The sequence below is a fragment of the Cohnella lupini genome, from assembly GCF_003386205.1.
GTDB classification, from domain to species: domain Bacteria; phylum Bacillota; class Bacilli; order Paenibacillales; family Paenibacillaceae; genus Cohnella; species Cohnella lupini.
This window is the reverse complement of record NZ_QRDY01000003.1, coordinates 1-115343: the sequence shown is the minus strand read 5'-3', so window position 1 is coordinate 115343 and position 115343 is coordinate 1. Positions and strand designations below refer to the sequence as shown.

Annotated in this window: 107 protein-coding genes, 1 riboswitch and 1 other annotated feature (1 of these 109 running past the window's edge); of the genes, 24 read left to right on the top strand and 83 right to left on the bottom strand. The window is 51.6% G+C overall.

Annotation, left to right across the window (positions count from 1 at the left end; genetic code table 11):
* On the bottom strand, positions 1 to 115 hold the beginning of the coding sequence (locus tag DFP95_RS07500; protein ID WP_115991981.1) for a PLP-dependent transferase. It extends 1043 nt beyond the left edge of the window; only the first 115 of its 1158 coding nucleotides appear in the window; its start codon is at positions 113 to 115; the stop codon falls past the left edge of the window.
* Between the two features lie 15 nt (positions 116 to 130).
* Positions 131 to 1063 carry a homoserine O-acetyltransferase MetA gene (gene metA / locus DFP95_RS07495; RefSeq protein WP_115991980.1) on the bottom strand — a complete coding sequence of 311 codons (933 nt, stop codon included), beginning with the start codon at positions 1061 to 1063 and terminating at the stop codon, positions 131 to 133.
* A 127-nt stretch (positions 1064 to 1190) separates the two neighbouring features.
* A riboswitch (SAM riboswitch) is annotated at positions 1191 to 1304 on the bottom strand.
* Positions 1305 to 1661: 357 nt separating this feature from the next.
* Here metA and corA point away from each other — a divergent pair.
* Positions 1662 to 2597, top strand: a complete 936-nt coding sequence (gene corA, locus DFP95_RS07490) for a magnesium/cobalt transporter CorA (protein WP_115991979.1) — start codon at positions 1662 to 1664, stop codon at positions 2595 to 2597.
* An 87-nt stretch (positions 2598 to 2684) separates the two neighbouring features.
* On the opposite strand, the gene DFP95_RS07485 is transcribed toward corA, so the two are convergent.
* The gene (locus DFP95_RS07485) at positions 2685 to 3683 is read right to left on the bottom strand and encodes an HRDC domain-containing protein (protein ID WP_181907309.1); all 999 of its coding nucleotides are present in this window, start codon (positions 3681 to 3683) and stop codon (positions 2685 to 2687) included.
* A 221-nt stretch (positions 3684 to 3904) separates the two neighbouring features.
* Here DFP95_RS07485 and DFP95_RS07480 point away from each other — a divergent pair, with 221 nt between their 5' ends.
* Positions 3905 to 4201, top strand: coding sequence for a DUF3055 domain-containing protein (locus tag DFP95_RS07480; protein WP_181907308.1), 297 nt, complete (start codon positions 3905 to 3907; stop codon positions 4199 to 4201).
* A 61-nt stretch (positions 4202 to 4262) separates the two neighbouring features.
* Positions 4263 to 4532 (top strand): hypothetical protein, encoded by a 270-nt coding sequence (locus tag DFP95_RS07475; protein WP_115991977.1) that lies wholly within the window; start codon positions 4263 to 4265, stop codon positions 4530 to 4532.
* A gap of 40 nt (positions 4533 to 4572) precedes the next feature.
* Here DFP95_RS07475 and DFP95_RS07470 read toward each other — a convergent pair whose 3' ends face one another.
* The 5 genes from DFP95_RS07470 to DFP95_RS07450 form a co-directional block, all read right to left on the bottom strand.
* Entirely contained in the window at positions 4573 to 7872 is a 3300-nt protein-coding gene (locus DFP95_RS07470; protein WP_115991976.1) for a beta-xylosidase family glycoside hydrolase, read from the bottom strand.
* Positions 7873 to 7890: 18 nt separating this feature from the next.
* Positions 7891 to 8991, bottom strand: a complete 1101-nt coding sequence (locus tag DFP95_RS07465; protein WP_115991975.1) for a hypothetical protein — start codon at positions 8989 to 8991, stop codon at positions 7891 to 7893.
* 184 nt (positions 8992 to 9175) lie between these two features.
* The gene (locus DFP95_RS07460) at positions 9176 to 10933 is read right to left on the bottom strand and encodes a type 2 periplasmic-binding domain-containing protein (protein ID WP_115991974.1); all 1758 of its coding nucleotides are present in this window, start codon (positions 10931 to 10933) and stop codon (positions 9176 to 9178) included.
* 105 nt (positions 10934 to 11038) lie between these two features.
* A complete protein-coding gene (locus DFP95_RS07455) occupies positions 11039 to 12658 on the bottom strand; it encodes a response regulator transcription factor (RefSeq protein ID WP_115991973.1) in 1620 nt (539 codons plus the stop codon).
* Positions 12636 to 14387 (bottom strand): sensor histidine kinase, encoded by a 1752-nt coding sequence (locus DFP95_RS07450; RefSeq protein ID WP_115991972.1) that lies wholly within the window; start codon positions 14385 to 14387, stop codon positions 12636 to 12638. The genes DFP95_RS07455 and DFP95_RS07450 overlap by 23 nt, the downstream gene beginning before the upstream one ends.
* A gap of 142 nt (positions 14388 to 14529) precedes the next feature.
* On the opposite strand from DFP95_RS07450, the gene DFP95_RS07445 reads away from it, so the two are divergent.
* The gene (locus DFP95_RS07445; RefSeq protein WP_115991971.1) at positions 14530 to 15477 is read left to right on the top strand and encodes an ABC transporter permease; all 948 of its coding nucleotides are present in this window, start codon (positions 14530 to 14532) and stop codon (positions 15475 to 15477) included.
* 24 nt (positions 15478 to 15501) lie between these two features.
* Positions 15502 to 16380, top strand: a complete 879-nt coding sequence (locus tag DFP95_RS07440; protein ID WP_115991970.1) for a carbohydrate ABC transporter permease — start codon at positions 15502 to 15504, stop codon at positions 16378 to 16380.
* A 69-nt stretch (positions 16381 to 16449) separates the two neighbouring features.
* Here DFP95_RS07440 and uxaC read toward each other — a convergent pair whose 3' ends face one another.
* The 16 genes from uxaC to DFP95_RS07360 all read right to left on the bottom strand — a co-directional run bounded on the left by uxaC (position 16450) and on the right by DFP95_RS07360 (position 30159).
* A complete protein-coding gene (uxaC, locus tag DFP95_RS07435) occupies positions 16450 to 17856 on the bottom strand; it encodes a glucuronate isomerase (protein ID WP_115991969.1) in 1407 nt (468 codons plus the stop codon).
* 195 nt (positions 17857 to 18051) lie between these two features.
* Complete coding sequence (locus DFP95_RS07430; RefSeq protein ID WP_115991968.1) at positions 18052 to 18924, bottom strand: 5'-3' exonuclease; 873 nt, start codon at positions 18922 to 18924, stop codon at positions 18052 to 18054.
* 42 nt (positions 18925 to 18966) lie between these two features.
* On the bottom strand, positions 18967 to 20154 hold the full coding sequence (locus tag DFP95_RS07425; protein ID WP_115991967.1) for an aminotransferase class I/II-fold pyridoxal phosphate-dependent enzyme: 1188 nt from the start codon (positions 20152 to 20154) through the stop codon (positions 18967 to 18969).
* Positions 20151 to 20528 carry a Spx/MgsR family RNA polymerase-binding regulatory protein gene (locus DFP95_RS07420; protein WP_245987459.1) on the bottom strand — a complete coding sequence of 126 codons (378 nt, stop codon included), beginning with the start codon at positions 20526 to 20528 and terminating at the stop codon, positions 20151 to 20153. The genes DFP95_RS07425 and DFP95_RS07420 overlap by 4 nt, the downstream gene beginning before the upstream one ends.
* 13 nt (positions 20529 to 20541) lie before the next feature.
* On the bottom strand, positions 20542 to 21513 hold the full coding sequence (locus DFP95_RS07415) for an RluA family pseudouridine synthase (protein WP_115991966.1): 972 nt from the start codon (positions 21511 to 21513) through the stop codon (positions 20542 to 20544).
* A gap of 3 nt (positions 21514 to 21516) precedes the next feature.
* Positions 21517 to 22095 (bottom strand): cob(I)yrinic acid a,c-diamide adenosyltransferase, encoded by a 579-nt coding sequence (locus DFP95_RS07410; RefSeq protein ID WP_115991965.1) that lies wholly within the window; start codon positions 22093 to 22095, stop codon positions 21517 to 21519.
* Positions 22070 to 22672 (bottom strand): bifunctional adenosylcobinamide kinase/adenosylcobinamide-phosphate guanylyltransferase, encoded by a 603-nt coding sequence (locus DFP95_RS07405; protein WP_115991964.1) that lies wholly within the window; start codon positions 22670 to 22672, stop codon positions 22070 to 22072. The genes DFP95_RS07410 and DFP95_RS07405 overlap by 26 nt, the downstream gene beginning before the upstream one ends.
* A 116-nt stretch (positions 22673 to 22788) precedes the next feature.
* Complete coding sequence (locus DFP95_RS07400; protein WP_245987452.1) at positions 22789 to 23040, bottom strand: aspartyl-phosphate phosphatase Spo0E family protein; 252 nt, start codon at positions 23038 to 23040, stop codon at positions 22789 to 22791.
* Between the two features lie 109 nt (positions 23041 to 23149).
* The gene (locus DFP95_RS07395; RefSeq protein ID WP_115991963.1) at positions 23150 to 24382 is read right to left on the bottom strand and encodes an aminotransferase class I/II-fold pyridoxal phosphate-dependent enzyme; all 1233 of its coding nucleotides are present in this window, start codon (positions 24380 to 24382) and stop codon (positions 23150 to 23152) included.
* Positions 24383 to 24412: 30 nt separating this feature from the next.
* The gene (locus DFP95_RS07390; RefSeq protein ID WP_115991962.1) at positions 24413 to 24904 is read right to left on the bottom strand and encodes an Lrp/AsnC family transcriptional regulator; all 492 of its coding nucleotides are present in this window, start codon (positions 24902 to 24904) and stop codon (positions 24413 to 24415) included.
* Between the two features lie 149 nt (positions 24905 to 25053).
* Positions 25054 to 25416: a spore coat protein gene (locus DFP95_RS07385; RefSeq protein ID WP_115991961.1), complete on the bottom strand. Its 363-nt coding sequence runs from the start codon at positions 25414 to 25416 to the stop codon at positions 25054 to 25056.
* A gap of 12 nt (positions 25417 to 25428) precedes the next feature.
* Entirely contained in the window at positions 25429 to 25653 is a 225-nt protein-coding gene (locus DFP95_RS07380; RefSeq protein WP_115991960.1) for a hypothetical protein, read from the bottom strand.
* Between the two features lie 111 nt (positions 25654 to 25764).
* Positions 25765 to 26682 carry a cysteine synthase A gene (gene cysK, locus DFP95_RS07375; protein WP_115991959.1) on the bottom strand — a complete coding sequence of 306 codons (918 nt, stop codon included), beginning with the start codon at positions 26680 to 26682 and terminating at the stop codon, positions 25765 to 25767.
* Positions 26679 to 27257 (bottom strand): hypothetical protein, encoded by a 579-nt coding sequence (locus tag DFP95_RS07370; RefSeq protein WP_115991958.1) that lies wholly within the window; start codon positions 27255 to 27257, stop codon positions 26679 to 26681. Before DFP95_RS07370 ends, cysK begins: the two co-directional genes overlap by 4 nt.
* Before the next feature lie 105 nt (positions 27258 to 27362).
* Entirely contained in the window at positions 27363 to 27782 is a 420-nt protein-coding gene (locus DFP95_RS07365; RefSeq protein WP_115991957.1) for a DUF350 domain-containing protein, read from the bottom strand.
* Positions 27783 to 27798: 16 nt separating this feature from the next.
* A complete protein-coding gene (locus DFP95_RS07360) occupies positions 27799 to 30159 on the bottom strand; it encodes an endonuclease MutS2 (protein ID WP_115992276.1) in 2361 nt (786 codons plus the stop codon).
* 114 nt (positions 30160 to 30273) lie between these two features.
* Between DFP95_RS07360 and DFP95_RS07355 the strand changes: the two genes are divergently transcribed.
* Together DFP95_RS07355 and DFP95_RS07350 are read left to right on the top strand one after the other, a co-directional pair.
* Positions 30274 to 30636 carry a phage holin family protein gene (locus tag DFP95_RS07355; RefSeq protein WP_115991956.1) on the top strand — a complete coding sequence of 121 codons (363 nt, stop codon included), beginning with the start codon at positions 30274 to 30276 and terminating at the stop codon, positions 30634 to 30636.
* 207 nt (positions 30637 to 30843) lie between these two features.
* Positions 30844 to 31230: a cupredoxin domain-containing protein gene (locus tag DFP95_RS07350; RefSeq protein ID WP_115991955.1), complete on the top strand. Its 387-nt coding sequence runs from the start codon at positions 30844 to 30846 to the stop codon at positions 31228 to 31230.
* 92 nt (positions 31231 to 31322) lie between these two features.
* On the opposite strand, the gene zapA is transcribed toward DFP95_RS07350, so the two are convergent.
* From zapA to pxpB, 12 genes are all read right to left on the bottom strand, one after another.
* Positions 31323 to 33479 carry a cell division protein ZapA gene (zapA, locus tag DFP95_RS07345; protein WP_115991954.1) on the bottom strand — a complete coding sequence of 719 codons (2157 nt, stop codon included), beginning with the start codon at positions 33477 to 33479 and terminating at the stop codon, positions 31323 to 31325.
* Positions 33480 to 33600: 121 nt separating this feature from the next.
* Positions 33601 to 36048 carry a phenylalanine--tRNA ligase subunit beta gene (pheT, locus tag DFP95_RS07340; RefSeq protein ID WP_115991953.1) on the bottom strand — a complete coding sequence of 816 codons (2448 nt, stop codon included), beginning with the start codon at positions 36046 to 36048 and terminating at the stop codon, positions 33601 to 33603.
* A gap of 112 nt (positions 36049 to 36160) precedes the next feature.
* Positions 36161 to 37195, bottom strand: coding sequence for a phenylalanine--tRNA ligase subunit alpha (pheS, locus tag DFP95_RS07335; RefSeq protein WP_115991952.1), 1035 nt, complete (start codon positions 37193 to 37195; stop codon positions 36161 to 36163).
* 46 nt (positions 37196 to 37241) lie between these two features.
* Positions 37242 to 37515, bottom strand: a binding site (T-box leader).
* A gap of 541 nt (positions 37516 to 38056) precedes the next feature.
* Positions 38057 to 38380 carry a hypothetical protein gene (locus DFP95_RS28645; RefSeq protein ID WP_147304146.1) on the bottom strand — a complete coding sequence of 108 codons (324 nt, stop codon included), beginning with the start codon at positions 38378 to 38380 and terminating at the stop codon, positions 38057 to 38059.
* Between the two features lie 459 nt (positions 38381 to 38839).
* Positions 38840 to 39463 (bottom strand): YcnI family copper-binding membrane protein, encoded by a 624-nt coding sequence (locus DFP95_RS07325; protein WP_115991950.1) that lies wholly within the window; start codon positions 39461 to 39463, stop codon positions 38840 to 38842.
* A gap of 189 nt (positions 39464 to 39652) precedes the next feature.
* Positions 39653 to 40327, bottom strand: coding sequence for a response regulator (locus DFP95_RS07320; protein ID WP_115991949.1), 675 nt, complete (start codon positions 40325 to 40327; stop codon positions 39653 to 39655).
* Complete coding sequence (locus tag DFP95_RS07315) at positions 40324 to 41181, bottom strand: sensor histidine kinase (protein WP_115991948.1); 858 nt, start codon at positions 41179 to 41181, stop codon at positions 40324 to 40326. Before DFP95_RS07315 ends, DFP95_RS07320 begins: the two co-directional genes overlap by 4 nt.
* A 17-nt stretch (positions 41182 to 41198) precedes the next feature.
* Positions 41199 to 42869, bottom strand: a complete 1671-nt coding sequence (locus DFP95_RS07310; RefSeq protein ID WP_181907307.1) for a copper resistance CopC/CopD family protein — start codon at positions 42867 to 42869, stop codon at positions 41199 to 41201.
* A 442-nt stretch (positions 42870 to 43311) separates the two neighbouring features.
* The gene (locus DFP95_RS07300) at positions 43312 to 43704 is read right to left on the bottom strand and encodes a gamma-glutamylcyclotransferase family protein (protein WP_245987448.1); all 393 of its coding nucleotides are present in this window, start codon (positions 43702 to 43704) and stop codon (positions 43312 to 43314) included.
* A gap of 17 nt (positions 43705 to 43721) precedes the next feature.
* Positions 43722 to 45842 (bottom strand): putative bifunctional diguanylate cyclase/phosphodiesterase, encoded by a 2121-nt coding sequence (locus DFP95_RS07295; RefSeq protein ID WP_115991945.1) that lies wholly within the window; start codon positions 45840 to 45842, stop codon positions 43722 to 43724.
* Between the two features lie 127 nt (positions 45843 to 45969).
* On the bottom strand, positions 45970 to 46683 hold the full coding sequence (locus DFP95_RS07290; protein WP_115991944.1) for a LamB/YcsF family protein: 714 nt from the start codon (positions 46681 to 46683) through the stop codon (positions 45970 to 45972).
* 11 nt (positions 46684 to 46694) lie between these two features.
* Positions 46695 to 48503, bottom strand: coding sequence for a 5-oxoprolinase subunit PxpB (gene pxpB, locus DFP95_RS07285; RefSeq protein ID WP_115991943.1), 1809 nt, complete (start codon positions 48501 to 48503; stop codon positions 46695 to 46697).
* 62 nt (positions 48504 to 48565) lie between these two features.
* Here pxpB and DFP95_RS07280 point away from each other — a divergent pair, with 62 nt between their 5' ends.
* The gene (locus DFP95_RS07280) at positions 48566 to 48892 is read left to right on the top strand and encodes a hypothetical protein (RefSeq protein WP_115991942.1); all 327 of its coding nucleotides are present in this window, start codon (positions 48566 to 48568) and stop codon (positions 48890 to 48892) included.
* Between the two features lie 63 nt (positions 48893 to 48955).
* Positions 48956 to 51415 (top strand): MMPL family transporter, encoded by a 2460-nt coding sequence (locus tag DFP95_RS07275; protein WP_115991941.1) that lies wholly within the window; start codon positions 48956 to 48958, stop codon positions 51413 to 51415.
* Positions 51416 to 51442: 27 nt separating this feature from the next.
* Here the strand turns inward: DFP95_RS07275 and DFP95_RS07270 are convergent, their stop codons facing one another.
* The 20 genes from DFP95_RS07270 to ilvB all read right to left on the bottom strand — a co-directional run bounded on the left by DFP95_RS07270 (position 51443) and on the right by ilvB (position 72559).
* On the bottom strand, positions 51443 to 52078 hold the full coding sequence (locus tag DFP95_RS07270; RefSeq protein WP_115991940.1) for a hypothetical protein: 636 nt from the start codon (positions 52076 to 52078) through the stop codon (positions 51443 to 51445).
* A 164-nt stretch (positions 52079 to 52242) separates the two neighbouring features.
* Positions 52243 to 53211: an aldolase catalytic domain-containing protein gene (locus tag DFP95_RS07265; protein ID WP_115991939.1), complete on the bottom strand. Its 969-nt coding sequence runs from the start codon at positions 53209 to 53211 to the stop codon at positions 52243 to 52245.
* 152 nt (positions 53212 to 53363) lie between these two features.
* On the bottom strand, positions 53364 to 53639 hold the full coding sequence (locus DFP95_RS07260; RefSeq protein ID WP_115992274.1) for a HesB/YadR/YfhF family protein: 276 nt from the start codon (positions 53637 to 53639) through the stop codon (positions 53364 to 53366).
* A 117-nt stretch (positions 53640 to 53756) separates the two neighbouring features.
* The gene (locus tag DFP95_RS07255; RefSeq protein ID WP_115991938.1) at positions 53757 to 54734 is read right to left on the bottom strand and encodes an aldo/keto reductase; all 978 of its coding nucleotides are present in this window, start codon (positions 54732 to 54734) and stop codon (positions 53757 to 53759) included.
* 156 nt (positions 54735 to 54890) lie between these two features.
* The gene (locus tag DFP95_RS07250; protein ID WP_115991937.1) at positions 54891 to 55259 is read right to left on the bottom strand and encodes a hypothetical protein; all 369 of its coding nucleotides are present in this window, start codon (positions 55257 to 55259) and stop codon (positions 54891 to 54893) included.
* Positions 55260 to 55446: 187 nt separating this feature from the next.
* Positions 55447 to 56226, bottom strand: coding sequence for a sporulation protein (locus DFP95_RS07245; protein ID WP_115991936.1), 780 nt, complete (start codon positions 56224 to 56226; stop codon positions 55447 to 55449).
* 76 nt (positions 56227 to 56302) lie between these two features.
* Complete coding sequence (locus tag DFP95_RS07240; RefSeq protein ID WP_115991935.1) at positions 56303 to 56887, bottom strand: sulfite oxidase-like oxidoreductase; 585 nt, start codon at positions 56885 to 56887, stop codon at positions 56303 to 56305.
* A gap of 34 nt (positions 56888 to 56921) precedes the next feature.
* Positions 56922 to 58208 carry an MFS transporter gene (locus DFP95_RS07235; RefSeq protein ID WP_115992273.1) on the bottom strand — a complete coding sequence of 429 codons (1287 nt, stop codon included), beginning with the start codon at positions 58206 to 58208 and terminating at the stop codon, positions 56922 to 56924.
* 38 nt (positions 58209 to 58246) lie between these two features.
* Positions 58247 to 59809 (bottom strand): leucyl aminopeptidase, encoded by a 1563-nt coding sequence (locus DFP95_RS07230; RefSeq protein WP_115991934.1) that lies wholly within the window; start codon positions 59807 to 59809, stop codon positions 58247 to 58249.
* Between the two features lie 54 nt (positions 59810 to 59863).
* Complete coding sequence (locus tag DFP95_RS07225) at positions 59864 to 61243, bottom strand: ATP-binding protein (RefSeq protein ID WP_115991933.1); 1380 nt, start codon at positions 61241 to 61243, stop codon at positions 59864 to 59866.
* 180 nt (positions 61244 to 61423) lie between these two features.
* Positions 61424 to 62728 (bottom strand): anti-sigma factor domain-containing protein, encoded by a 1305-nt coding sequence (locus DFP95_RS07220; protein ID WP_115991932.1) that lies wholly within the window; start codon positions 62726 to 62728, stop codon positions 61424 to 61426.
* Positions 62725 to 63528, bottom strand: coding sequence for an RNA polymerase sigma-I factor (gene sigI, locus DFP95_RS07215; protein WP_115991931.1), 804 nt, complete (start codon positions 63526 to 63528; stop codon positions 62725 to 62727). Before sigI ends, DFP95_RS07220 begins: the two co-directional genes overlap by 4 nt.
* Before the next feature lie 149 nt (positions 63529 to 63677).
* Complete coding sequence (locus DFP95_RS07210; RefSeq protein WP_115991930.1) at positions 63678 to 64103, bottom strand: hypothetical protein; 426 nt, start codon at positions 64101 to 64103, stop codon at positions 63678 to 63680.
* A gap of 145 nt (positions 64104 to 64248) precedes the next feature.
* On the bottom strand, positions 64249 to 64797 hold the full coding sequence (locus DFP95_RS07205) for a peroxiredoxin (RefSeq protein WP_115991929.1): 549 nt from the start codon (positions 64795 to 64797) through the stop codon (positions 64249 to 64251).
* A 129-nt stretch (positions 64798 to 64926) separates the two neighbouring features.
* Entirely contained in the window at positions 64927 to 66006 is a 1080-nt protein-coding gene (gene leuB, locus DFP95_RS07200) for a 3-isopropylmalate dehydrogenase (protein ID WP_115991928.1), read from the bottom strand.
* Positions 66007 to 66253: 247 nt separating this feature from the next.
* Entirely contained in the window at positions 66254 to 67456 is a 1203-nt protein-coding gene (locus DFP95_RS07195; RefSeq protein WP_115991927.1) for an aminotransferase-like domain-containing protein, read from the bottom strand.
* 24 nt (positions 67457 to 67480) lie between these two features.
* Entirely contained in the window at positions 67481 to 69031 is a 1551-nt protein-coding gene (locus DFP95_RS07190) for a 2-isopropylmalate synthase (protein ID WP_115991926.1), read from the bottom strand.
* Between the two features lie 122 nt (positions 69032 to 69153).
* Positions 69154 to 70146, bottom strand: coding sequence for a ketol-acid reductoisomerase (gene ilvC, locus DFP95_RS07185; RefSeq protein ID WP_115991925.1), 993 nt, complete (start codon positions 70144 to 70146; stop codon positions 69154 to 69156).
* Between the two features lie 185 nt (positions 70147 to 70331).
* Complete coding sequence (ilvN, locus tag DFP95_RS07180; protein WP_115991924.1) at positions 70332 to 70817, bottom strand: acetolactate synthase small subunit; 486 nt, start codon at positions 70815 to 70817, stop codon at positions 70332 to 70334.
* Positions 70814 to 72559 carry a biosynthetic-type acetolactate synthase large subunit gene (ilvB, locus tag DFP95_RS07175; RefSeq protein WP_115991923.1) on the bottom strand — a complete coding sequence of 582 codons (1746 nt, stop codon included), beginning with the start codon at positions 72557 to 72559 and terminating at the stop codon, positions 70814 to 70816. The genes ilvN and ilvB overlap by 4 nt, the downstream gene beginning before the upstream one ends.
* A 581-nt stretch (positions 72560 to 73140) precedes the next feature.
* Here ilvB and DFP95_RS07165 point away from each other — a divergent pair.
* Positions 73141 to 73587, top strand: coding sequence for a GNAT family N-acetyltransferase (locus DFP95_RS07165; RefSeq protein WP_115991921.1), 447 nt, complete (start codon positions 73141 to 73143; stop codon positions 73585 to 73587).
* Positions 73588 to 73663: 76 nt separating this feature from the next.
* On the opposite strand, the gene DFP95_RS07160 is transcribed toward DFP95_RS07165, so the two are convergent.
* From DFP95_RS07160 to DFP95_RS07135, 6 genes are all read right to left on the bottom strand, one after another.
* The gene (locus DFP95_RS07160; protein WP_115991920.1) at positions 73664 to 73939 is read right to left on the bottom strand and encodes an eL33 family ribosomal protein; all 276 of its coding nucleotides are present in this window, start codon (positions 73937 to 73939) and stop codon (positions 73664 to 73666) included.
* A 250-nt stretch (positions 73940 to 74189) separates the two neighbouring features.
* On the bottom strand, positions 74190 to 74549 hold the full coding sequence (rplT, locus tag DFP95_RS07155; RefSeq protein ID WP_115991919.1) for a 50S ribosomal protein L20: 360 nt from the start codon (positions 74547 to 74549) through the stop codon (positions 74190 to 74192).
* 35 nt (positions 74550 to 74584) lie between these two features.
* Entirely contained in the window at positions 74585 to 74785 is a 201-nt protein-coding gene (rpmI, locus tag DFP95_RS07150; protein WP_115991918.1) for a 50S ribosomal protein L35, read from the bottom strand.
* A 15-nt stretch (positions 74786 to 74800) separates the two neighbouring features.
* Positions 74801 to 75391: a translation initiation factor IF-3 gene (infC, locus tag DFP95_RS07145; protein ID WP_115991917.1), complete on the bottom strand. Its 591-nt coding sequence runs from the start codon at positions 75389 to 75391 to the stop codon at positions 74801 to 74803.
* Positions 75392 to 75640: 249 nt separating this feature from the next.
* Entirely contained in the window at positions 75641 to 76879 is a 1239-nt protein-coding gene (locus DFP95_RS07140; RefSeq protein ID WP_115991916.1) for a glycosyltransferase family 2 protein, read from the bottom strand.
* 313 nt (positions 76880 to 77192) lie between these two features.
* On the bottom strand, positions 77193 to 78365 hold the full coding sequence (locus tag DFP95_RS07135) for a glycosyltransferase family 4 protein (protein ID WP_115991915.1): 1173 nt from the start codon (positions 78363 to 78365) through the stop codon (positions 77193 to 77195).
* A 161-nt stretch (positions 78366 to 78526) separates the two neighbouring features.
* On the opposite strand from DFP95_RS07135, the gene DFP95_RS07130 reads away from it, so the two are divergent.
* Positions 78527 to 79051 carry a phosphatase PAP2 family protein gene (locus DFP95_RS07130; protein WP_115991914.1) on the top strand — a complete coding sequence of 175 codons (525 nt, stop codon included), beginning with the start codon at positions 78527 to 78529 and terminating at the stop codon, positions 79049 to 79051.
* A 106-nt stretch (positions 79052 to 79157) separates the two neighbouring features.
* On the opposite strand, the gene trmB is transcribed toward DFP95_RS07130, so the two are convergent.
* Together trmB and DFP95_RS07120 are read right to left on the bottom strand one after the other, a co-directional pair.
* Positions 79158 to 79922, bottom strand: a complete 765-nt coding sequence (trmB, locus tag DFP95_RS07125) for a tRNA (guanosine(46)-N7)-methyltransferase TrmB (protein ID WP_115991913.1) — start codon at positions 79920 to 79922, stop codon at positions 79158 to 79160.
* A gap of 12 nt (positions 79923 to 79934) precedes the next feature.
* Complete coding sequence (locus DFP95_RS07120) at positions 79935 to 80129, bottom strand: hypothetical protein (protein WP_115991912.1); 195 nt, start codon at positions 80127 to 80129, stop codon at positions 79935 to 79937.
* 23 nt (positions 80130 to 80152) lie between these two features.
* On the opposite strand from DFP95_RS07120, the gene DFP95_RS07115 reads away from it, so the two are divergent.
* A complete protein-coding gene (locus DFP95_RS07115) occupies positions 80153 to 80569 on the top strand; it encodes a cupredoxin domain-containing protein (RefSeq protein WP_115991911.1) in 417 nt (138 codons plus the stop codon).
* 73 nt (positions 80570 to 80642) lie between these two features.
* On the opposite strand, the gene DFP95_RS07110 is transcribed toward DFP95_RS07115, so the two are convergent.
* From DFP95_RS07110 to DFP95_RS07090, 5 genes are all read right to left on the bottom strand, one after another.
* Positions 80643 to 81299, bottom strand: a complete 657-nt coding sequence (locus DFP95_RS07110) for a phosphatase PAP2 family protein (protein ID WP_115991910.1) — start codon at positions 81297 to 81299, stop codon at positions 80643 to 80645.
* Positions 81300 to 81369: 70 nt separating this feature from the next.
* Complete coding sequence (locus tag DFP95_RS07105; protein WP_115991909.1) at positions 81370 to 82047, bottom strand: hypothetical protein; 678 nt, start codon at positions 82045 to 82047, stop codon at positions 81370 to 81372.
* Positions 82044 to 82940 (bottom strand): ABC transporter ATP-binding protein, encoded by an 897-nt coding sequence (locus DFP95_RS07100; RefSeq protein WP_115991908.1) that lies wholly within the window; start codon positions 82938 to 82940, stop codon positions 82044 to 82046. The genes DFP95_RS07105 and DFP95_RS07100 overlap by 4 nt, the downstream gene beginning before the upstream one ends.
* The gene (locus DFP95_RS07095) at positions 82937 to 83308 is read right to left on the bottom strand and encodes a GntR family transcriptional regulator (protein WP_115991907.1); all 372 of its coding nucleotides are present in this window, start codon (positions 83306 to 83308) and stop codon (positions 82937 to 82939) included. The genes DFP95_RS07100 and DFP95_RS07095 overlap by 4 nt, the downstream gene beginning before the upstream one ends.
* A gap of 144 nt (positions 83309 to 83452) precedes the next feature.
* The gene (locus tag DFP95_RS07090; RefSeq protein ID WP_342768195.1) at positions 83453 to 83647 is read right to left on the bottom strand and encodes a hypothetical protein; all 195 of its coding nucleotides are present in this window, start codon (positions 83645 to 83647) and stop codon (positions 83453 to 83455) included.
* Positions 83648 to 83949: 302 nt separating this feature from the next.
* Between DFP95_RS07090 and mnmL the strand changes: the two genes are divergently transcribed.
* Genes mnmL through DFP95_RS07060 form a run of 6 tightly spaced genes read left to right on the top strand, consistent with a single transcriptional unit; the run spans position 83950 to position 88049 of the window.
* Entirely contained in the window at positions 83950 to 84909 is a 960-nt protein-coding gene (gene mnmL, locus DFP95_RS07085) for a tRNA modification radical SAM protein MnmL/YtqA (RefSeq protein WP_181907306.1), read from the top strand.
* Between the two features lies 1 nt (position 84910).
* On the top strand, positions 84911 to 85495 hold the full coding sequence (gene mnmM / locus DFP95_RS07080) for a tRNA 5-(aminomethyl)-2-thiouridylate-methyltransferase MnmM (protein WP_115991905.1): 585 nt from the start codon (positions 84911 to 84913) through the stop codon (positions 85493 to 85495).
* Between the two features lie 13 nt (positions 85496 to 85508).
* On the top strand, positions 85509 to 85910 hold the full coding sequence (locus DFP95_RS07075) for a VOC family protein (RefSeq protein ID WP_281273399.1): 402 nt from the start codon (positions 85509 to 85511) through the stop codon (positions 85908 to 85910).
* A gap of 1 nt (position 85911) precedes the next feature.
* Positions 85912 to 86883: a type I phosphomannose isomerase catalytic subunit gene (locus DFP95_RS07070; RefSeq protein ID WP_115991903.1), complete on the top strand. Its 972-nt coding sequence runs from the start codon at positions 85912 to 85914 to the stop codon at positions 86881 to 86883.
* Positions 86884 to 86928: 45 nt separating this feature from the next.
* Positions 86929 to 87477, top strand: coding sequence for a hypothetical protein (locus DFP95_RS07065; protein ID WP_115991902.1), 549 nt, complete (start codon positions 86929 to 86931; stop codon positions 87475 to 87477).
* A 53-nt stretch (positions 87478 to 87530) separates the two neighbouring features.
* The gene (locus DFP95_RS07060) at positions 87531 to 88049 is read left to right on the top strand and encodes a MogA/MoaB family molybdenum cofactor biosynthesis protein (RefSeq protein ID WP_115991901.1); all 519 of its coding nucleotides are present in this window, start codon (positions 87531 to 87533) and stop codon (positions 88047 to 88049) included.
* On the opposite strand, the gene DFP95_RS07055 is transcribed toward DFP95_RS07060, so the two are convergent.
* The 4 genes from DFP95_RS07055 to DFP95_RS07040 all read right to left on the bottom strand — a co-directional run bounded on the left by DFP95_RS07055 (position 88046) and on the right by DFP95_RS07040 (position 93869).
* On the bottom strand, positions 88046 to 89008 hold the full coding sequence (locus tag DFP95_RS07055) for an acetylxylan esterase (protein ID WP_115991900.1): 963 nt from the start codon (positions 89006 to 89008) through the stop codon (positions 88046 to 88048). The genes DFP95_RS07060 and DFP95_RS07055 overlap by 4 nt on opposite strands.
* 141 nt (positions 89009 to 89149) lie before the next feature.
* Positions 89150 to 90139, bottom strand: a complete 990-nt coding sequence (gene mgrA, locus DFP95_RS07050; RefSeq protein ID WP_115991899.1) for an L-glyceraldehyde 3-phosphate reductase — start codon at positions 90137 to 90139, stop codon at positions 89150 to 89152.
* Positions 90140 to 90171: 32 nt separating this feature from the next.
* Positions 90172 to 91917: a B12-binding domain-containing radical SAM protein gene (locus DFP95_RS07045; RefSeq protein ID WP_115991898.1), complete on the bottom strand. Its 1746-nt coding sequence runs from the start codon at positions 91915 to 91917 to the stop codon at positions 90172 to 90174.
* A gap of 605 nt (positions 91918 to 92522) precedes the next feature.
* The gene (locus DFP95_RS07040) at positions 92523 to 93869 is read right to left on the bottom strand and encodes a GH1 family beta-glucosidase (RefSeq protein WP_115991897.1); all 1347 of its coding nucleotides are present in this window, start codon (positions 93867 to 93869) and stop codon (positions 92523 to 92525) included.
* Positions 93870 to 94424: 555 nt separating this feature from the next.
* Here DFP95_RS07040 and nrdI point away from each other — a divergent pair.
* Genes nrdI through nrdF form a run of 3 tightly spaced genes read left to right on the top strand, consistent with a single transcriptional unit; the run spans position 94425 to position 97835 of the window.
* Complete coding sequence (gene nrdI / locus DFP95_RS07035; RefSeq protein WP_115992271.1) at positions 94425 to 94784, top strand: class Ib ribonucleoside-diphosphate reductase assembly flavoprotein NrdI; 360 nt, start codon at positions 94425 to 94427, stop codon at positions 94782 to 94784.
* The gene (gene nrdE / locus DFP95_RS07030; protein ID WP_115991896.1) at positions 94771 to 96855 is read left to right on the top strand and encodes a class 1b ribonucleoside-diphosphate reductase subunit alpha; all 2085 of its coding nucleotides are present in this window, start codon (positions 94771 to 94773) and stop codon (positions 96853 to 96855) included. Before nrdI ends, nrdE begins: the two co-directional genes overlap by 14 nt.
* Before the next feature lie 20 nt (positions 96856 to 96875).
* Positions 96876 to 97835 carry a class 1b ribonucleoside-diphosphate reductase subunit beta gene (gene nrdF, locus DFP95_RS07025; RefSeq protein WP_115991895.1) on the top strand — a complete coding sequence of 320 codons (960 nt, stop codon included), beginning with the start codon at positions 96876 to 96878 and terminating at the stop codon, positions 97833 to 97835.
* 78 nt (positions 97836 to 97913) lie between these two features.
* On the opposite strand, the gene DFP95_RS07020 is transcribed toward nrdF, so the two are convergent.
* The 3 genes from DFP95_RS07020 to DFP95_RS07010 form a co-directional block, all read right to left on the bottom strand.
* Entirely contained in the window at positions 97914 to 99248 is a 1335-nt protein-coding gene (locus DFP95_RS07020) for an ABC transporter substrate-binding protein (protein ID WP_115991894.1), read from the bottom strand.
* A 132-nt stretch (positions 99249 to 99380) separates the two neighbouring features.
* Positions 99381 to 100217: a carbohydrate ABC transporter permease gene (locus tag DFP95_RS07015; RefSeq protein WP_115991893.1), complete on the bottom strand. Its 837-nt coding sequence runs from the start codon at positions 100215 to 100217 to the stop codon at positions 99381 to 99383.
* A complete protein-coding gene (locus DFP95_RS07010; RefSeq protein ID WP_115991892.1) occupies positions 100217 to 101095 on the bottom strand; it encodes a carbohydrate ABC transporter permease in 879 nt (292 codons plus the stop codon). The genes DFP95_RS07015 and DFP95_RS07010 overlap by 1 nt, the downstream gene beginning before the upstream one ends.
* Before the next feature lie 90 nt (positions 101096 to 101185).
* Here DFP95_RS07010 and DFP95_RS07005 point away from each other — a divergent pair, with 90 nt between their 5' ends.
* Both DFP95_RS07005 and DFP95_RS07000 read left to right on the top strand, forming a co-directional pair.
* Entirely contained in the window at positions 101186 to 102979 is a 1794-nt protein-coding gene (locus tag DFP95_RS07005) for a sensor histidine kinase (RefSeq protein WP_115991891.1), read from the top strand.
* A gap of 3 nt (positions 102980 to 102982) precedes the next feature.
* On the top strand, positions 102983 to 104605 hold the full coding sequence (locus tag DFP95_RS07000; protein ID WP_115991890.1) for a response regulator: 1623 nt from the start codon (positions 102983 to 102985) through the stop codon (positions 104603 to 104605).
* An 11-nt stretch (positions 104606 to 104616) separates the two neighbouring features.
* On the opposite strand, the gene DFP95_RS06995 is transcribed toward DFP95_RS07000, so the two are convergent.
* The 7 genes from DFP95_RS06995 to DFP95_RS06965 form a co-directional block, all read right to left on the bottom strand.
* Entirely contained in the window at positions 104617 to 105969 is a 1353-nt protein-coding gene (locus tag DFP95_RS06995; protein WP_115991889.1) for a hypothetical protein, read from the bottom strand.
* Between the two features lie 104 nt (positions 105970 to 106073).
* Complete coding sequence (locus DFP95_RS06990) at positions 106074 to 107678, bottom strand: ABC transporter substrate-binding protein (protein ID WP_181907305.1); 1605 nt, start codon at positions 107676 to 107678, stop codon at positions 106074 to 106076.
* Positions 107679 to 107772: 94 nt separating this feature from the next.
* Positions 107773 to 108684, bottom strand: coding sequence for a carbohydrate ABC transporter permease (locus DFP95_RS06985; RefSeq protein ID WP_115991887.1), 912 nt, complete (start codon positions 108682 to 108684; stop codon positions 107773 to 107775).
* A gap of 22 nt (positions 108685 to 108706) precedes the next feature.
* Positions 108707 to 109693, bottom strand: a complete 987-nt coding sequence (locus DFP95_RS06980; RefSeq protein WP_425453253.1) for an ABC transporter permease — start codon at positions 109691 to 109693, stop codon at positions 108707 to 108709.
* 150 nt (positions 109694 to 109843) lie between these two features.
* Positions 109844 to 111448 carry a sensor histidine kinase gene (locus DFP95_RS06975; protein WP_181907304.1) on the bottom strand — a complete coding sequence of 535 codons (1605 nt, stop codon included), beginning with the start codon at positions 111446 to 111448 and terminating at the stop codon, positions 109844 to 109846.
* A 122-nt stretch (positions 111449 to 111570) separates the two neighbouring features.
* Positions 111571 to 113217, bottom strand: a complete 1647-nt coding sequence (locus DFP95_RS06970) for a response regulator transcription factor (protein WP_181907303.1) — start codon at positions 113215 to 113217, stop codon at positions 111571 to 111573.
* A 172-nt stretch (positions 113218 to 113389) separates the two neighbouring features.
* Positions 113390 to 114217: an AraC family transcriptional regulator gene (locus tag DFP95_RS06965; RefSeq protein WP_115991884.1), complete on the bottom strand. Its 828-nt coding sequence runs from the start codon at positions 114215 to 114217 to the stop codon at positions 113390 to 113392.
* Positions 114218 to 114338: 121 nt separating this feature from the next.
* Between DFP95_RS06965 and DFP95_RS06960 the strand changes: the two genes are divergently transcribed.
* Complete coding sequence (locus DFP95_RS06960) at positions 114339 to 115112, top strand: sugar phosphate isomerase/epimerase family protein (protein WP_181907302.1); 774 nt, start codon at positions 114339 to 114341, stop codon at positions 115110 to 115112.
* The last annotated feature ends 231 nt before the right edge of the window (positions 115113 to 115343 follow it).

Genomic DNA, 115343 nt, shown 5'->3' with positions numbered 1-115343 from the left:
TTTGTCCTAGGCGGGGGTGCCGAAACGCGGTCGCTTGATAGACCGGAAAACTTACCGCTCCCGTGTCCGGGTCGTTCTGCGACCCTATTTGGGCCAAACGGCTTTCGATGTTCATGATCTGAATGCCTCCCTAGCGCAATGTATAAGTTTTGGCGGTGCCCAGTTCGAACGGAGTCGCTTGATAGACGTAATAATTCAACCAATTGGAGAACAATAAATTAGCGTGGGCTCTCCAAGTGGATACCGGCGGTCTAGAGGAATCGTCGTTCGGGTAATAATTTTTGGGGACGTCGATGCGAAGTCCCTTCGCTTTATCCCTGTCGTATTCCCACTTGAGGGATTGCGGGTCGTATTCGGAATGGCCGGTAACGAATATTCGTTTGCCGTCGGATGAAGCGGCGATATATACCCCTGCTTCCTCGGACTCGGACCAAATCTCAAGGCCTTCGACCTTCTCGATGTCTTCCTTAAGCACTTCCGTATGTCTGGACTGGGGGACGTAGAACATTTCGTCGAAACCTCGCAGTAACGGAATGTTCGGCTTGGATATTCCGTGCGGGTATACTCCGAACATCTTCTCGTTTAATGAAAGCTTAGGCACGCCGTAATGGTGATACAGTCCCGCCTGCGCGCCCCAACAGATATGGAAGGTCGAGGTCACGTTGCTATTCGTCCAATCCATGATTTCCTTCAGCTCTTCCCAATAGGTCACGTCTTCGAAAGCTAGATGCTCGACGGGCGCTCCGGTGATGATGAACCCGTCGTATTGTTCGTCCTTGATGTCTTCGAAGGTCTTATAGAAGCTCTCCAAATGCTCGGCGGAGGTATTCTTGGACATATGGGTCTTCGGATGAATCAACACCGCTTCGAGTTGCAAAGGCGTATTCCCGATCAATCGGAGCAATTGGGTTTCCGTCGTTTCCTTCGTCGGCATTAAATTTAAGATCCCAATTCTGAGCGGGCGAATATCCTGATGGTAAGCGACGCTTTCGTCCATTACGAAAATATTCTCTCCCGCGAGAACTTCCTTGGCCGGCAGATTGTCAGGTACTTTAATCGGCATATTGTTCCTCCTCTAATGCAACGACGCCGCTTGCTCGCAGCGATCCGTTGTCGTGATACGTAGATGAGCGCAAATAAAAAACGACCCAAAATGAGATAGGGTCGTGTAATAGATCGTACGCGCGCCCCTCTCATCTGTCAGAAACGATACCGTTTCCGCAAGATTTAGCACCGTGCGTCTAATGACTACGTCGGTTGCCGGGCTTCATAGGGCTAGTCCCTCCGCCTGCTCTTGATAAGATGGCAAACTCTATTCGGTTGTCGGTAAAACTACCCTTAGATTACTCGAAATTCAGGAGGCAGTCAAGGTGCTGATTTCATGCCGCGGTTGTCTTATTTTCTCCTTGAAAGGTGCAGGGGGTGAAGCTTATACTTAACACGTCAATAGTGACAATACGACGCTTGCGTCTAATCGAGGATAAAGGGGGGGAGCCGGACATGGAAGGCGATAAACCCAAGCCTGACGATAATCAATTCAATCACGCTGGATGGTATTCCGCGACAAAGTCGTTTTCTCGGTCCGGCTTCTTCGGCTAAGAGCTCGCTTTCCCGTGGAACGTCCCGCATGAACCCGATGGACATGCAAAGGAGCGGTTCCCATGAAAATAAGATTGGTAAACAACGGAATATTCACTACGATCGAAGACATCAACGAAACGTTGGTCGCGCCGAAAAACGGTTTTTTCTGGATCGATGCGGACGTCGACGATCTCGTGATTTTGCAACCGTTATTCGGCCTGCATGATCTTGCCGTCGAGGATTGCATGACGGAAGAAGAGCAGCGCCCGAAGCTGGAAATATACGAAAATCAATATTTTCTTGTTATTAACAGCATTCGCTTCGACGACGAGGAAATTTTCCTTCGCGCCTTGAATATCTTTCTAGGCCGGCATTATCTGATAACCGTTACTCGCCAGAAAATCAACGAGCTCCGCAGCGTAAAGCCGATCCTGTGGGAGCAAGAGGTTAACGAGTCCGACCGATTCCTCTACCATCTCGTCGATATCGTCGTCGATAACTACATTACCGTCGGGGACCGGATCGAAGCCCGCATCGAAAGCCTTGAAGAAGATATTCTTATGCACACTAAGAAATCCCACCTGACCGAGATTATCGGTCTTAGAAGCGAAATTCTGTGGTTAAAAAAAGTTCTCGGACCTCAGCGAGAGCTCATCGCCACTTTGAACAAGAAGGATTTACGACTAATCGACAACGAACTGCAGAAATACTTCGGAGACATCCACGAGAATGCGGTCAAAATATACGAAACTTTCGAGACTTACCGCGATCTCATGGGCAACTTACGCGAAGCGTACCAGTCCAGCCTTGCCAACCGCGCGAACGAAATCATGCGTGTGTTCACGGCGCTAACGACGATATTCATGCCTTTAACCTTTATCACTGGAATATACGGGATGAATTTCGACTATATACCCGGCATGCATTTCGGTGCGGGATCCGTCGTGTTGATCGCCTGCATGGCTGTCATCGGCTTTGGGATGTTCTACCTGTTCCGCAAGAAAGATTGGTTATAACCGATGAGATACCGAATCTAAGCCCGCTCCTTCGGATGGATGCGGGCTTAGATGCTTTAAAAGAAGGTCATGGCTTATATCTTCGCCTTATACAGCTGCCTGGTTTACCCTGCGGCACCGGATGCGGACCATTCGCAGCTTCTCGTACTGTCTCTCGACCTCTTCGTCATTGGAGTTGACTTCCCCGTATACCTTACGTAGCAAGGGCTTTAAGTAACGGTCACCCAGTTGCTGAATCGCCGTCTCGATCAGTACCGACTCCTCGGCGGGCAGCTCGGATAGCTCCTTCTCCACGACCGGAAGGACATCGTAGCCTTTTTCGTCCAAGCGCTCTATTCTCTCCAGTAGCTTGCGCCGCGGACAATTCAGTTCTTCTTCCAATTGGCTTAACGTTCTGCCTTCGCGAATGCCGTTCAAGAGCGAGCGCTTCTCCTTCACCGTCGACAACGCCTTCCCATACTTCTCCTCCTTCAATTGAAACATCCATGAGGATAGCTGAGATTCGCTCACGACGCCGGGAACCCAAGCATCGAGCGGATAGGTATGGCTTCGTTCTTTCGTCTTGAGCAATTCGACGATCTCGTTGCCGTACCGTTCGGTTTTGACTTTGCCGAAGCCCGGAATTTGACCTAACTCATCGACCGTCTGCGGCAAGAAAACAGCCAACATCTGCAGCTCCCGATTCGTCGCGATCAAATACGCCGACTTCTTCTCCTCTAGGGATTTCGCTCTTCGCCAAACCTTCAATCCAGAGACGGCATCATCGGCTTCCTGCGAATCCGCGTAACACTGGAGCAGCTGCGGAAGCGCGGGGCGTCTTTCCCAGAACGGAGTTTCCTCGAGCATTCCGTCCAGCAGAGGCCGAAAACCGTCTCTCATCTTGTTAGCTACTCCGTGACGGAAAGCCGCTAGTAGCTCCTCCCAGCTCATCCCTTCGTACCAGACATCTTCGATCGAAGACGTCTCTAGTTGAAGCCCCCTCCATCCCGCGGTCCATATTCCCTGCAATTCTCCGATGAAGACATGCGCCCTTTCCTCTTCTTGGCCTGCTACGCGTTCGAACTGATTCAGAAATACTACCTGCATACCCATTTCCTCCTTGGCCGTCTATGCGGCGTATCATGGTTGTTCAGGCAGCAAAATCCGGCCAGGGGAACGCAAAAAAGCACCTCCCGCCGAATGGCGATGAGGTGCTTCCTCTCTCCTGCAAACATGAACATATTCAGATTATCAAAATTATCCAAGTTAGGCAAGACTTCTTTATTCCATTATAATAAAGCTAGCTATCTCAAGGAGGACTTATACCGATGACCATGAAAGACTTCGACTTCTTATCGGACTCGACCGAACAAACGACGACGCGATTCGTTACGTTCGTAACCCCCGGACTTAAACGTTTCGACTTAGCCATTCTATCCACGAATCGGTTTTACGGCAAGAAGCTCGTAACCGATATGATGTTCGGCCGCAGCGCCGTTCTTGGACCCGACGATCTGGAAGAAGAAGGCGTGCTGGAATCCGTGTTCCGCATTAACGAAGAAGAAGCCGCAGAGCTTGGCCAATTCCTTTCCCTGGTGCTCGGCGCGGTTAACTTCTCCGACTAACGAAAGAAGGAAACGGACAATATAACGGAAATCCACCCTATTCCGACAGGAGGTTTCCCGAATGTTCCCTTTTCGTTCCGAGAAAAAGCAACCTACTACCGACTTAGCCACCGTAGAATCGCAACGTAATGACTTAGCGGCGGAGGAATTCCCCGAAGGCCCCTATGGCTCCGGTATTTTGTCGGCGACATTAGGCAAGAGCAGCCCCTGGAGAGAAGATCAACGCCCTCCTAATCGGTTCAGCTACGAGAATCGCGAGCTGCATGCCGGACTGGAACGCGGGTATCCCGGAGACCATGACGTCCACAGCGAGAGCGGCGACGAGGGGTAACTTAACATAGCTTTGCTATATAACCTAGTCCAACGTCCCGTTACGGCAATGGCTGGGGTAGACCGTTCTGAAGCAATTCGAAATCGTCAAAGTATAGCGCTCCCGCCGCCGAGCGTTTATACATATTCAAGGTGACTCCCGTGTTGGCGTTGCCCGTCGTAAACGAAAGCTCGTACTTTGTATAATCGGTCGAATTTACGGTAATCTCTCGGTCGTAGCTTCCGTAAAACTTCACTTGAAGCACGCCAGATCCCCCGTCGACCGATTTAACCCAAGCGGTTAATTTATAGGCTGTATTCGGAGTCAGTCCGGTTACGTTCTGCTCGATTCCTCCGAACTGGGTGGTTAATCTGGCGGCATACGTTCCCGTACGGGCATTCGTAGCGGTAATGGCCGAATTGTTCCAATGCGAAGTCCAAACCGTGAAATTTCCCGTCTCGAACCCCGGGTCTCTAGCCAAATTCGTGTCCGACAACACTTGGACGTTCGCGACTACCGTCTTGGCTCCATCCACCGTGCTTACGGTAATCTTCGCTACGCCTTCGGCAACCGCCGTTATGTTTCCATTCGCGTCGACGGCGGCAATCTCAGGATGATCGCTGCTCCATGTGACCGCTTTGTTCGCCGCATTGGCCGGCTGCACCATAGCCGACAAAACGGAAGACTGGCCAACCCTGAGATTCAAGGTGCTTTCGCTTAAACTAACGCTAGTTACGGCGACCGGAACAGGCGGTGGAGGAGGAGTTATGTCATCCGTAATCACGTGGAAATAATCGAAGTCCGCCGTTAGCGACGTTCCCCCGCAAACCGTCAGGCCGATCTTCAGATCGTCAAGCTCGGCCATCTGCGTCGTCCATACTTGCGTGTAATCGGTTCCGTTCGCCGAGTAATAGCCGCTATAGGTGTTATCGTATTTCACGATCCGCAGATAAACTTCGGTCGATTCGATAGGATCGGAGATTTCCGCATGCTGGCGAACCGCATTTATTTGTTTCGTAAATTGAAGCTGATTGCCGCTTCCGTATAAGCGGGTTAGTCTGAACCAGTTATAATCATCCACGTAAACGATCAATCCGCCTTGCGACCACTGCGAGGACGGCTTACCGTCAAGCTTCGTTTCAATAACGAAATCGCCTTCGGGGGCGCCGGTCAATAATATGTTTTTCGCGGAAGTGGCGCCGTCGACGATGTCTCCCGCTTCGCTTGCGATTCGCATATAACCCGGCCGCGAGCTCAGAGACCATTTGCTATCGTTCTCTCTGATCCAGTTCCATTGATCGTCAAGGACGCCAGCCTCGAAATCATCGTTCGTTCCCTCCGTAAATACCGGTTCTGTCGGTCCGCCGGGTCCGCCGGGCGCCGGGCCGAACTGAATCAATACGAGATCGTCGAAGTAAACCTCTCCCGCCGCGGAGTCTTTATATAAGAATATCGTGGCGCCCGTAGCGGATTCGCCCGTCGTGAACGTAATTTCCTTGCGAGTGTAACCCGTTGCGTTCATATGGGCGTCCCGGGAGCTTCCGCCGTAATTCTTGACGCCGAACACCGCATCTCCGCCGCTGGTGCTCTTGCCGTAAGCATACAATTTATATAGCGTGTTCGGATACAAGCCGGTGATATTTTGCTCCATCCCCGCGAACGCTCCGGAAAGCCTGGCCGCGTAGCTTCCCGTATTCGAATTATTGTTCTGTATAGTCGCCCCGTTGTAATGATTCGGCCAAAAGCCGAAATCGCCCGTTTCAAAGCCCGAATTTTTCAGCAGGTTTTCTTCTTGCGGCGGCTGAGGAAGCGGAGGAAGATTGTTCGGGTCGAGACCCGCGCCTCCGTAAGCCCCGATATTCGGATTCGCCGCATTCGAAACCGGATTGCCGAAATAATCCCTGCCTCCGTTGTTCGCGATCAGCTTGCCCGCTCCGATAGCCGGAGAGGTAGAAAGCAATTGATAACCGGCGAGCGAATCTATGCCAAGCCCTCCCGACCCGGGCGAAGCAAGCTGCGGATCCGCGGTTATTTTGAATGCGTCCGCCGGTTCGCTGGACGGGTGGCTGCCGTAGAACAGGTTGCGTTCGAAAACATTGTTCGTGCTGGCTGCGAACGTATAGCCGCCTGTACCAAGGTTATAGATCAGATTGTTGTAGAAATACGTATTCTTGGCAAAGCCGCCCCAATTGAGATAATCCACCACTTTGGTATTGGAGAATTTGGAGAGATATACGGTGTTGTTATATATCGTCGTGGTATCCGGCGTTCCGCTGAAATTAAACACGGCGCCGCCATCGTTCTGGCTGATGTTATAGCGAATTATCGTATTCGTATTGGCGTTGGTCGCAACCGTACCGTCGTTCACGACGAGGAAGCCGCCGCCCGCGTTGTTATGGCTATAATTATATTGGATAATCGTTCCGTCGCTTTTGTAGTCCGAATCGAATGCCATCGCATCGCCGCCCGGCGCCGTATTATATACCTCGTTGTTTTGAATGATCGCGTCTTTGCTGGAAAATACCCACAAAGGCACATGATAGCCGCTTGCTCTTACGTGCGTGTTGTACACGACATTGTTTTCGATAATCCCTCCTGTCGAATCCAATAGAAGCGCGCCGTCCGCAGCGATATCATAGAGCGTGTTTCCGGCCACTCGGAAACCGGACGAGTAGCTTTTCTGAGCGCCATAGATGTAAATACCGACGCTGTCCACCGAATAAACCTTGCTGTTCTTGACCACCACGTCCGATACATGGTAATCCCAATTCGTTCCCCATACGATGATCCCCCCGTTATGGGCATAATCGTCGCTCACGTTTCCTTTTACGTTGTGAACGTCCAAATTCTCGAATAAAAAGTGCTTGTAAACTTTCGGATTGGTCCATGTCCCGCTTGACCCGTCCACGTGGATACCTCTGCGTACCGCAGCCGTTGCCGCATTATTCGTAATCTCCAGATTTTTGACTTCCCATTGCTCTTGATTATAGAAATACACGGCTGCCGCTGCGCCGTCTCCGGCAATCAACGGCTTGTTGCCGGTTCCGTACCGGTCTATCGTAATCGGACTGCCTTCCACACCCGATCCTTGGGGAGATAGAGTACCTGACCACACGCCGTTCGCCTTAAATAAAATGCGGTCGGCCGGTAGAAACTCGGTAGCGTTAACCTTAGTCAGCGTCTTCCAGGCGAATTCCGGGTCCGTTCCCGAATTAGCGTCGTTTCCTTCTATCGAATCCACATAATAGGTGGATCCCGTTTCGGTTGCATACACAGGACTGAGCATCGATACGGGAAAGATGCCGATTGCCGCAATCGTGATAGTCAATAAAAATCTGAATATTCCGACTTTTCTAAACATAATAAGTGCCTCCTTTTATTATAGGTTGGACAACAGCTTCAATCGATCAATGCGTTCTTCGTAAATCTCGATAGTAGCTTTATCGTAGAGCTTATCCAGATATGATTCATAGGCGATGTCCATAAAGCTACTCCTCACATTGTGCTTGTTCTCTTCAAAACTTTGATACCCGTCGGCTTCAATCGCCTTAACCTTGATAAACACATACTCGCCGAGTAGTTCCTCGTCGAAAACAGCGCTGATCTGACCGGCTTTCAGGCTGCCGGAGAGAATAGAATAGAGCTGCGGTTGAGATCTGTAATACGCGCCGGCCTTATCGCCGGTCAATTCGTCATCGGTATTCCGGATCGTCACCGTATCGTTGCCAGCCTGCAACCGCGCCGATTGCACTGCCTCCGTAACCTCCATTCCTTGATCCACCAGCGTCCGGAGCGATTCCGCCAACTTCTTCGCCGTTAATTTTCGTTCGGCACTTGTACCTTTGCCCTCGCCCCTGTAAGAGACGGCCGTTTTCTCAAAGCTAACCTTGCCTTCTAGCGTAAACATCGTGTCCTTAATCTGCTCGTAATGCTTTTGCAGATCCTCATCCGTCATTTTCACCTCCTTTTCAGACAGTTTTTCCTTCAGTTCAATTCGCAAATGGCTTAAGAAGTAATTCAAAAAAAAGCTTTCATCAAACTTGACCGGGCCGTATACGGGCTCGTTCGCTTGGACTGCCGCTCGTCTTCGCTTATTCTCCTTATCCATCTCAAGTAACAAGTCCTCGTAAGAGGTTCCCCGGATCAAGCCGTAAGATTGTGCAAGTTCCAGTTCGAGCCGGGTTCTGACGAGGGACTGCAGTGCCCAATTCCTCGCAACGGAGCCCGGGGTCTCCCCGTTATAATCGGTTTCCCAGAAATCTTTGCCGTATTCCGCTCCGTAGGTTTGGCGGAAATAATCGATGACCCCCGCTCTTTGCCGCATCAGTTCGTTCTCTAGCTCCCTCGCCGTAATCGGGCTGCCGTTCACGTCCGCGACGGGAGTCCGTTCCGGATGCGGACGTGCCGAGACGTAGTAGATGGACAGCAAGACAATCGAGAATAAAGTTAGAATTAGAGCAACCATCCCTTTAAGCTTCATGTTAATCACCCCCAACATATCGTATAACAGCGCTTACATTTAGGTAAGTGATTCAATTTAAAGCTATGCTAGCAAAATATTAAGATTTTCCGATAGGAATCAACGAAAGGACAACTTCGGGTTCGTATCGTATTGGGGCTGTCGGCCATAATGAAACCCGCTGTTGCCAGCGGGTTTATCCTGACTATTTCTGCGTGGTTTGGTACCATTCGTTTACTTCTTCGGTTTCCTTCGCGCCGCCGAGATTGTTCCATTCCGTAACGAATTTGTCAAAGTCGTCTACCGGCTTTTTCCCGTAAATCATGCCGATGAACGTATCGGCTTCAAGCTTGACCAGAATGCCGCCCTTGTCTTGCATGGTCGGCGTATTCTTGCCCGTATACGCGTTCAGGACATTGACTCCCGACACCCAAGCATCGTCGACGATTTCAGCGGCTTTCAAGGTTTTAGGATCTCCGCTTGCCGCCTTTTTCTCGGATGGCGTGACCGGCGTTTCGCCTCGGGATAATCTCGCTGCCATCTTAATCGAAACGAACGGATTTGTCGGCTTATATAGGAGAAATTTAGACGTATCGATGTATCCGCCAGGTATATCCTCGTTCTTCATCAAGGTTCCGTCCGCATTAAGCGCAAAATCATAGCCTTCATGCATGCCGTTCACGAATTCGCTGCCCTCTGCCGGATTTATTCTGCCGAATATTCGATTCAGATACAGGAACAACGCATCCATATGCTCGAAGTCTTTCTTTACTAGCATTCCGCCTCTCAAATAATTCGTGTCGCGAGCCATAGCCTTTCCATTATTCGAAGGCAATGGATAAGGATTCATCGTCGCTCCCTGAACGTTCTTCTCGAGATCGGGAATCGGCCAACCGCCCATCCAAGAGGGCGCGAATACGATGCCTACTTTACCTTGGGCGACCAATTCGGCTACTTTGCCTTCGTCCTGCAGTCCTGCTTCCTTCGAGATGTAGCCTTTGTCGTACCACTCCTTCAGCTTGGCCAAGCCATCCTTCATCTCCGGCACGGTCGAACCGTGCACTAGCTTGCCGTCCCTGATCAGCCATTGATACGGTACCGTTCCATAAGCCCCGAATAGCCAGGACGTCTCTCCAAGCCAACTCGTAAACGGATTATAGTATGAACCGCCTCCCGAACCGAAGCTTGCCCCTAGTGGAATAATATCTTTAGTTCCTCCGGGCTTCTTGTCCAGGAAGGTTTGCATGACCGTTTCCATTTCTTCAATGGTCGTTGGGGCTTTCAAGCCCAGCTCGTCTAGCCAGTCTTGCCTGACCCACATGACCGGATTATCGTTGCCGGCATTCGCGAAGCTTGGAAGTGCCATCTTCTTCCCGCCATAGGTAACCTGGCTCCAATTGAGCGGATTCGAATTGAATATCTCTTTCATTTTAGGAGAGGCGTACTTCTCGAAATCATCCGTAATGTCCCGATAGATACCGGATTGGATCAATTCGTCGAGCAGCGTCATATCCTCCGTGTTAATCACGTCCGGCATGGATTCCTTTGCGGTCAGCATTAATCTCAATTTGGTGTTGAACTGATCGCCGGGTACTTGCCACAGCACTTTCATATCGATTCCAAGAGTATCGTGCGCCCACTTGGTATGAACGTTGTTTTCCATAGTTTCGCCGTTTTTGAATTTCATCGTGGTGTCCGTTGCCTTGACCGTCGTAATCGTCACGGGCGTCTCGAATTTGTAAGTGCCATTCCGAATCGCTTCGACAATAGCGTCGTCTTCACTTGAATTCGAAGCTTCCTCGCTTGAATTCGAAGCTTCCTGAGTAGCGGCAGCTTCCGACTGGTTATTCGTTCCCGTATTATCGCTTGCCCCATTATTTTTATTTCCGGAGCAGGCTGCAAGCAAAGTGATAGCCATGACCGCCACAAGAACAAGATGAAACAGCTTTCTATTCGACTTCATCTACAATCCTCCTAATTGCCGTTTTAACCGCAAATTCATCTTATAACAGCGCTTACTTGGGAGGTAAGAGATATATTTTAAGATCACGTATCAAATAATTAAGATTCAAGAGTAGTGACGATCCCTATATTCTTGGGGAGTCATCCCATAGTATTGTTTAAACAATTTGCTGAAATACGGCGGATTCTGAAAACCCAATCGACCGGCGAGCTCATAAATTTTGATTTCCGACGAGCTAAGCAGAACGCCCGCCGTCTCCATCCGATATCGAACGATAAAGTCGCTAATGTTCTCTTTCATTTCCGTTTTGTACAGTGAAGACAAATACGCCGGGTGCAGATTCACGTGATCGGCAATCCTTTGCAAAGACACATCCTCGGCAATATGGGTTTCGATAAAGCGTTGAATCTTGGCTATCAACTGGCTTCTGCTATCTTTGAATTCGCGAACGCTGCCGGAATCTATTCGATTCAGCACTCCTTCGGCCCATTCCATGACCTTGTCCGTTCTGCGGAAAGCTCGCGGATCATCAAGCGTCTCCGTCCCCCAACCCGAAATCTCCAACAGCGTCCGACCCTGTAGGTGCGCAATATAGAGAAAGGCATTCATCAAGCCGTACACGACTTCCATCACGTGTTCTTCCGAATCCAGCTTTTTGGAGTTCATTTCCTCGAAAACATCCTTCAGCTTGCGACGAGCGTCCTCCAGTCGTCCTGCCTCCAACAACTGATGGAAGCTGGGGGGAGTGTACAAACTTAGAAGAGAGCTCGACTGCGTGCGCGGCTGATCGGACAAGATCAGGAATTCGTGATCGCTTCGGGGAATTTTGCGGAATTCATTCAAGGACTTTCGATATTGCTCGGCCAGATCCGCCGGGAAGATCCCACGGCCGCCGATCAATACCGAAATTTGCCCCTTCAGAAAACCGGCAACCTTCAATTGCAGTTCATATGCCGCTTTTTCCAATGATTTGCCGCTTGTATTGTCCTCTGATAATCTTTCCTTATTTTTGTCCTGCACGACAAAGCATAAATACCCGTGCGAATCCTTGCATTGCCAGACCGCGAAATCCGCATCCAGAATTTCGCAAGCGATGTTCTGAACGCCGTATTCATAGAGCAAATAATCATGATCCTCCGAATGAACGAACGCTCCGTCCAGCCTGACCAACAGCAAAGCGCAATCGACGCCGATTCCGAAAGGCAACTCGTAATCTTTCATTCTCTCTTCCAATGCCGATGAAGATACGGCAACCCCGGACAATAGATCGTTTAGCAGATTCGATCTTAATAACGGCAGATGAACGCGAAGCGTCTGCCTTGTCCGTTCCACTGAACCGATATGTTCCCATTCCCGGGCGACGACCTCTATGACTCTCTCAACCTCGTCCAGAAGGTCTTGATCCTTAATCGGTTTCAGCAAATAATTCGCCGTGCCGAACTGAATCGCTTTCCTGGCGTACTCGAATTCACCGTAACCGGATAACAGAATGCACTTGGTGCGCGGGTAATGCTCTTGAATATGGCGGCATAGTTGCAAGCCGTCCATACCAGGCATCCGAATATCCGTCACGACGATATCGATCGGCGTTTTTCTTAGCACCTCGATCGCTTCCAGCCCGGATACCGCCTTGTATACTCCGCTAACTCCGACGCTCGTCCAAGCGTTATCTACCATACTGTTCAGAATCATCGGCTCGTCATCAACTAGCAGCAATTGAATCATGGTCGTCGCCCTCCTCTCTTTTCCAACGAAGCCTCACGAATAGTCCGGAAAGCTCGCTCGACCTTCCCATGGAAATGCCCGCTTCCGGACCGAATCGCTGCTTTAATCGTTGATTGACATTCCATAGACCGCACCCCGTGCTCTCTTCCATGGGCTGTTCCAGACTCTGCATATAACTCGCGATTTCTTGCTCCGTCATCCCCGCTCCGCTGTCTTCCACGAGCAGGACGTTCCAAACCTCGTCGGCGCTGCCGGTTACTTGTATCCTTCCTCGTCCAAGCGTCGGTTCGACCCCGTGAACGATCGCGTTCTCAACTACCGGCTGGAGAATCAGCCTCATAATCGGCTCGTTCAGCATCTCCGGAGGAATCTGGATCCGATAATCGATTCTCTCCAGGCGAAGCGCATAAATTTTCAAGTAATGATGAACCAGTTCAACCTCTTCTTTCAAGAGAGGCATTTGATTCTCGACCCGGGTCGTATAGCGATAATAATCCCCCAGATGGTAAGTCATCTGCTGAATCGTATCCGTATATCCGGCTTTGGCGCAACCCGCGATGAAAGAGAGGCAATTATACAAAAAGTGCGGATTGATCTGCGATTGCAGCTGCTTTAACGTTGCCAGCCGCGAGCGGTTCTGCTCCGCGTAGACGTTATCGATCAAGTGCTGTATTTCCGATCCCATATCGTTGAACCGTAACATCATATAGTCGAATTCATTGTGAAACCTTCTGTTGATCCGATAAGAATGGTTCCCGATCTCGAATTGCTTTAGGCCTTTCACGATATACGAAATCGGTTTCTGGACGTTAAGATACAGCAGGTAGGCTGCGCCGAATCCAAGAAAGACAAGAATAACCAGACTCAAGTAAAACAGATTTCGGCTCACGATCATCGGGGCATGAATGACGTTTAGCGGAACGTAATTGACCAGGTAGGCGTCAAGGCTCGGAAGGCGGATATAGCTCAAGTAGGTTTTCTGCTTGTCCAGCTTTATTTTCTTATGTCCGCTCTCCGATAGCTTCTCCCGAAGTAGACTTGCGCCTAAGGCCTCATAGTCCACATCGTCGTTCGCTGAGCTCGAGAATACCTTTCCGGAACTCGTCAGCAGGAAAGAGTAGCCAGGTCTGTCCGGCTTGTACTGCCGCAGCATTTCCCGAATGTTGTCCACGCCGAATCTCGCTTCGTAGATCGCGTTTACGGTTTGCTCGGTATTTTTGGAGAAATACGGATCCCAGATGAACAGTTGATAATACGAGGATTGCCGATCGATATCGTAATGGAGCTCCCATGTGCCGTTGTTAGCCTTATCCAGATCTTTCGGATCGTATCCGTCGCCCGGATTCGTCGAGATTCTAATCTGGATGTCAGGCAAATAAACGGAGAGATGATTGGACCAATTGCTCGAGAAGCTCTGCAAGTTCAGCTTTTCTTTTACCTGCCTCTGAAAATTGATCCTCTCGTAATCGTTCTCTAGCAAAATACTTTTCTGCAGGTCCAAGATCGACGAGTCGCGAACGAGCACGGTTGAAGATAAGGAGAGGCGTTCGACATTGGATTCGACCTGTTTCTTCAGAAAAGACAACTGGCTTTCATTATTGGCCGTAATCTGAGTATCGATGACCTTGAAGCTAGTTTGACTGAAATACGCATACAGAATGGCGATGAGGATGACGAGAAGGAGGATGACGCCATTGATTTTAATGAATATCGGCCGATTTCTCTTCACGGATTGATCTCCTTCGCTGTTTTGATGTTAATTCTTTACGACCCTTAAGATAGTGACATGCATCTTAAATATGTATTCTATACAGCGAAAAGCTTCGATCCTAAACTAATGAAGACAGCAAACGAGAAGAGGAGGAAGCCGAATGAAGAATACGGCCATTGTAGCATCATCAACCGCGATAATTAAAGGTCGAAAGCAAAAATATATGTATTTTAGGAAAAGCTGGAGATTCCACCTTATGCTACTGCCGGCCGTTCTGGCCGCTCTGGTATTTAATTACGCTCCATTGCCGGGGATCGTCATGGCGTTCCAGAACTTCAAGCCATGGCTTGGGTTCGCGCAATCCGAATGGGTCGGCTGGGATAACTTCCAAATGGTATTCACGATGAAGGATTCCATTCAGGTGCTTTGGAACACCTTGTTGATCTCATGCTTAAAAATTATATTCGGACTTGCCGTTCCGGTCGCTTTCGCTTTGATGCTGAACGAGATTCGGCAAATAGGGTTGAAGCGGTCGATACAAACGATGGTTTATTTGCCCCACTTCATGTCATGGGTTATCCTTGGCGGTATTTTGCTGGACGTGCTCTCCCTGCAAGGAATCGTGAATCAGGCGCTAACCTTCTTCCAGGTAGAGCCGATCATGTTTTTAGGAGATGGAGACTGGTTCAGAATCACCGTCATCGTAAGCGATTTATGGAAAGAATTCGGATTTTCGGCCATCGTATTCCTTGCGGCGCTTTCCGGAATTAATCCCGAATACTACGAGGCGTCCGAAATCGATGGAGCCGGAAGATGGAAGCAAACCCTATACATTACGCTCCCTTCCATGCTTCCGATCATGGCCGTCGTATTCACCTTGTCTCTGGGAAATGTTCTGAACGCCAACTTCGACCAAATCTATAACCTTATCAATCCGCTTGTATTGCAGCAGGGCGATATTATCGATACTTTCGTCTTCCGCAACTTCAAGGGCGGGCAATACAGCTTGGCTGCAGCCGTAGGCTTATTCAAATCGTTAGTCAGCTTCATTCTCATTAGCGGCGGATATTATTGCGCTTACAGATGGACCAACTACCGCGTATTTTAATCCGGCAATCCTGGAGGTCGTTAGATGTACTATAAAAATCCGTCCTACAAGGCATTTTATTATTGTAATGTGTTCATTCTACTGATCGTCTCGATTTTGTGCGTTTTGCCGATGCTCCATATTCTCGCCGTGTCTTTCAGCGGAAAATCCGCAGCGGAGGGTAACCTGGTCACGTTCTTGCCTATCGATTTCAACCTGGACAGCTACTCGGAAACCTTAAGCAACGGCAACTTCCTGAATGCTATTCGCGTATCGGTCATGCGAACCCTAATCGGCACGGCGGTGTCGATGGCCGTAACGATATTGGCCGCGTTCCCGCTGTCGAAAAGCGGGTACGAATTCAAAGGGCGCTCCCTGTACGTATGGTTTTTTCTGTTCATCATGATATTCGGAGCGGGATTGATTCCGCATTATATTCTGATTCAGAAAGTCAATCTGATCGGTTCGTTCTGGGTTTATATTTTGCCCCATGCCCTTAATATCTGGAATATCATTCTCATGATGAATTTCTTTCGGAACATCCCGAAAGAGCTGGACGAGGCTGCCATTATGGACGGAGCCGGCTCCTTCGGAATTTTGCTGAAGATCTATTTGCCCGTTTCGATGCCGGCCATCGCGACTCTTTCCTTGTTCTCCATGGTCGGACAGTGGAACAACTGGTTTGACGGTATGTTATACATGAGCTCACCCGATCAATGGCCCCTCGCTACGCTTCTGCAGACGATTATCGTCGCGCTGGATCTGAGTAAAACAGGCATCGATTTCGAGCAATTGGAGCTATTGTCCAACCGCAGCGTAAAGGCGGCGCAAATCTTCATCGCCATGCTTCCGATTCTAGCCGTTTACCCGTTCCTGCAGCGCTATTTCGTCAAAGGAATCGTGCTCGGAGCGGTAAAAGAATAGCTTTCCGCAAAAAAGAGACTGCCCTCGCTTTCCAGGACAGTCTCTCATGATACCGCTTGATCAATCGCGCTAGAAATCAAAATAAGCTTTCGCGTTCCGGTAACATATGTCTTCTACCATGCCGCCCAAAAGCTCCAGATCATACGGCACCTCGCCCCGAACGACCCACTCGCCCAGCATGTTGCACAATATTCTGCGGAAGTACTCGTGCCTTGGATAGGAAAGAAAGCTCCGCGAATCCGTTAGCATGCCGACGAACCGGCTCAGCAACCCTAAGTTAGCCAACGCGTTCATTTGCTCCAGCATGCCGTCCTTCGTATCGTTAAACCACCAAGCGGATCCGAGCTGCATTTTCCCCGGCGCGTTGCCGTCCTGGAAACTGCCCATGAGCGTGCCGAGCACGTAATAATCTTTCGGATTCAACGAATAAAGTATCGTTTGGGGCAGCGAGCCTCTCGTCTCTATTCCATCCAATAGCTTCATGAGAGGATAAGCTAGCTGGCCGTCGTGTATCGAATCGTATCCGGTATCAGGCCCAAGCTCGGCGAACTTCCGGCTATTATTGTTACGTGAGGCATGAATGTGCAATTGCATCGTCCAGCCGCGTTTCGCGTATTGCTCGCCGAGATGAATCAACGTGAAGGTTTTGTGTTTTTGTTCATCCTCCATGCTAAGCGTCTCGCCGCTTAACGCCTTCGCGAAAATAACCTCGACTTCCTCCAACGAAGCATCCGCGTAAACCACATGATCCAACGCATGGTCCGAAACTTTGCAGCCTACATTAGCGAAGTGTTCGATTCGACTATCCAATGCATCCAGCAGCTGCGTATACGTAGTAATCGGCAATGCCGCCGCTTGCTCCAGCTTTTTCACCCAAGGCACGAAGGTGTCCCTGCGAATTTCCAACCCCTTGTCCGGACGAAACGACGGAAGAACTCGGCAATCGAAGTTCTCCAGCTCCCGGATTCCCATATGGTATTCCAACGAATCCGTCGGGTCGTCCGTCGTGCAGATGACTTCCACCCGTTGATCCCGAATGAGCCTTCTCACCGAGAAATTCTCGTCGCTCAGTATCGCGTTCGCCTTTTCCCAGATCAGAGGACCGTTCTTCTCGTTAATCGTTTCTTCGATGCCGAAATAGCGGCGCAGCTCCAAATGCGACCAATGATACAACGGATTCCCTACCGTCAGGGGAACCGTCTTGACCCATGCCATGAACCGGTCGTAATCGCATACTCCCGGCCCGCCCGTAACGAGCGCTTCCGGGACCCCGTTCGCGCGCATGGCTTTCCATTTGTAATGGTCGCCGTAAAGCCATAATTCCGCTAGATTGTTATAGCGCTTATCCTCGTAAATTTCTTGCGGACTTAAATGGCAATGGTAATCGATGATCGGCTGACCGGCCGCAAAATCATGATAAAGCCGTTCTGCTGCTTCACTCTGCAGCAAGAAGTTATCGTCCATGAACGCTTTCACTAAACATTCCACTCCTTCGGAGAAATTAAGCGGATTTGTCTGCCCGGGGACTCTAAACGAATAGCCCGGACTTATCGCCCGGGATGCTCATGCGAGTCGCTCAGATACTTCTAACTGTAGCACTCTTATCTATGCGGTTGCTTAATCGAAATTCCTCATATTCGTCCGCCATTTGACTGTAGCGGTTTGATGAAATCAGTCCAGCAGCTTGACCAATCCGCCGAACTCCAGCTCTTCGAACTTCAAAGCAGCGGCATCTTTGCGCAGGCTCCAATGACAATCCTCCAAGGCGCAAGCGACGGGAACGTCGAGACGGATTCTCGCCAAATCCCTCGATAGGTGAAGCATATCCAAGTTCGCTTCGATCTTGGCTCTGACCCCTTTCGGAAGCAGCTCCAAGTTTTCCAGCACTCCTTCGACAGTTTGGAATTCTTGAAGTAATTTCAAGGCGATCTTCTCGCCGATTCCCTTAACTCCGGGATAGTTGTCGCTCGTATCCCCCATGAAGCCCTTAATATCGATGACCTGCATAGGTGTTAGCTGTTTTTCCGTAAATAAGGTTTCCAGATCGTACACCAAGTAATTCAGCTTGCCTTTCTTCATGATGACGACTTTCACGCTTTCGTTCACCAATTGAAGCATATCGTGGTCCCCGGTCAAGATGTATACGTCGGAATCTCGGCTAAGCTGGTTCGCTAGCGTTCCGATACAATCATCCGCCTCGTAACCCCTGATTCCGATGTTGGGAACGCCCATCTCCGCGACGACTTCCTTCACCAATTCGAACTGGGGAATCAACTCTAGCGGAGCTTCCGGCCTATTGGCTTTGTATCCCGTGAATTGCTCCGTACGGAACGTGGTACTTCCCATGTCCCAGCAGCATACCACGTGCGTAGGTTGAAAAGTATGGATCGCGTCGAAGAAGTATTGAACGAAGCCGTAGACGGCGTTCGTCGGCAGTCCGGCTTTTGTTTTCCTGATATATCCTGTATAAGACGTAGCGAAAAAAGCCCTGAATAGAACGGCCATTCCATCGACGATAAGTACTTTATTCCGATCTTTTTGCACTTTGTTCTCCCCTTGTGAATCTATCGTATCATCTCTACTATTCTAGCACGGTTGAACGGTTTTGATAAACCCGCCTATGCGATTCGCCGCTTCTAAGAGCAGCTCTTCGGATTGTACAAGGGCGAGCCTAACGTAACCTTCGCCGCGTGCTCCGAACGCGTTGCCGGGTATGGATGCGACGCCCGTGGTCGTAAGCAGTTGACGCGAGAACGAACGAGAAGTCCAACCTTCCGGTACGGCCGCCCAGAGGAACATCGTAGCCTGAGGAGTAGGCACGTTCCAACCGCGTTCGCGCAGCGCCCCGACGAATACGTCGCGTCGTCTCTCGTATAATCCTGCGATCGGTTTAGGCTCACGAATATCCATCTCTAATGCGGCAATACCCGCTTCCTGGGCTCCCAGGAACACGCCGAAATCGATATTGTTCTTTAGGGCGCGAAGAGCTGCCAATACCTCGCGATTGCCTATCGCGAAGCCTAAGCGCGTACCTGCTAAATGGAAGGACTTGGACAGCGAATGAAACTCGATCGCTACGTCGCGAGCGCCGGGAATTTCGAGCACGCTCGGAGGCCGCAATCCGTCGAAAGCCATCTCGCTATAGGCATTGTCGTGGACGAGCAAAACCTCGTGGCGGCACGCGGCATCGACCGCCCGCTCGAAAAAAGCCAGATCGGCCGTTGCGGACAACGGATTGCTCGGGTAATTGAGAATCATGAATTTCGTTTTATCCCAGACAGACTGGGGAATCGCGTCAAAATCGGGCAAATAGCCGTTCTCCGGAAGCAGGGGCAACGGAATCGCTTCGACTCCGGCTACCGCGAGTCCCGCTCCGTATACCGGGTAACCCGGATCCGGGAGCAAAGCGGCATCGCCCGGATCGCTGATCGCTAGCGGCAAATGCGCTAATCCATCCTGCGTTCCCATTAAGGACAATACCTCGGTATCGGGATCAAGCTCGACCCGGAAGCGATGGTTAACCCACTTGGCAACCGAATCGCGGAAAGCGAACGTGCCTTCCGTCCCGGGATAGCGATAGGTATCCGAACGCAACGCCGCCTCGGCCAGTACGGAACGAAGCTCCTCGCGCGGAGGTTGGTCCGGGCTGCCTATATCCAAGCTAATGACCGATAGCCCCTTGTCGCGCGCTTCTTGCTTCCATTCCGCGACTTCGGCGAAGATCGCCGAGCCTAATCTATCTAGACGTTTCGACCTCAAGTTGGATAGGTTCATGAGACATACCACATCGGACCGAAATCCTGTTCCCGGAAACCGATCGTTATTTTACTTTTGCCATCGGTAACGATCGGACGTTTAATAAGCATTCCGTTGGAGGACAAGAGCCTAATCTTCTCCTCGTCGGACATCGCGGCGAGCTTGTCCTTAAGCTGCATTTCCCGGTAAACCTCGCCCGATATGTTAAACCATTTGCCGATCGGCAACCCGCTCATGCCGATAAGCTTGCCAAGCTCTTCCGCGGTTGGCGGATTCGCTTTAATATCTTGCAGATCTAGCTCGTAGCCTTGTAGCTTCAATGCTTTAATCGCGCTCTTGCATGTGCTGCAAGTCGGCAGGTGGTACATCTTCAGAACTTTTGCCTTAGACACGTCGAATATCTCCTTATCTCTCGATCATTCTTAATTCACTCTCTAGCTTAAGCATATCTTCCGGAAGCGCGGCTTCCAGTATCATCGCCTCTCCCGTGACGGGATGATCGAAGCCTAATCGAAAGGCGTGCAGCGCTTGCCGTTGAATACTACCGGACAATCTCGCCGCCAAGTCGGAGTTCGTCCATTTGTCCTCCGAATAATAGCCGTCCCCGATAATCGGGCAGCCGATGGATGTCATATGAACTCTTATTTGGTGAGTCCTTCCCGTTCCCAGTCGGATGTCGATTGCGCTTGCCTGGTCGAGATAGCTAGCCGACACTTTATAGAACGTCTGCGATGGAGCGCCGTCTTCGCGAACGACGCGTCGGTGCGGATCTTCCGTTTGCCTTCCGATAGGAGCGTTGATCTCTCCTTCGCTCTCCGGCGGACGCCCATAAACGAAAGTCCGATATTCCTTGACCACCGTGCCTTCCATCATCTGAGCGGATAACTGCTGTTGCGCGAGCGGATGCTTCGCTATGATGACCAAGCCGGACGTATTTTCGTCTAAGCGATGTACGGGCCGGAATCGAATTCGTTCTCCGCGTTCCTGCCAATAATGCGTGACTCCATTAGCCAACGTGTTCAGATAATGTCCCGTCGTCGGATGTACGATAATGCCAGCGGGTTTGTTTAACACGAGCAAATGGTCATCCTCGAAGACGATATCGAGATCAATCGGTTGAGGCAGTATCGTTTCGGATATTTCCGTTTCCATCCGGAGACGAATGACGTCTCCCTCCGATATCGGGTGGTTAGGCCAAACCTTTTGCCCGTTCACGGATAATCCTTCGTCCGAAGTTTTTAACTTGACCATCAACCGTCTCGATATACCGATCCGTTTGCGGAGGATGTCCCTTAGACTTCTTCCCTCATCCGAAGCAACGGCGATATATTCGATCGGAGCGTAGTAGGTCGAGCTGCCGTTGTTATCGTCGATCATCGTTCAAGACCTCCGGCGGAATACGTCTGCGCCTCGTTCGTATTCTACGTCAAGCAACCCAAGACGGGCATTTGCCGCTCTGGCGACCGTAAAGAAGAAGTCGGATAGCCTATTCAAGTATTTGCGAACCTCATCCGGACACGCCTGCTCTTCGGACAAAGTCACGACGCGTCTCTCCGCCCTGCGGCATACGGTACGACAAACGTGCAGCAAGGATGACGGCTCGCTTCCTCCCGGCAAAATAAACTTCGTAATCGGAGGCGTCTGCGCTTCGTATAGGTCGATCCAACCTTCCAAGCGCTCCGTCATCTCGGGCATGACCTTCATCTTCCGAGGATCTGCCACCGCATAGGAAAGATCAGAGCCGCAATCGAAAAGTTCATGCTGAATCAAGGTGAGATGCTCCAGCAGATCATCCCAGTCGGCGGTAGTTTCTCTCGCCAGAACGGATGCGGCTTGCCCGACGAAGCAATTCAACTCGTCGATCGTCCCGTATGCCTCCACGCGGGAATCGTTCTTCGAGACTCGCCCGCCGATGACCGATGTTTTGCCTTCGTCACCTGTCCGTGTATATATTTTCATTAGTCGATTTCCCCCGTTTCAATCGGTAACCCTTCACTTCCGTCGCCATTCCGGCGGTCATTCTATAGAGACACGCGCTTGCCTCCAGCAATACCCGATTCGCGGCCGCTAATCGATATGCGTACCCTTGCTCCCTACGGTTGATCGACAATCCGTTTGCCGGTTCTTCCGTTACTACGATCATCTTTCCTTCGTAAGATAGAATGGCGGCGAGCGCTTCATGCCACACGCCGTCTACAGCGGCTTCGTCATCCGTCAATGTATTCTCCATGCGCATATACAATCCGCGTAGCCAACCGGATAAGCTATCCACGACGAGAACGCGACGATCCGCTCGAAAAATATTGGATTCCATATTGATAGCCGTGAGTTTATGAGCTAAAGTCTCGTCCGCGTCCGAGTGGGTCCAGGGAAATTCCGGATCGTTTGCCCACTCCGCCTGACGTTGTTCGCTTAGAGGCCGATCGGGAAAGGGGGGACAAGCCAACACGATTCCTTCCCGTCCCAAGGAACGGGCCAGCTCATTGGCGAATTCCGTTTTTCCGCTGCCTATTCCGCCGGTAATCAGCCAAAGCATCGCTCGTCCCTCCTTTCCTATCTGTGTTTAATATAGCATAAACGAATTTACCTCCAAAACAAACAAACGGCTCAGACGCCCGCGCGACGATAGTCGAAAAAAAGAGGCCGGCGAAATCACCGAACCCCTTCACGACTCATGAGTACATGCTTCATATATTCGTTAATCTTCAAATCCAATTGGCGGCTAAGTTCCATTACCGATTCTGCTATGAATGAATGTTCTCGCATGAAAGTATCCGTCATTGCTTTGCGCAATCTATCGATTTCCTCGGCTAGATCCGCCGTGCGATTCGGGTAATGAGAGATGATGGGCGCTTCGGCATGCAAAGACGACATGTGTATGGAATTATGTTCCGCCTCGGCCATGTACATTCCCCCTTCTCATGACGAACACCAATCCTCAGTAGGTTGAAAACCATGGTAATTATAGCAAAACCAATGCAAAATGAACATCACTTTTGTAAATAATTCTTAATTATTCCAAACTTCTTAGGAATACTCCGATTCTCTCCATCGCTTCCGTAAGCTGTGACACCGACGTCGCGTAGCAACAACGAAGGAATCCTTCGCCGCCTTTGCCGAAGACATGGCCGGGTACGGCGGCGACTTTGGCCTCCATTAGCAACCGGGACGCGAATTGCTCAGAAGTTAAACCAGTCGACTTAATGGACGGGAACGCATAGAAGGCTCCTTGCGGCTCATGGCAATCGAGACCCAGCTCGCGAAACCCCTGCACGACAAGACGCCGACGTTGATTATACGACTCCATCATGCGGTCTTTTTCCTCTAAGCCGCCTTTGGTCAAGGCTTCCAGAGCAGCAACCTGACCCATGGTCGGCGCGCACATGATCGTGTATTGATGAATTTTAAGCATCGCGCTAATAAGATCCGGATGACCGCAAGTGTACCCCATTCTCCAGCCCGTCATCGCGAACGCTTTGGAGAAGCCGCTGACCAGAATGGTCCGGTCCTTCATCCCGGGCAAGGAGGCGAAGCTAGCATGGCGTCCTCCGTTAAACGTCAGCTCCGCGTAGATTTCATCGGAAATAACGATCAAATCGTTCTCTTCGACGATTTTGGCGATCGGCAGCATTTCGTCGTAGGTCATGATGGCGCCCGTCGGATTGCTCGGATAACAAAGCACGAGAACTTTGGACTTCGGCGTAATCGCCTTAAGCAGGCTTTCCGCGGTCAGCTTGAACTGATCCTCCGCGAAAGTCTCGATGCCGACGGCAATGCCTCCGCTTAAAGAAGTAATCGGCGAGTAGGAAATATAGCACGGCTCGGGCACGAGAATCTCGTCTCCAGGCTCGATGAGCGCCCTCAAGGCAAGATCTATCCCTTCGCTGCCGCCGACCGTCACGATTATTTCCTTAGCCGGATCGTAAGAAAGATGAAATTGATTGTTTAAGTACTGTCCGATCGTTTCCCGAAGCTCCAGCATCCCGGCGTTGGGAGAGTATTGCGTCTGCCCTTTTTCAAGAGAATATACTGCCGCGTCCCGCACCCGCCATGGGGTTACGAAATCGGGTTCGCCAACTCCAAGCGATATAATGTCCTTATCCTTGCTCGCGCTTACCAAATCGAAAAAACGCCTGATGCCGGACGGCGGAATCGCGCGCGCGTGCGCGGCTAAATGGTGTTGCATTCCGCCGCTCCGGGGTTGTTCAACCTGCTGGATTTGCGGCTTTTCCTCATCCTTTATCATTGGGCACTCTTCCTTTGCGTTGGACTGCTATTATGGGGAAACGAGCAAGCGTCGGTCGTCTTCGAACTCTTCGAAAATAATGCCGTCCTGTTTATACTTTTTAAGAATAAAGAAGCTCTTCGTCGAAATGACCGATTCGATGGTAGATAATTTATTGGAAACGAAGGAGGCCACCTCTTTCAGGTTCTTTCCTTCAATCTCAACGAGTAGGTCGTAAGCTCCCGACATGAGGTAAACCGATTTAACTTCGGGGTACAAATAAATGCGCTCCGCTATGTTCTCGAAGCCGCGACCTCTCTCGGGCGTGCATTCGACCTCGATAAGAGCCGTTACTTTCTCGTCGTCCACTTTACTCCAATTCACGACTGCCGCGTACTTGACGATAACATGATCCCGCTCCATCTCCGCAATCGCGGCGGAAACGTCCTCTTGCTCTGCGCCTAGCATCGTAGCGATCGTGGCGGCAGTCAATCGGGCGTCTTCCTTGAGCAGGTCCAAGATGCTTAACTTGAATTCGTTCATCATGATCCCTCCTGAATTACTCTACATCATACATCAAAAACAGGCTGCCTGAAAAGTTAAATCAGAGGATCTTTCAAAAAATCCCCGCGCCGGCAATAGTTGCCGACCGGGGACATGGTAAGAGCCGCTTTAAAGGCGTTTCGAGCCTGTTATTGGTATGCGGGCACCGAATTGTTTCCCATCGCCGCGGGAGGAATTTGTCCTTGCGAAGCTTTGGCTTGCTGCACGAATTGGTTCGTTTGTTGCTGCGATTGCTGATATTGCTTCAGCTGCTTGTCCAGCTCCTGTTTCAATGCTGGCGAGGATGCATTGTACATATTATTTTGCTGCATAACGGTATACAGCTCGCCTTGCATTTTAAGCGTGCTGTCTAACAGTTGCGTAAACATTTGCCTAATTTCGGGACATACGGATTCCGTAGCCGCCGTAGCGTATTCGCGAGTTACCCTCTTAAGATCGGACAAAATCGTCGAGGCCAAATCTTCGTCCGTTAAAGCAGGTTTATTGAACATGGTCGAACCTCCTTAGGATTGGGGTTGGGTAGGTGCCATCGATTGATGCTGCTGAATGGCATTTAACAACGTCGTATACTGCTGCGTGTGCACGTCGACCATGTGGGAGCATGCTTGCTGAAGCTGAACGTTAGTGATGGTCGCGGCCGCTACCGCGCATTGCTTGATCAATAAATCTTCGTTGGACATGGAGTCCGCTACGTATTCCAATTCCTTGGCCGTCATGGCTTGCATCATGAACGATTTGCCTCCTAGGCGTTCATTTGGACATCGAAAGTTAGTCTGTCTTATCGGAATGTTCAATATGCACGCAAAAAACATCCGCTATGGCAGCGAATGTTTCGTTGTCTAGAATATATCCATGCTTAGATACCGTTCGCCCGTGTCCGGCGCAATGCACAACACTCTCTTTCCCCGCCCCAGACGACGGGCGATTTGCAGCGCCGCCCATACGGATGCTCCCGAGGAAGGACCCACCAGCAGCCCTTCCAGGCAAGCAAGGCGTCTCGTCGTTTCAAGCGCGTCTTCGTCCGTAACCTGAATGATTTCGTCGTAAACGGATGTATTAAGTATTCGCGGAACGAAGCCGGGACTTGTCCCGACCAGCTTATGAGCGCCAGGTTGCCCCCCGGAAAGAACGGGGGACCCTGCCGGCTCGACCACCGCGACGTACAATCCGGGTAGCTTCGACTTCAAAACTTCCCCAGTTCCCGTTATCGTACCTCCGGTTCCGGCAGTCGCGACGAAAGCGTCCAGCCGGCCGCCAGTTTGTTCTATAATTTCGATTGCCGTCGTCGTTCGATGAATATCGGGATTCGCGTTGTTCTCGAACTGATTGGGCATGTAGCTCCCGGGGTTATCGGCAATCAGATCGCGAGCTTTGGCGATCGCGCCGGGCATCCGCTCCGCCGCGGGAGTAAGGACGACCTCGGCGCCGTATCCGCGGAGAAGGGCAATGCGTTCCGCCGTCATATTATCCGGCATGACGAGAATAAGCCGGTAACCTTTGGCTGCGGCATACATGGCTAGTCCGATTCCGGTATTGCCGCTCGTCGGCTCCACGATAAGACTTCCGGGCTTAATCAAGCCGCGCGCTTCCGCGTCGTTCAGCAATCCGAAGGCCGCTCGATCCTTCACGCTACCGCTCGGATTCATCATCTCGAGCTTTACGAACACATCCGCGTCTTCGGGACCGGTCAAGCGTTGAAGCTGCACCGCGGGAGTATCCCCGATCAAGTCGATGACGGATTGGACGATTCGCTTCATACTTCCCGCTCCCTTTCTCCGCTGCCCGGAGCTTGGCTCAAACGGCGCACGAGCTGATGACGGTGGGAATCCCCAAGGAAAGATTGCACCGTGAAGCACGATGGGCAAACGTACATCGTGAGGGTGAATGGCGCTTCGAGAACGGTTTCTCCCAGCGCTTCCGCCGTTCTTGGAAGAAACTGCGGCGCGCTGACGAGCTGTTCGCCGAATTCGATCATATATTCATGGCACGACGGGCATTCAGGGACGACTTCCTGCTCGTTGAGCAATTGCTCGACGGTTTCTTCGAACTGCTGAAGCTCTTCGTCCGGCTCGATCAAGGACTCATCGTCAACCCAAGCGATATCCTCGTCGATGGAAACCATTGGAGCCGACGACCGGTCTTCGTACTCGCGATCTTCGTCGTCGAAGTCTTCTTCGTCCTCGTCGTCGTCCTCGTCTTCCTCTCCGATATTCAGCTTTAAAGTGCGATATCCGTCCAGTTCGTTATCGCATACCGGACATATTTTCTCGGGCTCCTGGCCTTCTTCCTGAATGATCTCGCTCTGACACCATGGACAGATTATTACGGCCATATTAGGCTTAAGCCTCCTTCATCATATAGATGACACCGATTACGATAAATACTACGGCTAATGCGAACAGCGTTCCCCATAAATACTTCATGATCGTTCCTCCGTTTAGATAACCGCTGCACCGATAATATAAGAGAGCGACACGGATAATACCATCGCCAGAAACCCGACCGCGCGGTTATCCCGTCCGATCTCGTCGTCAATGCGAAAAACCGGCGTCAAAAATTCGAATAAAAAATACGCGACCAGCAGCAGCACGAATCCGACGGCCGACCACAGCATGCTCTGGTAAATGGTGTCGTTAGCCTCGATGGAAAACCGAAATATATTGCAGATACCGAAGATCTTGCCGCCGGTAGCCATCGCCGCCGATAAATTGCCTTTGCGAATTTCGCTCCAACCGTCGTATTTCGTCACCCATTCGAAACAAGAGAGGAAAACGATAAGGGCAAGGATTCCTACGGAGAAATAAGCCAATACCGCCGAAAAAGGATGAGACATCATGGAATCGACCATTTCCTGCATGACTAACGACCTCCAGTTAATGAAGCTCGGCCACGGATACCCCCGCGCCGCCTTCTCCGAATTGGCCCAACCGATAGCTCTTTACATGTTTATGGCGGCGCAGGAAATCTTGAACCCCCGTGCGCAATGCTCCCGTGCCTTTGCCATGAATTATGTAAACCTGCCCAAGATTGGAGAGGAACGCCTCATCCAGAAACTGATCCACTTCCATGATCGCTTCGTCCAGCATCATTCCTCGCAAGTCCAGCTCCGTGCGCACGTTCTCGTCGCGCGAACGCTTTACGATAGTCGCTTGCGCCGGCGATTTGGTCGAACCGGTTTTGCGAATGGGCTCCAGATCGGCCAGAGCGACCTTCATCTTTAAAATTCCGAGTTGAACGACCGCATCCGAGTTGCCCGATAGCTCGACGACATGACCCTTCTGCCCGTTCAGGCTGTGCACCTTTACTTCGTCGCCCGCTACGATCTTGGCTTGTTTGCCCGCGGAATTACGGTTCGGCTTGGAAACCTGCGATGGTATGGCATCTTCCAGCTTGCGCCTAGCCTCGATCAGCTTGTGCTCCTTGACCGAAGCTCCTTCCTCCATAGCAAGACGACGCAGATCCGAAATGATCTCCTCGGCTTCCCGCTTTGCTTTCGAGATTGCAAGCCTGGCTTCCTCTCGCGCGCCTTCCAGCAGCTTAGCTTTCTGTTCCTGCAGCTTAAAGCGTTCTTCCTGCATATCGTTCTGCAGCTTCTCCGCTTCCCGTCGCAGTCTCTCGGCGGTTTGACGTTCCGATTGCGCTTGCAAGCGATCCTGCTCCAACGAAGCGATCATCGAATCCACTTTAAGCTCGTCTTCGCTGACCTCCCCGCGCGCATGGTCGATAATGCTTTTGGGCAGACCAAGCCTCTCGGCGATGGCGAACGCATTGCTTCGTCCGGGTACACCTACCAACAGACGATATGTCGGACGCAGAGTTGCCACGTCGAACTCCATGCTCGCGTTGATAATGCCCTCGCGATTATAGGCATAGGCTTTAAGTTCGCTGTAATGGGTCGTCGCGATCAATCGGCAACCGATCTTCTGCAAATGCTCCAGAATCGCGATCGCCAGCGCCGAGCCTTCCGCAGGATCCGTTCCCGCGCCTAGTTCGTCGAGGAGCACGAGGCTTTTTCTCGTGACCTGGCTTAGCATAGAGATTAGATTGGTCATATGGCTGGAAAACGTGCTCAAGCTTTGCTCGATGCTTTGCTCGTCGCCGATGTCCGCGTATATGCCGTCGAAGACGCATAAGCGGCTTCCATCCTCCGCGGGGATGAATAATCCCGACATCGCCATCAAGCTAAGAAGGCCGATCGTCTTCAATGAAACGGTCTTACCGCCGGTATTAGGACCCGTTACGATAATAGATGCGTATTCCTCTCCTAATTCGATATCGATCGGAACCGCTACTTTGATATCGATTAGCGGATGCCGGGCTTTGCGCAGAAGCAGCTTACCTTCGTCGTTCATTTCGGGAAGCGTGGCTGATAAAGCATGGGCGAGCGAAGCCTTGGCGAATATAAAATCGATCAAACCGAGGATTTCGGCATCTCCCGTCAGCAGATCCGAACGTTCGCCCGTTTGTTCGCTCAATCTGCGCAATATCCGTTCGACTTCGTTCTGTTCCTTGATCTTCAGCTCCCGTAGCTTGTTGTTCATCTGCACGACGGCTTCGGGTTCAATGAATAGCGTCGCTCCGCTTCCGGACTGGTCATGAACGATGCCTCCGAAATGCGCGCGGTATTCCTGTTTCACCGGAATGACGTAGCGGTCGTTGCGCATCGTGATAAGCGCATCCTGCAGCATCTTCTGAACCGAGCTGGAACGAATCAAGCTTTCGAGCTTTTCCTTTGCCCTGCCGGCATTGATCCGAATATCGCGGCGAACGGAAGCAAGCTCGGGGCTAGCCGAATCCAGAACATCCCCTTGCTCGTCGATGCATTTGCGGATTTCATCCTCTAGCGCTTTGAAATCGGTCAAGGGCTCGCGCAAATCATCGAGCAGCGGAAGGCTCGTTTCTTCCGCCGCGAGCGAGATATATCGGCTCAGACGACGCGAGCCCATGATGAACTGCGCAACCTCCATTAGCTCCGGCGGCTGAAGAATCCCTTGAAGCTTGGCTCTGTACAGGGATGCGCGAATATCCGTAATGCCCCCGAACGGCGGCGCGCCTTTCAGAATGACGGCGCGAACGGCTTCGTCCGTTGCCGCTAACCGGCGCTCTACGACCGGAAGCTCGCGGGACGGGGAAAGCTTCTCCGCTTCCTCTCTGCCAAGGCTAGTGGCGGTTAGTCCGGTGAGGCGATTAAGGATTTTATCGTATTCCAATGTATGTAAGGCCTTGTCGTTCACGGCGAAATTCATCTCCTTCGCCTTATATTATAGCCGAATCGAATGATCTTGCGAAACCTTCCACTCATATGTAACGAAACTAAGGACACACTATCTTCCAAGGAGGTCGATAAGATGAATTTTTTGGGGACGGTCGTTCGCTTCATCGTCTCCGCCATCGTCCTGATGGTGGTGGGCTTTTTGGTTCCCCAATTCGCCGTGGGAGGCTTCTGGAGCGCTCTTATGCTCGCGGTCGTCATTGCGGTATTGGGCTGGATCATCGAAGGAATATTCGGTAAAAGAGTTACTCCGTTCGGGCGCGGTATCGTCGGCTTCCTATCCAGCGCGCTGGTCATCTGGCTGGCGCAATTCGTCGTCGGCAACGTAGAAGTGACGGTAATCGGAGCATTGTTGGCCGCACTGGTCATCGGGATCATCGATCTCTTCATTCCGGTCGCCACTCCGTACGAAGCCGCCCACGGAAGACATCGGGATTAAGCGATAAGCTCTTCCCAAGAAGGACCTCCTTGCTATCGTCGGCAAGGAGGTTCTTTCGTGTTCGCATTAATCGATAATGTCATCTTTCCGCCACGGGTTATTCGGCTAACCTTGGAAACATATGTTACAATATTTTACGGGCAGAGGCCGTCTAGGTAACAATACCTTGCGCTCGTCTGCAAATTTATAGGTACGGAGGGAATTAGTATGCAACGTAAAATCGCTTATTTTCTAACACTGACAGCTTTGGTGCTGGCGCTATCGGCGTGCGGCGGTAACAACAAGGATGCAGGATCCGATAACAGCTCTTCAGCTCCGGTGGAATCCGCCTCCGCTTCTACGGAACTCGTTATTACGGCGAAAAGCTGGGAGTTCGACAAACCCGAGTACACGATGCCTAAAGATACTCCGGTTAAAATAACGCTCGAGAATACAAGCGGCGCGCACGGCGTGGAAATCGTGGGCCAAGACGTGGAAATCGTCGGCAACAAATCGGAAGTCGTCACCTTGCCCGCGGGCACGTACGAGATCGAATGCGCGATCATGTGCGGATCCGGACACAGCAAGATGAAAGCTAAGCTTATCGTGAGCTAACCTCATGAATAAAGGCAATGCACCTGAGCATTCTTCAGGGGCATTGCCTTTTTCGTTGTCCGGATACAAGGAGGGCGCGCCTCGGACGTTAGTCAATTCTGCTCCAGCAGGTCGATCCATTCGTTATACTCGACTTGCAGCTTCGCGTACTCGGCGCTCAGCGACGCATGCTCCCGCTTGAGCGCCTCCAGCTCCGCGAGCAGCCGATCGCCGCGCTCCGCTTGCTCGCGAAGCTCCTCTTGCGAGGCGGCGGACATATCCGCCTCGCGCGCCGGTGCGGCCGCGGCTTCCGCCCGCGCCGCCTCAAGCTCCCGCTCCGCGCTTAGCGCGGCTTCGCGGAGCCCCTGCTCCGCATCGCCCAGCTCGGCGATGCGCGCTTCCAGCGCCGCCGCCCGCTCGGTGGCGGCGCGCTCTTCTTGCTGCGCCGACGCCAGTCGCGCTTGCAACTCCTGCATCGAATCGCTCCACGCTTTCTCCCACTCGTCCCGCTCGCTAAGCTGGCGGGCAAGCTCCTCGCGCTCCTGCTCCGACTTCTCGAGCGCGGTAGCATGTTGCCGTTGCCGCTCCAACGTCTGCGCTTCCACGTCCTGCAGCATTTCCTGCTGCTCGATAACCGTGCGCCGCTGATCCTCCGCTTCCCTCGCCCAATGCTCGAGATCGGCTTCCGTTTCTCCGCGCTTAACTTCCCATTCGCGCTCCTTCGAAGACCAAACGTCCCGTTCGGCCGCGAGCGAATCCAACTCCGACTTCATCAATTCGAGCTCTTCGGTATACATCGCTTCGATGTCTCTGATCTCCGTAGCCGATTTCTCCTTGATGGACTGAATTTCGGCTTCCATTTTGCTTTCGATCGCGCCGACTTCCGTGATTCTCTTATTTTCCAACTCTTCTATCTCGGCGGTCCTGTTTCTTTCCAGCGCTTCGATCTCCGCGATTCTTTTACTTTCCAACTCTTCGATCTCGGCGTTCCTTCTGCCTTCCAGCGCATCTATCTCGGCAGATCTCAAGCTTTCCGAGCGACTAAGCTCGTCCGCATGCCGGAAGCTGATCTCCTCTATTTCCTTCGCGTGCATGCTCTTCAAAGCGTCAATCTCAGATCCGTGATCCCGCTTCAAGGATTCCAACTCGTTAGCGAAAGCGTTCTTGAGCTCCGCTTGCTTCGAGAACCATGACGCCTTTTCGGTTGCCAGTTGAACGGCAAGAGCGTTCGCTTCCGCGCGAGCGCTTTCGAGCTCTTGCGCGACTTCGCCCTTCGCTATCTCCAGCTCTTCCGCGGCTTGCAATCTAACGGCCTCTATCTCCTGCGCCGCTTGAGCCTTCACCCTTTGATGAGCTTGCCCCGCCTCGGATTTCACCCGCTGCAACTCGGTCGCTGCCTGCTCCTTCGCATTGGCTAGCTGGCTAACCGTTTCCGCCTTCAACTTCTCGTAATCCTTGGCGGCTAACGCCTTCGCGCTTTCGAGCTCCTGCTCCGCATGAATTCTCGCTTGCTCGAACTCGAGCTCCGCCGTCGCTTTGGCGCTCTCCAGTTGTTCGGCCGATTGAGCCTTCAGAGACTCAAGCTCTTCGGACAATTGCGTTTTTACGTTCTCCAGCTCGCGTTCGCTTAGCTCCCGCAACTCCTCAAGCGCTTTCGCGGCTTGGGCTTCCGATTCGTTCGATCGCGCTATCGCGAGCTCAAGCTCTTCCGACAGTTTCTCCCTTATCGTACGAAGCTCTTCCTCGGCGCGGGTTTCCGCGCTTTCCAACTCTTCCGCGGCATGCGTCTTCGAGTTCTCCAGTTCTTCCGCTGCTCGGGCTATCGTCAACTCTAATCGTTCCGCTGCTTGCGTCTTCGCAAGCGCCAATTCCGCTGCCGCTTGGGTTCTGGTTTTCTCGATTTCTTCCGCGGCCTGAAGCAAAGCCGACTCCAATGCCTCGGCGGAATTCGCCTTCAAGAGGTCAAGCTCTTGGGCCGTTGCCTCCTGCAAGCTCTCCAGCTTCTCGATATAGCGCTTATATTCTTCTTCTTCCTTCAGCATCAGCGCATTATCCCTGCGCAGAATCATCAATTCGTCGCCCACGTTCACTGCCGCCAATACGGCCAGGCGAGTTAAATCGAGCCGGGGGGACCCGCTATTGATTTTGCTCATATGATCGTTGACCAAAGCAGCGACCCGTTTCATGTGCTCCGTGCTGGTGTGTCCCGTTATCGTATATTGCGTTCCATATATGTCAACGGTCACACGCGTTTTGTCGTTAGTATTCACAGCGTGATCCTCCCATTGCGTCCGTAATTTATGTAGCCATCATCTTATAAAAATAAAGGCAGCGACACATCGCGCCAATCGGCGTCTTGATGTATTCGCTGCCTCCCTTACTGTTTCCTGCCTATTTCCGAAGTTCCGCGCCGAAAGATTGTTCCAATTGTGCCAAAACCCGGGCGTGGGTTTCCGTGACCTCTTCATCCGTCAAAGTACGTTCCGCATGGCGGTATACGAGCGCTAATGCCACGCTCTTCTTGTCGGCGCCGATTCGCTCGCCCGTGTACACGTCGAACACGTTGACGGACTCCAGCAATTGTCCGGCGGATGCGACTATCGCATCCGTCAAAGCGCCGCCGGCCGTGCCGCGATCTACGACGACCGCGATATCGCGCTCTATTGCCGGGTAACGGGGAAGCGTACGGTATTCGATATGGCTATCCGCGTATTCATAGATCGAAGCTAGCTCCACTTCCGCCACATACGTATCCGCGAGATCGAAATCCCGCTGAAGCTCGGGGTGCAATTGCCCCACGTAGCCGATCGTTTCCGTTCCCCGTTCGGTACGAATCGTGATCGCTGCCGTTCTTCCCGGATGGAAGCCTTCGGGCCGAGCTGCTTCGTATGCGACCCTTCCCGCCATTCCGAGCCGTTCGAAAACCTTCTCCAGAATCCCTTTGGCATCGTAGAAGTCTACCGGCTCGGCGGAACGATTCCAGCCGGCCGAACGACGGTTGCCGGTCAACAGCAATGCCGCGCGCGGTTTCTCGTGCGGCAACCGAGTCAGGACTTCCTCGTCCGAATGGTAGACGTTGCCGATTTCCATCAAAGCCAAGTCGTTGTTCTTACGGGTTAAGTTATAAGCAGCTGCTTCAAGCAAGCTCGGGAGCAACGCGGTCCGAAGGACGCTGCGCTCCTCGCTCATCGGCATCGCCAAAGCGATCGGCTTGGAGTTGCCGGATAATTCCTTGAACAGGGACGTCCGTTGCACGGAAGTAACGGAGTAACAAACGGCTTCCTGCAAGCCCGCCCCCGTCAGCACGGAACGCAGCTCGCGTCGAATCGCTTGCGATTTCGTCAGCGCTCCCGCGGTCGTCGGTCCCTCGATCAACGTTGTCGGAATTTCATCGTATCCATGCAAGCGCGCCACTTCTTCGACTAGATCGACGTCTCTCGTAATGTCTCCGCGACGGGAAGGAACGGTTACCGTCCATACCCCGTCTCTGTCGATTTCCGCGGCGAATTGCAAACGGGACAAAATCGTCTTGATCTCCAGAGAAGAAAGCTCGGTTCCGAGCATTCCGTTTACGCGATTCAAAGTAAGCTCGACTTTAACCGGATCCGGCGAGGAAACCTCTGCTTCTGCAACGCTTTCCGTTACGAGTCCCGCGCCGTAACGCGCGATCAAGCTCGCCGCGCGGTCAAGCGCGGAGCGTACGCGGCCTGGATCCACTTCTTTCTCGAAGCGGGCCGATGCTTCCGATCTTAATCCCAACTGCCTTGACGTACGACGAACGGTTCCTCCGTCGAATTTCGCCGATTCAAGCACGATGTCCGTCGTTTCGGACGTCACTTCGGAATTAGCGCCGCCCATGACTCCGGCCAATGCGATAGCCTTCTCCGCGTCCGCGATGACGAGCATTTGCGGCTCGAGCTTGCGCTCTTGATCGTCGAGAGTAACGAGAACCTCGCCTGGCTTGGCTAGACGAACTTCGATGCGTCCCCCTGAAATTTTGGCGGCGTCGAAGGCGTGCAACGGTTGTCCGTATTCCAGCATGACATAGTTGGTTATATCGACGATATTATTGATCGGGCGGATTCCCGCGGCGATTAATCGGTTCTGGATCCACTGCGGCGCTGCCGCGATGGTCACACCTTTAATGTAGCGAGCGGTATAGAGCGAACATTGCTCCGTGGCGCTAATCGTCACGCTGATATGGTCTGAAGTCCTATCCTGCGTCGGATATAACTCCTTTTCCGGCTCGGGCAGCTTCAAGGGCCGTCCCGTAAGGGCAGCAACCTCGTAGGCTACTCCAAGCATGCTCAGGCAATCCGAGCGGTTGGGCGTAAGATCGAGCTCCAGAATGGAATCGTTTAACGCGAGCACGTCCAGGATATCCCGGCCGATTTCCGTGTCGGGCGGCAAAATAAGAATGCCTTCCTGCTGCTCCTTCGGAAGGAGCTTATCGTTAATGCCTAATTCACGGGCCGAACAGATCATGCCTTGGGACTCCACACCGCGCAGCTTCGCGCGTTTGATGTCCATTCCTCCGGGCAGCTTCGCTCCGACCATGGCGACGGGAACCTTCATGTCCGCGCCGATATTGGCCGCTCCGCATACGATCTGCAGATCCTCGCCTGTTCCCGCGTCGATCGTGCACACGCTCAATTTGTCCGCGTCGGGATGTTTCTCGCGCGTTTTCACGTAACCGACCACCACTCCGCTTACTCCCGCATTGCGGGAAGGAACGGAATCGATCTCGATTCCTCCTCGCGTCATCATTTCCGCCAACTGCTCGGCACTAATGCCGCTTAAATCGATATAATCGGATAACCACCGATAAGATACGTTCATGGGAAACTCCCCTCATTTTTCGCAAAGTAATTTCGTCAAGCCTTCAAACGTTGTCCGTCCGATCGTTCATGGACATTCCAGCTAATCTAGCGATGCTGAATTCCCCGGTCGGTCATAGCTTCGCGAACTGGCTTAGGAATTTCGTATCGTTAGCGTAGAAATGACGAATGTCGTCAATGTCGTACTTCAGCAATGCAATGCGCTCCACGCCCATTCCGAAAGCGAAACCCGTGACTTCCTTAGGATCGTAGCCGCCGTGCTCCAGCACTTTAGGATGAACCATGCCGCAGCCGAGAATTTCGATCCAACCGGTATGCTTGCACATCCGGCAGCCGCTGCCCCCGCATTGCGCGCAAGTCACGTCGACCTCGGCGCTCGGCTCGGTGAAAGGGAAGAAGCTCGGGCGAAGCCGGATTTGCATCTGCGGCCCGTACATCTCCTGCACGAATTGCAGCAGCGTACCCTTAAGATCACTCATGCGGATGTTCGGTCCGATAACCAGCCCTTCGATCTGATGGAACATGAACGAATGCGTCGCGTCGTCGTCGTCGCGGCGGTATACTTTGCCCGGACAAATGACTTTAACGGGCGTTTTGCCGTTCATCGCCTTCATCGTGCGAATTTGTACCGGCGACGTATGCGTGCGAAGGAGAATTTCGTCCGTTATATAGAAGGAATCCTGCATATCGCGCGCGGGGTGGTTTTTCGGCAGGTTCAGCGCCTCGAAATTGAAGAAGTCCGTCTCCACCTCGGGTCCCTCCGCGATCGTATAGCCCATTCCGATGAAAATATCTTCTATTTCCTGAGCTACTTTGTTTAATGGATGCACAGAGCCGGAGTTAACCGATTTGCCTGGCAACGTTACGTCGATCGTTTCCGCCTGCAGTCGATGCGCCGTAGCCGCGCGGTCGAAACCCTCTTGCTTCTCGCCGATGACCGCTTCGATCGCCGCGCGAACATCGTTTCCGACTTGCCCGATGATCGGACGCTCTTCCGCGCTTAACCCGCCCATGCCCCGCAGAATCTCGGTCAGCTGCCCTTTTTTACCTAAATATTGAACCCGAAGGTCGTTCAAAGCGGCGGCGTCAGCCACGCCCTGAAGCTGCTCCAACGCTTCTTTCCTCAGAGCCTCTAATCGTTCTTTCATTCCGATTCTCCTTATCGCATTGAAATAGAAAAAAGCCTTCTCTCCCGTAAGGGACGAAAAGACCGTGGTACCACCCTTTGTTGAAATGTCGCACGCGCTCATTCGAGTCGCTGCAGACGCTTGACGCGCCTTGGACATTCCCGCTTCATACGGCGTAACGGGCCGTCAGCCGGTTCCTTCTACTTACCGGTCGCGCCGGTCGTTCAAAGGACTGCTCCGGAGCGAACTTCGGCAGCCTGATTTCTTAGGAACGCTCCCAGTCTACGGCGCTCCCTCCCTGAAAGAAGGCACTGCTTACTCGTCTCCATCAATGCATTTGTACATTTACGTTTCATTATAGGGCATGCAATCCGTTCAAGCAAGCTGGAGTTAAAAGAGTGCGGAGTCGTACGGCAGGCTGAGACGGTGGATGCGAAACAGCTGCCTGTAAGTTGGTGTGCGGATGCAGATGCTAGCTCAGCTATATTTGCGGGCTATACTTGGTTTGACGTTTGCGGTGCTAGCGGAGCCTGGTTCCGCTATTTCGACCGGTGATGGGAGTTTGGCGGTTTTAGCGGAACCTGGTTCCGCTATTGCGGCCGGTGATGGGAGTTTGGCGGTTTTAGCGGAGCCTCGTTCCGCTAATGCGGCCGGTGATGGGAGTTTGGCGGTTTTAGCGGAGCCTGGTTCCCCTATTGCAATCGGCGATAGGTGTTTCGCGGTTTTAGCGGACCAGCGTTCCGCAATTGCAGCTGTAGCTGTTGTTTCCAAGCTCCTCACATACTGCAAAGAAACTATCTACCGCCTCTTACTCTACCTCCGTTCTTACACAAACCCTCTTTAGCCTCAAGTCGCCGAAATAACCGTCCAAGACGCGGGTATTTAGTTAGTCGAATTCACTTTCCGCGAAATAGCCGTTCCTAGCGCGGGTATTTGGTTACTCGAAGTCACTTTCCGCGGAATAGCCGTTCCTGGCGCGGGTATTTGGTTAGTCGGAGCCACTTTCGGCGAAATAGCCGTTCCTAGCGCAGGTATTTGGTTAGTCGAAGTCACTTTCGGCGGAATAGCCGTTCCTGGCGCGGGTATTTGATTACTCGGAGTCACTTTCGGCGAAATAGCCGTTCCTGACGCGGGTATTTGGTTAGTCGGTGTCACTTTCGGCAGAATAGCCGTTCCTGGCGCGGGTATTTGGTTACTCGGAATCACTTACCTCGGATAGCCGTTCCTGACGCGGGTATTTGGTTACTCGGAGTCACTTTCGGCGGAATAGCCGTTCCTAGCGCGGGTATTTGATTACTCGGAGTCACTTTCGGCGAAATAGCCGTTCCTGACGCGGGTATTTGGTTAGTCGGTGTCACTTTCGGCAGAATAGCCGTTCCTGGCGCGGGTATTTGGTTACTCGGAATCACTTTCCTCGGATAGCCGTTTCTGACGCGGGTATTTGGTTAGTCGGTGTCACTTTCGGCAGAATAGCCGTTCCTGGCGCGGGTATTTGGTTACTCGGAATCACTTTCCTCGGATAGCCGTTTCTGACGCGGGTATTTGGTATGTGGATTCACTTTCGGCGGAATAGCCGTTCCTAGCGCGGGTATTTGATTAGTCGAAAACACAAAAGACCATTCGGCGCTAACGCCGAACGGTCTTTTGAATGCTACTTTATTTTCCTTATGCCCGCTTCCGGAATAGCGCGATCAGAAGCGCCAATACTCCGGCCGCCAGCCCCGCTATCGCCAACGAAAGAGTTAGAACGTCTCGCCCCGCGTCGTCGGATGCCGATTCTGCGGAATCCGTACCCGATACGCCATGTCCGCCGCCGTGACCGTCTCCGACCGCGGCCGTTACCGTCGTAACGGAAGCCGGCTTATCGGAGTCGGCCGCTCCAGTCCATTCCACGACTTCGCCGTCCGAATAGGTTTGGTAGGCTTTCCATACGAGCTCTTTAGCATCGTCCGCCACCTTCCCCTGCATGCGGAATTCTCCGAATTCGGTGGCTCCAAGTCCACTACCCTTCGCTTTCCAGGTTACGCTTACGAATTTGTCTTCCGCGCCCTTCTCGATTTCGTAGGTCCAATCCGCTTTGGGCTCAAAGCGGCTTACGTTCACTCCATCCGGAATGGCGACTTTGACTTGCGTGGTGGCCGCGTCTTTTTCCGAGGGAACGCGAACGGTGAACACTTGGTATGACCCGGCCGGCGCTTCGTTAGGTTGCACGGTAACGTGCGCGCTGGCTAGACTTGCGAATCCGATCGTAAACAGAAGTACTAGCATAATTGACAAGCTTTTTTTCATGGGATATATTCCGACCTTTCTACTCCATAGGCTGTTGATATTCCCAAGTATAGCTTGATCGATTCCTGCGCGCATGACTCGAAAGAGTCATATAGACGTGACTCTTTGTGACGGTTTGAAGTCGGCCGCCTTCAAAGCTCTTCATTGCTGCTTCAAAGCCCTTCATCGCGCTTCAAAGCTCTTCGAAACTTATTCCGTCTCCACGATCCCTCGCTGGTAGGCATAACGGGTTAATTGAACGCGATTATCCAGATGCAGCTTCTGCAAAATGTTCTTGAGATGGTTTTTCACCGTGTGCTCCGACAGATTAAGAGAGGTCGCTATCTCGCGATTCGTCTGGCCTCGAGCCACTTCCTGCAAGATTTCCTTCTCCCGCGGGGTCAAACCTCCGCTCTCCGGCTCCTTCTCCTTTACCGGCTCGGCGCCGTTCGTCTTGCGGTTCGCGAACTCCCGCAAAATAGACATCGCCAGCTCGGGATTAAGCGGCGCTTCGTCCAGCGCGACCGCCAGCAGATAATCGCGCCATGCCGACGGATTCAGGTTTTTGAGCAAATATCCCTGCGCGCCCTTCTTAAGCGCTTCGAACAGATGCGATACGTCGTCGGAAACGGTAACCATGATGATTTTGACGGTCGGATGAGCGCTTTTGATCACCTTCACCGCTTCGAGTCCGCCCATTCCCGGCATGTTGATGTCCATGAGAATGAGATCGGGGGACAGTTGTTCGGTTAAATTCAATGCTTCCTCCCCGCTGGAAGCCTCCCCTACGACGACGAAGTCGGGAACGGTGGACACGATCGTACGCATCCCCTCCCTCGCATGCCGGTGATCGTCCGCGAGAAGCAGTCTTATCGGAGCTTTCACAACGCTTTCCCTCCCATTTTCGACAATTCGATGATCGTTCGGTCTCCCCTGCGTTCCGCAAGGAACGACCAGCCCATGGAAGTCGCGCGATCGCGAACCATCCTAAGTCCGAACCGCCCATGCACGTTTAATGGATCGCCATTAAAGCCTTTTCCGTCGTCCTCGACCGAGCAGCGAAAGCCCCCGAGCCCGTTCGCTTCTCCGACGACGAGTACTTTGGAAGCCTTCGCGTGCTTGCGGACATTGATCAATGCCTCTCTAACGCAGGCATGAAGCTCCACTTTTTCCTTGTCCGTCAAGCTGGCGTCCGGTATGCTCCAATTGAATTCGGCATGTGCTTCCGTCATCGCGGCCGTCTCCCCCAATAGCTCCCGAAGCGGTACGACCCATGCCGCCGCGGCCGGCGAAGGCGGAAGCCGCAAATTCGCGATCGCCTGCCTAACGTCCTCGTTCATGACCCGGACCGTTTCCCTTAAGCCTTCCGCCAGTTCTTTCACGGGACCTTCGTCAGCCAGCGCGTCCAATTGATCGAGCTTTACCGCCAGTAGAAACATCGATTGAGATATCCCGTCATGCAGCTCGCGCGCCAAGTTCTCCCGTTCCTCGAGAGCCGCGTTCGTTTCCTTTTCCCTCTGCAGCGCCCGCTGAGATTGCTCCAATCGGGCGAACAAGCTTCTGACCAAGGTCAACGTCACCGCGAGCACGATAAAGGGAGCAAGGAAATTACCGAGCTCCATCGAAAAGTAAGGCAGCAGAAAAGCGTGGCGAACGTATTCCCATAATCCGATCGTGAGCGTGGGAATGAGAAGGATGAGCCATTTGATGCTTCGGTGGTTCCCCCGATTGTTCCGCATACGTTCGCCTCGCCCTCCTAATAGATCCGATAAGTCGTTTCCACGACGTGCTCCGTATCTTCGGAGTCCGTCACCCTTACTTGCGCCTTCCATTGTCCCGCGAAAGGAAGATAAGGTCCTTGCATCCGGTACGTCGTCTTCTTAAAGTCCGGATAGGCATCCATCTCTTCGTCCTTATACTCTTCCAACGGTACGTCTATGAAGCCCATATCTTCCTTGTCCATCGGCAGCAATCGCAGCTGCACGATCTTAGGATCGCCTTTCCCCACGCTTTCCGGCAACCATATTTTCAGAGTAAATTGATTGTCTCCCGGCGTGTTCGGCGACACCCTGAGAGTGACGTGCATCTCTGTTCCCATCTGGTGAAAATTAAGCTCGTTGTTCGCGGGCAACGGGGTTTGGTACGTAAGTACCCCGACGCTGATCACGATTGCCGTCAATAGCCCGACATCGACTTTCAGAAGATTGCCGTGAGGGAGATCTCCTTTCTTCAGGCGCATGCGGATCAGGAAGGCCGTAATCGCGACTAGCAGCGAAATCGCGGCTTTGGCGATCAGCCATTTCCCCCATGCCGTATATCGCAAATATTCGAGAGACGGGAGAAAGTCCAACGTGGACAAAATTCCGGTGACCCAGAGGACAAGGAACGAGATCAACGCCCACTTCGAGAAGACGAGCGCGAATCTGCCGGCTTCCGGTCTTTCCTTGTACCAGATCACGAGGAGAAGCACGAGGCCGGCGCTCCAGATCGCGGCAGCGACGAGATGCAACACATCGAGTCCGATCGTATATGCGATCGGGCTGAACGCCGCCGCATGCCCCGACCACGCTTCGACGAATAAGGCCACCACTGCCCAGAACAGCCTAGCCATCAAGCCCAGTGACGGCAGCAACGGCGCGGCTAGCGCGAGCAACAGCTCTGCCATATAGAGCTTGCCTATCGTCGTTTCCGTCAATATCCGTCCCCATTCCGATATCGTCTCTCCCTGCCCCAGATCCTGCAAGCTGAAGAACACGTAAGCCATCGTGGCGACAAGGGTGAATTTTCCCGCGAGCGATAACGTCTGGTTCCGCGCGTCCCTAACTACCGGCGACACTTTGCGCAATAGGCTCCATAACGCTAGTCCAGCAACCGTGAGAAGTCCGGCGTAATAGATGATTCTGGCCACATACAGAAGGAAGGATTGCCGAGTCAACCCCCCGCCTCCTTGATGGTTATGCCCGACTTGCTGATGCGGATCCAACTGGCTCGCGTCGGGAAGCGGTTCCGGGTTACCGACCGTGAATACGTAAGCTCCCGATATCGGATGACCGTCCGCGGATATGACGGAATACGAAACCGTGTAATGACCTTCGCCTAGCTTCGGCAAGCCGATTCTGATACCTTTGCCTTCGGCGATCGACTCCGGTTTTCCCTTGGCAACGTTCCGGGACGATTCGTTCAATACGACCAGCTTTGCTCCACCGCGATCCAATCGTTCGTTAAACGAGATTTCGATCGTCGGCGGGCTCGCGTCCATGCGGGCATTCGCCGCGGGCGTCGTTTTCTCCAGCACGGCATGGGCGTCGGTTTGCCCCGCGAAGCTAGCAAAAGAAAATAAGATCAACCCGATCAATATCGTTAAACGAAAATAAATACCACGATAATGGAGGCGCGATACCGCATGTTTTTTACCAAAAAACGTCATATAAATACCCTCCCGGGAGTACGAATGGCGGTTCATTGCCGCCAAGCTTCACGTCTAACGATCTTTATACATAATCCCCCTGTTAACCGAATAAACGAATATTACGGTTATGCCGACAACTACTCTTTGATTCTTGAGAACGTATCAAACCGACAAAGGGTTATACGGGAAATCCTATTGGAAAACTACAGCCGCAAGGAAATACGCGAGCTGAGCAACTATATCGTACCCGAATGGGACTACCTCTTCAACTATGTCGGAAATAAGGCATTACCCGGATATAATCGACGGCTATATCAAGCATCGTACACGGCTTAACAGGAAAGTCGGCGAAAGGTTCCGGAGAGCGCTAACGAAAGTTTAATCGTAATACGAAGAGGGATGCCCGAAAGGTCTGAATCGACCATACCATTCGGGCATCCCTTTTTTGATTATTTCGGCATCAAGCTCCTGCCCGTCCGTCGGCTGAATCGGGCCACCATTCCCCATCGAAAAAAGGGAAGCCGCGCGATTCCGCCCAGACGTACGTCCAACCGGACTTGGCGGATTCGTCTGCATCCGTTATCCATACCCGGTCGTAGTCGTTGGACTCTTCGATTCCGATGAACCCTTCCAGCTCGTCGAGAGCCGGCAATCCGTCCCGTAATACATCCATCCATACGCCGCGCACGAATCTTTTTCCCCCTAGAAGCAAAGCGGGATACTCTCCCAAGTCGACGAGTCTCCCGTGAATTCTGCCGGGGCTATCGGCTAATAGATAAGTCGCGATTACGTTATGGTTGCTAAGTCCGGGCAACAACGAGCCATATACGAATATGCGAATATGATTATACAAGTTCGATCACCCCGGATCTAAGACGCCTCGTTTGACCCTCTGTTGCTTTTATCCCTGTCGAACAAAGCCAGGAATCGGTCCGGCGATACAGGCCGCGAGAAGAAATATCCCTGCGCCTCCTGACACTTCAACTCCTTCAGAAAAGCGACTTGTCCGGCGCTCTCCACGCCCTCGGCGGTCACCGTTAAGTTCAAATTTCGCGCCATGGCCGATATTCCGGATACGATGGCCGCATCGTTGCGGTCGGTTAGAACGTCATTTACGAACGAGCGGTCTATCTTCAGCTTGTCGATCGGGAATCTCTTCAAGTAATACAAGGAGCTGTATCCGGTACCGAAGTCGTCGATGCTAATTCGAACTCCAAGCCCCTTTAACCGCCCCAACATTTCCGTCGCGTAGGCTACGTCGGCCATTATGCTTTCCGTAATCTCGAGCTCCAGCCATTGCGGCGCTAATCCGGTTTCCTCCAACACCTTCGCGATCCGTTCGCATAGATCATGCTGACGGAATTGGCGAATCGAGAGGTTCACCGATAATACGATAGGCGCATAACCGCTATTCTGCCATTCTTTCATCTGCCTGCAAGCATTCCATAACACCCATTCTCCCAGCGGCAAAATAAATCCGTTCTCCTCGCAGAGGGGGATGAATTCGGATGGCGGAATTTCCCCGCGTTGCGGATGGCTCCATCTCAACAACGCTTCCGCTCCGACGAGATGCTCTTGCTCCAATTCGATCAGAGGCTGATAAGCGAGATGGAACTGACCGAGCTCCAATGCGATTCGCAAATCATTTTCGAGCAATAGCTTTTCCTTCGCTTTGTAGTTCATCTGCGCTTCGTATCTCTTCCAGCCGTTTCGCGTTTCTTTGGCGCTATACATCGCGGTATCCGCGTTCTTAAGCAATTTATCGAACGAATCTCCGTCATCCGGATAAAGCGCCATTCCTACGCTGCTCGTAAGGTGGAACGACGACGGCCCGACTTTAATCGGCTGACAAAAAGCTTCCACCAACAATTGTGCCGCGCGTTCCGCGTCTTCGTCATCTTGTACGCAGTTAAGGAGTACCGTGAACTCGTCGCCGCCAAGCCGAAATACATTTTCCGGTTTGTCCGCGAAACCGGTCAGACGCTCGGCTATCGCAACGAGCAATTGATCGCCGAATGCATGACCCATCGAATCGTTGATCGTCTTGAAGCGGTCTACGTCCAACCACAGTAACGCGAATCGGGTGCCTTCCAGCTGCGACCGCCCCAATTCGTCCCGAACCCTGTCCGCGAATAGGCGCCGATTCGGCAGACCCGTAAGCTCGTCGTGATACGCCAAGAAGTTAATGCGGGCTTCCGTCTTCTTATGCCGCTTGTAGGGTTCCTCGATGAGCAAAAAGTAAATGCCTTTCAACAGGAAATAGTACCCGGTCAACTTGAACGCGTCCGCATACAGGCTTTCCATCGTGCCTATGCCCGAGCCTAACGACTCTTCGACTCTCGCGCACAGCAACCACACCAACGCCTGCACGATCGTAAGCATCGATTCCGGTCTTTCCATCCGGTTCCTGTACAAAATGACGAGTATCGCAGCCACGTACAGGAGCATCGTGACTGCCGCTTGGACGGGGGCGATCGCGTCCAGAACGGCCAGATTCCAATCGCTTGCTCGGAATACTAGTCTCGACACGATGCTAACCGCGACGACGACGGGAATAATCGCGTACAGTCGCGTTCGGGGCTTAACGATAGGGTTTCTCAAGGAAAATACGATGAGAATGCCTAAAGCTCCGACCGTCTGGGAAATCCAGCTCAACGCCATGCTTGGAGCATTTCCGATATCCGCGTCGTACATGGGCATTCCGGGCGAGCTAACCGCATGCAGAAGATCCAGCAACCCTATTCCCGTAAACAATGCCGCCATAACCAATCGTTGTCTGCATAAGGTAGGCACGAATATGATCCAGCCTAATATGAGCAACGCGATGCATACCGAAAATGATAATGACTCTATGATCATATGGGCCGCAGCCCGGTTCATGGACTCGAATAATGATTCTAAAGCTCGTTGTCCCCATTGTAAGCAGCTGAAAACCGCAGCGGCTGCGATAACCATCCACATCGTTTTCAGCTCGGCGCGATTAATCGACATCCTAATGCCTCCGACAAAATACCTATTCTAGGTAGAAAGACTCTATTATCCTCTCTATATTTTCCACATGTTCGTTCCATTTCCTGCCGGATGGAAATAAATAAGGCTGCAATTCGACAAAATTCGGCTAAATTCTTCCCGGAGATTGAATGCGGACACCGGAAGCTTCCAACGTGCGCGAGATGAGCTCGGAGTGCTCCGCAGCCTGCGGTGTGTCCCCATGCAGGCATAACGTCCGGACCCGCGCGTCCTCGACGAGACGGAGGGCTTGACGTACGATCGTCCCCGTATCCTCGAATACGGCTCCGGGCTGATTCCTTGGAACTAAACTGCCGTCGGAGAGGTACGCCCTGTCCGCGAAGCCCTCTGCAATAAATTCGAGTCTCTTAACAGAAGCCGCGACATGCAACTCGCTGCCTGCCAGACCGTAAATCATCAGATCCGGGCCGAGATGATGAATCGCATCCGCGATCGATGCGGCCATCTGCCGGTCGTTGGAAGCCATATGGTATAACGCTCCGTGCAGCTTGACATGCCGAAGACGACCTCCCGCGGCGATTACGAACGCTTGGACGGCACCTACTTGATACAGTATATAATCTCGGGCCTCCTGCGGAGTAATCGCCATCTCTCTTCGGCCGAATCCCGGACGATCCGGCAATCCCGGATGCGCGCCGATCGCCACGCCGCGATTCAAACAGCTTTCTACCGTTTTCCTTATCGTATGCGCATCTCCTGCATGAAATCCGCATGCTATATTAGCCGATGAGACGTATGCCAGAATCCGTTCATCGGACTCGTACCCTTCGCCCAGATCGGCGTTCAGGTCTATGAGCTTCATCCTTGGACCTCCTATGTCGTCATTCGGGAATATGCCATTATCCCCGCTTTTAACGTTGCGAGATCGCCCTCGCGCGCACGTAAAGCTTCATGCGCTGTCCGACCGTCGACGAGTTCGAACGCTAACCAATCTCCGGGCACAGCCTGCGCCAATAACGGTAGATCTACGCTAACGACATTAGCGATTTTCGGATACCCGCCCGTAGGTTGACAGCCCGCTGCCAGAATGATCGGTTGCCCGTCCGGCGGAACTTGTATCGTTCCACGCGTAACGCCGTGCGATTGAAGCTCTCCGACGTCGGTTCGGGTCAAAGCCTCACCCCTTAGGCGCATCCCCATTCGATCCGATGACACCTCCATGCGGTAGAGCTCTCCCGTTAACGATTTATGAGATTCCGGAGCGAACTTATCCCATTCCGCCCCCGCGAGAATCCGAAGTGTAATCAAACGCGGCCGGCGGGGCTGACTCCGGGATAAATAAGCATTTTCTGCATCCCAGTCCGCGACGCTCCAATGAACGGAGCTCCACAGCTTTCCGCTTTCCTTTGCCCTACCGCTCAAGTAAGCTAGGAGCGGTCTAATGGTTCGAGAAGCAGGCAATGCTCCGAGCTTATCTCCTTTCAACAACGCTCTGCCGAATGTTCCGCCTATTTGGGCTCTCGTATCGGTGCTGCGGCTACCCAACCAAAAAGGAACGTCTATCCCCCCCGCAACGGCGAGGTAAGCGCGACAGCCGGATACGGCGGTTCCGAAATTCAACTTCGCTCCCCGTCTTAAGAATACGGGCCTGTTCATAGGTATTCCCGCTTCGTCGACCGTGGCCGACAAATCCGCTCCGCAAATCGCGACCAGAATATCCTCTTCAATTGAATAACTTCCTCCGACCATAGTCATCTCCAGAACGGCGGCATTCTCGTCGTTACCGACGAGGAGGTTAGCCTTCCGCATCGATAACTCGTCCATTACGCCGCTTGCGGATACTCCGAACGCTTGCCAACCTACTCGTCCGAGATCCTGAACGGTCGTGAGCAAGCCCGGCTTCAATACTTGAATCGCGGGATCGGAGGATAAGCTGCCGTTGGTGATATTATCGAAAGTCTTGAAATCTTCGTCATCGCTATTCGTTTCGGATGTAGACTTACCCGGTACGGAAACGAATCTTACGATATCTCCTTGCGACAATAGAAACGGCTCCGCGTCTTGCGGCCGGAACAGCGAGACTTCCGTTCTGCCGATAATTTGCCACCCGCCGGGGGAATCGATCGGATATACTCCCGTCTGATTGCCGGCTATTCCTACCGAGCCCTCGCGCACTTTCAAGCGGGGAGTTGCATGCCGAGGCTGGTTTAATAACTCGTTCATGCCGCTTAAATAAGGAAAACCGGGCGCAAATCCCATTGCGTTCACGAAATAAGCCCGCTCCGAATGCAATCGGACGAATTCCCGTTCCGTTATGCCGCTGCGGCTAGCGGAATCCGCTAAGTCGGGGCCGTGTCGATCGCCGTAAATAACGGGAATTTCCACCTCTCGCGGCGGAGGGAGCTTCTGTAACTGTATATGGCCAAGCCTGCCCATTATGGAAACGGAAGCCTGCTCGGGAGTGATGTCGGCATGGCGTCGCAAATAAAAAGTTATGGTTCCGTATGCTGCTATACTCTCCTGAAGCCAGGGGATAGCCCATCGATCGATCGCCCGAGCGATCGCCGCAAGTTCGGCCGCCGAAACGGATTTTCCCCACCGGAGCGTAAAAGCTCGGTCGCCAAGCAGACTGACGGTAATCGCCGAATCGTACATCGAGACGTCTCCTTTCACAACTTCCATTTGCAACCTTTTCGAATAAAACAGTACAATTATATTATCGGCAAGGGAGGAATGGTTCAGAAGTGGAAACGTACGAACTGGCGGAACTAACTATCACGCAAGGCGATCAATCTTGGAACCTCGCTTTCACTCGGGCGAAATTAATGATCGTCTCGGAATTCGGCACGCGCCTTTGGTATATTGATATCGATGGCATGAAGGATGAAAGCCTGCTTAGAAGCTTCGCCGAATCGGAAGAAATCGGCATCTATGCAACCATGACGACGATCGGTGGACGGCGTATGGAAGGGAACGGTTTCTTTCACCCCAACCCGCAGCATCTTGCCGCCGCCATCCGAGGAGACGGGCAATTAGAGGGCTATGTTCAGCATCAAGGCCTTACTCCATAGCTATCCTCTACCTTGTAACAGCAAGACCTATCGGTAACAGCGGAGCGGAGGCGGAGGATCGTCGTGGATCATTACATGAATGGGGTGTCCAGATTTCGCTGGCTCATCGTGGCCTTATGGCTGGCGACGGCTTCCTTCTCTTTGTTCGCCTTGCCGGATCTTCAGTCGATCGTAAGAAAGACGGAACAAAAATTTCTTCCCTCCGACGCGGAATCCGTGCAGGCGACCCAGCTCATGCAACGGATCAATCCTTCGGTTCGCGCTCTGTCCAATGCCGTCATCGTCGTCTCTCGGGAGAAGGGTTTGCGAGACGCTGACCTTCGTTGGATTGAACAGCTGTTAGAGTTGCTAGAATCCAAGAAAACGGAACTACATATCTCGAGCGTATTATCCGCGCAATCGCACCCCGAGCTGGCCGAACGATTGACGAGCGAAGACGGTACGACCAGACTCGCCGTCGTAAGCATGCCCGAAGCCGACTTCGAAGACGCCACCAAGGTTACTTTGAACGAACTTAAGGGATTGCTTAAGAGCGTGCCGCAGGGAGTCTCGGCCGTTTTAACGGGCAGCGCCCCCTTATCCCAAGATTTTCAACAGACTTCGGAAACCGGCTTGCGGCGCACCGAGCTGTTAACGATCGGACTTGTGATCCTCATATTGCTGTTCGTCTTCCGTTCGCCGATCACCCCGATCATCCCTCTCTTCACGATTGGAACGAGCTTCGTCATCTCTAGAGGATTGATCGGAATGTCGGCCGGATTCGGCGTTCCCGTCTCGCATTTTACGGAATCGTTTCTAATCGCCGTGCTCTTCGGAGCCGGAACCGACTATTGCATTCTTATCGTCCAGAGATACCGCGAGGAGCTCCGCACAGGTACGGACGGAAATCGGCTTGCCGCGATGACCCGAATGATGAAAGGCGTCACCCCAACCATCGTCTTCTCGGCTAGCACCGTTTTTGCGGCTTTTCTCCTCATCGGATTCGCCGATTTCGGTTTATACCGTTCCGCCGTCGGGGTCGCCATCGGCATGCTCGTAACGGTTTTAGCAGCTTTGACGCTCGCTCCCGCAATGCTTCTCGTCTTCGGCAAGGCATGCTTTTGGCCGCTCCGGCAATCGAATTCATCGGAGCGCGAGAGTCCGAAGCTTTGGGCAAGGCTCGCTTCACTCACATCAAGAAGGTCCGCTATCATTTTATTGTCGACATTCATTATACTGGCTCCACTGACCTTGTTATTCCAGGGGAAACGTTCGTTCGACGATATTTCCGAAATTAATCCCGAGCTTGGATCCGTCGTCGGATTCCGTCTAGTAGAGAGAACGTTCAGTCCCGGCGAAGTATTTCCCGTCACGATGGTCGTGACCTCCACGGCCTCCATGAGGACGACGTCGGGACTAGCCGCGCTTGAGCAGGCGAGCTCCGACCTGACGAGAGTGGATAACGTCGGCGAGGTCAGAAGCGCGGTGCGACCGCTCGGGCGCAAACCGGAACAATTGACGATACCCGGGCAGCTTCGCAAACCGAACGTCGAAGACCTTATCGAGTCGATGATCAAGGATCAGCGCTTGATGATCGAGGGCTTGCAAACATTGGCGTCAAGCGCCGCGCCGCTAAGTCAAGGCTTGATCGGTATCGTCCCGGCTATCCGACAGTTGGAGAACGGTTTTAGCAAGCTTATCGCCTCGCAGCTGGGAGGCATTGGACGCGTTACCGGCTCGAACGAGAACGCGGGGAGAGGTCCGGGTTCGATCGATTCCGTCTCGGGGGCTAACGAGCAGGCTTTGGACTATTACATTTCGCCGGATGGCTTAACGACGAAAATCGAAGTGATTCTGGAATCGAATCCTTACTCCGATTCGTCCATAAATTCCATACCCGTTATTTCCGAGCGATTGAGGGACAGCTTGGCCTCGACGGCGATTGCAGATCCTAGCGTGTTCGTTACGGGCGTTTCCGCGAAATATTACGAGCTTCGGGGGATCTCCTATCGCGATTTCGTTTATACCGGCTTGCTTGTACTGGCCGGAATAACCCTTGTGCTCATGCTATTATTGCGTTCCGTAATTGCTCCGTTATACGTGTTGCTTTCGCTCGGGTTTAATTATTGGATAACGATGGGGATTTTGGAGTTCGCGTTCGTCAAGGTGTTGGGATATCCCGGGCTTTCGTGGACGGTGTCTTTCTTTATTTTCCTTATCATCGTCGCGCTTGGCGTCGATTACGCCATCTTCTTGATGGCCCGGTTCAAGGAAGAATATCGGCCGGGAGGCGTCGTTGAAGCCATGTCGACCGCGATGAGAAAAACGGGAGGCGTCATCGGATCCGCCGCTCTTATCATGGCCGGAGCTTTCGGAGCGCTTGGATTCTCGGGTATGGATACGCTCGTTCAGATCGGAATTGGCACATTAATCGGGTTGCTTCTATACGCCGTATTGTTCATTGCGCTCGTCGTGCCTTCCTTCGCGTTCTTGTTAGGAGAATCGAACTGGTGGCCCTTTCGTAAACAGGCCGACAAGAAGTAAAACAAGAACCTGGAGGACAAGGATCGGCTACTCCTTGCGATTCCAAGCAATTCTGCCTTCCAAGAAGCGCATGAACGCCTCGAGTTCAAGCTGCTGAAGCATTTCCAATAGACTGCGCGCGTCATCTTCTCCGATATGATTTTCCAGGATGGCAACCGCGCTAACGAATAAATACGGATTCCAGCTTCCTTGCGAAGCGATCTTGTCCAAGGCTTCCTTCAAAGGCCCTCTCGGAATGGTCGACTCCCGGAGAAAACCGGCTGCTCTCGCTTGCAAGCCATGGTAAGCGGGATGATTGCCGGCAAGACGGAACCAATATCCCGCATTGTCGTAGTCGCCTTCGCGCCGATGGATAATTCCGTGCAAAGCCGCGCCAGTAGGCGTATTCAGTTGCTCCACAAGATCGTGGGCCGCGGCAAGGCTATCGTTCCACAAATGAAGCGCGGCTTTCCAAGCTCTAGCCGACGCAGCTCCGTCGGGATGCCCGTCGGCCAGAAGCGATTCCGGTATCGCGGCGATTTCTTCGTCCAAGCCGGGATGCCAAGCCTGAGCCGGAACGAGCGGCGGCAACCGTTTGCGATTCTCCAGCCTGAAGATTAATCTTTCTTGGCGATCTGCTGACTCGATGCGGGTTACATGTTCGGCATGCAAAGCTTTCTCCATCCTAATGCCCCCTCAATTCTTACCATCTTTTGTAAAAACAATAGCCTAAAGAACGAACTTTGTCGAGTGGGAAATCATTTTATGTCAGACGGCGTAACGAACGACAAAAAGAGCTAACCTCGATAAGTTGAGGTTAGCTCTTTGCCGCTTATGCTATTTACGGCTTATTTCCCGTGAAATACTTCTGGTGTCGTCATTTTATCGTAGAAATCGGTGAATTGATCGCGCTTCTCGGAAGCGCGCCATGCCATGGCCGAACGCGGATGTTCGTCCAATGTGCCCGTCACCATATCAGGGATCAAATAACCCCATTCTTCCTTCTCGCGCAGCTTGAGCATATGCTTCTCGATCATTCCCAGCACCGGACGAAGACTGTATTCCGGGCGGGTAAGCTTAGCCAGAAGCAGTTCAGTAGGCGTGTTGCCTGCCGCTCTTCCCATTCCGTAGACGGACGCGTCCAACAATTCGACGCCGAGTTGCGCCGCGGTCAACGTATTCGCGAACGCAAGCTGGAGATTGTTGTGCGTATGAACTCCAAGACGCTTGTTCTTCAAAGTGCGTTGGAACTTCTCTACCAAGAAGCGCATATCATCGGGATCCAAGCTGCCGAAAGAATCCACGATATAGACAACGTCGATCGGGCTCTCGTTGATCATTGCCAATGCTTCGTTTAGCTCGTTGTCCATGACGCCGGACAGTGCCATGATATTGATCGTCGTCTCGTAGCCGCGCTCGTGGAACAAGGTCGCCAGCTCGATCGCCTTAGCTGTATCGCGGGCATAACAGGCGACTCGGATTAAATCGAGCATCGAGTCGCTGCGCATCAGCACGTCCGCCTCATCCACCCGACCGACGTCGACTAGAGCGGATAGCTTCGTGTGTTTCTTTTCTTTAATGACCGTGCGCAGAAAATCGTCGTCCAAAAATCTCCATGGTCCTTCGGTTCCTTCGCTTTTCAAAAGCTTAGGGGAGTTCTTGTAGCCGATTTCCATGTACTCCACGCCCGCGGCATTTAAGGATTCGTATAGATCCTGCACGAACTCCACGCTGAAATCCCAATTGTTGACGAGTCCGCCGTCGCGGATCGTGCAATCCACGATTTTGCAGTGATTCGTCTTGCTATGTACCGTCATATCCGTTAAATCTCCTTTTCTATGCTGCAATAGCTTCGTTTTTCTTGAAACATAATGATTATTAGTTTACATCAAACCCATCCTCTTTGCTACCTCAAACCTGACTCTTCTCCTTATGTAAAAGCAATCGCGGCTATAATCGCATCGGCGGGTCAAGCGAAATGAAACACGATTTCTTCGCCTTGAGCATCGATCTTCAAGCTTTTCCCGTCCAGAAACCAAACGTCCTTGCTCTCCATGTAGAAGGTAAGCGAGTCCGCGACCGTCGTAACCGCGGCGTCATGCGGCGTATCTCTCGTCAAGCCGAAGGCAAACGGGACTTCTCCCCCGCTAACGTAACGAACGAACACGCGAATCGTCTCTCCGTCGCCTATTCCCCATTCTTCTTTGAAGCAGGACAGCGCGGAAGGCGTAACGATCAATTCCACGTCCAACACCTCAACTTTCCATTTTGGGTACCTTTACATTTTACATCCAATCGAGAAATAAAGAAACGAGCCTCCGCAAGATCGGAAGACTCGTTTCTAGCTAGCTATAACGCCGAATCAAGGCATCGGACGTCCACGCGACGTAATGTAGAGATGGTACCATTCTTCGCGCGTCAATGAAATTTTGCCCGCTTCGCCGCATGCGATGATTCTTTCCGGATTAACCGTACCGATGACCGGTTGAATATTAGAAGGATGGCGGAGCAGGAAAGCTAGCACGATCGCTTCTAGTGTCGTATCCTTCTCCTCGGCCAGCTTGGCAACCAAAGCAGCCGTCGCTTGAATTTCCTTGGATTCTCCCGATATGTCCTTGCCGCTGAACAGCCCATGAGCCAGGGGACTCCACGCCTGCAGTTGCACGTTGTTCAACCTGGAATATTCGATCGTTCCTTCCGGGAACGAGGACAGCTTGCCCGCCTCTTGGTTAACGTGGACAACCGAATCCAACCAATCCAGTTTAAGCAAGCTTAGCTCCAGCTGATTAGCGACTAACGGCTCGTCCAGATACGTTTGAAGTAGGTTCATCTGAGCATGGCTCATGTTAGAAACGCCGAATTTGCCTACTTTGCCGGAAGATTTAAGCTTCTCGAACGCTTCCGCTACCACTTCCGGTTCCGCAAGTGGATCGGGGCGGTGCAGCAATAAAATATCCAGCTTATCTACGCCGAGCCTGGAAAGAATATCGTCAACGCTAGTAATAATATGCTCCTTGGAGAAGTCGAACCGAGTCCGCGGATAATCTTCCGTTCCAAATCGGATTCCGCATTTGGATTGCAGGATGATAGAATCCCTAAGCTCGGGGCGTTCCTTAAGAACCTGCCCGAATATCTTCTCCGCTTTTCCATTGGCATAAATGTTCGCATGATCGAACATATTGATTCCTACGGACAATGCAGCGTCTACCGCTTCATGAGCTTGCTTAAGATGCTCGGCCGTCAGCGGAGCTTCGTCCCAGCTGCCGCCAAGACGCATACAGCCCAAGACGAGCTGGCTCGACTCGAATCCGTGCTTATTCAATGGTATGTTAACCGCCATGTAATTTGCCTCCCAATCGATTGAAATCGTTTCTCCTATATTATAGCCAAGCGTCGGCAAGCGCAAAAGAAGTATACTTTAGCGTACTAAGTAACTATGAAGTACAAAAAAACCGCGTGGTCTACGAAAGACCAGCGGTTTCTTCGACATTATCCCTTAGACCTTATATCTTAGGCGATTCGTATAAGATGGCCCGGGAACAAGCTTCTTTTGATTTGAACGTTCGGCTTTGGTTAACGATTGCAATTTAAGGGACAGCTCTTCGAACCATTGATCGTCCTTCGTCGCCAAAGCGATATCGATCAAGCTTTGAATCGCCTCGGCATCATCCCAAGCGTAAATCGGCAGCTTTCTCACCCATTGTTCGCGGACTTGAATGGATTTGCCGATCGACTCGTCGTTATCCGACTTGACTACGAATACGTTGGCCATTCTTTGTTCTTCGTCCAACGTATCGACGAATCCGTGAACCAATTCCCCGTTTCGCGTTTTCGCATGTACCCAATCGCTGATTTCAAATTTCATCTTCTACACCACCCGTTCGAATTTTGATAATCGCACAACTGTAACTATTTTCATTACACTTGAGTTAAAAAAATCGACGATTAGAGCTACTCCTCTAGGTATCGTCTATTTTTACAAACTCTATACTGTAATAATACTCGTTACAGTTGGTATTGTCAAGTTGTCGATTTAACGGCAAACCAGTCGTTTAAGAATATTTCGCGACGACGGAATCGATTATGCCCGCAACTTTATGGGCACCGGCATTCAAATCATTCGCGGTCAACGAAATCCTTACGAATTTCTCGTCCGCGTCCAAGGCTTCGGCGAACATCCCCATCATTCCCGATGCCTTACGATCGATTTGCAACAGCAGATCCGCTCCGTCTGGCCGGACATCTAGAAAGATGAGCTCAAGCTCGTCTAATCTGCCGCGATATCGCCCACCCGTCGGAACCCATTCGAATTCCTGAACGAACGGTAACGATTGGCGCATACGCGGAGCATACAACGTCTCGGCGTCGCGCAGCCCGAAACCTAGATTTTCGATCGCCTGCAGTACCGTTCGCTGATGCGCGGTCGGAGATATTTGAATGCGATCTTCATCCGAGGGATCAACCGCGGATTGAATGTCGACCTCCGTTTTGATCCAGACGGGGGTACGTCCCATCGTAAGCGGCGTATTCCATGGAAGCACGAACGAGAACGGTATTTCCTTCAGCTCCTGAACGGCGATCAACTGCGGCTGCGAAACCCGGATGCTCGAAATTTGCGCATTTTGGTGAATCTTGGAATCATTCATCTCCCGGAGATAAGTGGTCATTACGGATAAGCGGATACCGTCCACTTGCTGCTCGACCGATCCGCCCTGAATACGGACGACTCCGCGAATTTCTTCCCCGGGAAAATAAGATGATTTCTCAAGTACGGTGTCCACTTTCGCCGATCCGATTCCGATACTTGCTAGAACTCGACCGAAAAATGACATGTAACTAATCCCAACCCTTCGCATAAGTAGATCATACGCTCGGTAATACGGATTAGTCATTTAAAGGATTCACGATTTAATCGAAATCATATCTTTGCTCGAGAAAAGGATCGCCGTACATATTATAACCGTTCCGCTCCCAGAAGCCAGGCTTGTCTTTGACCATGAACTCGATGCCTCGAAGCCACTTCGCGCTCTTCCAGAAGTACAGATGCGGAACGACCATTCGGACGGGATAACCGTGCTCCGGCGTAAGTTCTTGTCCGTTATGCTTGATTCCGAAAAAGGAAGTATCGCGCAAGAAATCCTCCAACGGCAAGTTCGTCGTCCAGCCTTGCTCTGCGTGCAGCATGACGAATTTGGCTTCCGGCTTCAGCTTCACCCGCTCCATGACCGTCGATACCGCGATTCCTTCCCATACGTTGTCCAGCTTGGACCATGTCGTTACGCAATGAATATCGTTTCCGAATTCGCGCCGAGGTAAATTCATGAAATCATCGTAGGAAAACTCGGCCTGCTCTTCCACTTGCCCGAAAATCTTCAGGTTCCACTGGCTTAAATCCCGATAATAGGGAACATCCCCGTGATGCAATACCGGGAATCCGTCGGTCAAACGTTGTCCTGGGGGAACGCGATCTTTAATCGAAGCATTACCATCCATTCCATAGTCGCTCCTCTCGCTAATAACCTCATGCTTAATTATGACCCGGACGCGATCTGAATACAAACGGAGCAAGAGCAATCGATAAAACCAAAAGCGCGCCTCCGGCAAAGGTCGTCAGCCCGTAAGTCTGCAGCCAAAGCGGACCTCCGGCTACTTCGTCGTACAACCACCCTCCGGCGATCGGACCGATGAATCCGGCAATACCCGTCAACGCCGAGAATACGGCTATGTACATCGGTCTCTCGGATTTCGGGGAATCCCCGATCAGGAAGTTGAACACGAGCAAATTGTAGCCGGCAAACCCGAAGCCAAGCAAGATATGCACGACGACAAGAACGAGCATGGCGGGCAAGATCGCCATCCCCGCCCATACCGCGCAGGAAGCGGCGATAAGCGGAAACGTCCACAGTAGCAACGTATTAGTGGAATATTTACTGTTGAGTACGCCCCAATAGTAGTAACTAACCATCATGACTAAATTTTGCAACATAATGATCAAGGTTACTTTGCTTGTACTTCTATCCATGATTTCCAGCATGACGTAGGAGAACAACGGAATAACGACGTTCTGCAACAAAATGAACAGGGAGATGAACAACGTCGCCGAGAGGAACCTGCGATCCGCGAACGGCCTTATAAACATTTTTAACGACCTGCCGCTCTCGGAAGGCTGAAAAGGGGGATTCGGATACCGGCTCAACGCCAATCCATTCCAGACGACGCATGCCGCGCTAATCGCGAACAACACGACAAATCCTTTTGGCCCGGGCAACCATTCCATAATCTGCCCGCCTACCAGCAACGTGATGCAGACGACCGCCCAATGGATCGTATTGCGGATTCCGAAATATTTGCCTCTAACCGCCGCCGGAACGACGTCAGCCATCAAGGACGTCCAGATTACCCCGCCTGCTTGCGCGGAAACCATTGAAACGAGCCATAAGGAAATATAAACGGGAATCCAAGAATCCTCGGTAAAAGTGAGCGGAATAAGTCCCGTTCCTATCCATAACAATCGGTGAATAACGCCGAAAAGCGTGACGAAAAACCTGCGATTCTGCCAGGTCTGCATGGCGAACGCGATAAAAATCTGTACGAGCAAGGCAAATGGCGGGATTGCCAGCACCAAACCAATATGGAACGCGGTAAACCCCAAATAAGTCAAATAGACGGTCTGCAGAGGACCGCCAAGCAGATTAGCCAATATATTCGCGGGTATCCCCTCGATAAGGGACATACGAAGCGCTCTTCGATTATCCGACAAGCTCTCGCGTCGAGTCGTCAATACTTGCTTAAATCCCCTTACAAGATTGCTCATGACGCGCTCCCCCATGTTGTGCGGTTACCTTCTTCTACCTACGCATTGCCGGTCGTTTTGCCAATCGTTTCGCCAGTAATCCCGGCTCTTATATATTCAACCAACGACCGGACCATCACGCCGGTTCCGCCCTTGCTTTCGAAGCCTCTGTCGCTCCACATCCAAGTCGTCCCTCCGATATCCAGATGGATCCAAGGAAGCTCTTCGGAGAATTCGCCTACGAATAAGGCGCCGGCGATCGCGCCCGCCCATGTGCCTCCGTGATTTTTCAAATCCGCGACGTCGCTCTTGAGCATTACCCGGTATTCGGGATGCGTCGGTAGCGGCCATACGTACTCATCGGCGTTGCGAGAGCCTTGCAAGAATGTTTGCAGCATTTCCTCATCGTTGGAGAATGCCCCCGTCGTTAAATCTCCCAACGCATGCATGACGGCGCCCGTTAGAGTAGCCACGTCGATCAGCTTGGTCGCTCCATGCTTGATTGCCGTCGTTAATCCGTCCGCCAAGACGATTCTGCCTTCCGCGTCGGTGTTCAAGACTTCGACGGTTTTTCCGCTATACGTCTTGAGTACATCTCCTGGCTTAAAGGCGCTTCCGGATGGCATATTCTCCGCAGCGGCGATAACCGCGACGATATTCATCTTGGGCTTCCATTCCCCGATTGCCCTCATCGCGCCCATAACGGCGGATGCTCCGCCCATGTCGGAGATCATTTCCTCCATGCCTCCCGGCTTTTTAAGCGAGATTCCTCCCGTATCGAAGGTTACGCCTTTGCCGATCAATCCCAACGTCTCCTTGGAGTCGGGAGCTCCGCGGTGATGAATGACGATCATTCGAGGCGGGTTGACGCTGCCTTTGCCGACGGCGAGCAGACCGCCCATTCCTTCCTTGACGGCTTCCGATTCGTCATAGATTCGATACTCTAAGCCGTATTGACCGGCAAGCGACCGCGCTTCCTCTGCCAATCTTTCGGGAGTAAGAAGATTCGCCGGCTCATTGGTCAGTTCACGCGCGTAACATACCGAGTTTGCCAGACGGTATCCCCGTAGCAAGCCTTCCTCCCAATCCAGAGATCCCGAATCGGAGTCGAGAACGAATCGGATCTCTTCCAACGAGGAATTCGCTCTTCCCGAAATCGAACGGCTATTCCGCCGATATAATCCGAGCAGAAGACCTTCCATCAACGCGCTGGAAGCCGCTCTTATTTCGTACCCGTCCATGGATTGAAATAATCCCGCGGGTACGATAAAAGCGGCTTGCTTTATTTGATATTCCAATATCGTCGATCCTAGACTCCCCGCCGCTTCTCTAAGCGACTTAGTACGGTGAGGCACCGAATCGAATCCCACGTACAAGGCGTATTTCTCCGGGAGCATCCCTAGAGTATCGAACAAAGCCGTATCTCCGGGTTTTCCATTATAAATGCCGAGCTTAGCCCTATCGCGTAATGCCTGATCGAGTCGCGGATGCAGAATTAGCCGGTCGTCATCTTCTAACGAATTCCGATCGGCCATCGCGATGATTAAGTCCGCCGTTCCTTGTTCTACTTCCGAGCTAGCGCTTGTCATCGCCCATCTCAGAGGCCAGTCTGTCCATATCATGCCCGATGTCCCACCCTAAGAGAAATCTCGTACTTCAACCAGATTCTACTCTTTTCAGTCGACAAAAGGCAAATAAATTAAAAATTCCGTTCCCTCGTTTAATTGACTATCCACGTGGATAGTGCCGCCGTGATTGACGATGATCCGATAGCTAACCGACAACCCCAAGCCGGTTCCCGCTTCCTTCGTCGTAAAGAAAGGATCGAACAGCCGGTTAAGAGTCGTTCGCTGCATCCCTTTGCCGTTGTCTTTAATGGAAATAAGGGCATATTTCCCTTCCTGTCTTGATGAGATATCGATTCGTCCTTTACGTTCGTCCTTCATTTCGTAGATGGCGTCCAAAGCATTTTTGATGATGTTCAGCAGCACTTGCTTGATCTGTTTCACGTCCACAGCCACGGTTAAGTACGGATTGAATATCTCGTTATGTATCTCGCAGCCTTTCATCAATGCTTCGCTCTCCGATAACATGATCGTCTCTTTGAGTAACAGTCCTACAAGCACTTTCTGCTTCATAGGCGCGGATGGCTTCGAGGAATTCAAGAACTCGTATATGATATCGTTGGCCCGATCGATTTCCGATAAAATAATCCGACCGTATTCTTGTTTTCCTACTTCCTTGAGAAAGGGATTCAATAATTGGATGAAGCCCCTGATCGAAGTGAGCGGATTGCGAATTTCGTGCGCGATTGCCGCAGCGATCTTGCCGAGCATCGCCAGCTTGTCATTCTGAAAAGCAGCTTGTTCGATTTGCTTGTATTCAGACACGTCTTTAACGCTAATCAAATAATCTCCGTCCAGCTCGTCGATTTGAGAGATGCTTACGAGCAGGAAACGTCCGTTCACATTCTGGAACTCCCCATGAAACCTACGGTAAAGTATCATCTCTTTGTAAATGCGCAAGAAGTTTTTACGAATGGATAATTGCAAATTGGCATGAAAAAAGAGCTGGTATAACGTGCATCCGATAAGCGACCTTCTGGGAGCTTGCAACATTCTCGACATTTGCACGTTAAGAAATCTCAAGTTGCCCGCACCGTCAAATAGGGCGACTCCGCTGTCCATATGCTGGAGAACGGTTTCAAACTTATTCGGATGTCCCTCTTCCATCGGTGCCGAGTGGATCGCGCTTGCGGTGCGCATCAGGCGTTCCGTTTCCGTTTCTTCCGTGGCGGCCGCTTCCTCGGGAATCCGCAAGGATATGAGCAGTTCGGTAATAAACAAAAGAGACCGATGAACGAAAGTCATTCGGTCTTCAGGCTCGGCATATGAAAGCAGGAACTTCACGCATTCTTCGTGTTGTTCTAGAATTTCATTGGTAGGCAGGTCAGCTAGCTCACGCCATAGCTCTTTAGTCTCCGGACGAACGAATTGTCCGCCGCTTCGCACAAACTCAGCAAGTATCGGAAAATAACGCGTTCTCCACCCGTCCATTCGAGAATTCCCCCATCTCCGGCGCTGGTAAAAAGGCAAAGATCAAGATTAATCAAATCATAGCTATTAATGATGATAACTGTCAACGGGAGAAGTTGTCGGACTTTAGCGAACATTGAAGTTACTTGTTATACCTTGATGGATTATAGAACGGCATCGGTAAAAGAAGCGAAAGAACGCTTATCTATGCTTTCTATTCTCGTCCTTATCGTTATTTTTAACTTTATCCAGCAGTCGTTTCCAATTATTTTTATGGCTCTCGTCAAACTTGTTGTCGTTACGATCATTTCCGTAATGATCAATATCGTTGTCACGTTTATCCTTATTGTCGGCGCCCCTGCTATTGTCGCCTTTGCCGTTATGGCCTGGCCTGTCGTCGTTGTCTTTCCCGTAGTTCGTATTCGAATCCTCTTTATTAGGACCACGAACATGCTTGTCATTGTCCTTTTCGTCGTTCTTCTTGTCGTCGTTCTTCTCATCCTTGCTAAAGTCTCCGCCCTTGCCTCCGTCCTTACCGACATTTATTTTGTTGCCTTTGTCATCCTTGTCGTCCTTACCAGCCTTGACGCCTTTGTCATCCTTGTCGTCCTTACCAGCCTTGACGCCTTTGTCATCCTTGTCGTCCTTGCCGTTCTTGACGCCTTTGTCGCCTTTGTCGTCGTCCTTGCCGTTCTTGACGCCTTTGTCGCCTTTGTCGTCCGAGATTTCCTGTTTATCCTCGTATTTGCTCATTACTTTATGGACCCCGCCCCACTCGGCTGCGATATCCGTCAACGATTCGTTTTTTATCCTTTCGAGCGTTACATCGCGACCTTGGCTTTCCGAAACGAGCCAGAATGCCATTTTGCCGGAGGATACGCCGTTGGCCGTTGCTTCATCCCTGACTTCCGCGGGCAAGGAAACCGTCGTGACATCCAGCTTCGTCGTATTCGCAGGATCGTCCTGCTGCGAGGCATCGTTCAGAATTCGCGTGATTTTGCCGGTCACCGCGTTCTCCCACTGTTTGGTCAACGATTTCACGGGAACGCTGGCAATGACGATTTCTCCTTTGCCTAATGTTATGGCATGCTCTTCTACCAGCCTAAGAGCCAGTTCATTCATCACCGTCTCTAAATTTCGTCCCCGATATTTCATTCCTTCAATTAGCGTCTGCGCCTCCGAGTTTACGGCGCGAAGCTCGCGAACCCGTTCTTTGGCATCCAAGCCCAACTCGATGCTGGGGTTAATATCCATCGTTACGTAAGCCACGACGGGCGGAGCGCGAAACACCAAGAAAGCGAATAGAACGAGCAGCATGGCCGATGCCATTGCGCCGCCTTGCCATATTCTCCGTCGAACCCGGGGATTCGCGCGAACAACCTTTAACCCTGAAATCTCTGCTCCAACCTCGAAGCCCGCTAATCTTTTTACGCGAATAAATTGTCCGTCCTGAGTCAGTACGACTGCCGTTCTTTTGTTCAAAGACATTATCGTTCCGCTGTTCATGATGTTTCCTCCTTCCCGTCTTGATCCAAGCCGATATATTCTTGCAAAAAAGGATAAGTTCCGTATGCGATCAAGCTTACCGCGATCAAATATTTGCGATGGCGCTCCGCCGTCTTGCGCGAAACTTGCTCGGCTTCGCACAATTCCTTAATGGGCAACTGGCGCTTTTCGGTAAGAAACCGAAACATGGTCTCTTCGCTCGCCAGCCTTCTGCCCATCCTTAGCAACGTTTTTCTGGAATCTTGATGGCGCGGAGAATGGTCGACTAAATCGTCGAACGAAATGCCGTACAACGTCATCTCTTCCGACAAAGCCGTAATTTCCAGCTTTCGCTCCTCCGCGGATCGTTCTTGGTCGAAAGCTTGCATCGCCTGAACGACTTCCACCCGATTCGTCGTGCCTTCCTCATCGTCGGAGGAGGAATCGAACGCGCTATAAGGGACAACGGATGCATGCCTGCTTTCCTGCCGCACGAAATCGATTAGTCTTCGAGTAATGACCGTTTCCGCGAAACCCAAAAACAACCTGCCGCCATCGGGAGAAAAACGGGTAATCGCTTCGTCGAACGCGGCTAATGCGATGCTATACGCATCGTCCAGCTTTGGATCGACATATCGGCGGAAAAACCGGCTGGTTGTCTTTAATATGTATGGATGATACTGACGAATCAGCTCATTTCGCAGTTCTTGGTCCCCGTTCTGTATTCGCTCCACTTGCCGTTCCGGTAATGTCTCTTCGGTCGGGACTCGGGTCGCTTTGCCAGAAGGGTTCAACCATTTTTTGAAAAGTACGAGCAGCACTCGCTCACCCCACATTCATAAACATTCGTACGCATATCGTTATTTGAGGGGGTACCCCGCCAATAAATATAAAAGACCGCCCTCAGCAGAAGAGATCTACTTAAGGGCAGTCCTCGGTACTTCTTCCTATACTTAAACCAGCAATAGGCTTAAATCGTGCCTCCTGGAGTTCGTTTCAATTTCAACTTATGGCGCCGTTGGCTTAATACGATCAGTCGTTTCTTCAATTGCTGTTCCCATTCGCTGTCGGCGATCTCCTTGGCGAAGGTCATGAGGTCAAGCGACATATCGATCTGACTCTGCACGATCTGCATCGGGTCCTCGTCTTCATTATTTACGCAATTCTCGTGGAGGGCTTTGTCGGATTCATCGACATAGTCATGGAAGTCGACTTCTGATGCTCCGTCGCCATGCGCGTATTCGGCCAATATTTCGTATTCGTTCTCCACCAAATAGTGCACTTCGATACGGTGACAAACCGGACAAAATAAAATGGGCACGTTATGGATTCGCGTCCGGTAGTGTTTCAACGTCCCTTTGGTTCCAATCATGCTGGCTCCACAGCAAAAGCTCATCGCCTTCCCTCCTTTAAATCAGCATCATTTATTCTTCTCACTATATTCTCTACCCATAAACACAATTCCTGCCACAAATATAGGTAAATAGTTCAAAAAGCTCCCCGGAACGAAGTTCCGAGGAGCTTGCGGGTTATTCTAATGATTACTTAGCGACGAGGTGCTTGTCGCCCGCTTTCCAGTTCATTGGGCACAATCCGCCGGATTGCAGAGCTTGCAGAACGCGAAGAGTTTCTTCCACGCTGCGGCCTACATCGTTATGGTTAACGACTTGGTATTTCAATTCGCCTTCCGGATTGATGATGAACAAACCGCGAAGCGCGATTCCTTCTTCTTCGATCAGGACGCCATAGTCGCGAGCGACTTGTTTCGTGATGTCAGCGCCAAGCGGATGATTCAGTTGGCCAAGACCATTATCGTTCTTAGCCGTGTTAATCCATGCACGGTGACTATGCTTGCTATCTACGCTGACGCCGAGAACTTCCGTATTCAAACCTTTGAATACGTCGTTCGCTTCGGAAAGAGCCGTAATTTCCGTCGGGCATACGAATGTGAAATCCAATGGGTAGAAATACAATACCAACCATTTGCCGCTGTAATCGGACAAGGATACTTTACCGAACTCTTTGCCGTCTCCGTTAGCCGTCTCCAAAGTGAAATCCGGTGCCTGGCGACCTACCAAACGCTCTGCCATCTTCCAATTACCTCCCATAAGCCCAGCCTTATTGCTAGTGCTTTCTGATTCGATCTCTCGACAAAAATCGTACCATTCGCGGACAAGCTAGTCAAGATGATAACAATTCCTTTTTTATAATTATTATAATTAACGAGTAATTGCGGCTACGATCAAGTCGCCCATTGCCGTCGTACCGATTGCTTTGCTCTTGTCTACCGCTATGTCGCCAGTACGGTGTCCGGCGTCAAGAACGTTCTTAACCGCGGTCTCGATGGCCGTTGCCGCTTCTTCGTATCCGAAAGTGAGGCGGAACATAAGCGCTACGGAGAGGATGGTCGCGATAGGATTGGAAATGCCTTGTCCCGCGATATCCGGCGCGGAACCGTGTACGGGCTCGTACAATCCGAAGCTGCCTTCGCCTAACGAAGCGGAGGATAACATGCCGATGGAACCCGTCAACATTGCAGCTTCGTCGCTTAGAATATCTCCGAACATATTTTCCGTTACGATAACGTCGAAGCTCGAAGGGCGACGCAACAGTTGCATAGCGCAATTATCCACGAGAACGTGCTCGACTTCCACGTCCGCGTATTCGGGAGCGATACGGTTTACCGTTTCTCTCCAAAGGCGCGAGGTTTCCAATACGTTCGCTTTATCGACCGATGCCAGACGTTTGCTGCGCTTCTGTGCGACTTCGAATGCTTGGCGAACGATCCGTTCGATTTCGGTTACGTTATAGACGCAAGTATCCACCGCCTCTTCGCCGAAAGGGCCTTCGCGACGGAATTTCTCTCCGAAGTAGATACCGCCAGTAAGCTCGCGAACGACGATTAGGTCCGTGCCTTCTAGCACTTCCGGTTTCAACGTAGACGCGTCTTTCAAGCAATCGAATACGACTGCCGGACGGATGTTGGAGAATAAGCCCAAAGCTTTACGAATGCCGAGCAATCCCGTTTCCGGACGAAGCTCCTTGGAGTTGTTGTCCCATTTCGGACCGCCGACGGCGCCAAGCAGAACGGCATCCGCGTTGCGGCACATTTCCAGCGTATCTTGCGGCAACGGCGTGCCTCTTTCATCGATGGCGATCCCGCCGAACAAGCCGTGCTCTAGCTCGAATTTGAAACCGAACAATTCCTCCGTGCGCTTAAGAACTTTCTCCGCTTCCGCTACGACTTCCGGGCCGATTCCGTCGCCGGCGATAACCGCGATTTTTTTAACTTCCGACATGGTTATGATTCACTCCAATTTTGGGTATAGGTTGTCCATTGAGACCTTCTCTCAATTGTAGTACATTTGCCCCCATTGTCAAAATAGATAATAACTATGATTTCTATAGGCATTGACTATGAACAATTGAGGTGACTTAACGGCACGCCGTACCATTAAGGGCTGCCTTAGCGAGAGGCTATGGTGGATGTAAGCAGTAATAGCAGAAAGAGATTATGCCTAGGCATAATCTCTTCGCATTCCATCGTTATTGCTTGACCAAGACGCTCTCCATCGCTTGATTCAAGCGCTTCATTCCGTTAACCGTTCCTTCGTAATCGTTATGCGTAAAGTTAAGGCGCATCGTGTTTTTCTTGGCGCTTTCTTCCGCGAAGAAAGAGATGCCCGGTACGAAGGCGACCTCTAAGTCGACCGCCGTCTTGAGCAGTTCTGCCGTGTCGACCGATTCCGGCAACTCCAGCCAGAAGAACATGCCGCCCTTAGGCTCGTTCCAAGTTACGCCCGGCCACTGCTGCTCGCTAAGCAGATCCGCCATCTGACGCATCCGTTTCTCGTACTCCTTGCGAACGAACTCGATGTGGCCGTCCAGATCGAAGTGCTCCATCAGTTGGTATAACGTTTGCTGATCGAGCGAGCTCGAGTGTAGGTCCGCCGCTTGCTTTGCCCGAGCCATATGCCGGATGATGTCCGGATCCGCCATAACCCACCCCGTGCGCAACGCAGGCGCAACGGTCTTGGAGAAGGTGCTTGTATATACGACGCACGAGCCGCTCGGATGCTGATCCAGTGAGAACAGCGACGGATAATGGACCGAAGCATCTCCGAATTTAAGCTCTCCGTACGGATCGTCCTCGAGGATCAACGTATCGCTTTCCCTGCAAAGCTTAAGCACTCCCAAGCGACGTTCCATGCTCCACGCCTTGCCGGTCGGGTTCGAGAAGGTAGGAATCACATATACCATCTTAGGCGTATGCTGCTTCAACTTGGCGGCTAAATCCGCCAAATCCATCCCGTCTTCGTCCGTATCCACGGAAACTAACGTCGCGCCATAAGAACGGAAAACTTGCAGCGCCGATAGATAAGTCGGTTTTTCTACAAGAATAACGTCGCCCGCATCGATATAGATCCGAGACAAAAGATCTATCGCTTGTTGCGAACCGGTCGTCAGAAGCATATCGTCTGGTGTCACCGATATCCCTTTGCGTCCCATCCAGGCGCAAATGCTTTCCCGCAGAGGCAAGTATCCCTCCGTTAAGCCGTACTGCAACGCCTTATTTCCGGCTGCGAGCACTTTTTCGAAGGCTTCTCCGATAGCCGCAACCGGAAAATGCTCCTCTGCCGGCAATCCGCCCGCGAACGAAATAATCGATTTTCTTTGCGTCAGCTTCAATATTTCACGAACCGCAGAAGAGGAGAAGCTTCCAAGCCTCGCGGAAAATTGATACTTCATCTGTCGTTCCCCATTTCTGGACGTTTAGATCAACGTGACATTGTCCCGGCGATTGCGGGTTGGAGCGTTACGCTTGTCGATAAGCCTGTTCAGCGCATCCACGTAAGCCCGTGCGCTTGCTTCCAGGATATCCGTGCTTACGCCGCGTCCTTGCGCGGACGATTCGCCTTGCTTCAAGACGACGTGAACCTCTCCGAGCGCATCCGTACCGTCCGTGACCGACTTAATCGTATAATCGTCTAGTTCGACCACTTCGCCTGTCAGACCGTCGATGGCTTGATAGATAGCGTCTACCGAACCGTTGCCTTCCGATTCCTTCTTCACGATCCCTTGCGCGGTCTTAAGAACGACCGTAGCCGTCGGGGTTGCGTGACTGTCGAAGGATACGACCAACTGTTCCAGCGCGAATACTTCCGGAGTCTCGATGATTTTCTCTTCGAGCAGAGCGCGGATATCCTCGTCGCTTACGTTCTTCTTGCGATCCGCCAAGTCCTTGAACTTGCCGAAAGCCGCATTGACTTGCTCCTCGGTCAATTGCTCGTAGCCGAGATCGATCAGCTTCTCGCGGAACGCATGCCGTCCGGAATGTTTGCCCAGCACTAGCTTGCTGTCCCTCAGCCCGATCGTATCCGGCGAGATGATCTCATAAGTCGTCTTCTCCTTCAGCATGCCATCCTGATGAATCCCGGACTCATGCGCGAAGGCGTTAGCGCCGACGATTGCTTTATTGCCCGGAACGACCATGCCTGTAAGCTTGCTGACCAAACGGCTCGTGCGCGCGATTTCCTTGAGATTAAGCGAGGTCGTCGCTTGGAAGAATTCGGCGCGGGTAGCAAGAGTAAGAGCTACCTCTTCAAGCGCGGTGTTCCCTGCCCGCTCCCCGATGCCGTTGATCGTACCTTCCACCTGGTCCGCTCCGTTAAGAATGGCCGCAAGCGCGTTGGCCGTCGCCATGCCTAGATCGTCGTGGCAGTGCGCCGACAATTGAATTCGCTCGATTCCCGGAACCGTTTCCTTCAGAACTTTGAAGATGTTACCGAATTCCTGCGGGGTCATATATCCTACGGTGTCCGGAATATTCACGACCGTAGCGCCGGCATTGATCGCCATCTCCGTCACTTGGCAAAGATAATCAAGCTCCGTGCGGCCGGCGTCTTCCGGTGAAAATTCGATTTTATCGAAGTATTGCTTGGCATAACGAATAGCCTTCTCCGCTGCTTCCAGCACTTGGTCCTTATCCATCCGCAGCTTATGCTTGCGGTGAATGGGGGAAGTAGCCAGGAATAAATGTATGCCCGGATCTTGAGCGCCTTTCAGCGCTTCCCTTACGGCATCGATATCCGGCTCGCGCGAGCGGGCAAGGCCGATGACGGTCGCATTCTTGACTGCCTTAGCTACCGCGTTAACGGCGGCGAGATCGCCCGGCGACGCGGCCGGGAAGCCGGCTTCTATGCGGTCCACGCCTAATTTCTCCAATTGCAGCGCGATTTCAACTTTCTCTTGCGTATTCAGGTTAACACCCGGAGATTGTTCTCCGTCCCGAAGCGTCGTATCGAAAATATAAATTTTTCTCATAGCAGGGACTTGCCCGCACCTCCTGAAGCCATTCGTTTGTTCCTAATTATAGCACATCGCATTTCGTTATTTAACAAAAACCCCGGCTAAGCTTTGCCGGGGTTTCGTATGGTCGTTCGTTATTATTTCTTGATCCAGTGCATCATGCCGCGCAATTGGGCGCCGACGACTTCGATCGGGTGCTCGGCTTCGTTGCGGCGGGTAGCCGTAAGGAATGCGCGGCCGGATAGATTTTCAAGGATAAAGTCGCGAGCGAATTTACCTTGTTGAATATCTTCCAGAACGCGTTTCATTTCTTTTTTCGTTTCATCCGTTACGATGCGAGGTCCGGTAACGTAGTCGCCGTATTCAGCCGTGTTGGAGATCGAGCTGCGCATCGAGGACAGTCCGCCTTCGTACATCATATCAACGATAAGCTTCAACTCGTGCAAGCACTCGAAGTAAGCCATTTCGGGAGCGTAGCCCGCTTCGACGAGCGTTTCGAATCCGGCTTTAACAAGGGCGGTAGCGCCGCCGCAAAGCACGGCTTGTTCGCCGAACAGATCCGTTTCCGTTTCTTCGCGGAAAGAAGTTTCGATAACTCCGGCACGAGTACATCCGATTCCTTTGGCGTAAGCCATGCCGATCTCGAACGCTTTGCCTGTTCCGTTCTGGTGGATCGCGATCAAGCCCGGTACGCCGAAGCCCTCGACGTAAGTACGACGAACCATATGACCTGGGGATTTCGGAGCAACCAGCAAGACATCCGCATCGGCAGGAGCTACGATTTGTCCGAAATGTACGTTAAAGCCGTGGGAGAACATGAGCGCTGCGCCTTTTTTGAGGTTCGGCTCGATTTCGTTCTTGTAGACGCTGGCTTGCGTCTCGTCCGGCATAAGGATTTGTACGACATCGGCTTTCCGGGTAGCGTCAGCTACGGAAAGGACTTCGAAGCCGTCATTGCGCGCGCCGTCCGCGGATTTTCCTTCGCGAAGACCGATGATTACGTTCAGACCGCTGTCGCGAAGGTTTTGCGCTTGCGCATGGCCTTGGCTACCGTAGCCGATTACCGCGATTGTTTTGCCTTTAAGAACGCCTAGATCAGCGTCTTTCTCGTGAAATAAGTTAACTGCCATTGGATTGTGTTCCTCCTTAAGATAAGTAAAGTGCGTATTTGTCGACCCTCGAAGCGGGCGTTCCAAGGGGTGTGCTGCCGCACCGTCGCGCCTCCGCATTAAAGCGTTACGCTCCCTTCGAACCCCCGCTCCGAGCGGGCCGTTCCTACTTCTTGTGGCGGTTTTCCCGATATCGAATCCGCTACTTACCTGAAACCTCTGTTCATAGCCGTTACGCCGGTACGCGAAAGCTCGCGAATCCCGTAAGGCTTAAGCAATTCGATCATCGCATCGATCTTCTCCGAGTCGCCTACGACTTGAACGATCAGCGTCGTAGGTCCGATATCGACGACCGCCGCGCGGAAGGTTTCCACTATGCCGAGAATTTCCGGACGGACGGAAGGTTCCGCTCCGATCTTGATTAATCCGAGCTCGCGGCCGACCATCGGGTTGCCGCTAATATCGATGACCTTGATAACGTCGATAAGCTTGTACAATTGCTTTTGGATTTGCTCCAGCGTATGGTCGTCGCCGGTAGTGACGACGACCATACGGGACAAGCCCGCTTCTTCGGACGCGCCGACGGTAATGCTCTCAATGTTGAATCCACGCCGGCCGAACAAGCCCGAAACCCGTTGCAGAACACCTGGCTGATCATTGACTAGTATTGCTATCGTGTATTTACGGTTCATTCGGAGTCCCCCATGATCATCTGATCGATCGTGCTTCCTTGGGTAACCATCGGATACACGTTCTCATGCTTGCGAACGACGAATTCGACGACCGCGGGTCCCGGGTGAGCCAACGCTTCCTTCCATACTTGCAGAGCGTCTTCTTTGTTGGCGGCTCTGAAGCCCTTAACGCCATAAGCTTCTGCCAGCTTCACGAAATCGGGGCTACCCGAAAGATCGATATGGCTGTAGCGGTTATCGTAAATGAGCTCCTGCCACTGACGAACCATTCCGAGCACTTGGTTATTGATTATGACTACCTTAACCGGAATGTTATTGATCGCGCAGATGGCAAGCTCCTGCGCGCACATTTGCATGCCGCCGTCTCCGTTGATCGATACGACCGTCCTATCCGGATTGCCCATTTGAGCTCCGATAGCCGATGGGAATCCAAAACCCATCGTTCCTAGTCCACCCGAGGTCACCCAAGAGCGAGGCTTGTTGAACGGATAATATTGAGCCGCCCACATTTGATGCTGGCCTACGTCGGTAGTCACAATGGCGTCGCCGTGAGTCGTTTCGTGAATCATGGAAATAACCCATTGCGGCTTCAGTTCGGTATCCGAATCGACATACTTGAACGGCTTTTCGGCCGACGACTGCGCGATTTGCTTCCGCCACGCATCCGCTTTGCCCGCATACTTCACGATTGCGTTCGCTTGCTGCAGAACTGCCTTCACGTCTCCGACGATCGGCACGTCCGTAGGCACGTTCTTGCCGATTTCGGCAGGATCGATATCGATGTGAACGATCTTAGCGTTCGGAGCAAAGCCTTTCAGCTTGCCCGTCACGCGATCGTCGAACCGCGCTCCGATGTTAATCAGCAGGTCAGCCGTCTGAATCGAGGTGTTAGCCGTCCATGTACCATGCATGCCGGGCATACCCATGTGCAGCTCATGACCGCTCGGAAAGCCTCCCAAGCCTAGCAATGTCGTCGTGGTCGGAATGCCCGTCTTCGTAACGAACTCGTACAGCTCTTCATGAGCACCCGAGTAAACTACGCCGCCACCGGCCAGAATAACCGGCTTTTCCGCGTTCTCGATCAAGCGGATCATTTTCTCCACTTGCTGCTTGTTTGGTTGAACCGTCGGGTTGTAGCCTCTCAGGTTTACGTTCGAAACCGGCTGGAACAAGGTCTTCTCCGCCGAAACGTCTTTAGGAATATCGATGAGCACCGGACCTTTGCGTCCGCTATTGGCAATATGGAAGGCTTCGTGGATCACGCGAGGCAAGTCCTCCGCCTTGCGTACCAGATAGCTATGTTTCGTGATCGGCATCGTGATTCCGACGATATCCGCTTCTTGGAAGGCGTCCGTACCGATCAGCGTTGTCGCTACGTTACCCGTGATGACAACCAAAGGTACCGAATCCATGTAAGCCGTCGCGATTCCAGTGACCAGATTAGTCGCCCCCGGTCCCGAAGTGGCAATGCATACCCCAACCTTGCCGGTTGAACGGGCATAGCCGTCAGCGGCATGGATGGCTCCCTGCTCGTGGCGCGTAAGCAGATGCTGGAAATCGCTGAAACCGTGCATGGCATCATAGATGAACAGTACAGCGCCGCCCGGGTATCCGAAGACGCAGTCCGCTCCCTCCAGTAACAAACTACGAAGCAGAATTTCCGACCCGCTGATCACTTCCGGCTTACTCCACTTTTCAATCAATTCTTCTTTGGTTTTCAGTGTAACTCCCTGTGCACTCATCTCTTTTTTCCTCCTTTCAAGTAAAACGGCTTCACCGGCCACCGGACGGTGGTACACGTTTGTCTCGAGCGATTAGAGAAGTATAAGGAATATTGAATCTTATATACTCTAATCTTGTTACAAATCAAAAAGCCCTTCATCCCAATGCCAATAATGGCTGTCTTGGGACGAAAGGCTGTTGCTTCCGCGGTACCACCCGAGTTTGCCGACCACCTCGCGGTGACGGCCTTATAAAGTATGAGGTTCCATACCTTAAGCGCAATAACGAGCGCCACTCCGATTCTCCCTAATGCGCCATTCCGGCGGTTCAGGCGAACAGCTCCGAGGAGACTTCGCGTACAGGGGTTAAGGCATCGGTCTCAGCTAATCCGATACTCTCTGAGCTTAAGAGCCCCATCGCTTTTTCCTCATCACGGCCATTTGTTTTTCGTCGATTTAGCATTCATTATATTCTTCGCCAAGGCATTCGTCAATACACATCTTAGCCGTTACCGTTCAAACGACTTGTTCATACGTTGTCATATCGGCATCGGTTGAAACAACGCCTTCGCCGAGCGACTTGAAACGGGGAGGTACCCCACTTGATTCGATGGAGACAATTACGGGACGATAAGGGCATCGTCGAGCTTGTACGCACGCAGCTGGTTCCGATCTCCCCATGGCAGCATCCTAGAGATAGCAGGCTTCATTCCCAAATTACGCGCCGCATTCGCAGAGGAGCTACGCTCGTCGTCTCCCAGTCCCGAAGAAACTCGCCGATCGGCTTCCTGCATATGGAATTCCGAAACAAGACGCTATTCATCGACCTGCTTGCCGTCGATTCCCGACATCAGAGCAAGCAATGGGGAACCGCGCTTATGATTATTGCAGAGAACTACGGCCGGTTTAAAGGGTGCAATACGTCGCATGTGTTCGTCGACGAGGATAATTATCGGGCCTTACGCTTCTACCATCGCATCGGTTATAACACTCTGCAAGCCATTCCATCGCTTAAAGTCGTACAGCTGGCCAAATCCCTATCGCTTTGACCCGCGAAATGCCAAACAGCGGATCGATGAAAGATCGGTCCGCTGTATGATGGCTACCGTCACGCCATGGATTCGATTACCACCAGCCTCCGAAACCGCCTCCGAAACCGCCCCCGAAGCCGCCTCCGAAGCCGCCTCCGAAGCCGCCAAACGTTCCGATTGCCAGCAAATCAAACAACACAAGAGGAAATATCGCTTTAATTTGGGCTTTGTTGTGTATCGGATTGTCGAGAATCAAGCGGTTCCCGCTAATGCGGACAAGCTTGCCCGTAGTGATCGAGCCATCCTTGCTTACCGCGTATATCTGCTTTCCTACTAGCTTGCTAGCCTGTGAACGTGTTATCCGGGACATCTTAACCACTCCTCCCTGCTTCCGATCGATTTGGTTACGCCTGCGTAACGTCCGGTCGTTATCATGTACGAACGGCGAAGGCCGATCTTACGACTTTCCCGACCGTCTTCTCCGTTGTCCTGTAGCTTATGAGCAGGGAGCTCGTTGTGCTTGTACCTCTGTCCTCTATAATTAAATTAGGAACGTGCCGCAACTACCCCGAATCGCGCAAAAAAAGCCCCGGTTTCCCAGGGCTTGTCTAAACGCGAAACTACGCGTTGATTTTTTCTTTTGCGGTGCCGGCAAGGGAGTTGAACGCGCTGATGTCGTTCACTGCCAGGTCGGCAAGCATCTTGCGGTTTACTTCGATGCCGGCCAATTTCAAGCCATGCATCAATTTGCTGTAGGACAGGCCATTCTGGCGAGCCGCAGCGTTAATACGCACGATCCACAATTTGCGGAAGTTCCGTTTCGTCTGGCGACGGTCGCGGTATGCGTACATAAGGGATTTCATTACTTGCTCTTTCGCTTTCTTGAACAGGCGATGCTTCGCGCCCCAGTAACCTTTTGCTAACTTCAACATTCTATTGCGACGACGGCGCGTTACGAATCCGCCTTTGACTCTTGCCATGATTCATTACCTCCCGGAAGTGTTCATATGACGATTTATTTCAGGTTTCCAAGTTGTTGCTGAAGACGACGAACGTCGCCTTGAGCCATCAACGGTTGACCGGCTAATACGCGTTTCGCTCGTCCCGATTTGTGGGACAGCAAGTGGTTCTTGTAAGCTTTGAAACGTTTCACTTTACCTGTACCGGTAATTTTGAAGCGATCTTTCAAGCTGCTATGTGTTTTCATTTTAGGCATGGGTTGTTCCTCCTGTCAGTGGGCTTTCGGAGCCAAAATCATAATCATGCTGCGGCCTTCCAGCTTAGGCATGCGCTCAACAACGCAAATATCTGCTACTTCGTTCGCAACCCGCTCCAAGATCTTCTGACCGAGCTTGGAATGAGTGATTTCACGACCGCGGAACCGCACGGAGCATTTAACCTTGTCGCCTTCGTTCAAGAATTTCACAACGTTGCGAAACTTCGTCTGGTAGTCGTGCTCCTCGATGTTCGCACGAAACCAAACTTCTTTGAGGTCGACGATTTTCTGATTCTTCCGAGCTTCCTTTTCCTTCTTCTGCTGCTCGTATCGGAATTTCCCATAGTCCATGATGCGGCACACCGGCGGTTTCGCCTGCGGCGCTACGTTAACTAAGTCGAGATTAGCGTCAATTGCCATTTGCATGGCTTCACGAAAAGGTTTGATCCCGATTTGCTCGCCTTCGGGGCCGACAAGTCGGACTTCCTTCGCCCGGATTTCCTCGTTGAGTTGATGATCCTTGCTAATAATGTTCCACCTCCGAAATAGACTGTTAAAATTAGTTGTCCATAAAAAACAAAAAAACGAGTCGCATTGACCCGCCATCCTAGTCCAAACGTTATCGTTCGTCGCATGGAAACCAAAGTTTCCGCAAGCCCCGTATAATCGTCGGCTACGCATACCCGTCAGCAAATGCCGATCAGGTGAGAAGCGGGTGCTTCTGCTTGTGCGTGCTGAATAATTTACATAAATCAGTCACAACGAACACTATATCATTCTATTTCTCGGATGTCAACGCGGATGTTCTCAATAAAAGAAAAGCTCCCCGGGAGCTCTCCCGGGGAAGTTAAGCGGCTACATTTGCTTTCCTTGCACTTCCTCCAACCGGATGACGCGCGTATGCTGCGTATGGCTCCAGGTTTTGTTGTTCTGCGTGAAGAAGGCATAGAAAGTGATCGGCCACCAAGTAAAGAAGAAAACAGGGAACATCACCAGCTTGAGATAGATCCGCCAATTGACTTTCTCGAGCATCATGGCAAGCGGAACCTGCAAGTAAATATAAAGAGAAATCGGAATGGCCAGCCAAGCCGGCGCGATGGAATAAATAGAATCGAAATGCGGTTCGCCCGGCAGCAGCAAGTCAAACCACAAGGTGGCGGTAATCAAAAATCCGAGCAGGAAGTTGTATGCGTTGAACACGTAGAGCGACGCATCGATCTTCACGACGCTACGTTCCTTGATCCCCTGCCACAGAAGGGGAAGCATATAGCGCCGGGTAATATCGAAGTGACCTTGCATCCACCGTAGACGTTGGCGGGAAGATGCCTTGAACGTAATCGGCTTCTCGTCGTATACGCGCGCGTCGTAGTTGAATTTAGGGTAGATATTCCGCTGAATGCATCGAATAGTGAACTCCAGATCTTCGACTAGGCTCGTGGCTCCCCATCCCATTTCCTTAAGCAGCTTCGTCTCGAAGCACATGCCCGTTCCGCCTAGGAAATTGGATAAGCCCAAGTTATACCGCGGCATTTGCCATAGGCGATTGCAGAACCAATAATTGATTCCGTTAGCCGCGCTGACCCAAGAATCGTTCGGGTTCTTCGTATCCAAGTAACCTTGGATTACGCGGTATCCGTTGCAAAGATCTTCGTTCATGTATTGCAGGAAGTTGGTCGCCACCAGATTGTCGGCATCGAACATCACGATGGAATCGTATTGCTTGGGATGCTTCCACAGCTCCTTCAGCATCCATTCGATTGCGAAGCCTTTGCCCCTTTGATTCGGATTCGTACGCTCGCAGGCATGAACGCCGGCATACTTGCGTACGATATCGGCCGTTCCGTCGGTACAGTTGTCGCAAATGACGAAGATGTCGAACAACTCGCGAGGATAATCCATCTTGAGCAGGTTTTCGATCAACGCTCCGACGACTGCTTTCTCGTTATGCGCCGCGACCAGCAACGCAAAGGACTTGGTCGGCTTGTGGGTGATCCGTTCTTTTTTCCGATACCATCCGAAGAAAGACAAAATAACCTGATAAGCCCCGATCAGAAAAAACAATACCTGAACAACCAAAAGAAAATTGTTAAACATATTCAGTTGTACCCCCTAAATCCCTTTTTTTCTTTTTCTCTGTGTTTTGTTTTTCTCTCTGTCTTTTTCTTGTTTTTTGCTGCCCTGAGCGCCCTCCAAAAGAGACATTCTTGATTTTCTTCGGTTTACATCCGTTTGTCAAAAGGTCATACCAACCAAATAAACGGTTTACGGCCAGCATAAGCGGTTCTGGGCGGCAGGGCAGTGCATGTGGCGGGAATTGCTACGTTACAGCGCTGCTTTTCATCGGTTTCCAACCTTTTTCTATCCGGAGACCTATCCCCCGTTCACACTAAATTAACGTTTGTAAAGCTCAGTTGGTTGCAAAAAAAGTTTTTGCGGATTCCTCGATGCTGAATTCGATGCTGAGTTGCAGCCGTCTGAATACTTCGTCCCACGAGCGTTCCTTAGCCTCTAGCACGCCGGCCGCCGATAATCTGGCCCGCAAGGAAGGGTCCCCGTGGAGCAGCTCGAGCTTGCCGGCGAAAGCATCGGCGTCACCGGGCGCGCACAGCAATCCGTTCTCTCCATCGCGGATCGTATCCGGTACCGCGCCGCCCGCCGCCCCTACGACCGGAAGACCGCATGCCATCGCTTCGAGCACGACGTTGCCGAATGTCTCGGTCGCCGAAGGAAACAAGAGCACGTCGGAAGCCGCCATCCATTGCTGCAGTCGCTCTTGCGAGATTGCCCCAAGAAATTGGGTACTCACTCCGCGACGCAGCGTTAAAGCTTTAATCTCGCTCGCCGCAGGTCCGTCGCCGGCGACAATTAGTTCTACGTCCATCCCTGTTCTTGAAGCGAAGAGCGATACGGCATCCACGGCCACTTCCGTTTGCTTCTCCGGAGCCATTCTTCCCGCATATAGCACGACAAACTTCGAGCTTGGCAGCCCGGCTTGAAGCAACAACGCCTCTCTGTCCACTTCTGGGTGGAATCGCCCCGTGTCGACTCCTCTGCTCCATATTTCGAGCTTATCCCATCCATCCTTCCGGCATTCCTCCATAACCGACCGGGAAGGCACATAGATTCGGCTGCATGGCCGGTGAAACCAATGTAAATATCTCCATAGAAGTTTGCCCATCCATTGTAAATTGTAAAACGGCAAATAACGCACAAAATGCGTATGGTGGGACGCGACGAGAGGAATTCCGTGTTTTATGGCTAGATGACGCCCGGCGACTCCGGTCCCGAACGGAGTCGCGACGTGAATTACCGTCGGCTTGAAGCCCAGCAGCTTGCGCTCGATGCTTCCCGTCTGAGGTACGGCAAGCCGGCATTCCGGATACAGGAAGAATGGCAAGCTCGTAAGTCTTTCCGCGACTTCGGTTACCGTCTTTTCCTTGCGCGGCCTCGACGGGGCGAATACCATGCATTCGACGCCTTGACTCCTCAGATGGTTGATCCACCGCTCCAATGTCTTCGCCACTCCGTTGACCTCCGGATAATACGTGTCGGTAAATAGTGCCAAGCGCATTCCCGCCATCGTTAATCCCTCCCGCGTCCTTTCTTTTTATTGTAAAAAACGCACGTTAACGGCGTATCAACAAGGCGTTAATACTGTCGTGACAATTGCCCGCTATTCTAAGAAAGTAATGAATTATTCGCTTATGCCTGATTAGCTAGAAGACAAAAAGGAGATGGAATATGAGCCGAATATACCGCATGCTTCAGGAAGTGGAACGCCCATTATTCTTGCATGTGAACATTCGTTGGAACCGTTCCGCCTTGAACTGGCTCTTCCATATTTTATCGCTTATCGCCGGAGCGACGTTCAGTCTCTGCATTTCGCTTGCCGCCGGATTATTCGCTCCGGAACGGTGGAGTCACGCCGGTTGGTTGGCTTTCGCCGCAGTGGTGCTCAGCCACATTCCGGTTGCCATTGCTAAGAGAAGCGCTCCTCGCCTTCGTCCGTACCAGGTTTTCCCTCAGATCAATACGAACCGTCATCCGCTTAAGGATCCATCCTTTCCGTCCGGTCACACGACAGCGGCCTTCGCCATGTTAACTCCTTGGATGCTCGCGGAGCCCATGCTTATTCCCGTTCTGCTTCCGATCGGAATGGGCGTCGCCTTGTCTAGAATCTACTTCGGCCTGCATTTCCCCAGTGATACCGTAGCCGGCGCATTGCTCGGAAGCTCGACGGCTTTGTTCCTCTCGATTTGGATATAACCTCCTCGCCTGCCGGCATCAACTTCCCAAAATACCGCGACCGCCTTACGGCATGCGCGATAATAATAACGGCCGCACCCGGCTCTCACCCGGGTACGGCCGATTCTTATTCGTCTTCGGATTCAGGGTCCTTCATCGTACCTCTACGGAATTGCTCTTCCAGGTCCTCCGCCACGAGACGACGGTGCTCCTGTTGTATCTTCTCGCCTATAACCGCTTCCAGCCTATATATGGGCATTCCCTGACCGACGAACTTCGTTTCGTACTCGGTTAGTACGAGGTCGTCGCGAATTCCGTTGCGGTGAAGGTCCAGCGAAATGTTTCTCATTTGATATTCGATCGCGGAGAAGCTGTTCAAGGAAAACTCGAACAAGCTAAGCGAATCCGTCTTGAAATGAATTTCTCCGATCTCGTTAAGCGCTTGCTTGTACTTCATTAGAAACCGGGGATGGGTCAGTCTTCTTTTGCCATGCTTGGACTTTGGCCAAGGATCGCTGAAATTCAAGTAGATCCGCTCCAGTTCTCCCGGATCGAACATCTTGTCCAGAAACTCGACATTCCCACGGGCGAGCGCCAAATTGGGTACCTCGTTGACGCCCTTTTCGTTTTTCCATAAAGCCCGGGCTTTCTCGCTTCCCCGAATAAGCAATTCATCGTAAATGTCCATCCCGATGTAATTGATATGCGGATTGTTCCCGCTCATTCGGCTGATGAATTGTCCCTTGCCCATGCCGCACTCGATATGAATCGGGTTATCGTTTCCGAAGAACTCGCGCCAACGACCCTTGAGCTGCTGAGGCTCCAGCACGACGAGATCCTGTTGCAGCTCCAAGGTTTCCCGGAAATTATTTTTTCTGCCGCGCAATCGCATTTCGTCTTCCTCCTAATGTTGCGTTTCCGAAAGCTTATGTACCTTCATCAGGTTCAAAATAAAGTGTATCACGAATTCGGCCAACTGCGCGATAGCTGGCACCTCTCTTTGCGCCGCGCCGATTCCCGGTTTATACGCGAACGATTTGGGGTAACCTTTTAATTGACGATTACTCTTCGCGCATTCCTCATGCCGGATATCCGTCATAATTTTCCTGGAGGTGTTCCCGAATGAACAAATTCGCCTTTAGAACGACGTTATATTTCGCCTTGGTTACGATCGCTGCCGTTATCGCGCTGAGCGGGTGCGGAGGAAACGGCAATAACAACGCTTCGGAGAGCCCGTCGACGCCGTCGACATCCAGCGCTCCGGCAGCCGGCGGCGCGACGAAAGAAATCACGGTCACGGCGACCAACTTCCAATTCGACCAAACCGAGCTCAAAGTGAATAAAGGCGATACCGTGAAGTTAACTCTTAAGAACGACAACGGGAATCACGGATTCAAAATTCCCGATTACGACGTGAACCTTAAGAACGGGGAATCGGCTACGTTCGTAGCGGACAAAGCGGGCACGTTTGACTTCGCGTGTTCGATTCAGTGCGGAACGGGTCATAACGAGATGACCGGCCAACTGATCGTTCAATAAAATTAGCCGTGCTTCTACCAATAAGAGCTATCCCGCAAGCGATGACTTCGCACGCGGGATAGCTCTTATTTCGTTACCGCGAACTGGCCGCCTTCCTTAATACCCGTACCTCTTTGTTCATCCGCTGAAAAATCTCGATCATTAGTCCCAACCAAACGCCGCTGGCGAGATATCCTCCCAATACGTCGCTCGGATAATGGACACCAAGATACACCCGGCTCAATCCGATGCTAAGCACGATCGCGGAAGCGAATACGACAAGCGCTATTTTGCCGGTTCGGCTTCTTATGTGCTTCCACAGCAAGTAGGTTAGCGCTCCGTACAACGCGAAAGCCGCCATAGAATGCCCGCTCGGGAAACTATACCCCGCCTCTTCGACCAATCTATTGATGTCCGGCCGTTCTCGTTTGAACCATATTTTCAATAACGTGTTCAGCAGAGGTGCCCCTCCGACAACCGCGACGAATAGAATCAATTCCTTGCGATGCCCAAGCACGAAGGCCAAGAACGACAGCATCGCCAACGCGAGCACGGTAACGACCAGGGTAGAACCCAACCAACTGAATGATTCCATTACTCGGGTAAGCCAAGGGGATTGTTGTCCCTGTACGGCTGTAATGACGCTCTCGTCAAATCCTACCGCCCCTTCGGTCCATACCAAAATGCATATGACGGTGAACAAGATAACCGATAGCAATCCCCATGGGTAACCTCTTCTTAATTGAACCAACTTCTATCACGACTCCAGTCTCTAACGAATAACGAATCTTAAACCCTATTAACGAAATGTTTAAGTTCCATTATACCGTTGCTCTGCGAAGCATCAAGTAGGAGAGGATGACGTAGACCAAAGTCACGACGAACATACCCGATGCGAGCTGCGCGGCCGATATGTCCGCAAACCAATCGAAGATCGCATCCCAGCTGCCGTAACTGTTGATTAGGTATAAGCTCACGGTGATGATGATCCCGCTTAGGATGAAGAGAATATACAAGCCGTTACGTCCGAACTTCCGGTGTATGCAAGAGATCACGAAGCCAAGGAAGAAAAAGTGGAGCATGAAGTTGAACAATACCCACACTCTGGCGAGTACGTTCCCGTCGCTGATATAAGGAAGATCGAAGAAATGAAGCTTGAGACCCCAACCCTCGCTTCGCGTTTCGATATATCCCATCAGAAGCAGGATAAAGGATGATGCGATGCCGATAATCCCGATCGTAGCGGTCGTTCCGAGGAAGTAATCCTTTCTTCTGGCTCCGAAGCCGATCAGGAACGGAAAGGTCTGACCGACGCTTACGATTCCTATTACCATCATATAGATAAAGATGGAAGCTAAGCCGCCCGTATAGATCTCGTCGCCCGCCGTAGCAATGATTAAATTGCAAACGAAGCTGGACAATAGAACGATCCAAGGAAGAAACAACCAAGACCATCTGTCGGTTAAATGCGTTCTTATAATGCCGGCAACTCGATTCATCGGGCAATCGCCGCCTCTCCGTCTATTTTGCCGTTCGTCAAATAGATGATCATTTGTTGCAAGGACACCGGGGTGATCTCGAGTCCGAGATCCGATGCCCTCTTCCGATCTTGCGCGCTTAAATGCCCCAATATCGTAGCGGACGCCAAGCCGGCAAAGGGCTCCCTATGAATGACCGTCTTGCCTTCAAGGAAATTTTCCACCTGCGAGGCGAAACCCGCCACCGAGCAGGCTCTTCCGCGCAACGCGTCGGATTCCTCGTTCAGAATGAGCTTGCCGTTATCGATGACCAGCACATGCTCGAGCAGTTGGCTGACTTCGTCGATCAAATGCGTGGAAAGCACGATCGTCCGGGGATACTCTGCGTAGTCGGCTAGCAACCGGTCGTAGAAAAGGCTGCGGGCGACGGCGTCGAGTCCGAGATACGGCTCGTCGAATATCGTTAACGGCGCGCGACTGGCAAGCCCGACGATAATTCCGACGGAGGACAACATGCCGCGGGACAGCTTCTTCACTCTGCGTTTCAAAGGAAGCTTGAAATCCTGGACAAGCGAATCCGCGAACTCCCGATCCCAGTTCGGAAAGAATAGCCGGGATACGTCAAGAACGTCCGCCACCCGAAAATTATCGGGGTATTTCTGACTCTCTTTAATGAAGCAGATTTGACTAAGCACCTTATCGTTCTCGTAAGGTTCCTCTCCGAACACTTTAAGCTGTCCGCTCGTCGCGAATAACTGGGCCGTAATCATGTGCATAACCGTCGTTTTACCCGCTCCGTTTCTACCCAGAAGCCCGTATATTTTACCTTCCTCCAAGCTGAAGCTTACATTATCGACCGCCTTGACTTTGCCGTAAGATTTCGATAGCCCGTTGATCTCTACCGCTAAGCTCATTGTCCCTTATCCCCTCTCTTGATCATTTCCGTTAGCTGATCCGCCGTAATCCCGAGTTTTTCCGCTTCCTTGACCATAGACACGATATATTGCTCGTAGAATTGTTCCTTTCGCTTATCCATGATCTTTGCTCTAACGCCCGTAGCCACGAACATGCCGATCCCTCTCTTCTTGTACAATATTTCTTGATCCACCAGCAGGTTGACGCCCTTCATTACGGTCGCCGGGTTGATCTGATAGAAGGACGCAAACTGATTCGTCGAGGGTACTTGCGATTCCTCGGGAAGCCTGCCTTCGATAATGTCGTTCTCGATCCTTTCGGCGATTTGCAGGAAGATCGGGCGGCTGTCATCCATTGAAATTGTCATCGTTTCACCACCAAGTTAATCGGTTAGTTGCTCATGTAACTAACTATATAACCAGCAGACCAAATTGTCAAACATAAAAAGCCGAATTCCCAAAAATGGGCATTCGGCTTTTAATATCGATTTCCGTAGCGGGCGATTTCCGATTTAGTTGACCGGTCTGTGTTCCTCGATGTAATGATCCTCGATGACGTGATTCAGCTTTTTCTTAGCGGATACCTCGATCGTATGGTTATTATGAAACTTGATTCCGGCTAATGCCATCGCTTCTTTGACCGTCAATTCGACCTTAACCGTATCGTCCCCTTGAGGAATGCGTACGCTTGTATTCAATGCAATCACCTCTCCAATCGGAATTTAAATGGTATGGCTAGTCTGCCCGAGATATGGAAGCGGTATGAATAAGGCTGCGAAAAAAAACGGGATCATGTCAGATATTTTTGTTGATTTGGCGCACTTTTAATATAACACATGATGTCAGGTATAGCAAGTTGAATCACGCGTTATTCCGCCCGATTATCGATGTTAATTTGGAATCGAACGACGCCATATCGATCCGTTATCCGTATTGGATCGTCCATCCTCGCAATTTGGCCGGATTTTCGCTACAATTATAGCGACTTCATTAAAGGACGGATGCATCAATGGAAACGATCCAAACGGAAGTTCGGAGTCCCCTTCTCTGGACGGATAAAAGATTTCATACCTGGAACTACGAAATGCGCGAAACGTTCGGGGAAAAAGTATTCAAAGTCATGCTGGACGCCGGATTCACTTGCCCGAACAGAGATGGAAGCATCGCCGCCGGAGGCTGCACCTTCTGCAGCGCGAGAGGCTCCGGGGATTTCGCGGGCAGCCGGCGACAGGATTTGGTATCCCAATTCAATAACATTCGGGATCGCCAGCACTTGAAATGGTCCGAGGCGAAGTACATCGGATACTTTCAAGCTTATACGAACACTTATGCTCCGGTGGAGACGCTTCGCGAGTATTACGAAGTCATTCTGGAGCAACCCGGCGTCGTAGGCTTATCCATCGCTACCAGGCCGGATTGCTTGCCGGATGACGTGGTCGATTACTTGGCGGAGTTAAACGAAAGAACTTATCTTTGGGTGGAAATGGGTCTGCAAACGATCCATGAATCTACTTCGCAGCTCATTAACCGTGCCCATGATACCGCCTGCTTCGTCGATGCCGTCGATCGCCTAAGAGCCCGCGGCATTCGGGTCTGCGCTCACATCATTCATGGCTTGCCCGGGGAAACTCGCGAGATGATGCTCGAAACCGTGCAGGCCGTCGCGGCCATGGACGTGCAGGGCATCAAGATCCATCTGCTTCATCTCATGCGCAAAACGCCGATGGTCAAGCAATGGAGAGACGGCTTGCTGAGATTCTTGGACCAGGACGAATACGTCGACCTCGTCGTCGAGTCTCTCGAGCTATTGCCACCGGATATGATCGTCCATCGATTGACGGGCGACGCGCCGAGGGATCTTCTGATCGGACCGATGTGGAGCCTCAAGAAATGGGAAGTCTTGAACGCCATCGATGCTGCCTTGGTTCAGCGCAATAGCTGGCAGGGTAAAGCCTGGAAAGGTAAATAAGATGGGGTTCATGTCCGTTCTCAGCCAAGCCCAGCAATGGGTGAAGGAACGCGTCCGTGCGGGGGATGCCGTCGTCGACGCGACGGCCGGCAACGGAGCCGATACGTTGTTCCTCGCGCGAGCCGCCGGTCCGGGCGGCATCGCGTTCGCCTTCGATATTCAAGCCGAAGCGCTGGACAATACGCGAAGTCGGCTGCGCAAAGCGGAGGAGTCCGAAGCCGATAGGCTAGCTCCGACGACGTTCATCCATGCCGGTCACGAGACCATGTGCGAGGCGATTCCCTCGGAATCGCACGGGACAATCGCGGCGGTCATGTTCAACCTCGGTTATTTGCCCGGCGCATCGTCCGCCGTCATTACGCGAACGGCAACCACCGTTGCCGCATTGGATTCAGCGTTGCGTGTATTGCGCAGCGACGGAATTGTCACCGTCGTCGTGTACCCCGGCCATGAAGGCGGGCAAGAAGAAGCGGATGCGGTACTGGCTTGGGCAACTCGTCTCCCGTCGAATGTCGCTCAGGCCGTCGTATACGATTTTCCGCAGAAGAAGAAGGCACCCTATTTAATCGCCGTAAATAAACGATAGGAGGATGGTTGAATTGGCGGTTCGCAAAATCGAGCATGTCGGCATTATGGTTGGTTCATTGGAGATTTCCATTCCATTCTACGAGCAAGTCGTCGGTCTAAAACATACGGAGACGCTTCTTCATGGCAAAGGCGTCATTCGGCTGGCCTTCCTATCGTTCCGATCGTCCTCCGAGACCGAAATCGAATTAATCGAAGGATATTCTGGCGATGTGGCCAAGTCGGGGCGAGTTCATCATGTCGCCTTTACCGTCGACGATATCGAAGCGGAGTTCGAACGCATTCGCGCTGGTAACGTCGCGGGACTCGATCAAGAAATCACTACCCTCCCGAACGGATCCCGTTATTTCTTCTTCGACGGACCGGACGGAGAAGCTTTGGAATTCTTTCAAACAACTAGAGGAGGCACGAATTAACATGAGTATTCAACCGTATCCTTTGCATTTCAAGCCTGAGTTCAAAGAAAGAGTCTGGGGCGGACGCGCGCTCGAGAAATTCGGATTCGACGTTCCCGCGGGCGTTATCGGCGAAGGCTGGATGATCGCGGATCACCCCAATGGGGTATCCCATGTCACGAACGGAGCTTTAGCCGGCAAAGGACTAGATGAAATACGCGAATCCGTAGGAGCCGCTTGGTTCGGAACGAAAGGAGGCGGTTCGGATAACGGGCGATTCCCGCTATTGATCAAGCTTCTCGATTGCAACGACGACCTGTCTATTCAGGTTCATCCTAACGATCATTACGAAGGACTTCCCAAGGGCGAATTAGGCAAAACGGAAATGTGGTACGTGCTCGACGCCAAGCCGGATGCCAAGATCATCTACGGACTGAAGCCGGGAGTCGACCGTGCGGAGATGGCCAAGGCGATCGAAGAAGGCCGGATCATGGACACTCTTCAAGAAGTGTCCGTCAAAACCGGAGATACGTTCTACATCCCCGCCGGAACCGTGCATGCGTTATGCGCGGGAGTTCTCGTCGCGGAAATCCAGCAGAATTCGGATACGACCTACCGGCTGTACGATTACGATCGTCCCGGATTGGACGGCAAACCGCGCGAGCTGCATATCGAGGATTCCCTGAACGTAACGGCATACGAAGGATCCGGCGCGGCGCGCATGGATACGGACGGAGCGAAACCCGGAGAGTGGCTGACGTTGGCGACTTCGCCTTATTTTAAGACGGATAAAGGCGTCGTGCGGGGAACATGGACATTGTCCACTTCGGCGGACAGCTTCGTCATCGTCATCGTATGCGAAGGTTCGGGCAGTATCGGATGGTCGAACGGTCTCGTAGACGCCAAAGCGGGCGATTGCTTCCTCCTGCCGGCCAACCTTGGCCAATATACGCTGGACGGCTCGATGACTGTGCTTCGAAGCCTAGTTCCTTAAAAAGGAAATCGGCGCGATTAGTCGAATAAATGAGCTTACGGATTGATGAAGCATTCGAAAGGACGGATGGCCATGCGCCAAGGAGTGATACTAACCGGACTGGGAATCGCGGTATGGGCCGTACCCACCCTCTTCTTCTTGTTATTCGGGGATTGGGTTATGCTGGGAATTAATGAACCTTATTTCGGCTCTTCCCTTTTCCTGCTTGAAATGCTGTCGTTCCTGTTGCTCATCGGGATGGCGTTAATCGTGCGCCTGCGGCTTTTCCGCGAAAGAGGCTCGGCTACCCGCTTCGGATTCGCCGCGACAGCCGTCGGACTGTTATTGAGTACCTTCACGATATGGCAGCGCGACTCCGTTTTCCCATCCTTCAATGCGGATCAGCATCATTCTTACGCGGTCTGGATGACATTGGCTTATGCGTTGACGTTGCTTGTACCGGCGGTCATGGACCGTCTGATCAAGGAGCCGGCGAAAGCCGAAGCAGCGCTTGCCGTTCCAGCGGTTCATGCCGATCAGCCTTTGGCCGATCCGGAGCCATCGGATGACGTTTCGGAGCCTATCGATTCTGTAGACGATAAAAAAACGGAATAGAAAACAAACGACGGCGGATCCATTGCGGATTCGCCGTTTCCTTAGGAGGATCTATGACAACCTCGATCGAGCAGCACCGCAAGGAAGCGCCCAAGAGCGTCGCTTGCGCCATCCTTACCGTATCCGACACACGAACGCCGGAGACGGACAAGAGCGGCCAGCTTATTCGTCATTTACTGGAGGAGAACGGATTCACGGTTGCCGAGTACGCGATCGTGAAGGACGAGTACGAGGGGATCGGGAAGCTTCTGCGCGAAGCCGCCGATAATCCCCTTGTGGAAGCCGTGCTCTTGAACGGCGGCACCGGTATCGCGGGCAGGGATACGACTTACGAAGCCGTGCGCGATCAACTGCATAAGGAGATGCCCGGCTTCGGGGAAATCTTCCGGTATTTGAGTTTCGCCGAGGACATTGGATCGGCTGCCATATTGTCGAGAGCGATTGCGGGTACGATCGGGAGCACGGCTGTTTTCTCGATGCCGGGCTCGACCGGCGCGGTGCGATTGGCGATGACCCGGTTGATTATTCCCGAACTCGGTCATGTCATGCGGGAATTGTATAAGGACGGTTAGCCGAGGCGGAAATGCTTCGCGATGAACTCCGTTGCCTTGCGATTGTGATCGGCCGTTACGACGTGTCCGGAGAACGGATAAGGGACGATCGTCTTCTCCGACTCTACGCGGTTATACGCCGCATAGATCGTTTCCGGCATCGTCACCGGATCCTTCAGGCCTACCGTAACGAAGATCGGAATGCGTATACGGTGAGCCAGATTCATATTGTCATAGTAGCTGAGCGTCTCGATGACCGTCTCCAGCGATTCGGGAAACCGTTCGATGAAAGCCGCGGCTTCCGACAGCGAGCTGTTGGAATTCAGGATTCCGAAATCCATGTGGCACATATTCGGAATATGGGGAACGGCAATCGCCGGCTTATCCGACAGTGCCGCCGCGATCATCGCGAGACCGCCGCCTTGGCTCCCGCCCGCCGCGCAGATGCGCGAAGCGTCTACTTCCGGTTGTTCGCTTGCCCAATCCAGCGCCTTTAATGCGTCTATCGTAACCGCTCGATAATAACATGTGTCACGATGCAATATCCCCTGCGTAATCCAGCCTTTCGTCATCCCGAAGTCCTGGGCCATCCCATTGCCCGTCTCTCCCGCTTGGCCTCGAACATCAATGGCGAACACGGCCACGCCCATCATAAGATAGGAAGCGTACTCCTCGGGATATCCTTTACTCCCCGAATAACCATGATAGAGCACGACGCAAGGCAGCTCGGTGCCTTCTTTGCGGAACTTTGGCAGCAGATACCATCCATGGATTGGAGTCTCGTCGAAGCCTTCGTATGACACCTTATACGCTTCCATATACGCGTAAGGCGTAACCACGAGAGTTCTCTTGGCGTTTAAAGGCTTATCCGAGAATTGTCGCAACGTCCGGTCCCAGTATTCGTCTATATCCGGTCGAGCTGTTAAAGGTGGAGAAAGCTTCTCCAAATCTTCTATCCGTCTCGTAATCGCGTGGCTCATAGATAAGGGCTCCTTTGTCTCTCGCTTGTACGATCATCATTCTTAGATGATCATACAAGCGAGAGACTTCAGCCGCAACTATTGTTTTGATCGCGAATAAAAAAAGCCCGCCAGAAGAAACCTCTGACGGGCCAAGACGATTTACTTCAAGATCGTTTCGATACGAGCCAACTCATCCGACGAGAAGTCGAGACGTTTCAGCACCTCCACGTTATCGTCGAGCTGGCTGACCTTGCTCGCGCCGATCAGGACGCTCGTTACGCGTTCGCCGCGCAACACCCACGCTAGTGCCATCTGGGCTAGCGTCTGATCGCGTTCCGTCGCGATCTCGTTCAGAGCGCGAACCTTGTCCAGCTTCTCGGCCGTCAGGTTGCCTTCGTTCAAGAACACGGAAGCTCCCGCGGCTCGGGAATCCTTCGGAATTCCGCCGAGATACTTGTTCGTGAGCAAGCCTTGCTCGAGCGGCGAGAAAACGATTGAACCGACTCCGCCTTCCTCGAGCACGTCTTGCAAGCCGTCCTCGATCCAACGGTCGAACATGCTGTAGCGCGGCTGATGAATCAGTAGCGGCGTTCCGAGCTCTTTCAGGATCCTAATCGCTTCCTTCGCTTCAGCAGCACGATAGTTGGATACCCCAACGTATAACGCTTTACCCGAACGAACGATTTGGTCCAGCGCCATCATCGTTTCTTCGAGAGGAGTCTCCGGATCGGGACGGTGGTGATAGAAAATATCGACGTAATCAAGTCCCATACGAGTTAGGCTTTGATCTAGGCTCGAGATCAAATACTTGCGGGAACCGAAGTCGCCGTAAGGACCTTCCCACATGCCGTAACCGGCTTTCGTGGAGATGATCATTTCGTCGCGGTAAGGTTTCATATCGGTCGCGAGCAGGCGGCCGAAGTTTTCTTCCGCGGATCCCGGAGGAGGTCCGTAGTTGTTCGCCAAGTCGAAGTGGGTGATGCCCAGATCGAATGCGCGTCTAACCAAAGCGCGGCCGTTCTCGAACGTGTCGATGCCGCCGAAATTATGCCATAAACCCAATGATACCGCCGGAATTTTCAACCCCGAACGGCCAACGCGATTGTACTTCATCGTTGCGTATCGATCCGAGCTAGCTTTATAAACCATGAATACGGCCACCTTTCAATAATAAATGACGTTTACTTGACGACTGCCGCTTGCCCGTCAGGCTGCGGCAGGGCCACCAATTGCGGTCCCGCTTCCTCGCCCGAATACAAGAACACCAAGACCGAAGGGTTCGTTAAGTCCACTCGTCCTTCTTCGACCCATACTCCGTAATCGAACGGCAGCCTGTCCAAGGTTCCCTTCTTCTGCAGCTCGCGCTCGTCCATGCCCAGCTTTCCGGCTGCGTACTTCAAGCCTGCCGTCCACTCTTTCTTCTCCACGCGATCGTCCCACCACAGCTTGCGCGGCTTGTATTTGTGCTGCAGGTAATAGTCGATTTTCAGCAAGCCCATCGCCACGTCCCGATCAAGCTCAGGCCTTGCGTCCGCCTCCAGGAATGCCCATAGCCGCGAGAATAAATCCTCCAGCTGGTGCCCGATCCTGCTCCAGCCCTTGCCCTCCCAGAAATCGCCGAACGCTTGGAAGAAATCGAAAGGCGACGGATAAGCCTTCTCGATTAAATATTCCATCGTCCTATCCATCCGGTGCGCGTTCCAGAATTTCTCCAGCACGTCTTCGACGCGTTTGATCCGCACGATATCCGAGAACGGCATCAGATCGTTCGCGAGCATCTCGTAAGGAGCCCTGTCCGAGTAGACGTAACCGAATTTCTCGGCGTCTATCCGCAAACCCGTTCCCCGCAGCATCTTCAAGAAACCGAGCTGCAGCTCTTCGGGTCTTAAGGCGAAGACGTCGTTGAAGGTTTTGCGGAACGTATCGTAGTCTTCATGCGGCAGTCCCGCGATCAAGTCCAGATGCTGGTCGATCTTGCCGCTTTCCTTCACCTTCACGACGGTACGGGACAGCTTGGCGAAGTTCTGGCGGCGCTGTACCGCGATGTTCGTCGGATCGTTCGTCGACTGCACTCCGATCTCGAAGCGAAACACGCCGGGGGGTGCTTTCTCGGCAAGGAAATCAAGCACCTCGGGACGCATGATATCGGCCGTAATCTCGAATTGGAACACGCAGCCGCGATGGTTGTCGATCAAGAACTGGAACACTTCCATCGCGTAATCGCGTTTGATGTTGAAGGTCCGATCGACGAACTTGATCAGCTTGGCGCCGTTATCGATCAAATAAGTCAGCTCCGCCTTCACCCACTCGATGTCGAAATACCGAACCCCGACTTCGATGCTCGATAAGCAAAACTGGCAGCTGAAAGGACAGCCCCGGCTCGTCTCGAAATAGACGACGCGATTGCGCATCGGAACCAGATCCTGTTCGAAGCGATGGGGCGTAGGAATCGTGTTCAAATCCAGCTTCGGCCGCGGCGGCGTGATGACGACTTTGTCATCCTTGCGGTATGCCATACCGAAGACGAAGTGGTATTTGCGCTCGCCGGCAATCTGCCGAAGCAAGTCGCGGAAAGTTTCCTCGCCCTCTCCCATGATGATGAAATCCACGGAAGTCAGACGATTCATCCAAAATTCCGTATCGTAGGAAACCTCGGGTCCGCCAAGCATGATCTTAACGTCGGGCATGACTTTGCGAAGCATATCCGCAACGATAATCGTCTCTTCGATATTCCAGATGTAACAAGAAAATCCGATGACGTCGGGCTTCTTCGAGAATAAATCGGCCGCGATGCCCATCGCTGGATCTTTAATCGTATATTCGGCAATGTCCACCGCGAACTCGTCCTGAACAAAGGACTTCAAGTATCTCAGGGCGAGCGAGGTGTGAATGAATTTGGCGTTCAGCGTCGCAAGCACGACGTTCATGGCGTATTCCTCTTTCTATGTCAGGCATCTCTCCTATTGTAACGGAAAATGCCCAAGGAAGAAACCGAAGCCGTGTGGCAGGCGTTCACAGCACCGCCGAATGAATAACGACTACGCCTTCCTTGAAGAACAGAGAATGTCGTTTTTATCGAATAAAGTGCCATGGTCACACTCAATAAACGCTGATTTTCATCCCAATTCAGGTTCAACGATATCACGCAGCGGCAACTAAAAATGATTTACATCGCTCTTACTCGCCAAGTTTTATACTTGCAAATTGGTAAGAAAAACGGCTTCTCCGTCCGTCACTTCGAGATTAAAGCATGCTTCCCTGTAAGACTTGATCAAAAGTAGAATGGTAATCATCGCTAATGGGGGTTATCAAGCACTTTTGCAATCAAAGTAAGATGAAGAACATCACTATAGTTCGAATTTATGAATGAAATCAAACAAATGGAGACCAATAGGAATAAAAAACATCTTTATCCAGCTTAATTCTTGAACGAGCTTCAAATAATACAATGAAAAGCATCGTATTTGAATCGAGAAAAAAGCCGGAGTGCTTCTAGCACCCCGGCTTAACTCTTCTTTGCCTAGAAACTCTCTTATGCCTCGAAACCGTTGTTCTTGATGACGTCTTGAATAAAATAGTAGCTGTCTTTCGGGTAGCGCTCCAACGTTTCATAGTTCGTGTAGACGATACCGAAGCGTTTGCGATAGCCTTCCGCCCACTCGAAGTTGTCGAGCAACGACCAGGCGAAGTACCCTTTCAGAGGGACGCCGGACTCGATGAGACGGTGGCATTGGATAAAATGCTTCTTGAAATACTCTTTGCGAAGCACGTCGTGAACGCGGTTGTCTTCCGTCAGAACGTCTTCGTAGCAAGCTCCGTTCTCGGTAATGTAGATTGGAGTATCACCGTATTCCTCATGCGCCCACGATAACACTTTATATAGCCCGTCCGCGTAGACGTTCCAATCCATGTATGTTTTGTCGAAGCCGACCTGCACCTCTTCGCAATCGAACAAGCCTTCGTCCTTCTTGTAACGCCCGAAGCCGCCGCTGTAGAAGTTCACGCCGATGAAGTCGATCTTCTGCGAGATCGTCTCCATGTCGCCGGGAAGAATCGGTACCTCCGCTCCTTTGCCTTTGAACCAATCCACCAAGAACTGCGGATAAGTGCCCTTGAACGTCGGCTCCATGAACCATTCGTTGTTGAACGCACGGTTGCGCCGTGCCGCAGCCGCATCTTCCGGAGACGTCGAATACGGCTCGAACCAGTATAGGTTATGGGTCGTTCCGATCTCCCCTTCGATTCCGAGCTCGCGGAATTTCTTCACCGCTTCCCCGTGGGCGACCATGCAATGATGGGCAACGTTAACCGCAAGTTGCAGATCCGTGTTTCCCGGAGCGTGCAAGCCAAGATAGTTGGAAAGGAAGGACACGCACCAGGTTTCGTTGAACGTGATCCATTGTTTGATTTTGCCGTTGAACGCTTTGAAAATCACTTCGGAATAGTTCACGAAAGCGTCTATCGTATCGCGATTATCCCAGCCGCCCTTATCCTGCAACGCTTGCGGCAGATCCCAATGGTACAGGGTGACGCAAGGCTCGATGCCCGCCGCGATCAACCCGTCGACGACCTTGCGGTAATAATCCAAGCCCTTCTCGTTGACCTCGCCCGTTCCTTGTGGGAAGATGCGGGGCCAAGCGATCGAGAACCGGTAAGCTTTAACGCCGAGCTTCTTGAGCAGGGCGATATCTTCTTCGTAACGATGGTAGCTATCGCACGCGACGTCCCCGTTATCGCCGTTGAATACCTTTCCGGGCGTCTTAGAGAACGTGTCCCAGATCGACGGGCCGCGCCCGTCCTCTTGCCATGCGCCTTCGATCTGATAGGAAGCGGTAGCCGTTCCCCAGACGAAATCCTTCGGAAAATCGATTCGAGCCAAAGTATATCCCTCCATGGTCTAAATTACAGAAAACGATTTCTAAGCTTAAATATTCGCTGGTAGAAGCTTATATCCCTCTATGCGATTTTGGCTTCTCTTTATCTCATTGTTTCCGGAAAGGGTCGGAATAATATCTAGGGATTGAGTTTTTTGCTCAGATTCGCAAGTTGGATTCCGTTCGTTCGCTAAGCCTTCTTCGAGAATAAAACCCTTTCATTCTTTCGACAAATTCCAAATCTATATATTTATTAACGGAACGTAAAATAATTAGAGAGAGCTCGTGCGACCGACAATCCTTATATGGTAAGCTTTCATTCATTTTCAACCCTAAATCCAGGACTAATTGCCTATCTGGTTCAAGCCGAATCATGATTGACTTCCACAATATATTGATGTAAATTTAGACCTGCAGACTACATATAGTGGAAACTAGCAACCCTACATCTTGCCAGCTTTTAACAGCATGAGCCAATAGATTCGGACCCAAATAGATCGTCCAAAGAGTCGCCTCGGCCTAACAAGATCAAGAAGCCTTCGAGAGGAGAAATGAAGTCCGTGCTCATCGCATATGATTCCAGAACGGGTAACGTACGTCGTTTTGTCGATAAATTAAAGTTACCGTCGATTCAGATCGAAGAAACAATGACGGTTCAAGAACCATTCGTGCTCGTTACGTATACGACCGGTTTCGGTCAGGCTCCCGATAAGGTCATGTCGTTCCTGAAGAAGAACCACGGACGGATGCTCGGGGTTATGGCTAGCGGCAACCGCAACTGGGGAGAAGGTTTTGCTCGCAGCGCGGATGCGATATCCGAGTTGTACGGCGTACCGGTGCTTGGTAAGTTCGAGCTATCGGGAACGTCCAGAGATGTAGAAAGATTCGTACAGGAGGTGGGCGCAGTTGCGTCATATTGAATTAAATAATTTACTCATGCAACGGGATCCACAAGGATTCTTTCAACTAGATAAAGACCGCGAGGCGGTCGAAGCGTTCATGGCGGACGTCGAGCGCAAGAGCGTTCGCTTCCATACTACCGCCGAGAAGGTTCGTTACATGGTTAACGAGAACTTCTACGAGAACGTATACGAGGCATTCAGCGAAGCGCAGATCGAAGAGATTTACGCGCTTACGCACGGCTATAACTTTCAATTTCAATCCTATATGGCAGCGTCCAAGTTCTATACGGACTATGCGGTCAAGTCCGACGATAAGACGCTGTTCCTAGAACACTATCCTGATCGCGTAGCGATCGTAGCTCTACATCTATCCCGCGGCGATATCGCCGTCGCCCGCTCGCTCGCTTCCGCCATGATGGAGCAGCGCGTACAACCGGCTACGCCGACATTCCTCAACGCGGGCAAGAGCCGTCGCGGCGAGATGGTCTCCTGCTTCCTGCTCGAGGTTGACGACTCTCTCAACTCTATCAACTACGGAATCGGAACCTGCATGCAGCTTTCCAAGATCGGCGGCGGCGTTGCCGTCAACCTGTCCAAGCTTCGCGGACGCGGCGAGTCGATTAAAGGCGTGGAAGGCGCGGCCAAAGGCATTATGCCTGTCCTGAAGCTGATGGAGGATGCTTTCTCCTACGCGGATCAAATGGGTCAACGCAAAGGCTCCGGAGCGGGTTATTACAATATTTTCGGCTGGGACGTCATGGAATTTCTAGATAGCAAGAAAATCAACGCCGACGAGAAAACGAGATTGAAAACCTTGTCTATCGGCTTGATCGTACCGAATCAATTTTACAAGCTCGCGGAGGAAAACCGTCCGCTTCACGTATTCGCTCCGTATTCCGTGTACAAAGCCTACGGTCAGTACTTGGACGATGTCAACTTGGATGAAATGTACGACACGTTGCTTGCCGACGATCGCGTGCAGAAGAAAGTGATCATGAGCGCCCGGGACATGCTGGCCAAGATCGCCACGATCCAGCTCGAATCCGGATACCCGTACATCATGAACAAATCGAATGCCAACGACGCGCATGCGTTGAAGGATATCGGCCAGATCAAGATGTCCAACCTGTGCACGGAAATTTTCCAACTTCAAGAAACTTCGGATATCGGCGATTATAACGAGCCGGACACGATTCGTCGCGATATTAGCTGTAATCTGGCTTCCCTGAACATCGTGAACGTCATGGAGCTAGGAAAAGTACGCGAATCCGTCTACGAGGGCATAATCGCGCTAACCGCGGTCAGCGACATGACGACCGTCAAGAACGCGCCGGGCGTAGCTAAAGCGAACGCCGAGCTGCATTCCGTCGGCCTTGGTGCTATGAACCTGCACGGTTATCTTTCCAAAAATAAAATCGCCTACGAAAGCGCGGAAGCGCGCGACTTCGTCCGCACGTTCTTCATGATGATGAACTTCTACTCCCTGGAGAAGAGCATGCATATCGCGCGTGACGCCGGTACGACCTTCCAAGGCTTCGAGCAATCCGAATATGCCAAAGGAACTTACTTCGAGCGTTACGAGAACACCGATTATCGTCCTGCTACGGCCCGCGTACAAGAATTGTTCGCAGATGTCGCTGTTCCTTCTCCGCAAGATTGGAGCCGACTTAAAGCGGAAGTGGCCAAGCACGGCTTGTACCACGCTTACCGTCTCGCGATCGCTCCGACCCAGAGCATATCTTATATCCAAAACGCGACTTCGAGCGTCATGCCGATCGTGGAGCCGATCGAAACGCGTACCTACGCGAATTCGACGACCTACTACCCGATGCCGTACTTGAGCCGCGAAAACTTCTTCTTCTACAAATCGGCCTATCAGATGGATCAGATGAAGGTAATCGACTTGATCGCGGAAATTCAGCCTCATATCGATCAGGGCATATCGACGATTCTTCACGTGAACAGCGACGTGACGACGAGACAACTGTCCCGCTATTACGTATATGCCGCCAAAAAAGGTCTGAAATCCCTCTACTACACCCGGACGAACCGGTTATCCGTAGAAGAATGCATCACTTGCTCGGTTTAAGGAAAGAGGAGGCACGTTAGATGGGCGTTATGAAAGCAGTCAATTGGAACCGTCCGGACGATGATTTCACCATCACGTTCTGGAATCAAAATATTATGCAGTTCTGGACCGACGAAGAAATTCCGTTGTCCGACGACAAAATGTCGTGGATGACGTTAAGCGATCAAGAACGCGAATTATACATCAAGGTGCTAGGCGGACTTACCTTGCTCGACACGGTTCAAGGCGGCATCGGAATGCCGAAGATCCTAGAACATGTAGAAGGCCTGCAACGCAAAGCCGTTCTCGCTTTCATGGGCATGATGGAACAAATCCATGCCAAATCGTATAGCAGTATCTTCACTACGCTCGCGACAACCGAGGAAATCGATGCCGTATTCCGCTGGGTAGAAGGTAACGAATATCTGCAAACCAAAGCCGACACGATCTCGGGCTACTATAAGAACATCGAGACGGACAAAGATTTGTATCTGGCTATGGCAGCCTCCGTCTTGCTGGAAAGCTACTTATTCTATAGCGGGTTCTTCTACCCGCTTTACTTGGCCGGACAAGGAAAAATGACGAGCAGCGGCGAGGTCATCGATCTCATCCTGCGCGACGAAAGCATCCACGGTCTATACGTCGGCGTTCTGGCTCAGGAAGTATATGCCAAGCTTGATCCGGACGTCCAGAAGGATGCCGACGAAATTTTGCGCGGACTGCTGCAGTTCCTGCATCAGAACGAAGAGAAGTACACGGACGAGCTCTACTCCTCCATCGGGCTTGCCGAGGAAGTGAAGACGTTCATTCGTTATAACGCGAACAAAGCGTTCATGAACCTCGGTCTTGATCCGATCTTCCCGGAAGAGGAAGTAAATCCGATCGTGTTCAACGGAATCAGTACCCGTACAAAGCAGCACGATTTCTTCTCCAAAAAAGGTAACGGATACGTTCGCACGATCCACGTCGAGCCGATGACGGATGACGATTTCGTATTCTGAACCTAGCAGTAAGCCAAACATACGAAATGACGGCGCAGGGATAGTCTCCCTACGCCGTCATTTTTCAATTACACGCGCTTATTTCTTCAGGCTATCCCAAGTGCTTTGGAACGTTTCGAGCATTTGTTCCTTCGTTAGTTGTTTACCTACATACCCTTGCATCGCATCGCCGAACTTTTTACTGGAAGCTTCGCCCTGAGGAAACTTAAACCAGTTCCAAGAAAGCACTTTGCCCTCTTTATTGTATTTAATAATATCGCTTGCCAGTGCGCCTAAATCTTCTTCCGTTGCCTCAATCGTGGTTAGAGCCGGAATGAATTTGAATTGTTTAGTAATGTAGCTCTTGCCAATATCGGATGTCACCATCCAGTTTAGGAAGTCCTTAGCTTCTTGCTTGACAGCCGAGTTTTTGTTGATGACCCAGTTATTCGGCACTCCTACGAAGAGCTTATCGCTCGCGGCCGCGTCATCGCTGATAGGCATAGGGAGGAAGCCGATATTCACGTTAGGATTGGTTTTCGTGATTTGGACTTGCGTCCAGTTTCCTTGCTGAGTCATCGCCGCTTTACCATTGGAGAAGTCGGTAACCTGGGTATTATAATCCGTTTGCAGCGGGTTCTTGTTGCCATACTTAACCGTTAAGTCGAACAGCTTTACCCAGTTGTCGAATCCGGCATTCCCGGGAATTTTTTCCGTGCCGTTATTTAAGCCTTCGATGAATGCGTTAGGATCTGCTTGCAGCGCAAACGGCAGATTGACGAAATGATTGCCGAGTACCCACCATTCTCCATAACCGTTCTCGAAAGGCGTAATTCCTTTATCCTGCAGCTTCTTGGCCGCATCTTCCAACTGCGTTAACGTTTTCGGCAGCTCCGTAATTCCGGCTTGAGCGAATAAGTCTTTATTGTAAATATAACCGTAGCCTTCTACACCGATCGGCATGCCGTACAGCTTGCCGTCTTTCGTCATGGGCTCATCCGTACCTTTAACTAAATCCTTCACCCATGGTTGATCGGACAGATCCTCAAGATTCTCGGCCCATAGCTCCAAGTCGGAGAAGCCGCCGTTGTTGAATATATCCGGCTTGTCGCCGGAGTTGAACTTTGCCTTTAACGCGGCACCGTAATCCGCTCCGCCTCCGACCGTCTCGATTTGAATTTTGACGCCGGTTTCTTTCTCGTATTCGTTCACCATCAATTGCAATTGCTCCGCGATTTCGACCTTGAATTGAAACATTTTAATGGTTACGTCTTTCTTAGGAGGCGTTGATTCAACGGCTGGGGATGATTCGGTACCGGTTGTCGAGCTCTCCGGGGCTTCGGAAGCAGCCTTGTCGTTGTTACCTCCGCAACCAGTGAGAACGATAGTAAGCAGAACGATAACGGATAAGACGAGCACGGACATTTTTTTCATACTAATTTGCCTCCCTTATAATGTTTTATTTGTTATATTCCACATCTTATAGAACTTATTACATCGCCGACACCGAGAAAATTGAACGATTAGGGGGAACATATTGTCATCGTTAGAATCTCGTCTAGCCTTCTATCCTTTAACCGAGCCAGCCGTGATTCCCTCTATAATATGCTTCTGCATCCCGAGGAAAAAGAGAATGATCGGCAACACGCCTAAGGTGAGCGCGGCGAGCGCAAGATCCCACTGCTTCATGTATTGACCGAAGAAGGAATACGTTGCGAGCGGAATCGTACGCGTCTCGGGTCCGCTAATAATGAGTAACGGCAGCAGGAAATCGTTCCATATCCACAGACTATTGAGAAGAATGATTGTAACGGTCACCGGCTTGAGAAGCGGAAACACAATTCTCCAGAACACCCCGAAGATGGAGCACCCGTCTACGATAGCCGCTTCTTCGACCTCAACCGGAATGGACTTAACAAAGCCATGGTATAGGAATAAATTCAAGGAAACGCCAAAACCGAAATAGCAGATCACAACGCCCCAAATGTGATTCAGAAAGCCTATGTTGCCTGCTAACTTCACCAATGGGATCATAATCGACTCAAATGGGATTATCATAGCCGAGACGAACAGTAAGAACAAGATTTGATTTAGACGAGTGTTGTTACGCACCATGCGGTAAGCAGCCATTGAGCTAATGATAACCAGACCCGCATTGCTGGCAACGGTGATGATTAACGAATTCAGGAACACTTTCGGAAAATTCATGATCTTCCAGACTTCGGTATAGTTATGAAAGCTGAATGCTTTCGGCAGACTGGTTGTATTCGCAAGCAGCTCCGCGAAGGGCTTAAACGAATTCGTTAAGACAAAGTAGAACGGTACGAGAAAAATAATGGCCAGAAGGATACCCAGAATCTCTAATGAGAATAAGCGGGCCGTATATCGTTTAGAGGTTTCCATTACGATTCCACCTCCCGTTTCTTCGTAATCGTGACTTGAATAACCGTGATGAGGGCGACGATCAGGAAGAAGATAACCGCCTTAGCGCTGCCCAATCCTAATGCGTTGTTCCGGAATGCCTCTTGATAAATATTCAGGGACACGGACTCCGTCGAATTAAACGGCCCTCCCTTGGTCAGCGACACTATGAGATCGAATACCTTGAAACCCCATGAAAGGGTAAGGAACAAGCATACGGTAATCGACGGCATGATGAGCGGTATCGTAATCTTGTAGAGCATTTGCAGCTTCGTTGCTCCATCAATGCGGGCAGCTTCGATCATGTCCTTGGGTACATTCGATAAGCCGGCAATGTAAATGACCATCACGTAACCGGCGCCCTTCCAAACTGTAACGATAACGATACCCCAGAATGCCGTAGGCGCATCACCCAGCCATGGAAGGTTAAAGAAAGCAAGCCCCGTAAGCTCTCCGACCGATGCAAAGCCCTTAACGAAAATAAAGCTCCAAATAAATCCAAGCAACAATCCGCCGATGACGTTCGGCATAAAAAAGATCGTTCGCAAGAGGTTTTTCAGCTTTAATGCCTGCGTGAGCAGCAGCGCCAAGAGAAACCCGACGAGATTAGTAAGCAAAACTCCGACAATGGCGTAGCGAAAAGTAAACACGAATGCCTTGTAATAATCAGGGTCATGAAAAAAGATTTTTTTGTAATTATCGGTGCCGATCCATGTTACTGTTGTACTAACGCCATTCCATTCGGTAAAGGAATAATAGATACTCATAAAGAACGGTATGACTAGAATGAGCGTGAAAAAGAGTACGGCAGGCCCTACGAAGATGAACTGATATATGCGTTTCTTGCCGGCAGATTCCATGACGGTTTCCCCCCTTATGCTAATGATCCAAGTATAGAGCCCTTATCCCCCGGCTCCCACTGACTCTAATGATCAAAGAGGTGGAAAATATTGATCTTTAACAGTATCCGCAACAAAATGATCGTTTTCTTAATCGCGGCTACCCTGATTCCGATCCTGGCTTCGATTATCATCACATACAGCTTAACAACGAGTAAGGTGACTAAGGAAACCTTGAAGAGCAACGCGGATCTCTTGTTTCAAGGCAAAACGAATTTGCTTAACTACATGAACGCAGCTCATCAGGCTACGTTCATTTTCTATAATGACAACAAGTTGTTCACGATATTGAACGACGGTATCCAAGGTTATCAGGATGAACAAGAAATCTATCGAGGCATGCAGCTATTAAGCTATACGGCGAAAGACTTCGAGCAAGCGCATCTGTATATTCGCAAAAATAATGTCCATTATCTCATCGTAAACGACCGATCGAAGAGAAGCTTCGAGGGAAACGGGGATAAGTATATCCAACCGAATCTGTCGGAAGGCAGATCCTATATCGAGTCTCCTCATCCTCCGGAAAAATTCGGAATAGCAAGCATGCCGATATCGACAGCGGATCAAGTGATTACTTTGCATAGCTCGCTTTATTACTTAGCGGCGAAAGCGGAGCTTGGAACATTGTCGATCGACATACGCATGAATGGCATTCGCGCGATCAGTGAGCAGCTCTATTCCGCGACGAAAGAAGAGCTGTATATTATTGACGAGAATCGGCATGTGATCTATAGTTCTGATAATCAGGCCGGATCCAGCCCTTTGCGAAATTCTTGGGTAGATCAAGTCATGAAGGCGGACTCCTCCATAGGTCACTTTGCGCTTCATCAGGACGACTTCTCGGGGGAAATTATTTACGACAGAATGGTCACTCCATTCCTAAATTGGACCCTGATTAAACGGATTCCGGATGAGACCTTACATCAAACCGCACGTGAAGTTTCATTAATTAACAGCGGTATTGTCGTCTTATTCTTATTCTTGACGATACTGGCTACCGTTTTCATTTGCTTCCGCCTGACCGCGCCCATTAAGAAGCTGATACGCAATATGAACCAAATTCAGAGCGGAAATCTGCAGGTTTCGATCGATGTGGATCGGAAGGATGAATTCGGGATCTTGGCGCGACGCTTCCAACTAGCCATGGATACGATCAATGAAATGATCATTCGCGAATATGAGCTTGAGCTTGCGCGTAAAACCAATGAACTGAACGTGCTCCAGGTGCAGACTAATCCTCATTTTATGAATAATGCTTTGCAATCTATCGGTACGCTATCTCTGCAAAAACAACAGCCGGAAATTTATAACTTAATTGCTTCATTGGGCAAAATGATGCGGTATAGCATGAACACCGGAGAACCGATCGTCTCTCTCGCGCGCGAATTAGACTATGTCAAGGCGTATTTCGCTTTACAGCGACAACGGTTCGGCGAGCAGCTTCAATATACCGTTCATTTGGACGAGTCTTTGCTCAAGCTGCAAATACCGAAAATGATCCTTCAGCCGTTGGTCGAGAATTTTTTCAAGCACGGCTTCGATGTTCATGCGGAAACGGGCGAGATTGCGATATATGGAACGATTTCAGCGGATAATCAGTGGTTGCGGTTAGAAGTGAGCGACAATGGCAAAGGAATCGACGCGGCGGGGTTGAATGCTTTACGGGAAAGACTTGCCCAAGCGAAAGGCGTTTGGGGAAACGGAGAGTCGGGGATCGGGCTGTCGAATATTTTATCGCGGTTAAAGCTTTATTATAATGATACGGCGCGCCTTGAAGTTAATCATAGCAAGTTGGGCGGCTTTAGCGTCGTGCTAAGAATTCCGATTGAAAAAGAGGGCGACTAAACCATGATGAAGGCACTGATCGTTGACGATGAACGCCATGTTAGGGAAGCCATTCAATTACTCGTCGATTGGAAGTCGCATGGAATCGAGGAAGTACTGGAGGCTCAGGACGCTAACTCGGCGATCGACTTGATCGAACGGGAGAATCCGCATATTATTTTTACCGATATGATGATGCCCGAAAGGATAGGAACCGAGCTCTTGGCTTGGGTTCAACAGCATGCTCCGCGCACGAAGATTATCGTCATTAGCGGACATGACGATTTTGATTTCGTTCGTAAAACGATGATGTATGGCGGGATCGATTATATTCTTAAACCTATCGATCCGGATCAATTGAATGATGCGCTAGCAAAAGCGGTTGCTAGCCGTAAGCAGGAGGACGAGGGTTCGGAGCAGGAACAGCGGAAAACGATTGAAATCAATCAGCTACGACCTGTGTATTGGGACAAAATACTGACGAATTTAATTGAGGATCCCTCTTATTACTCGTCGATCATTGATACGCTTTCTTCTGAATTCGGCTTGTCGGCCGATAATCGGCATTGCCGCGTAGCGGTCTTAGCTACCGATACGATTAATCCCGCGATACGCCGTAAATTTGCCGGCAGCGAGGACCTACTGAACTTCTCCTTACTGAACATCTGTAATGAATTCGTTCGTAAGCACAAGCAGGGGGTAGCCTTCCGACACGAGCATGGCCACATTGTCGTTATCTTATGGAAACATACGGCTAATGCGGCCGAACTGCTGGAATCGATGAATAGCGGGATTGGACAGACTCTCGGCAGTTCTCTTGAATTCGGCGTCGGCAGCGAAAGATTGCTGCCCACGGGTTTCAAGCAATCCTATAACGAAGCTATTCTAGTGCTGCGTCAACGTAATATGCGAGCGGCTCGTCCTCGGATTCGTTGCTTCGATCCCAATGAGAATCCTCGTCAAACGACCGTACACTTGTCCGAATACGAGGATGAGTTGCGCTTCGCCGTCCGGAGCGGACAGGAGAAACCGATTAAGGACGCCGTTAAGCTATGGATCGATCAGGTTGAGCAAATGAAATATATTAATGCCGAAAAGCTTGAGTTATGGGGTCATGAATTTAGCGTCATGAAAGCCCGGTGGTTAAAGGAACTGTTCGGCGATAAACCGATTACGAATATGGTTCCTGCCGGAAACACCTTTGTTTCCGTCCCATTGGATCAGGAGGGCTGCTTGTCTCCGGCGCAGTTAGGCGTTGAACTCGAACAAGATTTATTGCAGTTATCGCAGCTTTGGACGGAGCATAAACGGCAGGACGAGCATGTCATCTTTGAAATCGTCAAACACGTCGATTCGCACTATGCGGAAGATTTAACGCTTCAGAACATAGCAGAGCGATTCTTCCTCAGTCGAGAATACATTTCCCGAAAATTCAAACAGCAGTTCCAAGAGAATCTCTCCGATTATATCGAACGAATTCGAATGGACAAAGCTAAGCTGCTCTTAATGAATCCGCAATATCGCATCGTGCAAATTGCGAACCTGGTCGGATACAAGGATGAGAAATACTTCAGCAAAGTATTCAAGAAACTGGAAGGATTATCGCCCAACGAGTATAGGAAACAAGGTAATCAGACAACGTTATAGTTGTAGAAAGGTCATCGTTCCTTTTTTCGAAGCTCAAGCTCGATCTTCATTGGGCTTCCCGCAAGCTTGAACCTCAATAAAACCAATTCATTCTTGATTAGCTTAGCCTCCGCCCCCTCCGAGCAAGATTGGACTTCATAGCCGGACAGATCGTCCCAATATGCCAATCCGAACGGTATCGGATTCCAGTGTCCGATCTCGAAAGTCATTCGGATCGTCTCCGCCGTCTTCTCGTACCCGCTCACGAATACTTGGGGAACCTCCTCCTCGAACTCGTCGTTCATGTTCCCTTTACCGACGTAATTCCGTAATCTGTGGGGCGTACATTGCCCGTCGACGAACGACAGCTGGCATTCCCGGTCGTAATATAGGAAGGTTTTCGGCCAAGGCCCTGATCCCGTGCCCCCAAGAGCGACCGTATATTCGTTGACATCGGGCCGAATGCTCGTATCCCGGGTCAGCATGTACGCGGGGGCCGTCGCTTCGTTATGCTCATGGTATAGCTCGACGGCACGGGGCAACGTCGTTAACGTGACCGGATAACTCGTAACGTGGCCGAAGAAGAGATCCAGCATGCCCGCGCAAGCCTCGACGTGGGAAGCAGGAAACACGGCAAACCGTTCCGTGTATTCCATCTCGTGCGCCTCCTGCTGCTGCAGGAAAAAAACCTGCTCGTTGTGGTCGGTATTGTCTAAATAATCTTGAAAAAGGTTTTTCCAGTAGTCGATGTTATCTCCCGTGCACAGTCCCGCGCGAAGCACGTCATTCGGATCCGTGGAGTACACGACGGGGCTTCCGGAATGGTAAGTCGCATTCAAGTCCCTGGCCGTCCACTCGCAAGCCACGATTTTCCCTTTGCCGGGATGCGGCACTTTATAACGGCTGCCGTCCACGTACCAGGACCCCCAAGGAATTCCTTTGTGGGTAATGCCGTCCCACCACACTTGCTCCCAGCAATAACCCCACATGCCTTTGAAATCCAGCTCCTCCAGCGCCTCGATCAATTCGTTGTATATTTTACCCCGGGCCGCGACCTTGGTCTTCGCCCATGGAAAGGCTTCCTGTATGATATTCCAATCCCTCTGCAGAGCCTGCTTGAATTTGTCCTTGGACATCCCGGCGTCCTCGATGAAGAACGGGCTTTGGAGAATGACGTCGTCCCCGTAGAGATCATGCCATTCCCGAATTCGTTCCGCCAATACCGGAACGGAGCCGCCGTTGACGATCCAAGTGACGGGAACGCCGTGCTTGTGGGCGATCTCCGCGGTCAGATCGATTCCGTCGATAGCCGTTCCTTTGCCCCAAGAGATATCGTAATGCGATGCGTAGCTGACGAAAGTATAGATTAATTTTTCCGGTCTCAAGGCGGCTTCCCCTTTGCTTATGTTCGATTTTCGAAATAAATTAGATGTTAGATGTAGCAAAGAGTCCCCTTCGGAGACTCTTTGCCTCTATAAATCCGTTTCGATTAAGCCTTGTTATCCGCCCACCAAGCGTCGATCTGCGCCTGAAGCTCGGCTTGAACCTTCTCGATACCGGCCGACTTCAACTTTTTGTTGCGCTCCTCGAGAAGCTTGAACGGATCCTTGACGGCTCCCGTATAGATGGATTTGTATTCGGTGACGACCGCCGTGATCTGCGTAAGCTCGTTCTTCACTTGCGAATCGTCGAAGACGAAGCCCATAAGAGGGAAGCGTTTCGCATCGTTATTGAACTTCTCCCAACTGGTGTACAGATCGTCCGGTTGACCCGGCTTCAAGTAATTGATCAACTGGTTGCCGACAACCCAGAACGTACCCGGATTAAATCCGGAATCCGCGATCGGCTCTATCCGGTTGTCGCCGACTTTGTTGTAGTGCTTGCCTTCGATGCCGTTGACGAACAGATTGATGACGTATGGATCGGTATGGAGCCAGTTCAATACCATCATCGCCCGGTCCGGATCCTTGGACGTTCTGGAGATGGCGAACATGGAGCCTGCGGCCAAGTCGGTCGTAACGATCGGCTCATCGATGACGTAGGATACGTAATCGTATTTGTTGTCCGTCGAGATCTTCATCTCGATGTCGGCTCCCGGCTTCCACGTTGCGGCTTGAACCCAAATTTTACCTTGCTTCTGCAGATCTCCTATCCCCGTCGTGCTAGTACCGGCGTCCGCATTAATGTAACCTTTCTCGTAATAGCTGCGGAACAGCTCGACTTCCTTCTTGTTGATGTCCACGATCTCCGGATCGAGCACCGATTTGACCTTCAGATCGGCCGTAGACGTGTAATCGAGCAGGAACATCGGTTGTTTGGCCGGAGCCGGACCGATCGGGCGGTAATTGCCGCGGGTTTGATACATCATTCCGGCGCCGCCGAAATTGCCTGAACCGCCGGCGACATAGAACGGGATGATTTCGGGTTCGCCCTTGCTTACCTTCTCCAACCAAGGCTCGAGATCTTCCATGGTTTTAATCGCATCGACCGGAACCTGGTATTTGTCTACGATATCCTTGCGGTACATGAAAGCCGATCCTTGCGTGATTTCCTTGTTCGTAGGAATGGCATACAGCTTGCCCTTCATGCGGGGCGCTTCAAGGTAGAGCGGATTGATTCTCTCTTTGATACCTTGGCCATGCTTTTCCAGAAGATCGTCCAGCTCCAGGAAAGCCTTTTTGTTGACGTTGCCGAAGAAGTCCAACCAAGAAGCCGTGAACACGAGATCCATCTTCTCCCCGGTGTTCATCATCAATTCGGTACGGTTTTTATAATCGCTGGAGGCGATCGGTTGAAGCTTCACGGTCGCGTTGATCTTTTCTTTGAAAAACTCGTTCAGCTTCTCCTCGACTAACGCGTCATCCGCCTGAGGCGTACCGAAGTATACGATCGAAACCTCGTACGGCTCAAGCTCGGCCGCCGGAGGCTCGCTGGCATTCGATGATGGCTCCGAGGTCGCGGCTTCCGAATTGCTCGAGCTTGAAGAAGGCGAGGCGACGTTCGTATTTCCGCCATCGCTTGAACACGCTTGCAACATTAAAGCCAAGACCAAAACCAAAGCAAGCATACCCGCAAACGATTTTCTTTGTCTCATTGCTTGTAACCCTCCCGATAAGATAATTATATAGAACGGCTTCCGGCCGGTATAGGGCAGACCGTCAGCCATAGCTACCGCTGCAGTCGCCGGCCTAACCTTTCACGGCGCCGATCGTCAGTCCTTTGACGAAATATTTCTGGAAGAACGGATACACGAGCAATATCGGGCCCATGCCGACGACGGCCATCGCCATCTGCAGCGACTCGTTAGGCAAATTGCGCATCAGCTCCGGATTTTGAGCCGCGAGCTGAACGTTTTCCCTCAAATACTGAATGTCGTTCAGCACGCGAATCATCAGAAACTGCACCGGGTACTTCGCTTCTTCGCGAATAAACAGAAGCGCGTTAAACCAATCGTTCCAATAGGCAATCGTGCTGAACAGAGCCATCGTGGCCATAACCGGCAGCGATAGCGGCAGTACGATGCGGGCGAAGATTCTTAATTCTCCTGCGCCGTCGATTCTCGCGGATTCGATTAAAGCGGGATGGATCGTCGTCTGGAAGAAGGTTCGCATAATGATAACGTTAAACGGAATGATGAGCAGCGGCAGGATCAACGCCATATACGAGTCCAACAAACCGATTCCTTGCGTGTACACGATATATTTGCTGACGATTCCGCCGCTGAACAACATCGTGAAGAAGAGAACGAAAGTAAAAAACTTGCGCAGCGGATAATCCTGCCGTGAAATCGGATAAGCGTACAGGGCCATTAGCAGAACGCTCGCGAGCGTTCCCGCCACGGTTATTCCGATGCTGACTGCGTATGCGCGCAATATCGTTCCGTAGTCCTTGAACAAGCTTTCGTAAGCGATCAAGGACCATTTCTCGGGGATGAAGCTGTAGCCCCTGTCCAGCAAGGAATCGTTATGGGTAAAGGAAACCATGATCACGAGCACGACAGGCATGGCGCATGCCAACGCGATGACGGCAAAGCCGCCGTTCAGAACGACATTCATGAAAGGGGAGATCGCATTCTCCCGACGGTTAGACGGTTTGTTCATCTTGTCACCTCGAGTCTTCCCTCTAGAACAGGGCTTGTTCTTTATTGATCTTGCGCACCGCCGAATTCGTCAGCAGCACCAGCGCGAATCCGAGCACGGATTGAACCAGCGCGGCCGCGGAGGACATGCCGATATCGTTCAATTCCTTAAGCGCGCGATAGACGTAAGTGTCTACGGTGTCGGTGACGGGATACAAGGCTCCGGAATTCAGCGTTACTTGATAAAACAACCCGAAGTCGGAGTTGAACACATGCCCCATGTTCAGAATCGTAATGATAATGATGACGGGTTGGATGGACGGCAGCGTAATATGGAAAATCTGCCGCCATTTCGAAGCTCCGTCGATGACCGACGCCTCGTAATATTCCTGGTCGATTCCGGCAATCGCGGCGATATAGATGACTGCCCCGATTCCGACGCCTTTCCATGCGTTGACCAACGTCAGAATGTACGGCCAATATTCCTTTTCCGAATACCAGAACACGCGATCGTGGCCGAACCATTCGACGACCGTGTTGTTCATGAACCCCTTGTCCGGAGTCAAGAAGGCATAAACCAAGTAGCTGACTACGACCATGGACAGAAAATGCGGCATGATCAGAAAGGTCTGATAACCCTTCGCCAGCCAACGATTTCGAATCTCGTTAATGGCGACCGCGATTCCGACGGACAATATCAGATTAATGGCCATGAACGCCAAGCTGTACGAAATGGTATTCCGGGCGATCCTCCATAAGGAACCGGAGGTGAACAGGAACGTAAAGTTGTCGAAGCCAACCCAGGGACTTCCCCAAATTCCGTCGACATAGTTAATATTCTTGAATGCGATGAACACTCCGAACATAGGCAAGTAGTTGTTCAGAATGAGGACGATAAGGGTGGGGATCATCATGATCGTCAAATATCTGTACTTCCACAGCGAATGAAAAAATAACGCCATCCCGGTTTTCCGATGACTCCGCAGCAAGCCTGCGTCTTGAACCACCGTTTTCTCTAGCAATGCATCCACTTCCTTTCTCTGTTTTCAGTATAGAATGGCGCTTTTCCCCTGACGATGATCTATTCCTAGCAGAGTGTGATGTAAAACAAACACCTCCGCATCGCCATCCGAAGACGCAAAAAAACTCCGGCGGAGGTCCGGAGTCGTTGGCGATCTTAACTATTTAATTGAGGCGGGGATTTGGATTATGGCGGAGATTCCTCCGCCTTCCCGCTTCTCGTACCGTAACCCGTAAGACTCGCCGAAGTGCAGCTGCACTCGTTGATGGACATTGCGGATTCCATAGCCTTTGTCGCTAGTTTCTCCCTTGACGATATGATCCAGTCGCGCCATGTCGACCGGCAAAAATCCGTTGTCCTCTACGGACATTCTGATCTCTTCCCCCTCGCGGCGCACCCGAATCCATATCGTGCCTTCCCCGTCCATGCTGCTGACGCTATGGAATATGGCATTCTCGACCAAAGGCTGCAGGATTACTTTCGGCGTCATATAGGCTTTTACGGATTCGTCGATGTCCCAATGCACCTCGAACGTATTCGGATAGCGTTTCATCTGTAGCCGGCTGTACGCTTGAACGTGCTCGATTTCTTCTTCGATCGTTATGAGGGTCTTTCCTTTGCTTAAGCCGATTCTGAGCAGCTTCGATAAATCTTTAACCATATCGCCGACATCCTTGTTGCCGCTGTCCAGAGCGTACCAGTAGATGGAGTCCAGTGTGTTATAAAGCAGATGAGGCGTGATCTGCGAGTGAAGCGTCGCGAGCTCGTTTTCCTTCTGCTTGATTTTCATGACGTAATTTTCTTCGAAGGAGTGGTCCAGCCTGGTCGTCATCTTCAGGAACGCGCCGTACAAAATGCCGAATTCGTCCGCCCGCAGGAGCTCATCGTTCATATCCAGCTTTTTTCCCGGCTCGTAGATTTTCGTAATCGCGACTAACCTCGTCAACGGCTTGACGATCATCCTCAGCAAATATAAGACGAAGAACAGCACGAACGCCAAATAGATCGCCGAAACGATCATGATCGTCCATTGAAAGACGGATTGGTTTCCCGTTATCGACTCCTGGGGAATTTTATAAACCAAACGGGTATTAAACGCGGATCGGTGAGAAAAGGCGTACAGCCACTTCTGGCCGCCTTCGTTCGCGTAATAGTATCCGGTCATCTCTTTTTTCGCGTCTTCCGGGATTCCGACCATTTGCGGCTCATGCGAGCCAACCTTCATCAGCAGCTCATCCTGATCATTGAACAAATAGATGCCGGCATTGTCCGACAGCTGTACCGACACGAGATCCCTGGTCAGGAGTACCTCTAGTTTCGAAACGACGAGGAAGCCGATCGATTCGTCGTATTCCTTCGGATTCAGGATGCTCCGGATGAAGCTAACCGTCGGCAAACCTCCGTCCGATTCGATCAACCTAAGCGTACCTCCTCCGCCTTCCCGCATCGAATGCTCGGCCCACTCCGGAAGTCCGACGCTATCCTCGCTAAAGTATTTGAACCTCTTCGCTTTGTTGGATAAGTCGAACGGCGTGCTCTTCCCCTCCATATTCCTCATATATAACGAATATTCGGTTCCATCCGAAGACCAACGCTCCAGTATCGCGTCCGCTTCCCTGATCTGTCCAAGCGACTCGATATTGGTCCAGAAGCCGTATTGCTCGGTATCGCTGAAGAAGTGGTTGTCCAGCAACGTCACCGTCTTGTCGTTAACCGACGATAACGTCTTCTCCAGCGTAACGTGATTTTGATTGACGAGCTGCAACGTTGTCCTTCCTACCTCGTCCTTCATGGAATCGGAGGCTTTGAACGCGGATATCCACCCGACGACTAAAAAAGGTCCGATGATGAACAAGGCGAAAGCAAGCGTGACTTTATACTTGAGCTTCAGCCCGATCCCCCCTGACCCTCTTTACGGTATTCGGCGGGACTAAGGCCCGCGTAGCGTTTGAACATTCTGCCGAAATGCTCGGGAGATTCGTAACCGACCTCGTAAGCTACCTCGTAACGCTTCTTGTCCGTCGTAGTGAGCAGACGCTTCGCCTCGTCGATGCGGAGCTCCGTCACGTAATCCCACAGATTTTTGTGCATTTCCCTTTTGAACAAATAGCTGAGGTATGCCGTACTGAAATGCACTTCGTTCGCGATGTCTTGGATCTTAAGCGCCGGGTTCCGGAAGTGCAGGCGAATGAATCCCGTAATCCGGGCGAGCATCGATTGGTCCCTTTCCTTGACCAGCACCCTTACTAGTTGGGCCGTTTCCTGAATGTACTTATTCAAATAGTCGAGCTTGTCGGCACCGGCAACGTTGCGGAAGTAAACGTCCGGATCGAATCGGTGCAAGGAAATTCCGTTAGCGTGCCCGTATTCCAGAATCAGCCCGTATAGCCGATATACGAGCATTCCGAAGTAGCTATTGAATAGCTCTTCCGTGTGCGCGAGCATAGTCAACGGCTTGGCGATCTTCTGCGTATCTACGGGCAGCGGGCTGTCGAGATCGGTCTTCAGCGTAAGGATGTATTTGTCCACTCTCGCCATCCATTCGACGATGCTCAAATTTTCCTGTGCCAACACGTCCTCGTAATAGAAAACCTTGTTGCCGGGGTGAAGGTTTTTCCACTCCGCCGCCGTATTCGCCTCTTCCATCAGCTTCGGCAGCATGAACACGTCCGAACGAAGGGTACTCATTCCGACCGTCGTTTCCACATTCAAATACTGCTTCAGGTTCATATTGATCATCTGACCGATCAGATGAAGCTGCGATTGGATATCGAGGCTATGGCCGATCACACCCGTATCGTTCATCTGAATAATTCCGATAAGTTCGTTGCCGAATCCGTTGAAGATCAATCCGCTCCATTCGGACAAGCTTTCCTCCAATATGTTGATCGAAGCGTACTTCAGCAGCTTCCGGTCCAGAAGCGTAATTTCCCTGTTGCTGAATCCGCCGCGGCTTAAATCCATGCGGATGGAAACGACTCCGAATCTGTGCCCGCTAATTTGTTCGCCCAGCTCGGCAACCGAGCTCGCATAGTCCTTCTTCGTTAAGTTTCTCTCCGTGACGAGCTCCATCAACAATTCGTTGCGGCTCATCTCCTCCGTTTGTTCGCTCTCCTTGTCCCTTTGCCGCTTCGACAGCTCGATCGATTTCAAGCCTATTTCTTCTTTTTCGCATAACACCTTGCGAACGACGCGCATCAGATCATCCTGCTCGACAGGCTTTACTAGATAGTCCCGTGCGCCTAAACGCAATGACTTCTTGGCGAAATCGAACTTCTCATGCGCCGATATGACGATTACGGGCAAATGGGGCTGTTCCATATAGATCGTTTCCATTAACTCGAGCCCGCTCATCCTGCTCATCTGGATGTCGGTCAACACCAAATCGAAGGAATCCATTCTTAAGTAATCGATGGCCTCGAACCCGTTCAGCGCGGTCTCGACGTTCGAAATATTCAAATCCGAATCCAGCAGGAAGTTTCTGATTCCCGTGCTCACTCGCGGCTCGTCGTCTACGACCAATATTTTATACATATGGACCTCCGCTCTCGGAGCAAACGCGAACCCCGGCATGATCGATTACAGTCAGTTTAACGGGGGAGCCACCGCTTTAGGATGATGTATACGCGCGGGATTGTGATGTAAAAGCGGGACTTTCGCCAACAGAGTCCGATACACGATTGTCTAGGCGCAGACTACGTGCAATCTAGGTACGATCGATGTATCGGGACGGCGACGTCCTATGGAGGCGCTTGAATATTTTCGAGAAGGTATAAGGGTCCGAAAATCCCAGCCTGTAAGCGATTTCCTTAATCGATAGCTTCGGGTCGAGGAGCAGCTCGCGAGCTCTGTTCATTCGGATCCGGGTGATGTAGTGATGAGGGGTCAGTCCGATATTCGTTTTGAAAAAAGCATAGAAATACTTAGGCGACATTCCGATCATCTCCGCCAGCAGCTCGGCCGGAATGTTCTCCCCGATGTGTTCCTCGATATATTGAAGCACGGGCTTCAGCTTGGCGAAATGCTTCGGCTGCGGAAGAGATGCCGTATAGCCCGGCGGCAAATCCCTGGGGACGGCAAGCAGCTTGGCCAACAGGACGAGAAAGTAACCTTTCAACGCCAAGGACGACATAGGCGTTTTATTCAGAAAAGCATCGAAAGTATTGCGGAACGCTTCCCCTTCCTCGCGAAAGTAGCGATTAGCGGTAACGCCCATTAAATGGAATTCGTTCAGGAAATTGAACCTCTCTCCCAACGGGAAGTCGAAGTGGATGAAAATATGGGCGCATGGCCCGCTCCCTCCGAACGCCGAATAGACGACCCCGGGATTGAAGAATACGATATCGCCAACTCCGGCAACGGACTTCCTTCCGCCGTACTCGATCGTGATTTCTCCATCCGTGACGTACCACAGGTCATAATCCGGATGACTTTTATTCTCCGACCAACCCTTCGGATGAACGGAATGTCCGCAGTTATTGAATCTCAGCTCGACGTCTTCTATGAATTCGTCGATGATCTTCCTGTTCTCCACCGGCTATCATTCCTTGTCCAAGCTTACTCACAACCATCAAACCATACTTCTAACTATTCTATTTGATTCGCGAGATTCGTACAATGAAATCAATTTCAGATTGATTGCGGGGGGAATGGACATGAATAAAATAGGCTGGTGCATGGGAATCGAGCAAGCGGGATTGCTGGCGGACAAGGGCTTCGACTATATCGAATGTCCCCTGTCTTCGTTGCCGATAGAAGACGAACGGGCGTTGGAGGAGCAATTGCCGAGGTTTTTGGATTCGCCGCTTCGGGCGCGCGCCATGAATTTGTTCTTTCCCCCGGGTATCATGGCCGTCGGCCCGGAAGCGGACCTTGATCGCATTCGGCGATACGTGAGCAAAGCCGGAGAGACGGCAAGTCAGATCGGGGTAGAGATCGCTGTGTTAGGCAGCGGCAGGGCGCGAACGATTCCGGAAGGCTGGGATCGCCGGCGGGCGGAAGCGCAGATGCTGGATCTGCTCGGAATCGTGGCGGAAGAATGGCGCGGCATGGGAGTCACGATGGCGATCGAGCCGTTAAACCGCAAGGAATCCAATCTGATCAATAGCGTGGCGGAAGCCGTGCTGCTCGCGAAGCAGATCGAAAGTCCGATCGTGCGGGTGTTGGCCGATTTCTACCATATGGACGAAGAGAATGAGCCTTTGGAGACAATCGCGGAGCACCGCGATTGGATCGCCCACATCCACGTCGCGGATACCGGGAGACTGACGCCGGGAACGGGAAGCTACCCCTACGATCGATTCGCCCGAATACTGAAAGAGATTAACTACAAGGGCATGATTTCCGCGGAGTGCTCTCTGCTTGGAACGGACGAGGAAATGGAAGCGAGCCTTGATTTCATGACAAGGAAGTTCGGGAGACTGGAGTAATCCGGTCTTTTCTTTTATTTAGCAGCGATGAATGATGGGTCGAAGGCAAAGTAACGTGCACAATCGCAAGTAATACCACCAAATGGGACTGAATTTTTTCGGATTGGCTTCGGTAGGCAGAGATAGTTCGATTTCGTTACTAACCAAAGATGATGCCAGCATCATCGCCATGAATGAAAAATGGTTCGTCCGCATCCTTTTCTAAAATCCTTTAAAAACGGATAAACAGAT

Excerpts from the sequence above, each read along its gene's own strand:
- metA (WP_115991980.1), bottom strand. The coding sequence starts at position 1,063 with ATGCCGATTAAAGTACCTGACAATCTGCCGGCCAAGGAAGTTCTCGCG.
- corA (WP_115991979.1), top strand. The coding sequence starts at position 1,662 with ATGAAAATAAGATTGGTAAACAACGGAATATTCACTACGATCGAAGAC.
- DFP95_RS07485 (WP_181907309.1), bottom strand. The coding sequence starts at position 3,683 with ATGCAGGTAGTATTTCTGAATCAGTTCGAACGCGTAGCAGGCCAAGAA.
- DFP95_RS07480 (WP_181907308.1), top strand. The coding sequence starts at position 3,905 with ATGACCATGAAAGACTTCGACTTCTTATCGGACTCGACCGAACAAACG.
- DFP95_RS07475 (WP_115991977.1), top strand. The coding sequence starts at position 4,263 with ATGTTCCCTTTTCGTTCCGAGAAAAAGCAACCTACTACCGACTTAGCC.
- DFP95_RS07470 (WP_115991976.1), bottom strand. The coding sequence starts at position 7,872 with ATGTTTAGAAAAGTCGGAATATTCAGATTTTTATTGACTATCACGATT.
- DFP95_RS07465 (WP_115991975.1), bottom strand. The coding sequence starts at position 8,991 with ATGAAGCTTAAAGGGATGGTTGCTCTAATTCTAACTTTATTCTCGATT.
- DFP95_RS07460 (WP_115991974.1), bottom strand. The coding sequence starts at position 10,933 with ATGAAGTCGAATAGAAAGCTGTTTCATCTTGTTCTTGTGGCGGTCATG.
- DFP95_RS07455 (WP_115991973.1), bottom strand. The coding sequence starts at position 12,658 with ATGATTCAATTGCTGCTAGTTGATGACGAGCCGATGATTCTGAACAGT.
- DFP95_RS07445 (WP_115991971.1), top strand. The coding sequence starts at position 14,530 with ATGAAGAATACGGCCATTGTAGCATCATCAACCGCGATAATTAAAGGT.
- DFP95_RS07440 (WP_115991970.1), top strand. The coding sequence starts at position 15,502 with ATGTACTATAAAAATCCGTCCTACAAGGCATTTTATTATTGTAATGTG.
- DFP95_RS07425 (WP_115991967.1), bottom strand. The coding sequence starts at position 20,154 with ATGAACCTATCCAACTTGAGGTCGAAACGTCTAGATAGATTAGGCTCG.
- DFP95_RS07415 (WP_115991966.1), bottom strand. The coding sequence starts at position 21,513 with ATGATCGACGATAACAACGGCAGCTCGACCTACTACGCTCCGATCGAA.
- DFP95_RS07410 (WP_115991965.1), bottom strand. The coding sequence starts at position 22,095 with ATGAAAATATATACACGGACAGGTGACGAAGGCAAAACATCGGTCATC.
- DFP95_RS07405 (WP_115991964.1), bottom strand. The coding sequence starts at position 22,672 with ATGCTTTGGCTGATTACCGGCGGAATAGGCAGCGGAAAAACGGAATTC.
- DFP95_RS07400 (WP_245987452.1), bottom strand. The coding sequence starts at position 23,040 with ATGGCCGAGGCGGAACATAATTCCATACACATGTCGTCTTTGCATGCC.
- DFP95_RS07395 (WP_115991963.1), bottom strand. The coding sequence starts at position 24,382 with ATGATAAAGGATGAGGAAAAGCCGCAAATCCAGCAGGTTGAACAACCC.
- DFP95_RS07390 (WP_115991962.1), bottom strand. The coding sequence starts at position 24,904 with ATGAACGAATTCAAGTTAAGCATCTTGGACCTGCTCAAGGAAGACGCC.
- DFP95_RS07385 (WP_115991961.1), bottom strand. The coding sequence starts at position 25,416 with ATGTTCAATAAACCTGCTTTAACGGACGAAGATTTGGCCTCGACGATT.
- DFP95_RS07380 (WP_115991960.1), bottom strand. The coding sequence starts at position 25,653 with ATGATGCAAGCCATGACGGCCAAGGAATTGGAATACGTAGCGGACTCC.
- cysK (WP_115991959.1), bottom strand. The coding sequence starts at position 26,682 with ATGAAGCGAATCGTCCAATCCGTCATCGACTTGATCGGGGATACTCCC.
- DFP95_RS07370 (WP_115991958.1), bottom strand. The coding sequence starts at position 27,257 with ATGGCCGTAATAATCTGTCCATGGTGTCAGAGCGAGATCATTCAGGAA.
- DFP95_RS07365 (WP_115991957.1), bottom strand. The coding sequence starts at position 27,782 with ATGCAGGAAATGGTCGATTCCATGATGTCTCATCCTTTTTCGGCGGTA.
- DFP95_RS07355 (WP_115991956.1), top strand. The coding sequence starts at position 30,274 with ATGAATTTTTTGGGGACGGTCGTTCGCTTCATCGTCTCCGCCATCGTC.
- DFP95_RS07350 (WP_115991955.1), top strand. The coding sequence starts at position 30,844 with ATGCAACGTAAAATCGCTTATTTTCTAACACTGACAGCTTTGGTGCTG.
- pheT (WP_115991953.1), bottom strand. The coding sequence starts at position 36,048 with ATGAACGTATCTTATCGGTGGTTATCCGATTATATCGATTTAAGCGGC.
- pheS (WP_115991952.1), bottom strand. The coding sequence starts at position 37,195 with ATGAAAGAACGATTAGAGGCTCTGAGGAAAGAAGCGTTGGAGCAGCTT.
- DFP95_RS07325 (WP_115991950.1), bottom strand. The coding sequence starts at position 39,463 with ATGAAAAAAAGCTTGTCAATTATGCTAGTACTTCTGTTTACGATCGGA.
- DFP95_RS07315 (WP_115991948.1), bottom strand. The coding sequence starts at position 41,181 with ATGCGGAACAATCGGGGGAACCACCGAAGCATCAAATGGCTCATCCTT.
- DFP95_RS07310 (WP_181907307.1), bottom strand. The coding sequence starts at position 42,869 with ATGACGTTTTTTGGTAAAAAACATGCGGTATCGCGCCTCCATTATCGT.
- DFP95_RS07295 (WP_115991945.1), bottom strand. The coding sequence starts at position 45,842 with ATGTCGATTAATCGCGCCGAGCTGAAAACGATGTGGATGGTTATCGCA.
- DFP95_RS07290 (WP_115991944.1), bottom strand. The coding sequence starts at position 46,683 with ATGAAGCTCATAGACCTGAACGCCGATCTGGGCGAAGGGTACGAGTCC.
- pxpB (WP_115991943.1), bottom strand. The coding sequence starts at position 48,503 with ATGGAAGTTGTGAAAGGAGACGTCTCGATGTACGATTCGGCGATTACC.
- DFP95_RS07270 (WP_115991940.1), bottom strand. The coding sequence starts at position 52,078 with ATGGAGAAAGCTTTGCATGCCGAACATGTAACCCGCATCGAGTCAGCA.
- DFP95_RS07265 (WP_115991939.1), bottom strand. The coding sequence starts at position 53,211 with ATGACGGTACATAGCAAGACGAATCACTGCAAAATCGTGGATTGCACG.
- DFP95_RS07255 (WP_115991938.1), bottom strand. The coding sequence starts at position 54,734 with ATGGCGGTTAACATACCATTGAATAAGCACGGATTCGAGTCGAGCCAG.
- DFP95_RS07250 (WP_115991937.1), bottom strand. The coding sequence starts at position 55,259 with ATGAAATTTGAAATCAGCGATTGGGTACATGCGAAAACGCGAAACGGG.
- DFP95_RS07245 (WP_115991936.1), bottom strand. The coding sequence starts at position 56,226 with ATGTCATTTTTCGGTCGAGTTCTAGCAAGTATCGGAATCGGATCGGCG.
- DFP95_RS07240 (WP_115991935.1), bottom strand. The coding sequence starts at position 56,887 with ATGGATGGTAATGCTTCGATTAAAGATCGCGTTCCCCCAGGACAACGT.
- DFP95_RS07235 (WP_115992273.1), bottom strand. The coding sequence starts at position 58,208 with ATGAGCAATCTTGTAAGGGGATTTAAGCAAGTATTGACGACTCGACGC.
- DFP95_RS07230 (WP_115991934.1), bottom strand. The coding sequence starts at position 59,809 with ATGATATGGACAGACTGGCCTCTGAGATGGGCGATGACAAGCGCTAGC.
- DFP95_RS07225 (WP_115991933.1), bottom strand. The coding sequence starts at position 61,243 with ATGGACGGGTGGAGAACGCGTTATTTTCCGATACTTGCTGAGTTTGTG.
- DFP95_RS07220 (WP_115991932.1), bottom strand. The coding sequence starts at position 62,728 with ATGAACAGCGGAACGATAATGTCTTTGAACAAAAGAACGGCAGTCGTA.
- DFP95_RS07210 (WP_115991930.1), bottom strand. The coding sequence starts at position 64,103 with ATGAGCTTTTGCTGTGGAGCCAGCATGATTGGAACCAAAGGGACGTTG.
- DFP95_RS07205 (WP_115991929.1), bottom strand. The coding sequence starts at position 64,797 with ATGGCAGAGCGTTTGGTAGGTCGCCAGGCACCGGATTTCACTTTGGAG.
- leuB (WP_115991928.1), bottom strand. The coding sequence starts at position 66,006 with ATGTCGGAAGTTAAAAAAATCGCGGTTATCGCCGGCGACGGAATCGGC.
- DFP95_RS07195 (WP_115991927.1), bottom strand. The coding sequence starts at position 67,456 with ATGAAGTATCAATTTTCCGCGAGGCTTGGAAGCTTCTCCTCTTCTGCG.
- DFP95_RS07190 (WP_115991926.1), bottom strand. The coding sequence starts at position 69,031 with ATGAGAAAAATTTATATTTTCGATACGACGCTTCGGGACGGAGAACAA.
- ilvC (WP_115991925.1), bottom strand. The coding sequence starts at position 70,146 with ATGGCAGTTAACTTATTTCACGAGAAAGACGCTGATCTAGGCGTTCTT.
- ilvN (WP_115991924.1), bottom strand. The coding sequence starts at position 70,817 with ATGAACCGTAAATACACGATAGCAATACTAGTCAATGATCAGCCAGGT.
- ilvB (WP_115991923.1), bottom strand. The coding sequence starts at position 72,559 with ATGAGTGCACAGGGAGTTACACTGAAAACCAAAGAAGAATTGATTGAA.
- DFP95_RS07160 (WP_115991920.1), bottom strand. The coding sequence starts at position 73,939 with ATGTCCCGGATAACACGTTCACAGGCTAGCAAGCTAGTAGGAAAGCAG.
- rplT (WP_115991919.1), bottom strand. The coding sequence starts at position 74,549 with ATGGCAAGAGTCAAAGGCGGATTCGTAACGCGCCGTCGTCGCAATAGA.
- rpmI (WP_115991918.1), bottom strand. The coding sequence starts at position 74,785 with ATGCCTAAAATGAAAACACATAGCAGCTTGAAAGATCGCTTCAAAATT.
- infC (WP_115991917.1), bottom strand. The coding sequence starts at position 75,391 with ATGGCGGGTCAATGCGACTCGTTTTTTTGTTTTTTATGGACAACTAAT.
- DFP95_RS07140 (WP_115991916.1), bottom strand. The coding sequence starts at position 76,879 with ATGTTTAACAATTTTCTTTTGGTTGTTCAGGTATTGTTTTTTCTGATC.
- DFP95_RS07135 (WP_115991915.1), bottom strand. The coding sequence starts at position 78,365 with ATGGCGGGAATGCGCTTGGCACTATTTACCGACACGTATTATCCGGAG.
- DFP95_RS07130 (WP_115991914.1), top strand. The coding sequence starts at position 78,527 with ATGAGCCGAATATACCGCATGCTTCAGGAAGTGGAACGCCCATTATTC.
- trmB (WP_115991913.1), bottom strand. The coding sequence starts at position 79,922 with ATGCGATTGCGCGGCAGAAAAAATAATTTCCGGGAAACCTTGGAGCTG.
- DFP95_RS07120 (WP_115991912.1), bottom strand. The coding sequence starts at position 80,129 with ATGACGGATATCCGGCATGAGGAATGCGCGAAGAGTAATCGTCAATTA.
- DFP95_RS07115 (WP_115991911.1), top strand. The coding sequence starts at position 80,153 with ATGAACAAATTCGCCTTTAGAACGACGTTATATTTCGCCTTGGTTACG.
- DFP95_RS07105 (WP_115991909.1), bottom strand. The coding sequence starts at position 82,047 with ATGAATCGAGTTGCCGGCATTATAAGAACGCATTTAACCGACAGATGG.
- DFP95_RS07100 (WP_115991908.1), bottom strand. The coding sequence starts at position 82,940 with ATGAGCTTAGCGGTAGAGATCAACGGGCTATCGAAATCTTACGGCAAA.
- DFP95_RS07095 (WP_115991907.1), bottom strand. The coding sequence starts at position 83,308 with ATGACAATTTCAATGGATGACAGCCGCCCGATCTTCCTGCAAATCGCC.
- mnmL (WP_181907306.1), top strand. The coding sequence starts at position 83,950 with ATGGAAACGATCCAAACGGAAGTTCGGAGTCCCCTTCTCTGGACGGAT.
- mnmM (WP_115991905.1), top strand. The coding sequence starts at position 84,911 with ATGGGGTTCATGTCCGTTCTCAGCCAAGCCCAGCAATGGGTGAAGGAA.
- DFP95_RS07070 (WP_115991903.1), top strand. The coding sequence starts at position 85,912 with ATGAGTATTCAACCGTATCCTTTGCATTTCAAGCCTGAGTTCAAAGAA.
- DFP95_RS07065 (WP_115991902.1), top strand. The coding sequence starts at position 86,929 with ATGAAGCATTCGAAAGGACGGATGGCCATGCGCCAAGGAGTGATACTA.
- DFP95_RS07060 (WP_115991901.1), top strand. The coding sequence starts at position 87,531 with ATGACAACCTCGATCGAGCAGCACCGCAAGGAAGCGCCCAAGAGCGTC.
- DFP95_RS07055 (WP_115991900.1), bottom strand. The coding sequence starts at position 89,008 with ATGAGCCACGCGATTACGAGACGGATAGAAGATTTGGAGAAGCTTTCT.
- mgrA (WP_115991899.1), bottom strand. The coding sequence starts at position 90,139 with ATGGTTTATAAAGCTAGCTCGGATCGATACGCAACGATGAAGTACAAT.
- DFP95_RS07045 (WP_115991898.1), bottom strand. The coding sequence starts at position 91,917 with ATGAACGTCGTGCTTGCGACGCTGAACGCCAAATTCATTCACACCTCG.
- nrdF (WP_115991895.1), top strand. The coding sequence starts at position 96,876 with ATGGGCGTTATGAAAGCAGTCAATTGGAACCGTCCGGACGATGATTTC.
- DFP95_RS07020 (WP_115991894.1), bottom strand. The coding sequence starts at position 99,248 with ATGAAAAAAATGTCCGTGCTCGTCTTATCCGTTATCGTTCTGCTTACT.
- DFP95_RS07015 (WP_115991893.1), bottom strand. The coding sequence starts at position 100,217 with ATGGAAACCTCTAAACGATATACGGCCCGCTTATTCTCATTAGAGATT.
- DFP95_RS07010 (WP_115991892.1), bottom strand. The coding sequence starts at position 101,095 with ATGGAATCTGCCGGCAAGAAACGCATATATCAGTTCATCTTCGTAGGG.
- DFP95_RS07000 (WP_115991890.1), top strand. The coding sequence starts at position 102,983 with ATGATGAAGGCACTGATCGTTGACGATGAACGCCATGTTAGGGAAGCC.
- DFP95_RS06990 (WP_181907305.1), bottom strand. The coding sequence starts at position 107,678 with ATGAGACAAAGAAAATCGTTTGCGGGTATGCTTGCTTTGGTTTTGGTC.
- DFP95_RS06985 (WP_115991887.1), bottom strand. The coding sequence starts at position 108,684 with ATGAACAAACCGTCTAACCGTCGGGAGAATGCGATCTCCCCTTTCATG.
- DFP95_RS06970 (WP_181907303.1), bottom strand. The coding sequence starts at position 113,217 with ATGTATAAAATATTGGTCGTAGACGACGAGCCGCGAGTGAGCACGGGA.
- DFP95_RS06960 (WP_181907302.1), top strand. The coding sequence starts at position 114,339 with ATGAATAAAATAGGCTGGTGCATGGGAATCGAGCAAGCGGGATTGCTG.